Consider the following 115,343-nt stretch of genomic DNA (forward strand, 5'->3'; position numbering starts at 1 on the left):
GGCAATGCGCCAGTATAGCCAAAACTGTCTGGGAGCCAAATGCCATGCGGATCAACACCAAAATGCTCCTTAAAATAGCGCTTACCAAAAGTCATTTGTCGAATTAAAGATTCACCACATGGCATAATTACATCGGACTCAACCCACATACCACCAACAGGTATAAAACGTCCTTCTTTAATCCTATTTTTCATACGCTCAAATAAATCGGGATGCTCGTTTTCTAGCCACTCGTATTGTTGAGCAGAACTCATAGCATAAGTAAAATCAGGATCCTCATCCATAAGAGCTAAAACGTTAGATATTGTGCGTGCGACTTTCCTGTGCGTCTCGCGCACAGGCCATTGCCAAGCAGAGTCAATATGAGCATGTCCAACAGCAATATGCCTTAGAGAACTTGCCGCCGCGGGCTGACTTAATACATTAGTCAACATATTACGAGCATTTTGAACAGTAGAAGAATCATGTTCATCATATGCATTTAAGGAGCGCTGTAAAGCTTTAGCTAGTTTCCAGTATCGCGGATTATCGTCATTCAATTCTCGCATCAAAGAACTTACAGTCTCAAGATCCATATAATAATCAAAAATATTACGATTAAAAACAGTAACGTCAACATACTTCAACATATATTGGCATTCGGTTTTTCCAGTAGCACGCTCACCTAAATCAGTAGGAGAAAACGCAGTAGGTCCTTCAACAAATGGATTGTCTGCAGCTTCCAAATATAAAGTAAAATTACCATTTTCATCAATACTAATCGAACGATTATTATGCTCATCAATCAACGGAACCCAATGATTACAAGGGTTTACAGCTTTTATAACTCTTCCGTCAACGTTATACACTAATCCTTCAGCTTGAAAACCAGGGAAAAGATTACTAATCCAACCTAAATCAACATTTAGCTCAACTTTGCACCCCTTTACCTTTGAAAGATCAATCGACCCTGATATCTCAAACCACGTTGTTCCCCAAGTTGTTCCCCAAACGCTTGGAACATTGAATGAATGAAACACAATATCGTTTCTTTTTAACTTAGAAAAGAATTCGTTAGAAGAAATAGGTTCTCCAGCAATCTCATACGCTCGAATTTTACAATGCAATAAAACAGTATTTATATGCGGGTATAAGCGTTGTTGCATAACTCTTGTACAGCGATTTAATTGCTGCTCAGGTAATAAAAACATAGTTTCTACACTTCTTTCTTACACAATTAAACATTTATACGTAAATCACGTACACGCAAATCACATACGCATAAATCGCATATCTAACATATAAAGACAAAACAAGTATACGATATTAAATCAGTAAAAGTTTATGACAAAAGACAGTAATTAATAAAAATTCATAACTGCTATGAATTTTGTTAACCAAAATTATAATATTTAATCAGCAAAGAGTAATTGTCCATATATAGTGATGAGCTGTTAGAAACTTCAGAAAATATTAAAGATGATATTTTCTAATTGGAATAATTATCTGTAGACAGTATATAAACAGCATAAATGAATATAGGCAATTATTCATCCCTAACATAACACATGACTCTGTTGATTCAATTTTAAAATTACAATCTACGAAAGGACAATAATGCAAGATTTTGAAACAACTAAATATACGTTTGACACACAAGCCAACAGAATATTCATGGCAGAACAAACAAAACAATTACTTGATTTCGCAAAAAACTTCCCAGCACCAATAGGAGGGTCAGGATGGCTCAACACAGACGGAACACTAGATAAAACACGCGGAGTACAAACATGGATTACAGCACGAATGACTCATGTTTACTCAATAGGAGAAATGTTAGGATACAAAGAAGCGAATCAACTTGTTGAACGAGGACTCGACGGACTATTAGGTCCTTTACACGACAACGAACACGGAGGATGGTATCCACAAGTAAGTTGGAACAAAGAACCTGAAAAAGACAAAATTTGTTACACTCACGCATTCGTTATACTAGCCGCATCAAGCGCACTACTAGCAGGACATGAACGAGCAAAACAACTATTAGAAGATGCATTAAAAGTATTCGATAAGTACTTCTGGAATAATGAAATAGGTTTAACAGTAGACACATGGGATACAAGCTTCAATAAGCTTGATTCTTATCGCGGGCTTAATGCAAACATGCATACAACAGAAGCATTTCTTGCAGTAGCTGATAGCACAGGAGATGAAAAATATAGAGAACGCGCAAAGCGCATAATCAGCCACGTAATCAATTGGGCATCTAACAACAATTGGCGAATACCAGAACATTTCAACGATCAATGGCAAGCAGACTTAGAATATAATAAAGACAAAAAAGATGACCAATTTAAACCATACGGTGCAACACCAGGTCATGGAATCGAATGGTCAAGATTAATACTCCAATGGGCATACAGTTACTATAAGGAAGATTGCAAACAGCGAAGAGAAGCATTAAACGCTGCAGAAAATTTGTTTAACCAAGCATTAAAAGATGGATGGAATGCCGATGGGCAACCAGGTATCGTATACACAACAGATTGGAATGGAAAGCCTATAGTCCACGACCGTATGCATTGGACACTAGCAGAAGCCATTAATACATCATCAACGCTTTACAGAATCACTAAAAATAAGCAATATGCTACTTGGTATAAAGAATTCTGCAAATATCTAGACCACTCAGTCATTGATCATTCTAACGGTTCGTGGTTCCATCAACTCGATGATAAAAACAATGTTTTAAATACTGTATGGCCAGGAAAATCAGACACTTATCATGCTTTCCAATCCACTCTGATTCCATTTATAGATCCGACGTGTTCTATAGCAAGTGCTATATACAGAGAGCAACTTGATTAATAATAAAATATTGTTAATTTATTAATTTAATAATCCACATTGCAATTAAATCTGCAGTGTGGATTATTTCATCACATACACTCCAAATATTCCACAAATACGTATGAAAATATGAAAATAAGAAACGTTAAAAAGTAAAGTAAACAGCATTAGGACGTAAATACAATATTGATACACATTATAGAATTTGCGACTGAAGGTCTTTTCGAGCGCTTTCCATTTTAGTGATTTGACCTAAAAGAGTAAGCTTTTCTTGACCATCAGGAAGCTTACTCATACGAACTTTAAAAGCTCCGATTTTTCGCATAAAACCAACGTCTAGAAGCTTAATAAGCAGCTCGTTTGCGTACTTTTGCTCTTCTTCACTAGGAACGCGCAAAAGATCAGATGGTCCGCCTTTAGCGCTTTCGCCACTATAGTCGTAAGCAGCCGACGAGTTAAGCGAAGAAGCGCTACTTAAGCCCTTGCTTAAAGACAATGGAAGAGGCATTACAGAAAGCTCGTTAATAACACCTTCTAACATAGGGCCAGCAGCTTTAGTTATAATATGGAGCCATAATCCTTGACTTACATTTGAAGTAGGCAATCCCCCAGCTGCCACAAAAGCCTGAAAAAGCGTTCTAAAAACTGGCGTAATAAAATTATTCAAAGTCAGCTGCGCAAAAAGCTGACTGTTAAACGCTAAAGGAGATTGCATAAGAACAGCCATAAATTGCTGCTCACACATAAACACGGAATCGTCAACCTTGTAGTAACTTTGATTTTTGTACGCGCTTCTAAGCATAGCTGTTTTTATAGCAGCTTCATTCATGCTTTGAGAACGCTGATCAAATACGCGAGAATCCGCGGAAACGATAGAAGAATAGCTTTTAGAATAAGCGTCATCGTCTATAACATGCAATCGCCTTCTATTAGACTCCACTTCCCTACGCATAACGTCTAAATCAACACCAATATTTCTAACAGCTTTCCTAGTGTACAAGTCCAACAAAGACCTATCTCGAATTTGCGCAACAAGAGGAGCAACCGCCTTAACAGCACCCATCTGCCCTGTTGCAAAAGACGTGTCAAACTTACGAATAACAGTGTCGATTACAAAATCGTAAAGAGGATTAGCGCGTGCAATCAAAGAGCGAACAGCCTCATCTCCCCTTTGAATACGCAAATCACAAGGGTCTAAATTGTTATCTGCAACAGCAACAAAAGTCTGTGTTAAAAACGCTGAATCTAAGCCAAAAGCATGTAACGCAGCTTTCTGACCTGCAGCATCTCCATCGAAAGTAAAAACAATACGCGAACTAACTTTTTGACCTTCTACTTTTACAGGCCCCACAAGCTGAATCGCTCCCAAAGAATCGTCTGCAATAAGACGGCGAATAATCTTCGCATGCTCTGCACCAAAAGCCGTTCCACAAGTTGCAACAGCAGTATCTACACCAGCTAAATGGCAAGCCATAACATCCGTATAGCCTTCCACAATCACAACTTGACGCTTTTTAACAATATTCGATTTAGCAATGTCAATTCCATAAAGAACCTGCGTTTTTCTATACAACACAGTATCTGGAGTGTTAATGTACTTTGCACTAATAGAATCGTCGTCATAAAGCTTTCTAGCGCCAAAACCCAAAGTTCTGCCTGTAGAATCGCGAATAGGCCACGTTAATCTGCCGCGAAAATAATCGTAAATTCCGCGCTGACCTTGGCGTGCTAAACCTGCGTCCAATAATTCTTGACGAGTAAAACCCTTATTAGACAAATATCTAACTAGAGTATCCCAACTATTCGGCGCATATCCGCAACCAAAACGTTCACATTGCGCTTGAGTAAAATTACGTCCAGCAAGCAAACTACGAGCTGGAGCTGCTTCTTTAGAGTTGATTTGGGACACGAAAAAACGCTGAGCTTCCTCATTTGCTTCTATAAGACGAGCACGCTTAGAACCTGCGTGAGCACTATCTTTACCAGCTTGCGATTGGTCATAATGAACTTCAACGTGGTATCGATCTGCCAACAGTTCTACTGCCTCGCGAAAATCAATGTTTTCTTTTTGCTCAACATACTTAAAAACATCTCCACCAGCACCGCAACCAAAGCAATGCCAGACACCTAAGCTTGGACGAACGCTAAAACTAGGCGTTTTTTCATCGTGAAACGGGCAAAGCCCCACAAAAGTACCCGTCCCAGAAGGCTTAAGCGTAACAGTTGCAGATACAATATCGTACAAATCTGCAGCAGCGCGCACACGCTCAACGTCTTCTTTTACAATCATTCCAGCCATAATCTCTAGCTTATCGCAAGCCGAAGGCTATAGACACTCTATTCATAAAAGCGTAAAAGCGTTGATTTAGCACAAAGCGGCATGAAGAGCTGTAGCCGATCCATCTGTAAGACTTGCAACTTGATCAATCGCAACTCTTAAACGCTCGTCTTCGCTAGAGCAAGTATTCCAATCACTTATAAACACAGATTCCATAGCATCGTGCGCTCTTGGAGACTTGCTCATAAAAACTTCAACCAAATCTGTTAGAATCTTTTGCTCACGCTTATAAAACTCGCGCTCTCTAGGTTGGATTATAAAATGCACAGCCAAGCTTTTAAGAACGATTATCTCGTAAGATGTTTCTGGCGGAATAACAACATTTGCGCGGTAGCGAATCAAAGCACCGCTCCCATATTTTTCTCGAGTTGCTCTCTCAACTGAGCTTGCAAACCTGCCAATTAAAGCACTAGTAATATTCTTTAAATGCGCAAGCGACCTTCTAGAACCGTCATAAGAATCAGGGAACATGTTAAGAGCACGCAAACGCTTAAAAGCCGCCAAAAGACTATCCGCATCCCACTGGCTGCCATACCAATTATGAGCTTCTTGAACAACTTGATCCGCAACGCTTGAATCCCAAACAAGCTCCGTATTAAAAGCGCCAGTCACAATCGCGTCTTCAATATCGTGAACACTGTACGCAATATCATCGGAAAGATCCATAATCTGGCATTCCATAGGTTTTAATTCGCGAGGAGAGCCACTTTTTAGCCAATCAAAAACTTCCCTATCGTCTGGGTAAACGCAGAATTTTAGGTCACGCTCGCCTTTATCGTGCGCTTTTGCTTCATCAAAACCCCAAGGATATTTAACAGCAGCATCCAAGCTTGCACGCGTAAGATTTACTCCTGCACTAGCGCCATTTTCTCTAAAAACTTTAGGCTCTAAACGCGTTAAAAGTCTAAGAGTTTGAGCATTTCCTTCAAAACCACCAATATTGCTGGCGATTTGAGCAAGCGCGCGCTCGCCATTATGACCAAAAGGCGGATGACCTAAGTCATGAGCTAAGCAAGCGCAATCTACAACATCTGGATCCGCGCCAAGCATCGAAGCAATCTGGCGACCAATTTGCGCAACTTCCAACGTGTGCGTTAAGCGCGTACGAGCAAAATCGTCGGAGCCTGCTACAAGCACTTGGCTTTTAGCGCCGAGTCTTCTAAGCGCTGAAGAGTGGATTATTCTGGCTCTGTCTCGTTCAAACGGAGTGCGAGCGCGCGTGTGATGAGGCTCGCTAGCCCATCTCTCAGTATCGTGCAAGCTGTATTCGCCAACAACTTCGTTATCGGAAGTAATCACATCGTTACACATTAAAAACCTCTTCAACTAATCGCAAGCCGCAAATCACAAAATATTTAGATTAAGCTTTTTTCATCCAACATTTTTATGTCTTTTTTAGGCAAAACTTCGTAAGCATTCTTATACAATCGAGGAACTCTAGGGCCAATCCCAGTCATAATCTCGTAGCTTATTGTTCCTGCAGCCGCCGCCCAATCGTCTGCCGTCGGCTCCGCATATTCAATACCTCTGCCTGGCCCAAAAAGCCTGACTGTATCTCCTTCTTTAACCCCAAGCTCTTTAGCACTGCCTTTTAAGTCAACAATAAATTGATCCATGCAAACGCGCCCCGAAACATGCAAAATCCTAGCACCGTTATTAGTTTCTACGCGCACTGGTCCTCCAGGCTTATTAACATGCCGAGATCCTTGCATATCGTATCCGCTAGCGGCGCGCAAAATGCCATCCGCATAGCCGAGTGGAACGATTGCTGTGCTTGTATTGTCTGGCGTTAAATACGTGCGGCCGTACGAAATGCCGTGACCTGCTTCTACAGATTTAACTGTTCCTAATTGCGCTTGTAAAGTCATAGCTGGACGCAAGTCGTAAGTTTGAGGCACTCCCATAACGGGGTCTGGCTCGTATCCGTACAATCCAATTCCTGGGCGAACAAGCTCAAATCGTATCTCTGGTCTGTTAAGAGTTGCAGCCGTATTAGCCAAATGTCGGATTTTAGGCTCCAAACCAGCTTCGCGCATTCTGCGAGTAAAATCGTGGAATTGCTCAATTTGCCTATCTGTAGATGCCACAAACTCTGGAACGTCTGGGCAATCAGCAACAGCCAAGTGACTCCATTGCCCAATAACTTCGATTAATCCCTGGCTAGAATATTCACTAAGTTTTTCTAAAGCATCACTAAAGCCTGCAGGCGTAAAACCGTTTCTGCCAAATCCTGTATCTACCTTAACGTGTACGCGCGCGGTAGTGCAAACCGATTTAGCAGCGAGCGCAACAGCATCAATTGAATCAAGCGAGCCAACAGAAATATCAATATCCGCGTTTATTAAATCAGCAAAAAGAGACGTTGGAGCGCTGGTGAGCCACGTAAGAATACGGCATCTGCTTGAATCAATTCCACACGCGCGAAGTCGCAAAGCCTCGTAAGGCTGAGCTGTGCCAAGCCAAGTTGCTCCTCCTGCTAGAGCTGCAAGCGCACTAGGAATAAGCCCGTGACCATAAGCGTCTGCTTTAACAACTCCCATAACCGCTGGCGACTTTTGCCCAGGCTGCAAATCTTTAGAAACACGCTCAATCAGCGTTCGCATATTATCCCTGAGCGCTTTTAAATCAACGATTACCTGACCCGGGTATGTACTTAAGGCGCGAGCGTAGTTTTCTTGCAAAATCGCTTGTATACTCGAATTTTTACACATATCTCACGCCTTTACTTTTAGTTTTTAGCTTTATGTTTAATTTTTACTTTTATATTTATTTTTTGTCTACTATATCTGCAACTAATTTTGACTTACATTTTAATACTGCAAATACAGCAAATACCGCTAATACCGTATTACATGATTATGCGAGCGCAACCATTGATACGCGATTCTAGTTGCACTATGCGCGCGATCTGGAATCACAACAAGACCACACTTGCTAAAGCCTTCTCGCAAAATAACTTTTTGCATAATCAAGTTGTCGGGATGAGTGTCGATTCTAACATTAGAGTAGTTGAGCTTAGCCCATTTTAAACACTCTCTTGCCATTTTTGGCTTGACTCCCGAAGATGCAAGTCGATGGATTGTAACGTATGGCAAAACGTCATCTAGCCACGCTCCGTCAATCTTTGCGTAGACTTCATCAAGGCCCTCGCACAGTGCAAATTGCGCCAAAATGCGCTCATTGCCAAAATCTGGGTCCGTGTCTACAAGAAGATTAAAACGGTTCAAACGAATATCTTCTATAACACTAGATGTTAGAGGAAAACGATCTCCCCATTGATGAGGATTGCCATTATTTGCCATAAATACTCTTGCTCTCTCATAAATATTTTCAATATCTTTTAGATCGCTAAGAGATGCTTTCCTCAATCTTATTTCACACATACACCCCCCTATGCTTAGAATATGGCGATTCTACAGTATTACACAAACGAACGCAACAAGTCACACAATCTTACGCTCAAAAGGATCGGAGCTAATGCCCTTGTCTAAAATATCTTTGCACCATTGACGCGCTCCAAACAAACTATGATCGCGGTAGTTTCCGCAAGACTCAATAGTTGTAGCTGGAACATCTTCCCAAGTAGCTTTGTACGCAATAAATTCAAGCGATTCCTTCAACGCGCGCGCAACATCTTCCGTGCTATGAGTGCCCCAAGTTAAAAGGTGGAATCCTGTACGGCAACCAAATGGAGAGCAATCAATGTAACCTTCAATGCGCTGACGCAAAAGAACAGCAATCGTATGCTCAATCGTATGCAAAGCGCCCGTAGGAATAGCCTCTTGGTTAGGCTGAGTTAAGCGAATATCGTAATTAGAAATAACGTCTCCATTCGGACCTTTTTGAGTGTCAATATAGCGAACATATGGAGCTTTAACTTTAGTGTGATCAAGCTCAAAGCTTTCTGGACGAGGAGTCGGCTGATTGTTTTGATTTTCGCTCATTTTATCTTTCCTAACTTGTAATACATGCGCAAAATGTATGCGTAAATATGCATAAATAACGATTACTAAATAATATTAGACGCTATTCTTGCCAAACACACATAAACGCGAATTTAAAAAATATTTTTTATTGACTTACAAAGCTTATTACTTACAAACTTGCAAGACTTACCGATACAGACTTACAAAGTAGCAGCATCAATAAGTTCACGCGTGTAGCTATGTTTTGGATTAGTTAAAATTTGACTTACATTCCCAGATTCAACAACAACGCCATCTTTTAGAACAACAACACTAGACGCCAAATGCTGAATCATACCAAGATCGTGGCTAACGAATATGCACGCCATATTAGGGCGATTTGCACGAATCACATTAAAAGCATCTAAAATTCTTGTGCGCTCAGCAACATCGATTGCGCTCATTGGCTCATCTGCAACCAAAACTCTAGGATTATTGATTAGCGCGCGCGCAATCGCAACGCATTGAGCTTGTCCGCCAGAAAGCTCGCAAGGGTATCTTTTGCTAAAAACATTAGGATTTAATCCAACTAAATTCAAAACATCATCTACTTTAGAATCAATAACATGTGAATCAATAACATGTGAATCAACAGTATTTGAATCAACAGTATTTGAATCAGAACTCATGTTTTTACGCCATATTTCAAGCGGCTCAGAAACACTTTTTCTAACTGTCCAACGCGGGTCCAAAGCTGCAAAAGGATGCTGAAATACAAGCGAACATTGTCTTCTCATATTTACGTAAGCAGAATCTTTTAAACTTGATTTTTTAGCATTTTTAGCAGTTTCAACAACTTTGCCGCAATACTCTATTTTTCCTTCGCTTATTTCTTGCAATCCAAGCAAAGAACGAATCAAAGTTGTTTTACCACTTCCAGATCCGCCAATTAGCGCTAAAGATTCGCCAACTCTAAGATTAAAATCAACTCCTTTTAATGCTTCAACGCGCGTCTTTGAACTTCCTAAAACAACGTGAACGTTTTTAGCTTTAAAAATGCAATCATCTTTAGAAGAATCATTCTTATTTAAATCGCTTTTACAGTCAAGGCTTAGATCATTATTATCTAAACTTAAATCATTTTTACTAAGACTTAAAGCGCGCGCCGCAAGAACAAGCTGTTTAGTAGAGCGCACCTTAGGATTTTCTAGCAATTCACCAACACGCGCACTATCGACTAATCGCCCAGAATCCAAAACATAGCAACGAGTAGCAGCGCGAGAAAGTACCGAAAAATCGTGAGTAACAAAAAGCATTGAAGCGCCCATATTATCAACTAAAGAAGTGAGCATATTTACAACATCTTTTTGCGTAACAGAATCAAGAGCAGTAGTCGGCTCGTCTGCAAGAATCAACTTAGGGCAAGTTATAAGCGCTGTAGCAATTCCAACTCGTTGCATTTGCCCGCCCGAAAGCTCAAAAGTGCGCTTATTCAAAATATTCGCGCCTAAACCAACTTTTTCAAGCATAACTTTAACGCGATTTTGAATATCGTCTTCGTCTAAATTGTAATGAAGCCTAAGAGGTAATGCGATTTGCTCGCTAACACTCATAACGGGGTTAAGAGCACGATCCGCCTGCTGAAAAACAACGCCAACATACTTGCCACGAATGTTTGCAAGCGCAGAATCGTTAGCGCCAACAGTTTGGGCATTGCCAACATGGCAAGAGCCAGTGATTTTGCAATTAGACGGAACTAGGCCAATCGCAGCTCTTAAAAGCATTGATTTACCAGAGCCAGAAGATCCAACTAACCCAACGCGCTCACCATCTTTAACGTTAAGTGAAACATCACTTAAAATGCGCGAAGATCCAATGCTAAGAGATAATCCTTTTATATCAAGACTCATTCTTAGACTCCCTATTTGCTGGATTTGTAACACTTCTTAAAACATCGCCAAAAAGATTAAGAGCCAAAACTGTTAAAGTAACAACAAGACCAGGCCAGAGAGCCGCAAGCGGATAAACGTGAATCAAAGTAACCGAAGTAGAAAGAACACGACCCCAGCTCGGCACTCCCGAAGGAACACCAACACCTAGATAAGTCAATCCGCTTTCCGCTAAAATAACAGTTCCTGCAGAAAGCGAAAGCTGAACGGAAGCAATTGGCAAAATATTAGGAAGAACATGCTTTAGTAGAACGTAACTTCTGCTAGCGCCATTAGAAATCGCGCAATCAACATAGTTAGACTTAAGAACAAGAACAGCACTTGGACGTAAAATACGCGCGAGATTTAAGCCGTAGCCGAATCCGCATGCAAGCATGATTACAAGAACGGACGCTCCAAGAGGCACAGCAAGCATAAGCGCAATCAAAACCGTTGGAATAGAAATTAAAGCATCTACTGCCATAATGCTTACGGAACGAATTTTTTGAACACGGCAAATCGTAAAGCTTAAAATCACAAACCCAACAACGCTTGCAATCACAATTGTTGAAATAACAAGCAAAATCTCTACTCTAGAACCAGCCATAAGCCAACTAAGCATATCTGCACCCGTGCCATCTGTGCCAAGCCAATGCTTTAGCGAAGGCTTTTGCCATACCTGGTATCCGTTTGTTTCTAGAAGAGAATAAGGCGTCCACACAAAAGAAAGCGCAGCTACAAAAATCCACAAGCACAAAACAATACAAACAAATTTTCCAATAATTCCGCACCAAATGCGGCTTAAAAACTTAATCATTGCTTGAATCACTCCCCACTTGAATCTTGGCTAAGTCTTGAATCCAACAAACGATGCAACACGTCAATCGCAAACCCAACAAGCAAGAACAATGCAGAAAGCATAAAAAGATTGCCTTGAACAGATATAAGATCTCGCAAACCAACATCGCGCACAAGACCCATACCCATTCCAGGAAGCGAAAACAGATTTTCAATAACCATTACGCCCATAATCATGTGCGCAAAAGTCAAGCCGATTACAGACACAAGCTGCGGCAACGCTAATCGCAAGCCAACGCGCCAAATCATTTGCTTTTTAGTCATTCCACAAGCCATAGTCTGCAAAGCAATATCGCTATTAGAAATCTGTTCTAACGATGCTGCAGTGTAACGCATAAAACCAGATCCAACAATAATGCCAACTGTTAGCGCTGGAAGAATCAAAGACAAAAACGCACTACCAAAATCACGCCAACCATCTGTTGGAAAACCTTGAGTAGGGAAAAGCTCCACCAAACCAATACCCTTGCCAAAAATCATGATTAAAATCATTCCACCCCAAAGAGCTGGAACAGCTCCTGCTGTAATAGCACAAAACCTTGCGACTACTTGCGAAGCCTTGCCAGAATGCAAAACTTGCAAACATCCAAGAGGAATACCAATTGCGAGCGCAATTAAAAGTCCAAGGAAAATAAGTGGAAAAGTTATACTAGCACGCATAGCAATAGTGGATGCAACGGAGCGACCAGTGAGCATTGAAACACCAAAGTCGCCTCTAAAAACGCCAAAAATCCACTCTAAATATTGAACAAAAAGGGGCTTGTTTAATCCTAAATCGCGTCTTAATTGCTCAACTTTTCCATCTGGCGCGTTTAAGCCAGCCATAACTTGAGCAACGTCTCCAGGTAAAACTCTAAGAGCAAGAAATACGATTGCAGAAATAAATAGCAGCGCTACAAAAAACAACGTGATGCGTCGAAGAATCATGCGCTTCATACAAACCCCTTACTTAATCTAGTGTTCCGAGAATTTCCGCATTAACTCCGCTTTTTGTAGCTCTATGCACCATCTTGAGCTACAAAACCCGTCAACTATCTCCGCACTTTGTAGTCCAACACGCCGTAAATCAGCAACATTCTCGGGAGAATTTAGAGCAAATCAGCTAAGTCGCAAGTTGTATAGCGGCAAAAGAACTTGATTAATATCAAAAGGCATGCCTTCAAGATTCTTTACCTTAGCTGTAACAACCTTATAATTAAGCAACCAATCTGCAGGAGCATCCTTGCTAACAATTCTCGCAGCCTTGGCAAGAAGCTTATTAGACTCCTTAGTATTCGCGCAAAGCATTGCCTTAGCATACAAATCCTGAACCTGCTTATTGTTGTAACCATAGTAATATTTAGGATCTGCCCACTGGCCAAAATCATGGCTTTCATTGTGATCTACCATAGACAAATCGTAGTTTTTATTGTTATAAACGTCGTGAAGCCAAGTAGTAAATTCTACAATGTTTACCTTCAGATCAATGCCAATCTTCTTTAGCTGAGACCTCAACTGGTCACCAAGTTGCGTTCCATAAATATTCGGGTATGTAAGCGAAAGATGCAAAGGATTTGATTCGCTGAAACCAGCCTCCTTCATCAATGACTTAGCGCGCTTAACATCATGAGTGTAAATATTAGTCAAATCCTCATAACCTGGGTCAAGAGAAGGAATCGGTCCGCCAAGCAAAGCATCCGTACCGCCGCGTGAAGCAATAATCTGCTTATGGTCAATAGCATATCGAATCGCTTGGCGCACGCGCTTATCTTTAGTCCGCTCACCATTCATGTTCATAGCAAGCACAAATTTATCGGTACTATTTCCAGCTTTAACAACATAGCGCTTTGCATCCGCTTTAAAAGTCTTAGCAAGCTGACCTGAAATAGGCGCCAAAGCTTGAACAGCTCCAGAAGAAAGCGCATCTACAGCAGCAACATCATCCACAAAATAGCGAACAACAACTTTTGATGTTCTAGGCTTATTAATACCCTTGTAGCACGGATTTGCCTTTAACACAACACGGTCATTCGGCACAAACTTTTCTACCAAATACGGGCCAGATCCAACAGCTTGAGTTTTAGCATCATAATTCGCAAGCTTATCGAAGACTAAGCCAGCTCTAGAGCACAACGCCCACAAAAGCTTTGCGTTTGGCTCTTTAAGCTTGATTTCAAACGTGTAATCATCTTTAGCTTTAGCGGATTCAACTTTTCCAACCATGTTTGATCCGCGATATTTCTTTGCAACAAGCTCGTTAAAAGACCACTCAGCATCTTTTGCAGTAAGCCTGTGCTTGTTAGAAAACACGACTCCCTTACGCATGTGGAACGTGTACTTTAAGCCATCTTTGCTTATTTCCCAACTCTTTGCAAGGGATGGAACAACCTGATTTTTAGTATTTCTAGCTACAAGACCTTCATACACGTTTCCAATCAATAACTGTTCCAAGGAAGAGCCAGATTGATTGCGAATATCGAGATTTGTAGGAGCAAGTTTTAATCCGATTGACACAGTTTTATTTGATACTTGTGTAGAAGATGTTTGACTTGCGGGATTTTTTTGTGGACCTGTAAACGTTGCAATAATAGCGCTAACCACTGCAATTACTACGATTGCTACAGAAACAAGCCAGAATTTTCCTAAACCACGCTTATTAGTTTTATATCCCCTTTTAGACGCAGCGTTAAGCGAAGCATCTGTACTAGAACTAAATTGCGATTGCTCTGCGTTTTCTTGCCCATAGAATTTATCGGTCGCGTCGTTATTGTACGCGCCATCTTTGGGTTCTTTGTTATCCATTCAACAAACCTTTCTGGATTGTAATTAGATACATTATTTATATTTAATTTATATTTATTCTGTTTTACAGCTCGTCGCTTTATCTAGCTGCAACTTTCGCAACCATAAAGTCAACGGCAAACACAATCGTATCCGATTCACAAGTCAAACGAAGATGCGGTGAGTCTAAACAACACATTGCATATTTGCATGATTTTTCAGATATTTTAAGCCTATTTTATTACCATATATCCTACGAATGTGGTTAAATGCCAACAGACGTAAACTTGCAAACGTGCGCAAAATCCTAAAAAGATTAGAATCACGCTAGCTTGCATATTAACAAAATACATACGTTTAATAGATGCATGAAAATGTGTAGTATAACAATGTACAACATAAAAATGCGTTTAATAGGTTTAGTAAAAAGCGAGGAATAATGGCAGAGAACTTGAATACTACGGTAACAGTAAACGAATCCTCGGATCCGCAAAATAACGGCAGCCAAGACCGCACTGCTCTAAATCGCCAGCTTGCACAAATGCTTAAGGGCGGCGTGATTATGGATGTTACTACTCCGGAGCAGGCGCGAATTGCTGAAGATTCTGGAGCTTGCGCTGTAATGGCGTTGGAGCGTATTCCTGCCGATATTCGCGCGGCTGGCGGAGTTTCTAGAATGAGCGACCCAGCTATGATTCACGGCATTCAAGAAGCTGTGTCTATTCCTGTTATGGCAAAATGCCGTATTGGTCACTTTGTTGAAGCGCAGGTGCTTGAGGCTATTGAGATTGATTACATTGACGAAAGCGAAGTGCTTAGCCCAGCAGACGACGTTTACCACATTAACAAGCGCGATTTTGCAGTTCCATTTGTTTGCGGTGCAAAAGATTTGGGAGAAGCTTTGCGCAGGATTAACGAGGGTGCTTCCATGATTCGCACAAAGGGCGAGCCTGGAACTGGAGATGTTATTCAAGCTGTGCGCCACATGCGCATGATGAATTCCGCAATACGCAAGCTTACAAGCATGCGCGAAGATGAGCTTTTTGAGGAAGCTAAGACTTTGCGCGTGCCTTTCGATCTTGTAAAGTACGTTGCACAAAACGGCAAACTTCCTGTTGTAAACTTTGCAGCTGGCGGTGTTGCAACCCCTGCAGACGCTGCTTTAATGATGCAGCTTGGTGCAGAAGGCGTTTTTGTTGGCTCTGGCATCTTTAAGTCTGGAGATCCAGCAAAGCGCGCTGCTGCAATAGTTAAGGCTGTGACTAATTACAAAGACGCTAAAATGATTGCTAAGCTTTCCGAGAATTTGGGCGAAGCGATGGTTGGTATTAACGAGCAGGAAATCAAGCTTTTAATGGCAAATCGCGGCGAGTAATTGAGGCGAATTATTTTGGCAAACTCACCTATCAATACAAATAATTGCTCGCATACTGTAGCAGTTTTAGCTGTTCAAGGTGCTTTTCTTGAACATCGCTTAATGCTTGAAAAATTAGGCGCACACGTTATTGAGCTTCGTCAAGCGCGCGACTTGGAGCAGTCTTTTGACCGCCTTGTTTTACCGGGCGGCGAAAGCACTGTGCAATCGAAGCTTCTCAAAGAGCAAAATATGCTCGAGCCTTTGCGTGAGAGGATTGCAAGCGGAATGCCAGTTCTTGGCACTTGTGCAGGCTTGATTTTGCTTGCAAAAAACGTGGAAGGTAACGAAGTTAGCGGATTTGGCACGCTAGACGTTACAGTTAAGCGCAACGCTTACGGCCGCCAGCTTGGAAGCTTCCACTACGAATCTGAGTTTGGAAATCTTGGCAAAGTGCCGATGACATTTATTCGCGCGCCTTATATTGTGCAAGTCGGGTCGAATGCAGAAACTCTTGCAACTGTAGATGGCAACGTTGTTGCCGCGCGCCAAGGAAATCAAATCGGAACAGCTTTCCACCCAGAGCTTGATGAAGACACTAGAATACACCAGCTTTTCTTAAGCTTATAGATATCTTGCGTTTGTAAATTAAAGTGGCACTTAAATAACTTGATTAAGTGCCACTTTTATTGATTAAATCGCCAGTAAAATCGCTAATAAATCGCTATTTTACTTCAAAAATCGCGTATCCAAAAGCTCCAAGAGATTGATTTTGAGCATCATAATTGTAGCTAATAATCGGCTTACAATCAGGCAAAGCACTAAACGAATCGTTAGATTCATTAAACGCATTTAAAGCTACAACAACACGCTTAGAGTCAGTTTCTCGCGCAAACACAAACTTTCCGCGCTCATCATAGTCAAGAACTCTAAAATTACCATGAATAAAGCAATCGTTATTTTTACGCAATTTTATAAGTTCGCGGAATAAATCACGATTATCGCTGACAGGATTTGACCAAGGCATAGGCGCTCGATAATCACACTCTTCAAAACCAATTACACCAAGCTCATCACCATAGAACACGCTTGGGGCTCCAACAGATGTAAGCAAACAAAGCTCAGCCAAGCGGAATCGCTTATCTGCCGTAGAAAAGTCGCAAGCTTCCGAAGAGCTTTGAGCACACAAGCTTCTAAAGCGACTAACGTCATGGCTATCAAGCAAATTCAATTGACCCTGAACAATCGGGAATGGGTATCTTAAAAGCATATCCACAAATCGACTATTAAACTCGCGCGCATTAATCTTGCCAAAAGCAAAGAAATCGCGGCAAACTTTGCGGAACTCGTAGTTCATAGTGGAGTCAAACATGTCTCCTTGTAGCCAACGCTCAGAATTCTCCCAAATCTCAGCAATTAGCACACTATCTTTTTTAGTCTTTTTAGCAACAGAGCGGAAGGCACGCCAAAAGTCTTTATCAACTTCATTCGCAACATCCAAACGCCAACCGTCAACATCAAAATCTTCAAGCCAATAGCGGCAAACGTCCATAAAATAGTCGCGAACTTCGGGATTAGAAGTATTGAGCTTTGGCATTTTACGCTCATACGCAAAACACGTGTAGCTTGGGCGCTTACCATCTTCGGGGCGCTTAACAGGGAACTTTAATCCATAGAACCAATCCTTGTATCGCGAATTTTCGCCATTTTTAACAACATCGTCAAACGCGAAGAAATACCAACTAGAATGATTAAAAACGCCGTCAATAATTATGTGCATGCCGCGATTATGAACCTCGCTAACAAGCTCCCTAAAATCGTCGTCCGTTCCTAAATTAGGGCAAACATGGTAGTAGTCAAGAAGATCGTAACGATGGTATTCTGCAGCTTTAAAAATAGGATTTAAATACAAGCAATTAAAGCCCAAATCCTCAATATAATCAAGATTTTCGATTATTCCTCTAATGGTTCCACCTAAACGAGTGTGTAAAGTTTGGCCAGTTTTCTCATCAAAATAATCTTTTGCCTCGCAACTTATGCCACGTTTAGAATCTGCAAAACTATCTGGGAAAATGTTATAAACAACAGCCTCTTTAAGCCAATTAGGAACGTCGCTAATCTCCTCGCGGCGAATAAATGGGAACTGGTAGACTTCTGTACGATCTTCTGGAAAATCAGTCGCAATAGTATCGGCGTACAAATACAAGCGCTCATCCGCATCTTGCATCTCAAAGTAATAACAAACTCTATCTAAATCGCTGCTTATGTTTGCTTCATAGTAGTCAAAGTAATCGTCGCTTGCAATCTTTTCCATTTTCAGCGTGCAGAACTGATCTAACGGAGTCAAATCGACGCGATTTCCGTAATGCAAAACGCATGAACAAAGATTATTCTTTGCCGCACGCAAGCGAATTGTTAAACAATATTCTGCCGTAGAATACGCGTATTGTGAAAGTGGTCGGTGCAATATTGCATGACGATTTATCATTTACATTTCCTTTCTAGCCTCGCTGCCATTGTTTTCGACTTTATCACCTACTGTGCTACACCGCCACACTTTTATGCGATTTTCTAAAGCAGCAAGCACAAACAATCAAATTGAACGCAACGGACTTAGCATTAATGTAATATTGCTCTAAAGATGCGCATACTTAAGTTTGGCAACACACAACAAACACAACGGAGGCGAATATGCTTTTAGCAGTAGACATTGGCAACACGAATATTGTGCTTGGATTCTTGGAGAACGGCAAGATTGTTGGCACGTATAGAATGACTACAAAAGCAAATCACACTTCCGACGAATACGGCATTATGATTACGCAATTCTTAAATCTTAGCGGTTTTAGCGTAAACGATGTTGAAGATGTTATTGTTGCTTCGGTTGTCCCAAAAGTTATGCACTCGTTCCGCGCAAGCATTGTTAAGTTTTTGCAAATCGACCCTATGATTGTAGGCCCTGGAGTAAAAACTGGCGTAAATATTCGCATTGACGAGCCACGCTCTTTGGGAGCAGACTGCTTAGCGGATTGTGTTGGCGCGTTTTACGAATACGGCGGCCCCGTATTAGTTATAGATTTTGGCACAGCTACAACCTATAACTACGTTGATAAAAGCGGAGCAATTACTTGCGGACTTATTTGCACAGGAATTAGTGCGGCGGCTGCAGCTCTATGGGATAATACTGCTCAGCTTCCAGAAGTTGAGATTTCGCGCCCTAAATCCGTTCTTGCAAAATCAACTCGTCCAGCTATGCAAGCTGGATTGTATTACAGCTTCTTGGGTGGAATTGAGCGCACGATTGAGCAATTCAAAATAGAAATAAATGAGCCTTTTAAGGTTGTTGCTACAGGCGGCTTGGGACGACTTTTTGAAAAAGACGTTGAAACTATTGATTATTACGATCCAAATTTGATTTTTAAAGGAATGTACGAGATTTATAGACGAACGATCGGCTGCTAGCGACTTTTCCTTTGGATTACAGACCTAAAGTGCATAAGTCTAGCGCACAACAAAACCCTGATTATACCCGTATTCTTTCAAGTCTTTTTTCCAAAGATTAATACCATCTTTAAGACTAATTTTAGGACCAGGGTCGTCTGGAAGTTGAAAATCCTTACCATCGTCTTGTTTAATGCCTGCATCAATCATCGACTGCACTGTTAAACGTGCTCTTGATTTTCTGTTCCAATCATAGGCCAAACCGACTGTGAAACGAAAATCGCTACGAGAATATACTTCAAACGGCAAATATTTGTAGCCTGTATCTACATGATTTGCTGCATCTGCAAAAATACGGTTGAATTGTTGTCCTCCGAAATATGGCACATCGATTCCGCGAGAATCACGAACCATTGTTTTGTTTAGGAACGCTTTGTCTCTAAGAGTCACAACGTCTGCTGGGAATGCTCCAGATAAAACTCTTTCTTTAATACCAGTCTGATCATGGCATACAAAATTCACAAAACGCATCGCGGCTTCAGGCTTGCGACTAGACTGAAGGACGCTTAGAGCAGATCCTCCCATTTGCGCATTGTCATTGTTTCCATTCATAGTCGGAACTCTCGCTACACGCCACAACCCTGCTCCGCCTGGAATATCATGCATTAAAAGCGATGTCATCCATGCTCCAGCAAAAACAGATGCAACACTGCCAGAACCGACTGCACTTTTCCAAGCTGGAGTCCAAGTTGCAAGTCTTGTATCAACCAAATCTTCGTCAATCATGGACTGCCAAAATTTAGTAAAGTCTTTTGTTCCTTTGTCTTTACTTAAGCGAACTGTAACGGTTTTACCATCGTGAGAAGTTATAAAAGGTCTTCCTCCTGCAAGCCAAATCATAGCGTTGTAAAAACTTGCATCTCCAGAATCTGCAGCAATATAAACGCCAATATTTTTTAATTTTCTTGCAGCATGTAGATAATCCTTCCAGGTGTGAATTTGCGTAACATCCACACCTGCTTGGTTGAATACGTCTTGATTATAAAACCATGCTAAAGGACCTGAATCCATTGGCAATCCATAAACTCGTCCTCCTAATTGAACAGAAGACCATGTGCCTGGCGTATAGAATGTTTGAGTTCCTTGAACGCGATTTGTAATATCCAAAAGTTGTCCGCTAACCGCGTATTGTGGCAAAGCGTGGTATTCAAGCTGAGCAACATCTGGCATACCGTAACCGTCTTGAATAGCACTGTTAAGATTGTTGTATCCGCTTGTATCTTTAACGCTAACTCGAATATCTGGATTTTGTTTCTCAAAATCTACCGCAATCCGCTTCATGCTTGGTTCCCAAGACCATACTGTTATTTTTGTTCTAGAATCAACAGATCCGCATGACGCACAAAAAGCAACAATAAAAACGCATGTAATCGCAAAAATTACGCGCTTTATATTACGAACAAAAACGCGGTTTATATTACGGTTTATATTACGCATAACAAAACAACCAAAATTCTGCTTGCGACTTTTCTGCGGGCTTCTTGCACACATAATATTCACTGCTATTCTACAGTTACAGATTTTGCAAGATTCCTAGGCTTGTCAACATCGTAGCCCTTAAGCTTTGCCATATTCATAGCAAAAAGTTGTAATGCTACAACATCTACAAGTGGGCTTAGCAACGTTGGGCATTTAGGGCGCCAGAACACAATATCTGCGTAACGCTCAGCGTCTGGATCACCATCTTCTGCAACCGCAATCGTAAACGCTCCGCGAGCCTTAACTTCTTCAATTCCCGAGATTACTTTAGCGTGTAAAACGTCTCTGCCTCTAGAAGATGGCACTATAACAACAACTGGCTCGCCTTTGTCTACTAGAGCTATCGGGCCATGTTTAAGCTCTCCTGCCGCAAAACCTTCTGTAAACGTGTACGCAATCTCTTTTAGCTTTAATGCGCCTTCTAAAGCAACTGGGTAGCCAACATGCCTGCCAAGGAACAAGAACGATTTTGCATCTATTGTTTTCTTTGCGGCTTGCATAATCGAATCAGCTTGCGTATCTAAAACGTTTTGTATTTTATCTGGCATTTCTTTAAGCTGGGACACGATTTGCTGTATTTCATCTCTGTACATTGTTCCCTTGACTTGAGCCAAATAAAGCCCAAGCATGTATGCTGCTACGATTTGCGCAACAAATGCTTTTGTAGAAGCAACTGCGATTTCTGGGCCAGCATGAGTGTAAAGTACAGCATCCGATTCTCGCGGAATACTCGAGCCTTGAGTGTTGCATATTGCAAGCACGCGGCTGCCCTGCTCGCGCGCGTGCCTTAACGCCATTAACGTGTCCATTGTTTCGCCAGATTGAGATATTGCAACAACAAGCGTTCTATGCGTTAAAATTGGGTCTCTGTACCTAAATTCGTGAGCCAACTCCACTTCTACTGGCACGCGCACCCAATGTTCAATCGCATATTTTGCAACTAATCCAGCGTAGCTTGCTGTTCCACAAGCTACAACTATTATCTTGTCGATTGATCGCAAAATATCTTGACTAATTCTAACTTCGTCAAGAATAATATTCCCTTTTGCGTCGAATCGTCCTCGTAAAGTATCAGCTACGGCATGCGGATCTTCGTGGATTTCCTTATCCATAAAGGAATCCCATCCGCCTTTTTCTACTGCAGAAGCATCCCAGTCTACTGTAAAACAACTAGGGTTTTCAATTTCGTTGCCGTCAAAATCAGTAAGACGAAGCTGTGCTTTTTTGTTTCCTTCTATATCTCCGATTAAAACAGCTTGATCTTGACCAACTTCAAGCACTTTATCTGTGTATTGAACAAAAGCAGCAACATCGGAGCCTAGAAAATACTCGTTATTTGAAACACCTACTACAAGCGGCGAATCGTGACGAACAGCAGCAACAATATTAGGCTGTCTAACGTCTACTGCAAGTAGAGTAAAAGCTCCTTTAAGAATTTTTGCAACTCGTCTTATTGCTTCAAAAAGATCTGGCTTACCAGTTTCTTCAATTATTTGATTCGCGATTTTTCCAAGCGCTTTTGCTGCAACTTCCGTATCTGTTTGAGACGAAAACTCTATGCCTTCTTTTTGCATTTGTTCTTTAAGACTAATAGCGTTTTCAATAATACCGTTGTGAATAAGTGCGATTTTTCCGTCGGCACTAACATGCGGATGCGCATTTAAATCACAAGGAGCGCCATTCGTAGCCCATCGAGTGTGACCTATTGCCACACTCGCTTCTGGCATTGGATTAGCTTCTATATCTTTTCTTAAAACAGCTAAGCGACCAGCTTTTTTGCGTACGCATATAGAATCCATTCCTGGAGCAGCAAGAGCTACTCCAGATGAATCATATCCGCGATACTCTAAGCGTTCTAACCCATTTAAGCAAACTTCTAGAGGCTTTGAGCAAACTGTGCCAAAACCTGCATATCCTACAATGCCACACATAATTTTCTATTGTACGTTATAAAGCGTGCGTGTTTCTACACATGTCGAAAATATGCAAAAATCTTATTAAAATACGCGAAAAACACTTGCAAAATACTTGCAAAACACTTATAAAACGTGATGTAGAAAATCTTTAAATCTTTCTGTTTGTGGGCAATCTATGATTCCTGAAGTACCACATTCAACAACTTTCCCGCCATCCATGAACACAACTTGATCTGCAACTTCTCGTGCAAAGCCAATCTCGTGAGTTACAACAATCATTGTCATTCCATCATTAGCTAAATCACGCATAACGTTAAGCACTTCACCAACTAGTTCTGGGTCTAATGCAGACGTAGGCTCGTCAAAAAGCATTATTTCTGGTTTCATCGCAAGCGCACGCGCAATGGCAACTCGCTGCTGCTGACCACCCGAAAGCTGAGAAGGATAATGGTCTACGCGGTCTGCCATTCCAACACGTTCAAGTTCTTTAATTGCTAAATCGCGTGCAGCGGTTTTGTCCATGTGTAAAACATGAACTGGCGCTTCCATAACGTTTTCAATAGCCGTCATATGTGGGAACAAATTAAAACGTTGGAACACCATTCCAAGCTTTGCGCGTTGCGCTGCAATTTCTTTGTCGTTTAACGCTTGCAATGCTTCTTTACCTTTATGTATAACGGTTTTTACGCCAATGCGCTCGCCATAAATTGTGATTTTACCAGACGTAATTTTTTCTAGTTGATTTATCAATCGCAATAGGGTTGATTTTCCACTTCCAGAAGGACCGAGTATGACTGTTACACTTCCTGGATTAACAGTCATGTCAACTCCCTTAAGGACTTGAAGATTACCGAAGGACTTGTGTAAATCCTTTATGACTACTGCTGGAGTATCACTTTTAGTAACATTTTGGCTTTGTGTATCAACCGTTAAAATATCAGTCATTTTTCCTCAAATCTAATTACGATTATATAAAATTTGTAATTTTGACGCGGTTTATGCGTTATATGTTTATGCGTTAAAACCTAACATTGTTGCATTATTGCGACCCTTTACAGCGTCACTATTCGCTTTAATCGCATTATCTCCACGTTTTGCAGCATTAGAGTTAATTTGAGCATTGTTTACAATGTCTTTTGCTTCGAATCCTTTACCAAAATGCTTTTCTAACATAACTTGAAAAACCATCAAAATAGACGTAATAATTAAATACCAAACGCTAGCAACTATAAGCAACGGAATCGGCTTATAAATACGATTTGCTACAGCATTTGTTGCAAACTGAAGTTCTAAGGTAAAAGGCACAGCTAAAACCAGAGACGTAGTTTTAAGCATACCGATAGTCTCATTGCCCAAAGGTGGAACGATAATACGCATAGCCTGAGGCAAAACAACCCTGCGCATAGTCAAAGACCTGCCCATGCCAAGAGCTTGAGCTGCCTCAACCTGACCAGCATCCACAGCTTCTAAACCAGCACGAACAATCTCCGACAAATACGCAGCCTCATTAAGGGACAATCCAATAACTGCAGCGTTTAAAGAAGTCATAACAACGTTGGAATCAATGGAGAAAAACTCAACGGATGTAAATGGAATGCCCATACTCAACTTAGGAACAAGTACAGCAAACATTCCCCAAAATACTAGCTGCGTATAAACTGGAGTACCCCTAAAGAACCAAATAAAGAACCAGCTTACGGCTCGAAGAACAGGGTTTACAGACTTACGCATCATTGCTAATCCTATAGCAAGAACGATTGCAATAATCATAGACAAGAATGTGAGTATTAGAGTCCAAGCAATGCCTGTAAGAACATTGTCGCTTATTAGATATATGCCTACAACATTCCACTCAAATCGCGGATTTGTAACTATAGAATAAAGCAGCGAGCACGCAATTATAGCTACGATTATGCCAGCTATGATTGGTCCAGGTTTTTTGACTGGTAGAATTCGATCACCATCAGAATTTTGCGAAAGCTTCTTACTCGCATTGTTAAACATATTTTCTCCATTAACATTTTAAATTGTCACATATGTGAATAATAACTAGCGGATTATTAACTAGTAATTAACGCACTTGCGATGTACAAATATATTAAATACAAATAAGGCGTGCGGTTTTCACTATACTAATAGCTACAAACGCACGCCAAATTTAAGATCAGACTTCTGGATTTACTTGTGCTTCCTTAATGGCAACGTTTTCAACACCCCACTTCTTTAGAATGTCGTTATAAACGCCATTCTTCATAAGCTTATCGATTGCGGCCTTAATGAGCTTTAACATCTTAGCATCGTCCTTCTTAACAGCTGCACCCATTGGCTCCGCGTCGTTGCTGCTTTCTAGAATCTCTAGCTTTCCATTGTTCTTTATTGCAGCATAACCAGCTACAGGAGTGTCAGCATACATAACGTCTGCACGACCAGAAAGCAATGCTGTAGTGGCGTCGGTCTGCTCCTTAAAGCTCATGATTTCTAGTGGCTTATCGTTATTTGCCTTGCACTGCTTTTTAGCTTCTTCCATGATTGGCTCGCCAACAGTGCCTGTTTCTAATGTAACTTTTTTGCCGCAAAGATTCTTTGGATCTACTTTAGTTGGGTTTCCTTTACGAACTTCAAAAGATAAGCCAGCGTTTGCGTACGTTACAAAATCAACGGACTTCATACGTTCAGCGTTTACAGTAAAGCCCGAGATTCCAACGTTATATTTGCTTCCGATTGCTGGAATAATGGAATCAAACTGAGCATGCATAATCTTCGCTTTTAAGCCCATCAATTTTGCTAAAGCTTTAGAAAAGTCGATTTCGTAGCCGACTGGTGTTTTGCCATCTGCAGCGAAGAACTCTGCTGGAGCATAGCTAACGTTTACACCAACTGTTAATTCGCCAGTTTTTGCAACGCTTTCTGGAACAAGTTTTGCAATCTCATCGTCTTTTTGAACTTTGCTTACATCGTAGCTGCGTGCCACATCTGGGTCTGCTGCCTTAGAATCGGCTGGACCGCATGCGCATGTGCATCCAATCAATGCAAGAGTTGCAATTGCTGCAATAGGCTTAATTGACTTAAAAATCTTATTTGACTTAAGCATTTTCTTCTCCTGTCCAATATTTAAAGAATAAATAACTTATAATTTACAGTGATATGCATAACTATACACGATAACGCTACTAAATTGCGATTATTAAAATGCAAAAACTGAATATTCATAAATTGACATACATGAATATGCTAAAAATCAGCAAAAAATAACGAATTGCAAAATCAAAAGCCGTATATTATTCACAAAAATGAATAATATACGGCGTGTCGTTTATAGACCTACTACAAAGTTGTACGATTACACCAAGCTGGGTAGAGATTCGAGATTTTTCGCACTGAATGAGATGAACCTCAGCATCTTTGATGGTGATTCATCGAATGAAGAAGAAAAATCGAGAATCTCAGTGATAAAAACCACGTAATTGTTCAAGCACGTAAGAGGGCTGGGTGATTCTTGGTCGAACAGTATAAGAGCGGCAGCCGATACCAAATAATCCAATGAGCCACCACTACAAACAAACTTCAACTCAAAAAAACAAAATCAAAGCCAAATCGGAACAACCGCAACACCAGAAAACACGTAAGAGGCGGAGCGTTGTGAGACAAGAAACACCCAGCCCTCGCGCAACAGTAAGCAAGAAATAAAAAACAGCAAATCACCTAGATTGCATATTCTTGTATCGCATAGCGCGCAATGCTTCGCGCTTATCTTGTTCTTCGCGCAACGCTTGACGCTTATCGTACTCTTTTTTGCCTCGCGCCAAAGCAATCTCAACTTTAGCGTAGCTGCCTTTAAAATAAATCCTCAAAGGCACAATGGTATAACCTTTAGCTTCAATCTGCCTAGAAAGCTTAGCAATTTGAATCGCATGAAGAAGCAACTTGCGCTTGCGCTTAGGAGCATGATTATTCCAAGTGCCATTTAAGTACTCTGGAATATTTGCGCCTTCTAGCCAAATCTCACCACGTCTATCAATATTCACAAACGCTTCAGCTAAAGAAGCTCTGCCTTCGCGCAAAGACTTAACCTCTGTGCCAGTAAGAGCAATACCTGCTTCATAGCAATCTTCAATCGCATAGTCGTGATTTGCTTTTTTATTTCTTGCAACAGTTAAAGTACCATCTGAACCAGGTTTTTTATCCAAATTACACCAGCCTAAATCGAATCATAAAAATTAATAGTGAACATACTCATAATTGCCAGCATTACGAATAGTCCTATAAGACGGGAACGTAGCAAATCCAACGCCACCTTCAGAAATCAGTACCGAACCGTCCGAATTAACGCGTTCAACAACAGCAACATGTCCATATGTAGGATCTGATCCAGCAGCTCCTCTAGCAAATACCATAACAGCACCAACATGCGGTGTGCGATTTACAAGATACCCAAGTCTACGCCCAGAATTCGCCCAATCAGCACCGTTGCCCATAAAGGATCCTACTGGAAGACCAAGCTGTGATCTGCGCAAATACGCCCAAAGTGTGCATTGGCGAGCTGGATAGGCAGAACCTCCAGCTGTGTTACCAGTATTATGACCATAGCAATTGCCAGAACCAGCAGGACAATTCCCAGGAACCGCGTAATTCATACCATTTGCAGCACCATTAGAAAGCGGTAATGCAGGCAAGGAAGGAGTATTCCAACTGCCGCCGCCTCTAAGTTGTTGACGATTACCATTATTAGGATTCATGCGAGCTGCAGCCGTAGCAGCTAAAGCCCTAGCTTGAGCGTCAATTTGTGACTTCAAAGCAATTATTTCCGCAGCTTCGCGAGCATCTTGAGAAGTAAGACTATTCTTTTGACTCTCTAACTGCTTTCTTAGAATAGTTCCCTGATCTCTTAAAGACTGAAGAGAACGCTGCTTTTCACTGGCAGCCTTAGCCGCAGCCTGAGCACTCTGCGCCTCAGAATCAGCTTTTGCTTTTAATTTTTGAATCTCTGTTTCAATAGCAGCTAAGCGCTGACGTCTATTCATAGAATTACTCAAAGTAACAGCAGCATCATTTGCAGCATTTGCTTCGCTACGTGCAACAGCAGCTTCTGACTGAAGTTTTCCAACAAACTGCTCGGTAGTAGTGGATTTAGTCACCATTGCCATTACGTTAGAGGCATTGGAGCCATGGAAACTTTTGCGAGCAAGTTGAGCTACAGCAGCCTTTGCATCATCAAAATCTTCGCCAGTCTGCTTGATTTTTTCTTCTAAATCGAGTTTGTCTTTTTGCGCAGACTGCAAACGCTGATTTGTTGATTCAACAAGGCCCATAGCTTGTTGCGCTTGCTCCTGAGCTTGCTGAGCAGCACGGACTTGATTAGGGATTTGATGTTCGTTTAAATCATTGAGCTCTAGGATCTTATCAGCAAGCTGTTTATTGACTCCAGCAAGACGCTTTTTAAGAGCGGCATTACTTTGAACTTTCCTGTTGTAATCTTGCATGGTAACTGCATCAGCGCGTAGTGGCTGGCAAGCATATAAGGTAATACCGGCAGAAAGCATAAGAAAGCTGCTTGCAATCGCGCTTGCAACAGTGCGCTTACAATATTTTGCATGGCATTTCTTGCTTTCCATATTTACTTCCCTTTCAAGTAGAAAATTCAAACACAACTAATGCGAATTATACATTGAAAATTCTATTATCGATAAAATTTTTTTATTTATGATTTTTTATTTATGATTTATTAATGTTCATAATTTATTGATAATTTAAATTTTTCTTTTATGTTTACGCTTGCAGATATCTTCTGAGTGCAACCGCGGAGGCGACTATTGAAAGTAGCACGGCTCCAAGAACCAGCACTGGAACTGTCATCCAAACAGTTGTTTGATTTACAAATGGCATCCAACGAACGTTTTGTGCAAGCCAATCTGTAATAAACACTTTAACAACAACGCTTAGCGCGCACCCAGATAGCAGAGAGCCCATAAGGGACGCAAAAGCACCTTCTAAAATAAATGGCATGCGAATTGTCCAATTAGACGCGCCCACAAGTCGCATAATCTCCGTCTCTTGTTTTCTAGATGCTGCAGACATACGAATAGTTGTACCGGTTAGCATAATCGCAACAACAACCATAACTGCAGCAAGCACGATTGTAACAGCCGTGGCATGATTCAAAACGCTAAACACTGGGTCAAAAATTTGTCTTTGGTCTACTACTTCCTCAACACCATTTCTGCCAGAAAGAACTTCTGAAACAACCTGGTATTTGGTTGGATTTGTGAGCTTTAGTCGCAAAGAATCTTGCATATCAGCAGCTGTTAAAGTACGCCCCTGATATAAGCCATTAGGATATTGCTTAAGAAAAGTATTCTTGTAAAATTCGCTTCTACTAACATAAGTGATATTCGAAACATCATCACCTAACTCTTGGTTAATAATGTTTTCCAATTTTACAATTTCTTCTTTAGTAGGAGCTTTTCCAGAAGCACAGGATGCTGACTGACTTGTACCGTCTGGGCAAAGCCATGCTACAACTTCTACCTTGTCATACCAATCGCCTTTGGCTTTTGTGATTTGCGCTTGCATAAGAACAGATGCGCCTATAAACAAGAACGATATGAAGGTAACGAGCATTACCGAAACAATCATAGAAACGTTTCTGCGCAAGCTAATCCACGTTTCTGAGAATATGAACTGCAATCGCATTACTCGTCTCCTTCGTTCTTAAGATTTTCGCTTTTACTGGCTTCAGATTTACTTTTTTCATTGGATTCTTTAGATTCAATATAATCGCCAGTTTCGCTTGGATTCTCGCTTGTATTGCCGACGTTTTCGCCAGAATTTTCGCTAGAATTTTCAATATCGTTTTCGACAATATTTTCTGTATTATTCTTATCTTTTTGATTCTCACTTAAATCAAGAGAATCGCCAGAATCCGAAGAGTTGCTAGAATCTGCAAAATCTGAATTCTTCATATCTTCAGCATCATTCGACTTTTGCACGGGAGGAGCTGGTGGAATTGAAAGACCACGCCCCCAAGTCATAGTTGTTTCTAAAGGCTGAAAAACTTCACCATATCTACCCGTTCTGCCTGAATGAACAGATTGCGCAAGTCGAGCAATACCCTCATTATCTTCAGAACCATTTTGCAAAGTTTGCGCAACAGCATCCATAGCCTGCTTTGCTTGAGCTGCACGCTTTGCGCGTTTAGACATGAATCTGTAATTTTTAGGATCTTCAGAAGACGAGTTAAAACTAGTGTGATCAGAGCCTGAATCTGCCACAGTACGAACACCTGAATCGCCTTCAACTGCCTGCTGAGCTTTCGACTTTTGCTCAACATCTGCGTCTGGGAAGTAAAGCGCAGAATCATAAGAGCCTTCGCGTTCGTCTCGCACAATTTTTCCAGCATGAAGCTCCACAACTCGCTTGCGCATTGAGTTAACAATTTCTTCATTATGCGTAGCCATAACAATTGTAGTGCCCGTACGATTAATGGCGTCCAAAACTTCCATAATGCCAAGCGAAGTAGTTGGATCCAAATTACCAGTAGGCTCGTCAGCGAGAAGAATTTGCGGATGATTCACGTACGCGCGCGCAATTGCAACACGCTGAGCTTCACCACCCGAAAGCTCATGCGGATAATTATTTTCCTTACCAGTTAAGCCAACCGTTTCAAGCACACGCGGAACAAGCGACTTAATAGTAGAACGACTCGTGCCAATAACTTCTAGTGCAAAAGCCACGTTCTGATACACGGTTTTATTATTCAACAGTTTATAATCCTGGAAAATAAAGCCGAGAGTACGTCTATACTGCGGAACCTGACGATTCACTAAGCGTCGCAAGTCATTACCAGCAACGTGAATCTCGCCCTTAGTGGCCTCCTCTTCACGCAGCAGCAAGCTTAGAAGAGTTGTTTTACCAGATCCAGACGCTCCAACAAGAAACACGAAGTCGCCACGATTAACGTCTAAAGAAATATCGTCCAAAGCAGGGCGCGTACCCTTAGGATAGATCTTCGACACATGTTCTAGTGAAATCAGAGACATATTCTGCAGTTTCCTTTACGAACTATTGAACGATATACTTTAATTTTGTTTTTAACTATTTTATATTTTATTTTTGATTTTTATTCTGACTTTTATCTTGAATTTTATCTAATGCAGACTAAGCTTGCGACTTTTCCTCAGCCTCTTTTTTAGCTGCAACTCTCTGTTCGTGACGCCAACGAATTCCAGCTTCAATAAAACCGTCAATATCGCCGTCAAAAACAGCCTGAGTTTGCGAAGTTTCGTAGCCAGTGCGCAAATCCTTCACCATCTGGTATGGGTGAAGCACGTATGAGCGCATTTGGTCTCCCCAACTTGCCTTAATATCTCCAGCAAGCTCCTTCTTTTTCGCTGCTTCCTCAGCATGCTTAAGCACAAGTAAACGCGATTGCAAAACCGCCATTGCAGCAGCTCGGTTCTGAATCTGGCTGCGCTCATCTTGCATTGAAACAACCAAACCAGTTGGCAAATGCGTGATGCGCACAGCGGAATACGTAGTGTTTACGCCTTGTCCGCCAGGGCCAGACGCCTGGAAAGTATCCACACGAATGTCAGAATCTGGAATGTCAATATGATCTGTAGCTTCAACAAGTGGGATTACTTCTACGGCACTAAAGCCAGTTTGACGCCTGCCTTGATTGTCGAATGGAGAAATACGAACCATTCTGTGAGTGCCGCCTTCTACGGAAAGACGACCATACGCATATGGGGCATCAACTTGGAAAGTGGCGGATTTAATACCAGCTTCTTCTGCGTAAGACGTATCCATCATCTTAGTTTTGTAGCCGTTTCGTTCCGCCCAACGCAAGTACATTCTAAGAAGCATTTGCGCAAAATCGGCAGCATCCACACCACCCGCACCAGAGCGTATTGTCACCACCGCTGCACGAGCATCATATTCGCCGTCAAGAAGAGTTTGAACTTCCATATCGTCCAACTCGTGAGCAATAGAGCCAAGCTCCTCTTGAGCCTCGCTCATAGAATCAGCATCCTCTTCTTCCTGACCAAGTTCAATCAAAGTCTTAGTATCTTCAATGCGTTGCTCAACGGCTTGTAAACGCTTTAATTGAGACTGAGCTGCCGAAAGCTTACTCGTAACTTGCTGAGCGTGATCAGAATCATCCCAAAGTCCAGGCTCCGAAGCCTGCTTTTCTAAATCTGCAATAGCAGTCTTCAACGAATTAACGTCTAAAGCCTTAGAAATCAAAGAATACTTTGCTTCAACATCATTTAACGCTTGGGCAAAATCAAATTCCGCCATTTATTTAAAGTACCTCTTTATATTTTATATTATTCGTTTTACGCACTTACTATTCGAAGTTTAGCGTACGGTCAAAATCTCTGGACCATTCTCTGTAATTGCAATCGTATGCTCGCTATGAGCGCCACGCGAACCGTCAGCAGATCGAAGAGTCCAACCGTCTTTTGGATCTTGATAAATCTCGTCAGTAGTCTTTAAGAACCACGGCTCAATAGCAATAACCAAGCCTGGGCGAAGCTTGTAGCCGTGATGCGCAGTGCCATCGTTAGGAACGTGCGGATCGCCATGCATAATATGGCCAACTCCGTGACCGCCAAACTCAAGGTTTACGCTGTAACCATACTCGTGAGCAACGCATCCAACAGCTGCAGAAATGTCTCCAAGGCGGTTTCCAGGCTGAGCCATGTTAATTCCAGCCTCAAGTGCTTCCTCAGTGCACTTAATTAAGCGCAAATCTTCAGGATCCGCATGCTTTCCAACCACGAAACTAATAGCAGAATCTCCAACCCATCCGTCAACGTTAACCGCTAAGTCAAGAGTCAACAAATCGCCGTCTTTAAGGTTGTAATCAAAAGGAACTCCGTGAAGAACAGCATCGTTTACAGAAGTGCAAATGTAGTGCGCAAAAGGACCAGTTCCAAAATCAGGAGCGTAGTCAACATAGCAAGAAGACGCACCTTTACGGCTCATAATGCGTTGACGAACAAAGTCATCAATCTCAAGAAGATTTGTTCCAACTTTTGTCATTGCTTGTAAATCTTTAAGAATACTACCAACGAAGCGACCCGCAGGCTTCATAGCTTCAATCTCGGATGGAGTTTTAAGTTCAATCATGATTTAAGACTAACGCGCAGGCACGAAAATAGCGCAAAATATAGCGAAAATACTAGCTAATGATGTCGCTTAATACTTGTAATCTAGGCACATGCCTAATAACAATGATAATAATAATAAAGAATCGCAGAAGGAAATTTCTGCTGTAAATTTTGACCCAGCTTCCTTCTCATCGGTTACTCGACCACAAGACGATTTATTCCGTTACGTAAACGGTCCTTGGATTGACACTTACACTCTTCCAGAAGACAAGCCAATGTATGGTGCTTTCTACAAGCTCGCAGAAGATGCAGAGACGCAAATTCGAGATATTTTAGAAAGCGAAGATTGCCCAGCCAAAAAGTCGCGAATCTTATACCGCAACTATTTAGATACTGCATCTATTGAAAAAGCTGGAATTACGCCAATTAAGAGCGATTTAGACGCTGTTGATGCGGCAAACAGCAAGGAAGACCTGGTTCGCACTATTGCTTCTCTTACTCCATACGGTGGTCCAAATGCAATGTTTGCTTTTGGCGTCTGCGGAGACCCTAAAGACCCTAAGACGAATATTATGCACATTGAGCAGGCTGGATTGGGCTTGCCAGACGAAGCATACTATCGCGAAGATAATTACGCTCCGATTCGCGCTGAATACGTAAAAATGGTGGCTTCATTGTTGCGCTTAGCTGGATACGGTGATGCCACTACTACAAGAGAGCAATCGGAACGTTTCTTGAAGGTTGAAACACAAATCGCAAGCAACCACTGGGATAACGTAGCAACACGCGATTCTCAAAAAACTTATAATCCTTACGATTATGCGGATTTGGCAAAAACGCTTGAAGCGCTGAATCTTGACGCATTCTTGGATGCTGCTCAAAAATCTTACGACGATTCCGAAGAAGCAAAGAATCAGCCAATAGATTTTCGTAAAGCTTTTAGCAAAGTAGTAGTTCACGAGCCAAGCTTTATAGAAGGATTGAATAAGATTTGGCAAGAAGCCGACTTAGAAGATCTAAAGCTTTGGGCACGCGTGCACGTGATTTTGTGCTGGGCAAGCATGTTAAGCGAGGATTTTGCACAAGCGCGATTCGACTTCTACGGCAAAGTGCTTTCTGGCGCCACCAAGCCGCGCGATCGCTGGAAGCGCGCAATCGGAGTTGTTGACGATGCTTGCGGCGAGGAAGTCGGTAAAGAATACGTGCGCTTGCACTTCCCTGAGTCTTCTAAAAAGTATATGCAAGGCTTAGTTGACAATCTTATTAACGCTTACCGCGAGTCGATTTCTCACAGCAGCTGGCTTGGCGAGGAAACTAAAGCAAAGGCTTTGGAAAAGCTTAGCAAGTTTGAGCCAAATATTGGTTATACTAATCATTGGATTGACTACTCTGCGCTAAATATTAAGGAAGACGCTGGCTTAATTGAGAATATGCGCGAAGTTTCTCGATTTGTGTTTGGTAGGTATACTGCAAAAGCTGGAGAACCTGTGGATCGCGAAGAGTGGCAGATGACTCCGCAAACTGTAAACGCTTACTACGATCCGCTGCTTAACGTAATCGTGTTCCCAGCTGCGATTTTGCAGCCGCCATTCTTTAGCCCGAGTGCTCCAGACGCAGCAAACTACGGCGCTATTGGTGCCGTAATCGGTCACGAAATCGGCCACGGTTTTGACGATCAAGGTTGCGAATATGATGGCGACGGCGTGCTTAACAATTGGTGGACTGAAGAAGACAAAACCAACTTCACTGAGCGCACTAAAACGCTTATTGAGCAATACAATGCTTTTACACCAACGCAGCTTATTGTTAAATACTCTCACTTAAAGAGCAAAGAAGAGCGCGATGCAATGCCTCACGTAAATGGCGCTTTAACAATCGGCGAAAACATTGGTGATTTAAGCGGAGTAACTATTGCTCTTAAAGCCTACGCTTTTGCTTTGCAAAAGAGCAAGGGACAAGAAATCGACGGAAGTGACGATGCGATTCGCGAAACTTTGCTGAACGCTCCTAAGATTGATGGTTTCACTGCTTTGCAACGATTCTTCTTAAGCTACGCACTTGTGTGGCGTTCAAAGGCTCGTAACGAGATTGCGGAGCAATACCTTCAAATCGACCCACACTCCCCTGCAGAGTGCCGCACTAATGGCATTGCGCGCAACGTTGACTTGTTCTACGATGCTTTCGACGTTAAAGAAGGCGACGAGATGTGGCTCGACCCAAGCGAGCGCGTACACATTTGGTAAATCGCAAATAAAACTAAAGTAAATAAGTAAACAAAAGCCTGCAAGCGTTTAAAACGTTTGCAGGCTTTTTAAATGATACTAATCAGATTTACTAATCAGATTCACACGCCGAAAGCGTAGGTCTTAACATCCGACAAATTACCGTTCTCATCGTAAGCTTCGAAATGAGTCCAGTAAATGCCTGGGCGTGGGCTCCACAAAGCCCAAGGACCATCAAATCCTTCAACCCACTGCTTAGCATTGTAATCATAAATCTTAATCTTGGTAGAACCATTAGGATTATTAGTAGTTGCACCAAGAAGAACATTATTACCCTGCCATGCAGCATAAGTTCCAGAAACAACAGTCTGACTTGGAACCGTGTAGTGGAAAGCAATTGTTTTCTCTAAAATAACTTTCTTGGTAGAAGGATCGCGTACTTCGCAATGCAGCCAATAATCACCTGGCTTTGTAACCCAAGAAGCCCAGTTTCCAGTACTCCAATCAGCAATAGTAGCCCACTGCTTAGTATTCAAATTGTAGGAAAGCCAACGATACTCAAGCTGCTTGTCGGTGTAAGCATTTGCACCAACAGCAATATCGTTATTACGAATAATCCAAGCAAAATCAAGGTGAGGAGCAACACCTAACTTGCCTTGTGGGTAGTCAGTGTCTCCAACCTGAGTTGAAAGAGTCAAAACAGATACTCTTCCGTATTTGGTACCTGCTATTTCGCCATATCCGAAGGAAATGTTTTCTGGATTCAAAATCTGGTAAAGATGAGCATTGTAAGTAGTTTCAGCACCATTAGATTGGTGTAACGCAGACTCCTCTCCAGCGGTCCAATCCGACATAGATTCTTCTGAGCTTTCACCCCAAGCAATGTTTTCGCCCCAAGCCTTACGACCATCGTAGTTTGGAAGGTTCACACCATCCGCAGCAAAATGTCCAAGTTTTCCATGCTGAACAGTCTCATTTGCACGACGATAAGCATCCTCTTCATTAGCACGATCGTAGCGAATATCATTAATATACTGTTCTTTTGTAAGACCCTTAGAAGTAACATAATCTGCAAGAGTCATACCGTTCATAAGGGTAACGCCATCGTCATAATACTTTGAACGCACATCACGAATTGCACCTAAAATGTAGCTTGCAACTGACTGATTCTTAACTTGCCAATTAGTATTAACATTAGCAACACTGTGATTTTGCACTATAACCAAAGCACTAGCAGATATGGCAGTAGATCCAATCATTGCTACGCAAGCAACAGCTGATGCCGCAGCAGCTAAACATTTCTTTGCAGAAAATACGTGCGACTTATGCCACATAAATGTAGACCTCTCTCCACGTGATTAATAACTACTTTTCAGTAATCCCTGATTCAAATAACACAAACAAGTAGGCAAAAAACTCAAGCTTCACCTTCCAATGCTAATGAAAAACAAAAACTACTTTCGCTAAGTATATCAATCTACATATATTTTACACATTTTAGACTCGCCTACTCAGTTTTACATATTTTGTCAAGAGTTTTTAAACGATGTGCATAAAGCATAGGCTTTAACCACATTGATAAAAATAACTTGCAAAACTATTTTTGATACTTCATAGTTGATTCTACTGCGGCGAATTTATTGAAAATCACAATAATCAACACGTGTTGCGTGATGAATTTTGAGATTTAAATTAGTCGCAGTCCAAACTTTTGAAAGGTTAAGAATATGGCACAACAACAAGCAACACTAACAATCAGCGGCTATGTAGGTAGTGACCCTGTGAACTTTAGTCGCAACGAAAACTCACCAGCATGCTCACTTAGAATAGGAAGCACAACGTCTTACTACCATAGCGAGGAAAGACAGTGGAAAGATAGACCGACAACTTGGATGACAGTAAAAGCATACAAGTCTTTAGCTGCAAATGTGCTAAAAAGCGTGCATAAGGGAGATGCGATAGTCGTGTGCGGAAATTTAAACACGGAATCCTGGCACAAAGATGGAGAAGACCGGTCTCGAGTTGTACTAGAAGCCACCGCAATTGGACACGACCTAAATCGAGGAATTAGTGCTTTTACTAAATACTCTTATAATCGTGGAAGAACCGATCAGAGTAACAATAGTAAATATCACACTAATCAAATAAACCAAGAAAATCGGGCAAATCAAGATACTTATTCCAATCAAGATTTGAGCTTGGCGATGAAAAACCCTATGGCTAATACTTATTCTATGGATTCTTCGCAAGAAAACGACAGCCAAGAATACCATTATGATGCTGAATCTTCAGCAAAAGAAACAATAGATTTCGGCTCACAAGTCGAAGAAAACCACTATGACGATATTGAAGGAGGTGTAAATGATTTTTAGAAAGTTTTAATAGAATTAAACATTAAAACTCATTAACATTCTATTCTAATAATTTATATAATTTTTTACTATTCATAGCAATATTGCCGCTGAAAATAATGCGTATAATATGCAAAGCATTACACCAACGGCAATATTGCTTAGTCGTTTAATTGTTTAATAGTTTAATTGCTTAATCGCTGATTCGTTGTTAACAGTTATTGCGATTACAACTGTTCGCGAACGCGCTCTACAATTCGAGCAGCAGCCTCATCCACTGGAACTGCCTCAACGTTTGAACCGTTGCGATCGCGGATTTCAATCGTTCCATTGTTCACAGTATCGCGGCCGGCTACAGCAATCAGCGGAACGCCAACGAGCTCAGCATCCTTAAACTTCACACCTGGAGAAACCTTTGGACGGTCGTCGAAGATTACTTCAATTCCCTGCTTACTAAGCTCTTCAACAACTTTTTCAGCAGCATCGAAAGCAACTTGATCCTTGCCTGTAGCAACGACGTGAACTTGAGCTGGAGCAATCGCCATAGGCCATGCAAGACCAGCATCATCGTGATGCGTTTCTGCCAAGCATGCAATCACGCGGCTAACGCCAATACCATAGCAGCCCATCCAAACTGGTACAGCTTTACCGTTTTCGTTAAGAACGCTTAAGCCCAAAGCCTTAGAATACTTTAAACCAAGCTGGAACACCTGACCAATCTCAACACCGCGTTCGAAGCTCAATGGACCGGAACCATCTGGGCTCATATCGCCATCGCGAACCTGGGCTGCTTCAACAACACCATCATCCTCAAAATCGCGGCCGTAAACAGCGTTATAAACATGCTTTCCGTCTTCGTCAGCTCCTGTAATCCAAGCGCTACCCTTTGCAACGTGAGCATCCATCAAGTAGCGGACAGGATTTTCAATTCCACTACCCTCTTTGCGAGCTTGAGGACCTAATACGCTAAAGCCAATGTATCCCTTAACAAACTCAGGATGAGCCTTCAAATCATCCTCAGTTGCTTCTTCAATTTCTGCAGGAGCAAACTGAGCTTCAAGACGCTTCATATCTACCTGGCGGTCACCTGGAATACCAATAGCCACGATTTCGCGCCATGGCTCCTCGTGTTCGCCGCCCTCAGCATCAGCCGGATGCTTAACAGCAATGATCAGATTCTTCAAAGTGTCGTCTGCTTGCCATTCGCGGCCGTCTTTGCGTGGATGCAAATCGTTAGAAACTTTAACCAAAGCTTCAATCGTCTTAGCATCTGGAGTATCAAGAGCTTCCATTTTAGGAGCTGCCGAGCAGTCAACATCTTGCATTTCTGGTGTGGTCAAAGCCTCAACATTCCAAGCTTTTCCAGAAGGAGCAAGCGCAAAAGTATCTTCGCCAATTGCCATTGGAGCCAAGAATTCCTCAGAATCAGAACCACCCATAGGGCCAGAAACAGCGTGAACAATCACATATTTAATGCCTAAACGGTCGAAAATTCGAGCGTAAGCAGCGCGCTCTTCAACATAAGCAGACTTCAAACCATCTTCGTCAATCGAGAACGAATAACCATCCTGCATAATAAACTCGCGGCCGCGAATAAGACCTGCGCGAGGACGGAATTCGTCGCGATACTTCGTTTGAATCTGATACAAAGTAACTGGCAAATCCTTGTAAGAAGAATACATATCCTTAACAAGGAGCGTGAAAACTTCTTCGTGCGTTGGAGCAAGAAGATAGTCAGCCTCATGACGATCCTTAAGGCGGAAAATGTTGTCACCGTATTCTTCCCAACGGTTTGTCGCCTCATAAGGCTCACGTGGAAGAAGCGCTGGGAAGTGGACCTCCTGCGCACCGATACCGTTGATTTCTTCGCGAATAATCGCCTGAACCTTGTTTAAAACCTTGAGTCCGAGCGGCAACCAAGTCCACACACCTGGAGCGGATTTACGAATATAGCCTGCGCGCTGCATAAGTTTTGCGGAAGTTACGTCCGCGTCTGCTGGATCCTCGCGCAGCGTACGAAGGAACAGCTGAGACATACGAAGTACATTGGAATTCATGCGTTCCAATCTATTTGCGCATGAGGACATAAACACTTGTTTACACTATTAAACAATAGCAATAACACTTTCCCGACTTTGTAGCTTAAAACGACGATTAGAGCTACAAAAAGCGGAAGATTTTCCCGACTTTGTAGCTAAAAACAACGATTAGAGCTACAAAAAGCGGAAGATTTTCCCGACTTTGTAGCTAAAAACAACGATTAGAGCTACAAAAAGCGGAAGATTTTCCCGACTTTGTAGCTAAAAACAACGATTAGAGCTACAAAAAGCTAGAACTCATCGTCGAAGGAAAATTCGTCATTATACGCGTAATCACTAGAGGCGAAAATATCAAACTCTTGTTGATTGGCAGAATCGCCATTCGCGCTATTCGCATTATTTGTAAACGCGCAAGCGCCCTCGTTTGCAAGAATCTCACTAGCTCGTTTAGAAGCCTCACGTAAAGAGCTATCAAGAATCACAGCATCCGCCGAAACACTAAACGCGCGATCGTTAATACCTTCCAAATAAAGCCCGCCCAGATTTTCCACGCGAGAAAGCGCCACATATCCCATTCCGGGAGCAAAAGTTCTACGCAAATCCATTACCGCACTGTCAAGCGTCATACCTTGCGATTTATGAATCGTAATTCCCCACGCGCATCTAAGTGGCACTTGATTTATGCTAGCAAGAACAGTCTCACCATCCGTCATTTCCCAAGCAGCCGGCTTAAGAGTGACAATATTGCCGTTTTCAAACTCAACAATCGGCCATCCGCCTTTAGATTCAGGTGCGAATCTCAAAACTCGCCCAACCGAGCCGTTCACATATTGCTTATCTTGATCATTTCGCAACGCCATCACTGCAGCTCCAACCTTTAATACAAGCCGTTCTGGAGCGAGCATATTCTTTTTTAAACGCTCGACGAGATTTTTAGGGCCGGCTTCTGTTGCCACGAATTCGTGAGGCTCAGCATCAATTGCCGCAAGCTGCACATTATTTAAGCCATCTGCTTGTGAGTTCGTAGGGAAAAGATGCACTGAAACTTCATCGTCTTGCGGATACTCACCAAGGCGACTGGCAAGCACTTGCTTATCTTCGTCGCTTACAAGACCGCCACGAATATCCGTCAAAACTTCAAGCAATTTGCCGTCATCCTGACGATGTTGCTCAGTTAAATAGCACACAACAGGCTTTAAAGCATCCCAGGCGAAAGATTCCGTAATATAGCCTTCTGGATTTTTGCCAGCAGCAGCATACTCTTCGCGCGACTCAATAAACTCTGGACTTGGCTCGAACACATCACGATTTCGCATAGAAGTACTCACAGGAGGCAGCTGGAAGAAATCTCCCGAAATAACTACTTGAAGTCCGCCGAAAGGAGCAGAATTTTTGCGCACTTTACGGCATACTTCATCAACCATGTCAAAAAGCCACGCGTGAATCATTGAAACTTCATCCAACACGAGCACTTCCGTGGCTTTTATGCGTTTCCCTCGCCTAGCTCTAATGGTTTTAAGAAGCGAATCGCTAAGCGCGTTTGAAACTCCAACTCCACTCCACGAGTGAATGGTTTGACCGTTTAAATGCGTTGCTGCGATTCCGGTAGAAGCCGTTACAGCCACGTTTAAACCGTTTTTTCTCATTGCGCGAATAGCTTCGTTTAATACGTAGGTTTTACCTGCACCCGGAGCGCCGGTAATGAAAACGCTTGCACCAGCGTTGATTATGGTTAGGGCTTCGGATTGCTTCATTGGCAGTACCTTTTATTGCGTTTAGTAGTCGCGCTTTGTTTAATAGTCGCGCTTTTCTGCGGAATTTACGTCTTCTAATGCTTCACCGCGGCGCTCATAGTCACGAAGCAAGCTCGTGCTCTCAATGTGCTGTGCGCCAGCTTTTGCCTGTGCTTCGCTTGGGCCTGGAGCTGGAACGAACATCATGTCACGGTAATATCTCAACTCGTCAATCGACTCAATAATATCCGCGAGCGCGCGGTGGCCGCCATGTTTTGCCGGCTTATTGCGGTAAACGTCTGGGTAAAGTCTGCGCGAAATCTCCTTCAACGTGCTTACGTCGATTACGCGATAGTGCAGATTTGCCATTAAATCTGGCATGTAACGGTCGAGGAACTTTTTGTCGGAGCCAACGGAGTTTCCAGCAAGATGCGCTTTTCCGCGCTCTGGCAGGAAGCGCTTTACGTACTCAACTACCTGCTTTTGCGCTGCTTCTAGCGGCAAACCGTTTTTATTCCATTCGTCAACAAGCCCAGAAGAAGTGTGCATATTGCGTACGAAATCGTTCATATGAGCCACAGCAGCATCGCTCGGCTTAATCACTAAATCAATTCCGTCGTCTAGAACTTTCAAATTAAAATCAGTTGGAACTACAGATACTTCGCATAATTCGTCGTGGAAAATATCGAGTCCCGTCATCTCGCAATCAATCCAAATTAAGCGCGATTCTTCCGGCGTAAACGTAAGATCTTCCTTAGCTTCAGCCATTTTCGTTCCTTTCCTAATATTTTTTCGAACCCATCAGCCTACATCTTCCCAGCGACGACTAACAGCTAAAATCACATCTCTGGCATATCAGAAAGTGAAATTCTAGAATATGATCCATTTTTCTTATCTTCAGGGTGAGGCTCTAAACCGATAATAGTTATTGACATATGATCTGGACCATAAACCCAATACATTCTCATTGCACTACTTGTTTTATTCTCCAAGTAGGATTGCCAAACTCTAACACCATATCTATTTGTCAATTCTTCAATATCATGAGTATGCAATCCTGGATGCCTTGGATTTTCAGATAAAAGTTTCATAGATTTTCCCCATTTCTTATAAAGAGAAAGATCTTTTTTACTTATACTGCCTTCTAGAAACTCTTTCTTCAATCTCTCCCAAATATTAGACATCTCTGGAATACCCATTCTAATATTGAAGTTCATTCACTTACTCCTAGAAGTCAGAGAGATCAACAGGTTCAGAGACTTTGCCAATCTTAAAATTGCGGATTGCTTCATCCATACTTTTAAGAGTTTTAGAAGAGATACTCTTAGGAATAGTAAGCTCACGTGGCTCTAATAAAATACAACCATTATCACATTCTTTAACATTGTAATAAGGGTATTTAGCTCCGCGCAGAGTTACACGCTTTTTACTATCAAGACGAACGTCATAATCTTTCACTACTTCCACAAAACACCTCATTTTTAGTGGGATATCCCACTAACTATACAATAATTTTATACGAATTGTCAAAACAAAAACGACGAAAAGTTAGAAAGTAGCAAAAAAGACTTAGCTAACTCTTCGCCGTTTAATGCAAAATTACTTGCGATTTATACGCAACTTATACGCGCAACTTACGCAACTTACGATTTAGTTGTGGAAACCGCTGTAGTTTGGCGCTTCTGCAGTCATCACAATATCGTGAGGATGCGATTCGCGAAGACCAGCATCCGTAATGCGAATAAAGCGACCGCGCTCTTGCATTTCCTTAATATTGTGCGCACCAACGTAGAACATAGACTGATGCAATCCGCCAAGCAACTGGTAAAGCACAGCGTTAAGTGGACCGCGATATGGAACTTCGCCTTCCACGCCTTCTGGAACCACCTTGTCGGAGCTAGTAACGTCTGCCTGGAAGTAACGATCCTTAGAATAAGACTTCTTACCGCGAGGAGCCATTGCGCCAAGCGAGCCCATGCCACGATAAAGCTTATACTGCTTGCCGTGAAGCAAAACCTTTTCACCTGGAGCTTCCTCGCAACCAGCCAAAGTGCCGCCGAGCATAACGGTGTCAGCGCCAGCAACCAAAGCCTTAGCAATATCGCCAGAATAGTGAATACCACCATCAGCAATGCATGGAACGCCAGCAGCCTTGCAAGCCTGAGCCGCATCATAAACAGCAGTAAGCTGAGGCACACCAACGCCTGCAACAACGCGCGTAGTGCAAATAGAGCCTGGTCCAACGCCAACCTTTACAGCGTCGACGCCGGCATCAATCATAGCCTGAGCGCCTTGGCGAGTAGCAATATTTCCGCCAATAATTTGTACTCCGTCAAACGCCTTATCTGCCTTAATTCTGCGAATCATATCGAGAGCCAATCGAGCCTCTCCGTTTGCGGTATCAACCACAAGCACGTCAACTCCAGCTTCCATAAGCGCGCACGCACGCTGCCAAGCATCTCCAAGGAAGCCAATTCCAGCAGCCACGCGCAAGCGACCCTGATCATCCTTAGTAGCATCTGGATACTGCTCAGTCTTCACAAAATCCTTAACAGTAATCAAACCAGTAAGCTTGCCTTCTGCATCAACCAAAGGCAATTTTTCAACTTTGTTGTCTGCAAGCAAACGATGCGCGTCTTCTTTAGAAATATTAGAAGGACCAGTGACGAGATTTTCGCGAGTCATCACGTCTTTGACTTTCAAACGATCATAGTCTTCGGAAGCAATGAAACGCATATCGCGATTGGTAATAATACCAACTAGACGATTTTCGCTATCTACCACTGGCAAACCAGAAATATGAAAACGCCCGCACAATTTATCTAAATCTGCGAGCGTTGCATCTGGGTGAACAGTGAGTGGGTCGGTAATCATACCAGACTCGCTGCGCTTAACAATATCGACTTGCGCAGCCTGATCATCTATAGAAAGATTGCGATGAAGAACACCAATTCCACCATTTCGAGCCATTGCAATAGCCATATCGGACTCGGTTACTGTGTCCATTGCTGCAGAAATTGCAGGAACTTTCATAGTGATTTCGCGAGTTAGATGAGTAGTTGTATCCACTTCGGAAGGAATAACATCAGTCTCATTTGGAAGCAACAGCACATCATCATAAGCAAGGCCGAGCTTCTCGAAAATTGGTGGAACAGGAGCATACACGGATTCCGTGTTCATATCAGTTGTAGCCATAGGGTTACTATACGTTTTTGCTATGACGTTTGTAAAAATCGCGTTTCATGAACTATGATTCGCGAGTATTCGAGTATTATTTTACGAATTTCGTAGCTCTGGCAGCCGCCTGCGCAAATATGGCATCATTGTAAGAACTGTAAGCAGCGCTGCCGCAATAATCATGCCAACAAGCACGTAAATTGCTTTAAAGAACAGAATCATTATTGACCCGAAAGATATAAGCGCCGCCCAACCCCATAAAATAAGCACCGCTCCTTGCACAGAATGCCCAATGCGCAACATTCTGTGATGCAAATGCATGCGGTCTGGATGCATTGGCGACTGCCCTTTTGCAAGCCTTCTGCATATTGCTAAACACATGTCTAACACTGGCAAAAACAGCACTAAAATCGGAAGCAAAATCGGCATAAATACTGGCAAATAGATGCTTGTGTGCACTGCAGATGGATCTAAGTGACCCGTCATTATAATAGACGCGCAAGTTATTAAATACCCGATTAGCATGGAGCCAGAATCACCCATAAAAAGCTTTGCAGGATGCCAATTGTGCAAAATAAACCCTAAGCACATTCCAACCATTGCAACGTCTATAAGAGTTGCCATTGAAGCGTAGCTTGGAGATGTGCGCGCAAGAATATAAGAGTATGTTGCGAAGGCGATTCCGCCTATTGCCACAATTCCAGAAGCCAGCCCATCTAGTCCGTCTACAAAGTTGACTGCATTAATTGAAGCCACGATTAGTATTGCGGTTATTGCGATTGAAAGACTTGGAGACGCTGTAACTAGAGAGCCGAGCGGCAATGTTACGATTTGAAGCCCTCCCCATGCTACAAAAACAGCTATTAGCAATTGACCTGCAAGTTTTAGCATCCAATCTAAGTCCCAAATGTCGTCACAAACACCCAAAAGGCATACGAGTACAGCTCCAGCTAAAACTACCCACGGCTGGTGTGTTCCTGTAAAAAGCCCTGAAATAAAAGGCATGGAGCTTGCAAACGCCATTGATACAGCAAAGCCGAATAGCATTCCCACTCCACCCATACGTGGCGTAGGTATTGTGTGCACGTCGCGAGCGCGCACTTTTCCTACGGCTCCTATGCGAATCGCAAGATGACGTACAAGCGGCATTATTAGCCAAGTTGCGCCTCCTGCGATTGCTGCTATAAACAGGTATACCCTCATTTCTTGCGACTTTCTGCTCTTATCTGTTCTTCACTTATTACGCCTTCGCGCAAAATCACAATTCCGTCTTTATCGCTTGCATCCGCGCCAACTACTGTGCTTGCTACGTGTGAGCGAGTTGGACCAGCATTTAAATACAGCGGAATTTCGTCTCCAAAAGCTGCTACTGCCTCTTCTACGCTGTCTGCGCTCTCGTTTCCGCTGCGATTTGCGCTAGATGCAGCCAAAGGGCCCGTAACTCTTAAAATTTGCATTAATTCTGGGCAATCTGGCACGCGCACGCCTTGCGTTGCTTCAGCTTGGATTTTGTTTTGCTCACTGCTCTCATCTGCTTTACAAAGCGTAGCAAGCCTTGTAGCTACCGAATCTTTTTTTGCGCGCGCGATTGGTGAGTATCCGCCTGGCAGGAATTTTTCCGTAAGTACGTCTAGTGGGCTTGGCAAGTAAAGCCCAAGTTTTTCTAGGTCACTTACGCTACTCATAAGTATTTGCAAGGCTTTTGTGCGCGGTCTGCGCTTTAGTTGGTAGATTTTCGTTACTGCATCCTCGTTAAATGGGTCGCATGCTACTCCGTAAACTGTGTCTGTTGGCACTACGATTACGCCGCCTGCGTTTATTATTTGCGCTGCGAGTTGCAATGATTCTTCGTTAATCGTGCAAATTTTACTCATTTTTAGCCTCTTTTTTGCATACTACAAATCTTGCTCTGTTTGTTAAGTCGTTTTTGACTTTTGCGCTGCTAAATCCTACGTTTTTTGCATAATCTGCAAGCGCTTCTCCTTGCGTAATATCGTGTTCCATAATCATTATTCCACCCCTACGCAAATATGCAAAACTCGCTTTTACAATTTTTTGCGGTATTAGTAGCCCGTCTTGAGATCCACCATATAACGCTATTTTTGGGTCGTAGTCGCGAGCTTCAATCTGCTCTACTGGCTGGCTTTCTGGCACATACGGCGGATTTGTGATTACTACGTCTACTTTCTCTTTAATCGCAGCTTTTTCAGGCAGATTAACGTTTGTAGCATCGCCTAATATTGCGTGATATCTGTTTGAAATATCATATTTTTCCGCGATTTTGTTGTAGTTTTTTTGCAAATATTCAAAAGCTTCTGGCGACTTTTCCACAGCCCACACTTGCGAATCTGCAACTTCGCTTGCAACCGATAATCCAATCGCTCCCGAGCCTGCACACAAGTCTAAAACAATAGGATTTTTTAGATTATTTGCGCGAATCCAATCTATTCCCTCTTGAACTACCACTTCTGTTTCGGACCTCGGCACAAAAACGCCTTTGCCAACTATTAGGTCTATGTAGCGAAAAGTAGCGCATCCAATAATATGTTGCAATGGCTCGCGCGAAGCACGTCTAGATATAAAATCGCTATATTTGCTAGCGTAATCGTGCGAAAAATTCTTAAAATCGCCAAGTATTAGCGCTTTGTTTAAGTCTGCCAAACTTACGCCACAAGCGTGTGCTAAAAGTACACGCGCATCATATTGTGGAGAATCTACGCCTGCTTTACAAAGACACGCAATAGCATTTTGCAAGAGTTCGCGCATAATACAAGCAATTCCTAGAAGCTAATTCCTACAAGCCAACACAAGCAACGAGTTTAAAGATATTACTACTTACTTGGCTTTAGCTAAGCGATCGGCTTCATCCGCCTGAATATCGCTGTCTATAACAGGCTGCAAATCGCCGTTAAGCACCTGGTCAAGATTGTATGCCTTGTAGTTTGTGCGATGATCCACGATACGATTTTCTGGGAAGTTGTATGTGCGGATTCGCTCAGAACGGTCTAACGAGCGCACCTGCGAGTGGCGCATATCTGCCGCCTCCGCTGCCTCCTGCTCGTGCTTCATGGCAAGCAAACGCGACTTTAGCACGCGAAGAGCCGCCGCACGGTTTTGAATCTGCGACTTTTCATCTTGCATGCTAACAACAATTCCCGTTGGAATATGTGTCATACGAACAGCGGAATAAGTAGTGTTCACGGACTGTCCGCCAGGACCAGAGCTCATGAAGATGTCGATTTTCAGGTCTTTTGGATCGATTTCGATTTCGTCGTCGTCTTCGTCTGCTTCTGGGAACACGATTACACCAGCCGCGGAAGTTTGAATACGCCCTTGCGATTCAGTTACTGGGATTCGCTGCACGCGATGCACGCCGCCCTCGTATTTCATGCTTGCCCACACGCCGTCTTCTGGAGCAGGCGTACCTTTTGCGCGAATCGCAAGCTGCACGTCTTTTACGCCGCCAAGTTCCGTCGAATTTTCGCTTTGGATTACGGTAGTCCAACCGCGCTTTTCCGCGTAACGCATGTACATGCGCAACAAATCTCCAGCAAACAGAGCCGCTTCTTCGCCGCCCGTACCAGCTTTGATTTCCATAATCATGTCTCGCGCATCGTCTGGATCTCTAGGAATCAGCGCTGTGCGCAACTTTTCTTTTGCTGCTGGAATTTGTTCTTCTAATTGTTTTGCTTCTTTTGCTAAGTCTTCGTCTTCGCTTGCCATTTCGCTAGCTACTTCGTAGTCTTCGCAAAGCTGCTTGTAATTTAGGTACGCGCTTACGATTGACCCGAGTTCTGCGTGTCTACGACCGAGCTTGCGAATTGCGTCTGGATTAGACGCTACTTCTGGCTCTCCCATGCGATTTTCAATATCGCGGTATTCGTTTAGAGCTGTAACCGCTGCTGGGAACTGTTCCTCTACTGACTCAGCCATCATATTCCTTTGTAGTCGCGCATAACGCGGATTTTGAATCGAAAATATTAAATTTAAATATTGTAAGACGCATGTATGTTGCACATAAAACGCCAGCCCCGATTCCGCGAGTTACACGAAAGCAGGGCTGGCGTTTAAAAAGCTACTTAGTCTTCTTACCGTAGCGCTTCTCGAAGCGAGCCACGCGGCCGCCGGTGTCGAGAATCTTCTGCTTGCCGGTATAGAATGGGTGGCACTTTGAGCACACGTCAACCGTCATATGATCGCCATTTGCGGTGGAACGAGTTACGAAAGTGTCTCCGCAGGAGCAGGTAACCTGCACTGCGTGATAGTCGGGATGAATACCCTGCTTCATAATGTCTCCTATGGAATTCGGGCGACCCGGGTCGCAAAGCCCCAATAGCTAAGCGTGAACCGGAACCTTCGTTATTCTAGTCACCACCCTCGACTCAACAAATCAGCTTTCGTTATCTTCGTTCTTACGTCTGCGATGCTTAGCAGCAAATCCAGCTAAACCAACAGACGCTAACAAGCTGGCGATTAACGCGGACTGTGTAACGTCACTACCAGTTTGAGGCAGAGCTTCTGACGGCTGCTTTGCAGAATCCTTCACGGCTTCTGGCTCTGTTGCTTGCTTAGGTTCCGCAGCCTCCTGCTCAGGTACGACTTCAGACGAAGGAGCTTCAGGCATTGGAATATAAGGATATGATTCTGGCATCGGATATTCTTCTTGTCTTGGTTCTTCTTCTGGCTTCGACGGAGCTGGTGCAGGAGCTGGCGGCACAGGCGTTGGAGCAGGTTTGCTCTCAGAAATCACATCAATTTCAACAGTAATTTCCGCTTCGCGACCATACTTATCGGTAGTAGTAAACGTTAGCTCAACTTTCGGCTTGCCGTCAACAATCTTAGGCGTGCCAGAAATCTTGCATTCAGTACCAGCGCAATTTGCGTTAATGCCGTTTACAGAAGTCAAGCCTTGAGCAACTAACTCGTTAATAGTTAATGTCTTGCCATCTACTGTAACCGTTGTGTTATTAACATCTCCTTCAGTCATGTTTTGCAATCTGAAGTTCGTTAGAATACCCTCGCGAGCAGAACCACTAAACTTAAACTTCATAGGAGCCATCTTCTCGAAGTTTGCAGTAATAGTGATTTCATGCTTTGGCTTAGCGGCAGGAATAGCATACAAATCCACACCCGCATCCTTAAAAAGCTTCTTCAAATCTTGCAAAGTCGAGCTATGCAAAAGCCTAATTTTAGCTGCAATATCAGGCCTTTCCTTTTCTTCTGCAATTTGTATAAGAAGCTCGCGCTGTTCTTCCGAAGCACAATCTTCTTCGTTGACTGTATAGTCTGGAATCGTCACATCTGGCTTAACAGATTTTATAAGACTCTTGAAAGCTTCCAAAGAAGATTTGTGGCTAGCGCGAATAATACTAGCTACATAATGTAAGCCGTTAATATCCGCAAACTGAGCTAACGCTTCTTTCTTCTTATCAAAAGTAAGCTTGTCATATTCAGCTAAGTCTATTCCTTTCTTCTCTAGCTTCTTACGCAATTCAGTCAAGGAATCATTAGACTTACTAATTTCTTTAGCAAGTTCTTCATTTCCAGCTTCGTTTGCAAGTTTTACAAGCAAAGCTTTTTCACGATTATGCTCAACGATTTCATCAACATCAATGCCTTCGTGTGTAAGCATATTCTTAATATTTTGCAATGAATCGTTAGACTTACGAATGTCAGAAGCTAAACCAGCCTTACCTGCACTTTCTGCAATCTTAGCTAATTCTTCACGCTTAGCATTGTAGACACTCTTTTGCGCTTCGTTCAGCAGATTTTGCAAAGCAGCAAGCGTAGAGTTGCGCGAATCACTGATCAGCTTTGCAACATAGTGCATTCCGTCAATCTTAGCCAAACGAGCCAAAGCTTCGCGTTCTTCTTCTGTAGCCTTGCGCTTATCTGCTGGAACTGCTGGAGTCTCAGTCGTAATAGAAGTCCAATTCTTGAACACGTAGCCCTTATCTGCAAGCACATCTGGAACCTGCATAAGGAAACCCTTAGCGTCGTTTCGCACCCAATATACTGAAACTGGCTCACTACCAGCATTCTTAAGAGGCGATTTTTTCAAACTTCCGCCCTTACCGGCTACGTACGTCACCTTCGTGTAGTTCTTTTCTATGAACTTAGCCGCAGCAGTGCCCTTAGCCGGCAAATCGTTATCTGCAATCACGTTAGGCAAAACGTACACGCGCACAGGCAACTTAGTTGTAACAGTTTTTTGTTTACCGACAGAATCAGTTTCATCAATAGGCTTAGTGACATTCACCATAATTGTTGAAATTCCAGGCTTTGAAACATCAACCGTAGAGTTACTATCTATCGATACACTCACTTTAGGGTCAGTGTTATGTACGAGCTTATTAACGTTTGTAATACTCTCACCCACGCCAATAACTGTTTCTGGAATCTTCACATCGTCAACGCCATTTTGCTCAGCAACGAAGATGCGCGGCTTACTAATATCCCAATTGTCATGTAAGAATATGTTCGACTTATCGCCTCTTGCATTATACATTTGCCACTTTGTAAAACCGGAAAGCGTTGCAGCAGTGTCGCTTGCAACCTTCTTAGCAAACTTAATGTTATCTTCTTTATCTTTTCCGTGACGAATATACAGCAGTTTTGGCTTATACGAACCGTCAGCCCACGTTCTGCCAAATCCTGGAAGGAATATGGTTGCAACGTAACCGTCTGGAATCTCGTCTTGCTTGGAAGCGTCGATGACGTTTTCTACGCGCTTATAAACCGCTTGATACGTAGTGTCATCTTTATACGCATTTTTCAATATGCTTGAGCTTTGCAAAATTTCGTTTTGCTTAACTTTATCTGCAGTAAGAGGCTTAGCACTACTGTTATCTTGTGTAAAGTTATCAAGCTTCTTCCAACCGACGAACTCGTAATGGTAGCCATCAGCATCATAATCCTTGCCAATAGCCTGCGGTGCGCGCACACCAGAAGTCTTGCCCGTATGTGCGTAGAACAAAGTGCGAGAACCGCTAGCCATAGTTCCATAACTATTATTCGTAATGAAGTTAACCTTCTTATACTCATTAGCTATTTGGTCATGCTCAGATTGCTCATCTTGAGTTGGCTTATTACCAAGATCCTTTACATTTTCACCGTAAATCAAGTCGTACATTACTTTAAGCTTGCCAACAGTCTTATAGTCAACGGTGTCCGCGTCACTATAAGTCACACTAACTGTTAACGGAACAGTGTAAACGCCAGCTTTATCAATAGTTGGAGCAGTAGATGCATACTTAACTGTTACACTCTTTACATTTGGATTCTTTGTTTTATCAATCAAAGAATCATAATTAGCAATGTAATCTTTTGGCTCTGGAAGAGTCTCTTTATCTCCACGAATTGCAAGCAAAGTATTACTCTTAACTTCTGGAGTAGCTAAAGGCTCCTGATCTGCCACGAACTCTTGGAATGGTTCATTGACTTTCCACTTGTCAGTAGAGTCAGCGACATTTGGAATTGAATCAACCTTCTTACCGTCGTTAAGCATGCTGCTTCGAGACCAAGTTCCCTTAGCGCCAGTTAGCTGATTATTAAGCCAAGCTAATGCGCCACTTCCTTCTTTTGTAATCTTCTCAAGATCAGTACCCTTCTTTACGTAGAACACTTTAGGACCGCTTGTGCCGTCCTTCCACAATCGTCCTGGAGCAGGCTTGAAGATTGCGACTACAGCATCCTTAGGAACTTCACCACCGTCAGACGAATTGGAGAAGTAGTCGATTCGCTTGTAAATAGCGTGGTAAGTTACGCCGTTGTCTAACTTGACGTTCTTGTAGCGGTCGCTTGAATTTATGTCAAACGTCTGCTCTGGCTTCTTCTCCTCTGGCTTCGTCGTGCCAGAAGAAGACGTGCCAGAAGAAGGCGTACTAGGAGTCGGTTCTACAACCTTAGTCGCCCAACCCTTAAACACGTAGTGGTAATGCTGGTCGCTGTAATCATTGCCGAAGGCTTGCGGCACGCGGATTCTAACATCCTTACCCTTATAAACGTAAGCAGTAAGCGTAGTTTCTTCGCCAGCAGGAGTATCAGTATTATCGCCATCGTGGCCAATAAGTTTACCTTCTTTATTCTTACCAGTAAAGTTAATCGGCACGTAATCGCTAATATGTTCTTTAACGTAGTCGCTTTTGCTGAACTTATCCCAATCGCTTTCGTACACCAAATCCGGCAGCACGCGGTACAGCACTTCAGCTTCAGCAGTATTTCCATCAAGATGCACTTGCACTTTAATCTTGTGCAAGCCTGGAGTGTTGTCAAACTTTTCACCATCAGCAAAGCTGAACTTAGCACCATCTGGATAATCACCAGCATTCGTTATAAGCTTCTTAGCATCATCACTATTTGCAATACTAATATTCTCAGTTGGCTTAAGCACTTGCGGAGCTGCAGCAACAGGAGCTTTTAGCTTGAATTTAGCAGTGTAAATTACCTCAGGACTGTTCTGCTCTTCAGAGCGAATCGGCAAGCGACTTACGCCATCAGCATACTGAAGCTTCGTAGAGCCAGCATCATACGAACCGATTTGCGAAGTCCAGCCATCAAACTCATAGCCTTGCTTTGCTTTCACTGTTGGAAGTGGCATCTGGTATGCCTTCGTGCCCTTAATTGCGTCGTACACAAGAGCAGAGCCGTCAGCTACATTATTATTTTGCCAGTCAACAACGCTACCCATAGAGCCTTGCTTATCATCCACTTTGAACACGTAGCGCGTGTAGTTGGTTGGGCGATACTGATTATCGTCCTGGCGCTTAAGCACGCGAACGTCTTTATACTTGAAGGTGATTGTAGGGATACCGTTAGTCTGCTTACCTTCGCTATCAGTAGTATAAGTAATATTCTTCTGCGTAGTTTCCGGCATAAAGCCTTCAATCGGCTTATAGAATGCTACGTCATAGTTTCTATTTACAGAGCTGACTTCGCTTTCTGGAAGAAGCTCCTTGCCGTTTTGATCAATATACTTTACCTTATACTTGCGCGTATTGTACGTTTGGTAAATAAACTCGCCAGTATTCTGCTTCTCATCACTCGAGGCTTCAAAGCTCGTGAAATGCTTATCCGGGAAGTGCGTTTCGTCACTGTAGACTGCTTCAGCATTGTAGCGCAAATGCTCGCGCAAACCTGAAACCGTTTGAGTAGAAATGTGATCCACCATCGCGGCTTTTTCTGCGTCTGAAAGACCCTCTTTCTTATAGTCAGCAAACGTGTACCCTGGCTTTAAGAATATGTGCTTAAAAGTACCGTTGTAGCGAGTATCCCTAACCCACACTGCATCAAGCTTTATATCTTCTACTACTTTATTGCCAAAAGCGTATGGCAAAGTTTTGCCGTTCTTAGTAATTTCCCAACCGTAGAAGTCGTAGCCCTTGCGCGTTGGAACCTTTATATCTTTCTTTTCGTCAATAACATTGTAGCGAGCGAACTCTTTTTTCTTAACTACATCTTGGATAGTATTGCCGTTTTCGTCAGTTCCAGGCATATGGTAGTCAAGCGTCACAGTGTGCTTAATATTAGTTGGCTTACCCCAGGCAGCGTAAAGCTTAATGCCGTTGACTGGCATTGTAATATCTTTGTTTTCGCCATTTATAAACTGAGTACCAGCCTGATCAACAGCCCAGCCTTTAAACACATAGTCTTCTGGCAAATCAGCAGGGCGAACGATGGAGTAAGTCTTGCCGTTAAGTGTGAATGTGTACTTGCCATCGAACTGAGTTGCGGTGTTATCACCACCATCTTTAGTTACAGAAGCATCATAAGATGTATCGTTTCCGTATAAATCTTTGTCTTCGCCCGTCAAATCTTTTTTGCCGCGCTTAGTCAAGCTATACTCGAACGGCAGGCTCTCTTTAGCAGAGCCATTGCCGTCCTTTATAGCATTGCCATCCGCATTATAAAACTGCACATCATACGACTTGCGGTCGTATCTAAATTCAATTATTTTGTTTTCTTCAAATTCAGTTGCATCACCAGAATAATCTTCTTGTTCATCTACTGGAACGCCCCTAAATTTTCTAAATTCTAAATGATACTTTTTAGCAAAAGCTTTCTGCTCATCATCACTTAAATCATCCCAATTCCCATGACCATGAGATTCGTTATACCACTCTTCCCGTTTATCTTCAAAGTCGTCTGAATCTAACGAATCACTAACTTTTGTCTTATCATAACCATTAGCAGGATTAAAACCTGCAATAGATGGAGCTGTATATTTATAGCTATCGTTGGAAGTATCATCTTTGCTATATGAATCAGTTGAAAGCTCATAATCATTGTCGTCTATATCATCGCCACCGTTTTTAGCAGACGCAATACTTTGCTTCCTAATAATCACCTGTATAGGCGCACTTTTACTACTGGTATCAGCAGTAAGCAGACGCTGATTATCTTTTAGCTCGTACGCAGTTTGGGTATTACTCTCAGGGTCATCGCTAATTTTAGGCACTGTTCCAGCACCATTCTTAAGAGCAACACGCAAACTAGGGTCAGCAAATTCTTTTATAGTAAAACGATACGGAGGAGTGTCACGATACTCTACTTTCCCTGAATATCCAAGCTGCCATCCTAAAGAGCCTATATCTTCTTTATTAAAATCTAATTCATTTATATCAGGCCAAATATCAGTAAGCTTTTGACCGTAACGAACATTTACGCGGTAACCTTTATGGTTAATTACATTGCCATTATCATCTTCGTTATTATTATCATACTCCGTTGAACAATCGCCGCCGCCAGCATAGCAATAAATAGTTGTTTTGCCGTTTTCGTCTTTTCTTTTTATAGCAGCATTGTTTAAGCTATCATTTTTTATACCAGCAGGCTTAGCAAAAATAAGCTCGTAAGTATTGCGGTCGTAAACTAAGTTAAGAGTGTTGTTTAAGTCGTCAGCGCAAAGCTGCGATTTACTACGTTTGCCTAAATCTGGGCGACCCGGCACAAAATCATGTTGCTCAGTATTAAGCTTTTTAGTAAGCTCCTTATTCACATGGAAGTAGCGCGTAAATAAATCCTTGCCTTTATTTTCAGCGGCACCAGGATTCGCGGTATTGTACCCATCTAAGCTTGTTACAGGCGTATCGTTCATCCAGTTGAACTTTGAAATTAAGCCAGTCTTATGGTCAGAATCTTTTCCCTGCAGCTCTTCTTTAGTTAAGCCAAGCTCTGGGGCACTTACATAATCATCCGCGCTTGTTCCATTAAGAGCATTAGCGTCCTTAATAACGCCGGCATCATCCATTTTATCAAGCGCAACGTCGCTATCTGTCTTCACATTCTTGCGCTCAACAAGACCAACAAAGTCGTAGTTTTTAAGCGAATTTGGATTATCTTTGTCAACTAAATCCGCTTTTTGCACCCACACGTTCACGCGGTAGCTAGTAGTATTGTTCGCTTCCCAATTAGCGCGGAATTGCACATTGTGATCCGGCATCTTGTAGTCATCAAGAGAAACAATAGTATTCTCAGCATAAAGCGGATCACTCTCTTTGCTAGGATCTACTAAAGACCATCCTTTAAAAGTGTAACCGCGCCTAGTTGGGTTCGTAACTTGTGGCACATCTTGCTGGTAATACACTTTTTGAGCAGTAACATCCGTGCCGCCATCAGAATCGTACGTAACTTCATACGCTTTACGGTAGTAGCGAAGGTTCAAAACTAGCTTGTCTTTTTCATCTTCAGAATCCGAAAGCGGCGAGCTAATAAGATTATGCTCCGGTTCGTAGCCTGGGATGTACGTTGAAACAGCTGTTACATCCGAGCCAACTGTGCCAGTAATCTCCGTAACGTGAATATTCTCAGAAGTGCCATCCTTATGCTTTACAGTAATTACTTTACCTATACCCAAATTTGGAGCATCGATAAACTTATCCTTATTATCTAGATCTTGCACCAAGTGACGCACATAGTACTTAGCTGTTTTAGGAGCGTAGTTGATGTTCAACTCGCCGTAGTACTGAATGCCGTCTTCTGCTGGCATCTGCGTAGAGGATGAAGATTGCGGATTTGTAGTTGTTTGAGATGATGAGGCTTGCGGAGCTTGAGCTCCGTTATTTCCCCCAACAGCCTGCCTTTTCTTTACAGCGTATTCTTTAATAAGATTTTTGTCTAGACGCAAGTAGCGAACAGCGTCCGCATTCGTACCGTCGTCAATAACGAACTCGTTTTTATCGTTTTTAATGTAGTACTGGTATGTGCCTGAATGATATACAGATGGGCGGTATCCAGCAGACTTTGGAAGCTCAATATATTCGTACTTGCCATCTTTGCCAAGATTATCGAAGCCGGCTTTGTCAATCGTAAGCTCGTACGGCTGCACAAGCTGCTTATTCGCAGCGCCACCAATCGTATAGCGAATTTGCAAATTGTACGTAGCTTTTGGCTTTTTGTCAGTTTGTACCTGTTCGTTGGCTTGCTCTGTGCTCTTCGCCTCTGGATTATCTGTATTCGGCTTAATTACCTGGCTATTTGGATCAGTTGCTGCGTTATTAGTTGTTGTGCCAGTGTTCTGTGTGCCAGCGGTCGGTGTAGAAGCAGGTGAAGCAGGTGAAGGCGTAGCGCTTTTATCTTTGCCAGTGACGCCTGTACCTGTAACTGCACCTTGCGTATTATCATGCGAACCTTGTGCAGTGCCTTGTGCAGTTGGATTTTCTGCACTTTGCCCTTGCGCACCTTGTCCCCCTTGAGCATTGCCATTGCCTTCTGCACTTGGGCTCGCTGTATTTCCAGCACCAGCGCTAGATTCTGTACCTGCTGAAGGTGCAGAAGCAGACGGAGTTTCAGGCGCATTACTTGCAGGAGTTACACTACTCCCCTTGTTAGAACCGTTTGCACTTTCATCAACACTCCTACGAGAACGCACTTTTGGCTTATTTGCATCGTTTACTGTATTCGCATTTTCTTCGTGAGTGCTTGAAGGTTGTGCGTTTGTATTCTGCTCTGTAGCAGGCTTCGAGCTTTCAGCATTTCCAGACTGCGCATTTGCAGGCTGCTGATTTTCAGCGTGTTCAGTCTGCGCTGTATTCTGATTTGGTTCAGCCTTTGCCTCTGGTTCCGTCTTCGCAACAGTCTTTGCACTTGCAGGCTGTGAAGTTTCTGGTTGTGCAGATTGCTTCGCTGCAGGAGCAGCAGCCGGCTTTGTGTATGAAGCCTTTGTATCTGCTGGCTTTGTATCAGCTGGCTTTACAGAATTTTCAACTTTAGGTTTTGCAACAGCTGGCTTTTCAGTCGTTTTATGTGCAGGTACAGACGCGTTCGACTTTGGCTTCTCCGCAACCTTACCAGTTTCAGCTGGATTGGTTTTCTCGTCCTTAGTCTGCGTCGCATCCGACCTCTTCGCAGATTTTACATGTTTTGCAATCTCAGAACTTGCTGTATCTTGCTCACTCTTAGTCGCAGTCTTAGTAGTACTATTATCTGCACTACTAGTAGCAGATCTATCCTCAAAATTATTAGTATCAAAAGAACGATTTGAAGTCGAAGACGAATCGCCATTTGTAACAAAATATTCGCCATAATCCTTAACTCCTACGGAAGAATCGCCAGCAACCGTTTCCTGATTCTCAACGCCTTCAGCGATAGAATTAGAATCAGTATTTTTAACTGAATATTTAACAGAATCAAACATATGGCGCGTAGTGCGATCAGAAGGAGCACCCGTGTTAAGCAATCCATGCTTATATAAGCCGTTTCCATCGCCATCGCCCTTGCCATTACCAGAGCCTTTGCCGGCGCCATTCCCAGCACCTTTGCCAGAAGTCTTAGCAACACTATTTACATAAGACGGATCAAAAGAATCAGGGTTAAAAGAAGTCCTAGCTAAAGCCGCTGCGCCAGGCAACACCATAGACAATGTAGACGCTAAAGCTACAGCTGCAACGCCAAGGCGATGACTAGAAGCACTAGTAGCAGTAGACGAGGAAGAACGCTTAGCAGCCTTAGCATTTTTCTTAGCGCTCTTAACGTTATTAGTGTTCTTAGCGTCGCCAGAAACACTCTTATGCTTAGCAGATTTAATGCTTAAAACGTCACTACCACTATTTTTAGTTCTAGCCAATTCGACTCCCAAACTCCGTTACATCCAGTACATAGAATCAACATGCACGTTTAGTATTCAACAATCAAAATACACAACATACGGCAATGTTTAGTAACCAGTGCACTCCAAAAAAAATACTTAACCTTTATTATTCAAGCACAAGCTATGGATACCCCCCCCCCATAAGCATTGCAATTTCTGTGTTTTTGGTGTTTCTTGTACTAAGTGAAATACCATGCTTGGTAGAGATTCTCGATTTTTCAAAAAACCGCGCAAGCCAAGAAAATCTTGACTACGCGCGGCTTATAAAATCTTAGAAAATCCTAAGCAAAACCTTACTCGGCTGCAGGAGCTTCGGCTGCAGGAGCAGCAGCATCGGCAGCAGGAGCAGCAGCTGGCTCTTCTGTAGCAGCATCTTCTGGAACAGTAACGCTAACAACAGACTCTTCGCCATCCATGTCGAGCACAACGCCCTCAGGAAGCTTAACATCTTTAGCAAACACCTTGGTGCCATCGGTCAAGCCGTCAACATTAACCACCAAGCGCTCTGGCAAGTTAGCAACGTCTGCGCGAACCTTAAGCTCCTGAACGTCTACGAATGCAACAGCAGCACCCTTTGGAGTGCCTTCAACAAACACTGGCACCTCAACGTCAATCTTTTCGCCAGCCTTAACTTCGTAGAAGTCAATGTGCTCAACGATGCGCTTAACAGGGTTGCGCTGAACGTCCTTAACAACTGCGATTCGTGATTCATTGCCAAACTTAATGGTGAACAAAGCGTTTGCGTGACGAAGAGAAAGAGTAGTCTCCCTCATTGGAAGAGTCACGTGTACAGGTTCAGCACCACCAGCGTAAATGCTGGCTGGAATCAAATTGGCAACACGCAAACGGCGAGCAACGCCCTTACCGAATTCATTGCGAACTTCGCCTTCAAGTGTAATCTTTGTAGCCATATCGGTCTCCTTATGGTCTGGATTATGCGGATAATCTTATTTAAATCCAGCTTCAGGCGCACCGACGCGCCGAAAACCACCATAAGTTGGCTATCAGCCCAGTCGATAACGGAACTTACACAACAATCGCAAGCAACCAACGAATCGCAAAGCGCCTATCGCAAGTATCGCAGTGTTATTCCCTCGCCAAAGCAACTTATCTAGTCTATAAAAACACTTAGACAGATAAAGTCTAAAGTCAAATCCAACACCAAAAGGTGACTTGAATCACACCAACGATTATCATGTATATATAGTCAAAGGCGCATAACAAATATGTGCTCGAAACAAGCTGATTTAACCAAAATAAATTAGCAAATTTAAGCATTTAGCAAAATTAAGGAGCAGATGTGTCCGTCCTAAATACACTCCAGCAGCAAGCTTTCAATCTTGCTCGTAAGGCTTTGCAAATTGGCAGCAACTTCGCGCACCCAGTAAGCGACGACATCGCAGGAGAACCAGACTATTCTATTCCACAAGATCAGCAAGACGGATCACAGAATAAACAGAATAATCTGCTTCAGCAAAATCAGTATCTTCCACGAGTAGACGAATGGGGTTCTCAACTACAAACCACCACTTTCCTAGACCCACAAACTGGCTTGCTAACCACAAAAACGGACGGAAATCCGCCATTAGACGAAGGCACAAGCATCTACGACTTGTATGCAGACAGGGCAGCAAGAATGGGAGATGATCCACTTTACACATACAAAGAAAACGATGAATGGGTTACAAAAACAGCCAACCAGTTCCTTACAGAAGTTAGAAAAGCCGCAAAAGGCTTGATTCACTATGGATTGCGCAAAGGCGACGCTGTTGCGTTAATGTGCAAAACCTCGTATGAGTGGGATGTTGTTGACGCTGCGGTTATGGCTTGCGGAGGCGTTCTGGCTACAATTTACGACACGGACTCCGCTGAGCAAATTCGCAACATTGTAAATAACTCCGATTCGCGCTTTTTGATTGTTGGCACAACTGAAATGAAAGACAATGCAGAAGGAGCTATTGAAGAATGCCCGAGCCTTGAGCGCATTATTTGCATAGAAACAGGCGGATTGGCGGAACTACAAGCCTTTGAATACTCCGTTAGCGACGAAGAACTAGACGAGCGAATTGACTCGGTTAAAAAAACCGACTTGTGCTCTATTGTGTACACTTCTGGATCTACAGCTGCGCCAAAAGGCGTGGAAATGACGCATGAGCATTACTGCACAACCGCGTTAAACTTGCCAACTTACTTGCCGGACTTGCTTAGCGAGCCTAACGGTTCTGTGCTTCTATTCTTACCTCAAGCCCATTCGTTTGCGCGCGCAATCAACTATATTGTTGTTGCTAGCACGCTTAGAATCTACATTGCGCAAGGCATTACAACGCTTATATCCGACCTTCAAGTCGCAAAACCAACAGTTATGATTGTTGTTCCTCGTGTGCTCGAAAAAGTGTATAATGCGGCTTCGCAAAAGGCGGGTCATGGTGCTAAGGGACTTGCTTTCCAGGGTGCTGTTGTTACAGCTCAGCAATATATGAAGGAAGTACAGGATTCTGGAGACGCTAAGGCGCTAACAAAGGCTCGCCGCGCTGCTTACGATCCACTGGTTTACCGCCCGATTCGCCAAGCGCTTGGTGGGCGTGCGCGCTGGATTGTTGCTGGCGGTGCACCACTGGATCCAGAGCTGCTAGCGTTCTTCCGCGGCGCAGGCGTGCCAGTTTACGAGGGCTATGGTCTTACAGAAACCACTGCCCCGTGCGCGTTTACTCCTATTGGCGTTCCATTCCGTGAAGGCTCTGTTGGCATTGCTTTCCCAGCTTTCACTTTGCGAATTGCTAAAGATGGCGAAGTGCAAATTAAGGGCACTTGCGTGTTTAAGAAGTATCACAAGAATGAAGAGGCGACCGAAACTTCGTTTACAGAAGACGGATGGTATGCTACTGGCGATTTGGGCAGAATTGACGACGATGGCATGCTTTACATTACTGGTCGCAAGAAGGACTTAATCATTACTGCTGGCGGCAAGAATGTGGCTCCTGGTCCTATTGAAGAAGTGATTAAGCGTTGCGAGCTTGTGTCTCAAGCTCTTGTTCTTGGAGATAAGAGGCCATTCATATCTGCTCTTGTGACTTTAGACGAGGAGATTTTACGCAATTGGCTTAAAACCAAGGGTTTGGACGAGACTATGAGCATGGAAGACGCCGTAAATAACGCGGTTGTGCGTGCGGAAGTCCAAAAGTTTGTGGATATTGCAAACGAGGGCGTATCGCGCGCGGAATCTGTGCGAAAGTTCATTATTCTGCCAGAAGAGTTTACTCAAGAAAACGGTTTGATGACGGCTTCTATGAAGATTATCCGCCCGCGCGTTATTAAGAAATACGCTAATCTGCTTAACACGCAAATGTATACGATTCGCAAGAAGTAGCGCCTAAAGCGTAACTCGCAAATCGCCCAAAACCGCGGTTAACTGGTCTTATAATTGACTAGTCTTCCGCGGTTTTTTGTATCTACACACGATCCCGCTTTTTGTAGCTCTACACACGAAAATCAGCAACAAAATGCGGAAAAAACGACGCTTCATGTAGTGCGTTTGTATGACGACACGCCGTATTTTAGGTACAAACACACTACAAGGCAGGTCCTCGTTCGCACGGATTAGCCGTGCGAACGTCTTCGCTTGCGTTGAAAGCACACCGTGCTTTCAACCTTAAGCAAGCTCAGCGCTCCGAATTGCCTTTTCGCGCTACGCTCTAAGCGAAAAGGCAGGTCGTCGCGCTAGAAACCCAAGCGCTCAAGCTTCTTAGGATCGCTCTGCCACCCCTTTGCAACCTTCACATGCAAATCGAGCACAGCTTTAGCGCCCGTAATACGATTCACTGCAGTGCGCAAACGCTTCTTAACGCGCACAAGATGCTCCGCACCGCGCCCAATAATAATCGGCTTTTGCGAATCGCGCTCAACATACACCGACACAATCACATGCGCTTTATTATCGTCATATTGTGCATAGTCCTCATCTCCTGGTTGCACAATGCTATCTACAACAACCGCAAGCGAATGTGGCAACTCGTCGTCAAGTTCCTCAAGAAAAGCCCCACGAATCAGCTCCGCAATCATGCTAGAAGGACTCTCCTCGCTAAGCTGATCGTCTGGATACATCTTCGGGCCTTCTGGAAGATTGTCAATCAAAACCTTCTTAACTGCGTCAACATTGTCGCGTTCCAAAGCGCTAACTGGCACAATATCAGTAAAATCAGCAAACTGTTGAATCTCAATCAAATGAGACACCAACTCATCGCGGCTTAGCGTATCAATTTTAGTTACGATTCCAATAAGCGGAACCTTCCACACCCAGTTTCCAGACGCGTCTTTTTTGGCAAAGTCGGAGCGAAGTCGGCTCAAGATTCTTCTATCTCCAGGCCCAATCTCTTGATCTGCTGGAAGCAAGAAAGCGATAGCATCCACATCCGCAAGCGACTCGTCTACAATATCGTTCAAACGTTGGCCTAGCAAAGTGCGCGGCCGGTGGATTCCTGGCGTATCAACTAACACCATTTGCGCGTTTGGAGTTGTTAAGATTCCGCGAATCGCCTTGCGCGTTGTTTCTGGGCGAGAAGACGCGATTGCGATTTGCGTTCCGATTAGCGCGTTCATAAGCGTTGATTTTCCAACGTTTGGTCTGCCTACTACAGCAACAAATCCCGATTTATAGCCGTTAAAATCAGGCACTTCTACGCTCGCTTTTAGAGAAGGATCTAAATTAGCAAACATTTCGTCATTCATATCTTCCATATCTTCCATATCTTCCATATCTTCCATATCGTCACTCATATCATTAACATCTTTCATATCATTCATAATTCAACACTATTTATCGCCATCAACTTGCGATGATTCGCTATCTTTACTACTATCTTTATCGCCATTCTTGCCATTATTCTTGGCATCAGCCTTGCTGTCACTCTTTCCGCCGCTCTTTCCAGCGCTATCGTCTTCTTTAAGACCTTGAATATCTTTAAATCCTTGAATATCTCGCTCAACAAGAATCGTGGAGACTTTCTTGCGTCGCCCAGCAGAATCAACCGCGGTTAGCTTAAGACCTCTCGTCACAGCACTCGACCCAACAATCGGCACGTTTCCAAGCAACTTGGTAAGCAACCCAAACACAGTGTCTACATCGTCTTCGTCTATATGAACTTCAAAAATATCTTCCAAATCGGCGATAGGCGTGCGCGCAGGCATTTTCCACACACCCTTACTCACCTCTTGCGGATCCGCGTGCTGAGTGCGATCGTGCTCGTCTTCTAGCTCTCCAACAATTTGCTCAATCGCGTCTTCAATCGTAACAAGCCCTGCAATTCCGCCATATTCGTCTACAACAACGGCAACATGTTGTCGGATTCGCTGCATTTCGTGGAATAAATCATCCACTGGCTTGGACTCTGGTACAAGCATTGGGCTTCGACTAATCGTAGAAACTGCGCGCTCAGATGCTGCTGGATTAAACACGGTTGCGCGCACAGCATCCTTTAAATACGCGATTCCTTCCAAATCGTCAACCGACTCGCCAATTATAGGCACGCGAGAAAATCCAGATCTTGAGCACAATTTTAGGAAATTTTCCAGCGTTTCGTCGTTTTTAACACAAATCATATCGGTTCGCGGAACCATGATTTCGCGCGTTAACGTGTCGGAAAGCGTAAGCACGTTGCGCATCATCTCTGAAACTTCTGGGTCAAAATCGTTTGCTTCCACAAGCCTATCGATACTCGCTTTAGCTTGGTCTAATTGAATATTTTCCAACTCTTCATCGTCGGAAAGAGCAGCATTCTTCTTATGATTTTGGCTTTGATTTTGCGAATCTCCACGACTTGCGATTTTTGCAAACGGATTCATAAAAACAGCAATCGAAATTATTCTAGACAAACGCATCAGCTTAAAAACTGGCTGAGCCGCTCCAACTGCTCTTGGCCGCACAAGAACAGAAACAATTGCAACAATCATTGCAACTATTAGCCCGATTAATAGCGTTAACCAAAGAGGCGCACCAAGAGTCGCCGCGATTGCAGAAAAAGCCACGCCGTCCAACACGTTACACACGATTCGCACAAATGCGCACGCTCCGCTCGTAGCATACCTATCTGCTATAAGCTTTTTTGCTCTGCGAATTCTAGCAAGCTTCCTCAAGCGAACGACTTGACTTTCGTTATCGTTCGTTTGCTCTTCAATCATAAGATTATTAAGACTAGACCTTGTAACTCTTGGCACAGCCCCTTCCGCCGCCGCCATTGCAAGCGAAAGCCACACAAGCAAAACTGCGACTATTGCAATTGCACACAAGCAAGCCCACATATGTGCAGGCAAATCGGGAATCGGCGGAATTGTAATGTTATTTAGCATGATTTTTCTCGTATTCTTCCAGCTCATTTACGGCACCAGCTGGCAAAGTGGCATCGTAAAGCTCGCCAGATCTAGCCGCAAAGAACGTTAGCAAAAGCTGCCTTTGCAAGCCAAACATTTGCTTTTCTTCTTGAGGCGTAGTGTGATCGTATCCAAGCAAATGCAACATTCCGTGAATCGTGAGCAATAGCATCTCTTCCATTGTGCTATGCCCTGCCGCTGCTGCCTGTTGAGCCGCCACCCACGGGCAAATCACAAGGTCTCCAAGCATTCCTTCACTCACTTTGTCGTCGCTTCCAGGAGTCAGCTCGTCCATTGGAAAGCTCATAACGTCTGTAGGACCTTCTAAGTCCATCCACTTTTCGTGAAGACTAGCGATTGGCTCTGGGTCCACAAAAGTAATTGACAAATCGGATTGAACGCTTACTCGCATTTGTTGCAAAACCCACATTCCAAGGTCGGAGAATATTTTTGGGTCGATTTGCCAAACGGTTTCGTTCATCACTTCAACACTCATTATTACTTGATATTCCTCTCAAGATTTTGCGATTCGTTGGCTGCTTGCGACTCAAGACTTTTCCTATTTCTAGCCTTCTCGCGCCTAAAATCAGCCTCGCGATTTTCCCACGCTTCATACGCTTCTACGATTCGCCCAACAAGCTCGGCCCTAACAACGTCTTGCGCATTTAAGTGAACAAACGCAATGCTTTTAACGTCTTTCAGCACGTTCTCAATCGAAGCTAATCCAGATTTTGGAACCGCTAAATCAACTTGCGTTCTATCTCCTGTAATCACCATTGTGGTGTTAAATCCAAGACGCGTCAAAAACATCTTAAGCTGCTGAACAGTAGCATTTTGCGCTTCGTCTAAAATAACAAAAGCATCATTAAGCGTGCGACCTCTCATGTATGCAAGCGGAGCCACTTCCACAACGTTCTCGTCCATGTATCGCTTAAGTTGCGGCGCTCCCAACATGTCGGAAAGCGCGTCGTAAAGCGGCCTTAAATATGGATCCACTTTGTCGTTTAGCGTTCCAGGCAAGAATCCAAGATTTTCCCCAGCTTCTACAGCAGGGCGCGTCAACACTATTCTTCGCACTCGCCCATCTTCTAAAGCTCTAACAGCCTTAGCAACCGCTAAATACGTTTTTCCAGTACCAGCAGGCCCAATTCCAAACGTTACAGTATTTGATTCCATTGCTTGAACATAAGCTGTTTGACCCGCTGTTTTTGCGCGAACAGGATTTCCACCCGCAAACGTTATAACACCTTTAGCCATTCGCGCTTTTCTGCTCATTGCACGCCTTTTAGCATCTTCACTAGATGGCATTAAATCGGCAGAACCGCGCGCAAAATCGCTTTCCATTGCGCCAGTTCCAAAGCCAGATTCAGCTCCAGTACCAAAAGACTTTAATCCGCTAAACGCTCCGCCTAAAACTCCGCCATTGTGCCCAATTCTATCGATTCGCACATTATGCTCGCTACCTTTAAGCACATCTCTTTCTAGCATGCGTTTTACAGCATAAGAATCAACAGGAGCTTCGTAAGCGCAATCAACTATTTTGCGCAACGCGTGTTCGGCTTTGCAAGCGTCTTCCTCACTTCTTGCGCTTCTAGATACGATTCTCACACAATCCGCGTGAACGGAAATATCTATGCTTGGAAAAGCCTTCTCCAACTCTCTTAAGTTTGAATCTGCTGCTCCCAAAACAGCAACTGGGCTTAATTCGCTTGGAATTTGAACAATACGCGTTGTACTATTTGCCACGATTTATAAACTACCTTCTTCAAGTTTTTCGCCTGTTAAAACATGAGCGTGAACATGGAACACGGTTTGACCAGCTCCCAAACCGGTGTTGAAAACAAGGCGATAATCGCCATTATAAAAGTCGTTTGCAATTTTTTGCGCAACACATGCAATATGAGCCAAAACATCAGAATCATTTTGAGCAAGATCTGCAACATTCTTGTAATGATTGCGCGGAACAATCAAAACATGCACCTTGGCTTGCGGATTAATATCTTTAAAAGCCACTACTTCATCGTCTTCATACACTTTGCTGCTTGGGATTTGCCCATCAATTATCTTGCAAAAAATGCAATCGTCGTCAGTTTTGTATGTTTTGCATGCTTTATCCATTATTTTGCCCACTTTTCAATAATTCTTATTGCAATTCTTGTTGCAATTCTTATTGCCGAACACCATTTACTATTTTACACAAAACACGCACAAAGCTTGCAAAGATTGCTTACTACTCATACCTGCCAAGTGCTCTAGAAAGCAACGATAAACATACTGGCCCTGCTGTAGATGCGCGTAAAATATTGCTTCCTAAAACGCAACTTTTAGCTCCAGCGTCTATAAAACTTTGCACTTCTTCTTCGCTAATTCCGCCTTCTGGCCCCACAACTACATAAACAGTGCGCGTTTTGCCATCTTTTAAGCATTTTTCCGTTAAGTCGTTTACGTAGTTTTCGATTTGACTAAAAGAATCCGTTGCGTCTTGATGCAAAACAACTACAAGGCTTCCATAAACGCATGCACGCCTACAAATCGCTAGAATCTGCTTGCTTGTAACTGGTTCTAAAAGCTGTGGAATCCACGCTCTGCGCGATTGCTCCGTTGCAGCCTCAAGCACTTGATTCCATCGCTTATCTGTGCGCCCTGGCTTCCATTTTGAAATCGACCTATTTGCGCACCAAGGAATTACTTCGTCTACACCAATTTGGGTAGCCATGTCTATTGCTTGCTCGTCGTGACCCGTTTTTGCGAGAGCCTGAATAAGCGTTAATCGGGTTGTTGGCGCTGGTTCTTTTATGAACGAATCTACTCTAACTAAGCCGTTTTCGCTGTCTGTAATCGTTGCGTGAATTCGCACTCCTTTGCCGTCCGAAAGGTCTAACGAATCGCCATCCGAAAGTCGCATTGCGCTTATTGCGTGCCTTTTAACGTGTTGAGGCAAGCTAAGAGTCCACCCTTCTTCAATCCCATTTGCAAGAACGGGCGCATCGTCTTTATTCGTATCCAGCAAAAACAAAGCATCTGTCATAATTTAAGCCTAACGTTAGGCGCAGCCAACATTTTTGCTACTTCTGTGATTCGCTCAAGTATTTCTGCTTCTGCATTTTCGCTCAAGTATTTCTGTGCAAGTATTATGGCAAACTAGAATTATATGAATTGGAGGTATGCGCAAATGGTTGACGATTTTAGACGCAACTTTGCGCATTCTAATAATCAAGATTGCACTACAAGCGATGAAGCTTTTGTGACTTTTCGCGTATCTCGTTTTACGCCAAATGACGGTGCTTGCGATTCGTCGGTTACTCGCGACTCCGCGGTTGCTGGCGATTCAGCCACCGATTCAGCACCAATCGCCTCCACTAACTCCCCTGGTTTAGTTAGAAGGCACAGAGAAAGCCCTTTTGCAAAAAAGCGCAAAAGTAGCCCATTTCCAACGCAAAATTCTGGCGATTTACCAGCTAAACCATTAAGCGGAAAACATTGGATTCAAGATTATACGATTCGCGCGCGCAAAAACGACACGATTTTAGACTGCTTGCTTAAAATTAAGCGCACAATAGACCCCACTTTGGCATTTAGATACTCTTGCGGTCACGGCGTTTGCGGATCGGATGCTGCAAACGTAAACGGCATGCCCACTTTACTTTGCACAGCCACAATCGCCCAAAACGCTAGGCAAAATACACAAACTCAAGGTGTTAGATCAAGCGGTTTTAGAAAAACTGGTAGCGTAAAGTCGCAAGCAACCGCAACACCAACACCAACACCAACAGCCGATGAAAATCACAATCTGCAAGTTCAATCTCAAGAGATATCTTCACTAATCCAAAATGGAAGCTTTGGCATTATTGAGGTTGCGCCACTTTCAGGCTTTCCTATTCAAAGAGACCTTATTTGCGACCTTTCCCCAATGATTGCACAGCTTAAAAGACTCGAGCCATATTTGCAAGCGCAAAATGTTCAAACAAGAAACAGCAGCGGAAAACTTGCGATTATTGAGTTTTTGCAGCACCCAGAGCAGCTTGCAAAGTTTGAGCTTTTAAGCAATTGCATAATGTGCGGCGTGTGTGAAGGAATTTGCCCAGTCTATGCAGGCGGAGAAGCGTTTATTGGACCTGCAGCACTTATAAATGCTGCGCGATTTATTAACGATTCTAGAGATAACGCCACTAATCGAAGATTAGACTTGGCGGATTCTAGCGACGGCATAAGCGCGTGCCAATCCGTGCGAGCATGCTCCAGGCAATGCCCACGCGGAATCGACGTTGGAGAAGAAATTTGGCAACTTACAACGCTTATAAATGAGCGAAAAATGAAGGAAAACTAGCCAAAACTAGCTAAGACTAATTAATAAACTTGTCTCCAGTTGCAATTCGCACAGCTTCTAGAGGATCGTCTGTAGTCGCAAGCAAACTAGGGTCAAAAGACGATATAAGTCCTCTTTCTTTAACTGTAGTTTCAATCCAATTCATAAGGCCTTTCCAATATTCACTGCCGAAAAGAACAACAGGAATTTTAGAAACCTTATGCGTTTGAACAAGCGTAAGCGACTCAAAAAGCTCGTCCATTGTGCCAAAACCGCCTGGGCACACAATAATTCCCGAAGAATATTTTAGGAACATTGTTTTGCGAACAAAAAAGTAACGAAATTGCATTCCAAGATTCACCCACTGATTTAGGCCCTGCTCGTGAGGCAATTCGATTCCTAACCCCACGCTTGTTCCGCCAGCTTCTGCCGCTCCGCGATTTGCCGCTTCCATAATTCCAGGACCTCCGCCCGTAATCACAGCAAAACCGCGTTTTACAAGCTCTTTGCCCATTATGCGAGCGCTACTGTATTCTGGATCGTCTGGCTTTATTCGTGCAGAACCAAACACGCTAACAGCTAATCCAAGTTTTGCTAAAGCGTCGAAACCATCAATAAATTCGGCTTGTATTCTAAGAACTCTCCAAGGGTCAAGTCCTTGCCACGCATGATTATCTTGCAAATCTCCGTTAGGCAAATCGTGTTGCAATAGCGTTTCCGTTGTGCTTTCCTTAGGAATCATTGGCCCGCGCATCATTACCGCACCGCTGTAATAAGTGTCTTTCCAAGGTGAGTTTTGTTCGCTTTGCGCGCGCAAGTCGCAAGCATTATCTGGATTATCAGATTTACCAGAATTATCTAAACTATCTAAATTACCTAAATTATCTAAATTATTATTAGAAACCATAAGTCACCTTTAGAACTTTCTAGTCACTTTCTAGTCGTCTTGTAATCGCGTTAAATAAACGCATTAAAGTCACTCTTCAATATCGTCTAATTCTTCTTCCATATGATTCGATTGCTTTGCAAGCATAAATCCCGAAACAGCAGCCGCAATAATAGACGCCACTAGTACTCCGAATCGTGCTTCACCCGAAAGATCCGCGTCGCTGTATGCAAGCGAAGCGATTAGCAAAGACACAGTAAAACCAATTCCGCACGCGCATGCTGTAGGCAAAAGGTCGCGAACGCGCAAATCGTCTGGAACGCGCAAGCCAATAACTTTCTTAGCAAACCAAGCAGTAATCATAATTCCAAGTGGCTTTCCAACAACTAGCGCAATCGTAATCGCAATTAGTATTGGAGACAAGAACAGCTGCCAAGTCAATGTTTCAAAATGAACTCCAGTTGCAAAAAGCGCAAAAACTGGCAGCGCAAACAAAGAAGACAAAGGCTGAATTTTCTGGCGATACCTTTCGGCTCTAAGCGACTTTTCGCCGTGAACAAGATGCGCAGGAGTTAGCAATCCAACCATTACGCCTGCAAGAGTTGGGTGAACGCCAGCTTGATACATCATAACCCACGCAAGCAAGCCAACAAGAGCCACAACAGGCCATGGAACTCGCTTTAATCGCACAAGCATAGTCCATACTAATCCGCATAAAACAACGCCTACAAACCAATACCATGCGTTAAGCGAAGAGAAGAACAATGCGATTAATGCGATTCCAAGAAGATCGTCTACTGTAGCCAGAGTCATTAAAAATGCGCGCAAGGCTTTAGGAAGCGTTTTAGCAAAAAGCGCAAGAACAGCCAGCGAGAATGCTATATCTGTTGCCGTAGGAATAGCCCAGCCAGCGCGAACCATGTCTAAAGACGGAAGCGCTCCAGAAGTAAGTCGCATAATCTCTTGACCAGCGTGCAACTCCGAGAATATTGTAACAGTTCCCGCAAAAAGAATAGGAGGAACAACCATACCTCCAATCGCGCAAATCATTGGCATTGCTGCCGCGCGAGGGTCTCTAAGCGATCCTGCAATAAGCTCGTGTTTTAAGTCTAAACCAACTGTAAGAAAGAAAATAGTTAACAAGCCGTCTTGAACCCAGTGGCTAATCGACATGTGAATATTTGTGTACGGAATTCCTATTTGAGTGTGAGAAACAGCTTCAAAAATCGGAGACGTAAATGGCAAATTTGCAAGCATTAATCCGGCTAAAGCGAATCCGAGCATAATCAACCCAGACGTACGCTCATTATTGGCTATTTTGCATGCCACTTTCCACGCGCGCTTTACCATGCGGAATTTCTCCTCTAAGTTTTAAGTTAAGTTTTCAGTTTAGAATGATTGTGCAAAATATGATTTACATGCACTAGGACTTACAAGTATATAAGATACGTATCGAAATATAACAAAAACGCCACTCCGATTAAAAGTGACGTTTCAAATTGTGGAGCTAGGGGGATTCGAACCCCCGACCCCCTCCATGCCATGGAGATGCGCTACCAGCTGCGCCATAGCCCCGTTTTAGTTGTATAGCTCAAACGAACCTTTGATAGAATACAACAGATTTTGCTACCAACCAAACTCGGCGTGTCGTATGCAGCGGTTTTTAGCGCTATTCCTATTCGCTGCCGACTACTCACGCCGCCTATTCTCAACTGCCAGATTGCTGCGAGCCAGATTCGCCTTGTTGCGAAGCAGATCCTCCACTCACTCTGTTAGTCGAAGTCGAAGGCGAAGACGGCGAAGAATCGCCAGAAACCGAGGAATCGCCTTTAGACCCGCGCGCGCCAGAATCTGCTCCAGAAACACCAGAATTCCCAGAGCTTTGCTCGCCAGAACCTGCATTAGACTCATTTGAATCTAAAGAAGAAGAGGAGGAAGACCCCTCGTGAGTCTTTTTATCTTGCTTTTCGCTAGGATTCTTGCTCGAAGAATCTTTTCCTTCTTTTCCTTCTTTTCCTTCTTTTCCTTCTTTGCTGTCTTTATTGTCTTGCGCGTCTTGAGAGTCTTTTTGCGCGTCTTGCGAGTTCTTATCTTGATTTTGAACGCCATTATTTTGGCTATTTTGCCGCATTTGATTATTTGGATTCTGGCCATTATCCTGCTCGGTATTTTGGCCAGAAGGCACTAAATTATCTGTACCCTTTCCTTGAGTAAACAGAAGCACAATGCCAGCAGTAAGAAGAACAGCCGCGAGCGCGCTCAAAATAGCAATAACAATCGTAAGCTTCTTATACTTCGCTTCACTATTTGCGTAATCACTTCTGCCGCCTAATGCGCGTTTAGCGTCGTTAAGAGTAAGAATCGAGTCTTCGTCTCCTTCCGAAAGCGCATTATCTTCTTCTTTTAGCTTTCTTAAGGAAGACAATTCCATAACACTCGTGCTTTCGGCATTAAGTGCTTGCGATTCCACCGATTTTGCGCTTTGCGAACTTAAAGAATCAACATCGCGTGAATAATCGCCAGCAACATTTGCAACATTTGCATTAGAAGCCATTGCAACAACTCTTCTAGCTTGTTTTTCTTTGCTCGAATCAATCATATTATTGTAAACTTCGTATTCTTTAGGCATATCATCCTCTAATGCAATAAAACGCGCATTATTTACCACTTTAGTGTCATCTTCTTCATAGCGGCTTGAACCTGACTTTAGCGCAGAAGAAGACTGTATCTTTTTAGAAGACGCGTGAATAACATTTTGATAAAGTTGCGATGCTACAGCAGAGACAATCGAACCTATTGCAACGCCAATAACAGACCCAGCAATACCAATTTTTGACGAAAGCAAAAACGCAGTTACAGCTGCAAGAGAGCCAGCTAGAACTTGCGTAAATGATATTCCCTTAAAGAAGTTCTTCACAAGCACACCTTAAAAATCGTTATCTACTACTACTCACTAAGCAATATGCACCAATTAGTAATCGCCAAAAATATTCACTAATTAGTGTTCAAATTGAGTACTACTTAGATTGTAGATGCTGGCACAGATGCCACTTTTGCTTTAGATTTATAAGAACCTTGCTTTTTTCTTGCGCGCATTAGCTCAATATGCTCTGCCAAACTTGCAAGCAAAATCGCAACAAAAATCAAAGCGAATCCAACAAAAGCCATATTTGTTACGCGCTCATTGTAAAGAATGCTAGAAAATAGCAATGTAAACAAGCATTCTGTGCACATAATCACAGAAGCATTAGCTGTAGAAAGATAAATCAGCGTGTAGTTTTGAATAATTTGCGCAAGAACAGTTACTATCACTATAAGATAGAACATGTTTGTAAACGTAATCCAATTATCTTCTGCACTAAAGTTAGGCAAAGGCTCGCTTACTGCAGCTCCAAACAAAAATAGAACTCCAGAAACACTAAACTGGCCGAATGTTAAAGCAACGGGATTGTATTGTCTAGAATAATACGCTAAGTATGTTAAGTTAAACGCAAAAACAGCAGCACAAATAAGAGTTAAAATATCTCCGTGAGAAAGCGTAAGAACAAGAGAGCCTGGCTTTAATGCAACGAATCCAACGCCAACAACGCATGTTAAAGCAGCAATAATTCCTAAAAGCGTTGGCTTTTTTCTAATAATCATCCACGCGGAAAATGGCGCTATAACGCAGTAGGCTGCTGTAAGAAAAGCGCTTCTGCCTGGATCAATCCACCTTAATCCTTCTGTTTGCGTAACTAAAGATGCGTAGTACGTAACGCCCGTTAAAAGAGAAGGAATTATTAGCTTTTTAGTAAAATTTTTGCGAATCGTCTTAAAGAAGACTACGCCCATTATTATGCACGCTCCAAGCATGCGAACTCCCATAAGCCATTGCGGTGGGAATACCTCTAGAGCGTATTTAGACGAGACGTAGCTTCCGCCCCAAATCGCGGCACATAAGAGCAACATGATTCGCGCGATGTTTACGTTAATTCGATTATTCTGCCTTGGTTGAACCGCGCTATTTATTTCACTCATGTCACTCCCCTCATTATTGCAAACAACAAGTCTATAGCATTAAATTTTTCTTTAAGTTAGCTAAATTGCCTTATAAACTTTATAGAATAGCCACAAAAACAAGAAAAGTACAACCCATTGGCGTTCCTTCGGAAAATTTACTACTTTATTGCGAAATCAGCACTTGATAGCACGCTATTGCCTTAATATTTACGATTCATGATTTATGCGCTCCGACCTACCTTTTCGCTTAGAGCGTAGCGCGAAAAGGTAATTCGGAGCGCTGAGCTTGCTTAAGGTTGAAAGCACAGTGTGCTTTCAACGCAAGCGAAGACGTGAGCGCGCTTAGACCGCGCGAACGGTATTCTCTGTTTACTATTGTGAGAGGGCTGGCTAATTCTTGTCTCACAACGCTCCGCCTATTACGTGTAGTCTAGAGTTGCGGTTGTTCCGTTTTGTCTTTGATTTTGTTTTTGTGTTGAGGTTTGTTTGTAGTGGTTGATCATTGGATTATTTGGTATCGGCTGCCGCTCTTATATTGTTCGACCAAGAATCACCCAGCCCTCTTACATGCTAGGACTTTTGCGTGGTTTTTATCACCGAGATTCGAGATTTTTCTTGCGCGACGACCTGCCTTTTCGCTTAAAGCGTAGCGCGTTAGCGATTTTCCGCTTTTTGTACGTGATTTAGGTCAAATATGGTACAAAGTGCGGAAAATTACGTTTGCACTTTGTGCAATTGGTGATTTATGTCACAAGTTTAGGCGTTTTTGCAAAAACTTGTCGAATTTTAAGCATTTATATGCAGGATTGCGCGTAATCTTAGATGTGATTGAATCATAATCATATGATTGCGCGATTGCAAAATAATCAGTTGAAGAAAGGACTCAACATGGCAACTCTTAGTGAAGATATGAAGACTTTTATTGAGAACAATTTGGCTTGGATTGCAACGATTAGCAAAGATGGAGAGCTTGATCTTGGACCAAAGATGTCAATGTTTGTTCTAGACGATAATCACCTTGCTTACCACGAGCGCACTGCAGGTCAGCATTTTAAGAACTTGCAAGATGGCAGCCAGTTGGTTGTAGCGGTTGCAAATTTGGCAGAAAAGAAGGGCTATCGCTTCCGCGGAACTGTTACGCTTCACACGGATGACGCGATTTACAATGAGCAAGTTCGCGTTGCCGAAGAAAAGGGCACAAAGAAGCCTGCTGCCGTTCCTGTTATGGAGATTAATGAGATTCAGGATTTGACTTCTGGAGCTAATGCTGGAAAGACAATTACTAAAGATTAGTCAAAATACTAATTTTTAGCAAAAATCTAACAAAACGCCGAATTTTTAGGTCTCTAATACGAGGCATACAATAGCGAGTGGCGTTCGTCCTCAATGGCGAAGATGAACACCACTCAATTTTTATTTGATTATTTTATTTACTTAAATTTTTACTTAAATTATTTAATTGTCACTAATTTACTTGCTTTCTTTACGCAATGCTTGCAACCTAGCGTTCATTTCTTCCGCTTTCTTCTTCTCGAAGTAATAAATTATTGCAGCAATCGCAATCGGGAAAATAACAGTGAATACAATCCATCCGCAAATCACAGCTGGCCCATCTTTGAATGAAATCCACCCAACAATCACCGATACAATAAATTGAATAGCAATTGGTGGAACTAGCGCAAAAACGAATTTTGCGAGATTTGACATACGCTCATTCGACCAAAAAATAGCGAACACTCCATAGCCTATGCCTATAACAAACGATGCTACAGCATAAGATGCAATTCTGTTTCCAACTGCGCTATGCGCTAACAGGCTAGATACAAAACTGATTGCAGTAAAAATAGTGCACCCTATGCCAATGCCTTTGACAATGTTTTTTGCCATTGTTTTGCCTATTGTTGTAACTTGCTTTTCCATAATAATCGTTTCCTTTTTAAGTATTAAAAATTAGTATTAAAAAAATTAGTATTAAAATTTTTGATAGTTTTATATTTGACTACGCTTAAAACTACATTCCTAAGCGCTTTTTGAATCCTGCTAAGCATCTGCGACTAATCCACTCAACGCTTCCGTCGTCCATTTTTACGCTCATACTTCCGCCGAATCCTGGATCTACTCGAACAATGCGATTCAAGTTCACGATTGCGGATTTAGATATGCGCACAAACGACGCGAATTGCGGATTGTCAAAATCCATTAGGCGCTTGTAAGAAACGCACTCGCCTTTATCACTGTGGATGATTACGCGCGAATTTTCTACGCAAATCATAATCACATCTGGCTCGTGCATAACAATAATCGAATCGTTAATATAACCATATATAAATGAATTATTGTTGCTATTTTCCGCATTTACAGTATTATTTTCAGTGTTACTTGCTTTTGCATTTTTAGAATCAATGCTTTGCAAATTGGCTATAATGCGTTTAAGATTATCGTCAATATTGTGAACTGACAATTGAGCGTTCTGCTCCTCTTCTGGCGGCACAATAGCAATTGTTACTTTCATCAAGCCTCCCTTCCGTATACTACCGTTAGCTTTTGCTAGCTTTGCTAACTTTTCTTAGCGTTTGCTAGCTTTTTGTTTTGTAATTTTGACTATACGGCACTGTAAATAGTCTGTCTTTACAAAATCGCTAAACGGTAGTTTTCGAAATATAAGCGGTAAAAAGGAGAGATTACGCAGATTAAGCTGCTCCCCAAATGCGAATAAGACGCTGACTTGTAGGGTCGGCTGCAGGGCCTTGATCGTAAGCATCCAAACGCCAATGAATTGAACCATCCGCGTTAAGACTTGGAATTAAACGCGCCCAACGACCGTTTCCCATTCCACCAATCGTCTTATAAGAAGGATCTACCTTGTCTAATCCAAGAAGCTTATGAACAGTTTGAGATAGGCAAGAGCCGTGCGAAAACACTAGCAAATCGCGATCCGAGCCAGTTTTGCGCGCCCAATCCTCAACAGCTTTCGCCGCGCGATCGCCAACTTCTTGCTTAGTTTCTGCACCGTGGTTGAGTTCACCACCTTTGCCATCAACCCATGACTTAAAATCTTCAGGCCATTTTTCGTTAATTTGCTGGCGATTAAGTCCTTCCCACTCTCCAAAAAAGCGCTCGCGCACACCATTTTCAACGTGAACATTAAGCTCAATCTTATCTGCAAAAGCATGAGCTGTCTGTTGTGCGCGAATAAGCGGAGAAGCAATTGCAACAAAACTCGCGTCTGCTTCTTCTGGAGTAATGCGCACGTACTCCTCGCTATTTGGATTCTTTGGGTCTTCTAAGTCGGAAGCTCCAAAAAGAACACGCAAAGCCTTACCAGAGCGAGTCACCTGGTCTATTCCAGACTCATCTAAAGCAATATCAATCATGCCTTGAAGTCTAAATTGAGCATTATAAGGCGTCTGACCGTGGCGAACAAGCATTACAGAACGCGCAATACCCTCGTGAGCGCTGTTTTTATTTGCATTATGCGCAATTTGCGTCGCGCTTTCAACAAAATCCACCATTATCTTGCGCTACCTTTCAGACTCTTGATCGCCATTTTGCACATCATCGCCATCATCGCCATGTGCATCGCTCTCATCATGCTCTGGAAGTTGCAAATCAATTGCAGGGCAATCATTCCACAAGCGCTCAAGGCGATAAAACTCGCGCGCTTCCTCGTGCATAATATGAACCACAAAGTCGCCAAAATCAAGCAAAATCCACTGCGCTAGTTCTAAGCCTTCTCGAGATAAAGCTTTACGCTTATCGTCTTTTAAGTACAAGTCTTTTTCGATTTCTTCGCTAACAGCTAAGACTTGACGCTCGTTAGATGCAGAAACAACCAGCATGGCGTCTGTAATTCCAAGCAGATTGCTAACGTCAAAAGCTTGGATATTAGTGGCTTTTAACCTATCGGCTGCAGCCGCAGCAATCCTAATCGCGTTAACAGAGCTTTCTAAAGCTGCCATTGTTTCTCCTTAACTATCGAACTAACGAACTAACGCTCCCAAGCTGGCTTCCAGCCTTCTACAACATGCTGCGTATTTTCCGAATACACCATGGAATCCGCTGGAACATCGTGACGCACAACAGATCCTGCACCCGTTGTAACTCCATCTCCAACAGTAACGGGAGCTACAAACAGGTTTCCTGCACCAACATGCGCGTTAGAGCCAATAGTCGTGTGATTCTTATGCACACCGTCGTAGTTTGCTGTAATTGTGCCACCGCCGATATTCGTGTGCTCACCCAAATCAGCGTCGCCCATGTAGCTTAAGTGTGGAACCTTAGTGCCGTTTCCAATATGCGCTTTCTTCATCTCCACAAACGCGCCCGCTTTGCTCTCCTCGCCAAGCACATTTCCTGGTCGCAAATACGTCCACGGACCAATGTTTGCAGCGCGGCAAATATGTGATTCCTGCACACGCGAGCGCTCCACAACCGCGTCTTCATCTACTTGCGCATCGATAAGCGTAGTGTATGGTCCTACAACCGCACCGCTTTTAACAATCGTTTGCCCTTGCAAGAAGCACCCTGGAAGTACCGTAACGTCTTCTTGCAAAACAACATCGTCTTCAATCCACGTTGTTTCAGGGTCTAGAATCGTTACGCCTTCAAGCATCCACTTTTCGCAAACGCGCTTGTTGTATGCTTTTGCAAGCGCAGCTAATTGAACGCGTGTATTTACGCCTTCTACTCTCAACGAATCTGATGCTGCCATTGCTCCAACTCGACCCATTGTGCGAGCGTGCTCTAGCGCATCTGTTAAATAGAATTCGCCTTGAGCGTTCTTGGAATTAAGGTTAGATATTGCGTCTGTAAGCACTTCCGCATCGAACACGTACACAGATGTGTTCACTTCCTTAATCGCAAGCTCTCCTGCATTAGCATCTTTGTGTTCAACAATTCTTAGCACATCACCATTTGCTTCTCGCACAATTCGCCCGTAGCCAGTGGCATCGTCTAAAACAGCGGTTAAAACAGTTGCTACATTGCCTTGATTATTGTGAAAATCAATTAATGATTGCAATGTTTGCGTGTCTAAAAGTGGCATATCACTTGCCGCAATTACCACAGAACCTTTAAGCGCACTACCACATTCTTGTTTTGAAGCTTCATTAAGATCTCGCATTGCGCACTGCACTGCCCTGCCCGTTCCAGGCTTATCATCCTGGTTCACAATACGCACGGCGTTATTGTAGCTTTGCGCAGCTGCCGACACTCGTTGCGCTTGAGCGTGCACTACAACAGCAAGCTCCTTAGGGTTTACGCCTGCCATTGCGTTCATTACGCGATTTAAGAACGTTTTTCCAGCGAACGGATGCAATACTTTCGGCGTTGTTGAACGCATGCGCGTCCCATCACCTGCTGCCAGAATTATCGCTGCGGCTACATTATCATTATGCTTTTCCACGCGCGCTCCTTGTTTTTATGAGATATTGTCGAAATGCTTTCGAAATAATACAAGAGCAGAAAATCAAACAAGTGCCCCCGACGCGATTCGAACGCGCAACCAACGGATTAGAAGGCCGTTGCTCTATCCATTGAGCTACAGAGGCGCAAGTCGCAATTATACCAAAATTCTTACATCAACACACCCAGTCTTAAATAATTTGCAAATTAATATTTCTGTTTTGACTCTGTTTTGATTTATATTTATTTATTTTGATTTTACTTTGGGTTTTTGGTGCTCGGCTGCTAGCGACTTTTCCGCACGCGCAACACGCGGTATATTTGATTACTCTACAAAATGTGGTATAGTCATCAAGTCGCGTTAAAACGCGGATAATTTAAGATGCCCCTGTATCCCAATTGGTAGAGGAAACAGCCTCAAAATCTGTGCAGTGTGAGTTCGAGTCTCACCGGGGGCACGTGCACAACGCCGCTTAACATTCTAAGCGGCGTTTTTGTTATCTTCTCTCTCACACGATTTTGCACGATACACAAACGACACACCAAACGACACACTTAATCCTCGTAGCGTTTTCATTACTGCGTTTGTTCCCTTTTTGGCTCAAATGGTAAACAAACGCGGGAATAGACGACTTCGAGTTTAAATCGTAGCGTGAGAAATCACCAGATTCATGCTAAACGAAAACGCGCACCCAAAAGGATGCGCGTTTAAAAAAACTAACGATTAACTAGCAATCAACTAGGGATTAATCGCAAGCACCAACGGTGTGAACGTAAATAGAGTCGGTACGACCAGCCTGGCGCTCACCCTGAGCAGTGCTCAAAACAACAATCTTGTCGCCGTCTTCAACCTTACCAGCTTCACGAAGAACCTTGTCGGTGAAGATCATAAGATCGTGACGGTTCATATCGTGGTAGTCCTCGCTAATCAAGAAGCCTTCAGTGCCCCAGCTCAAAGCCAACCAGTGATAAGTGTGCTCATTGTTGGTCAAGCCGTAGATTGGAGCAGCTGGGCGTTCGCGAGAAATGCGATGCACAGTGCGACCAGTCTGAGTGTAAGCAACAATCGCCTTAGCGTTAAGCTTGTCCGCCAAGTCAACAGCTGCAGAAGAAACTGCACCCGTGCTAGACATGTCAAGCTCCACAGATGGAATGCGATCATAGCCATTTTCAGTCGCGTATTGAGAAATACGAGACATGGTCTGAACGGTAACTGCTGGATACTTGCCGACTGCGGTCTCGTTAGATGTCATAGTTGCATCGGCGCCGTCAAGAACAGCGTTAGCGCAATCAGAAGCCTCTGCACGAGTTGGAACTGGAGAGTTAACCATTGATCCAAGAACTTCAGTAGCAACGATTACTGGCTTTGCGTATTGGCGAGAAAGCTCAATGCAGCGCTTGGTAACGAGTGGAACCTGCTCAAGTGGCATCTCCACTGCCATATCTCCACGAGCAACCATAATGCCATCAAAGGTCTTAACAATCTCTTCCAAGTTTGCAACAGCCTGTGGCTTCTCAATCTTTGCAACGATTGGAATGCGGCGGCCTTCTTCGTCCATGATTTCGTGAGCGCGATCAATATCGGTAGCAAAACGCACGAACGACATTGCAATAATGTCTGCACCCGTGCGAATAGCCCAACGAAGATCAGACTCATCCTTTTCGGTCAATGCTGGAAGAGAAACGGCAACGCCTGGAAGGTTAATGCCCTTGTGGCTAGAAACTGGGCCAGCAACAACAACCTTAGTGTGTACGTCGTTGCCTTCTACCTTGGTAACCTCAAGACGAACCTTGCCGTCATCAATCAAAATTGGATCGCCTGCGTGGCAATCTCCTGGCAAACCCTTGAAGGTTGTGGAAGTGCGATGCTCATCACCCTCAATATCGTCTGTGGTAATAACGAACTCTTGGCCCTCTTCCAAATAAACCTTGTCTTCGCCGTCAGCGTTCTTCTTGAACCAGCCGCAACGAATCTTTGGACCTTGCAAATCAACAAGAGCAGCAACATTACGACCAGTGGTCTTTGAAGCTTCGCGCACATTGTTGTAAACGCGCAAATGATCTTCAGGAGTGCCATGCGAACGGTTTAAGCGAGCAACATCCATGCCAGCTTCAACAAGCTTGGTAATACCCTCTAACGATTCGGTAGCTGGTCCAATAGTATCAACAATTTTGGCTTTTCTCATAATGCCTGCCTGTTTCCTTTGTTTATTTTTAAATGGGAAAATACCCACTTTCCGAGTAATAGTGTACCAGCAAATTGTGACCTATAGACAAAACTCGCGCTTATTTATTTATCGCGTCTATTTATTAGGCACACTTATCACTTAGCAACACTCATTTATTAAAACATGATTACCTTGCGACTAGCTACGACTAACTTTCCTAGTTGTTTTCTTTCAGCGCAAGTTCTATAAGCTTATCCGTGTAATCAGCCTTTGTTATATTTTGCGCTATCTTTTATCGTGTATCACATAGTTATACGTATTTTAGTGTTTTTTATCACACGATTATAGGCATTGAGTAATGCTCAGCATAGAACATGTATTGATAGGCTTTACGAGTATATCTACACTTTTTTGAGTGTCTATCCACGGATATTGAGCTCACCTTTTAACGATAAAAGCGAGCAATAGCAAACAATTATTTATTAGCAACGCTCACTTACCAGCTCACTTATTAGCCTCATCCATTTGACGCAATTCTTTCTTTAGATCGCGTATTTCGTCACGCAATCGCGCTGCAAGCTCGAATTGCAACTGTTCTGCCGCTGTATGCATTTGCTCACTCAGATTCTTAATCAAAGACATAATATCGTCTTGCGGCAACTCAGAAATATTCGCCATACGCTTTTCTTTACTTTGCTGCCCAAGATTCGGCTCTTTTGGCACTCCATAATGCGAGTTCCCAGCCTTATTAGCATTCCTGTAACCGCCTGCTAGCAAAGTTTGAGTATCAACATCCTCTTTAGCAAGCATGTCGTTCACGTCACTAATCTTCTTTCGCAAAGGCTTAGGGTCAATTCCGTGAGCCTTGTTGTACGCGATTTGCTTTTCGCGGCGGCGCTCTGTCTCGCTAATCGCCTTGCTCATAGCATCCGTAACAGCATCCGCATACATAAGAACAGTTCCAGAAACGTTACGAGCAGCGCGGCCAATCGTCTGAATAAGCGAGCGGTAAGATCTTAAGAAGCCTTCTTTATCTGCATCTAAAATCGCAACCAGCGAAACTTCCGGCAAATCCAAACCCTCACGAAGCAAATTAATGCCAACAATCACATCAATTTTTCCTTCGCGAAGCTCGCGCAAAAGCTCCACTCTGCGCAAAGTATCAACATCCGAATGCAAGTACTCAACTTTAATACCAAGCTCCAAAAAGTAATCAGTTAAGTCTTCCGCCATTTTCTTTGTAAGCGTAGTAACAAGCACGCGCTCATCTTTTGCAACACGCGCCTTAATCTCCGCAAGCAAATCGTCAACCTGCCCTTCCACAGGTCGAACCTCAATCTTAGGGTCAAGCAAGCCAGTTGGGCGAATAATCTGTTCAACTACGCCATCCGAAAGTCCCAACTCGTAATCTCCAGGTGTTGCCGAAAGATACACAGTTTGACCAACATGCTCCAAAAATTCTTTCCACTTTAACGGGCGATTATCCATTGCAGAAGGCAGTCTAAAACCATGCTCCACAAGCGTTCTTTTGCGCGAAGCATCGCCTTCATACATAGCTCCGATTTGCGGCACGGTTACGTGCGACTCATCTAAAACAAGCAAAAAGTCGTCTGGGAAAAAGTCAAGAAGCGTATGCGGAGGCGTGCCTGCATCGCGCCCGTCAAAATGCCTCGAATAATTTTCCACTCCTGGACACACTCCAACCTGTCGAAGCATTTCCAAATCGTACGTAGTTCGCATTTCCAAACGCTGAGCTTCCAGCAATTTATTCTGCTTTTTAAGCTGCGCAACTCTTTCGTCACGCTCTTTTTCAATCGCCTCAAGCGCGCGCTCCATGCGCTTCGGCCCTGCAATATAGTGAGATGCTGGGAAAATATGAACACTACTCTCTTGGCGAATCACTTCCCCAGTAAGCGGATGCAACATTGTAATTCTGTCGATTTCGTCACCAAAGAACTCAATTCGCACAGCTAATTCTTCGTAAACTGGAATAATCTCAACCGTATCTCCACGCACTCTAAAAGTTCCGCGCGTAAACGCAATGTCATTGCGCTTGTATTGCATGCTAACAAATTGACGTAATAAATCGTCTCGCTCAAGCTGCTCCCCAACGCTTAACATAAGCATTCGCTCGGCATACTCCTCTGGAGTACCGAGTCCATAAATGCACGAAACAGTAGCAACAACAACGCAATCCCGTCGCGTAAGCAAATTCGCTGTAGCTGCGTGACGAAGACGCTCAACATCGTCGTTAATATTCGAGTCTTTTTCAATATACGTGTCTGTTTGCGGAATATACGCTTCCGGCTGATAGTAGTCGTAGTAAGACACAAAATAGCTCACAGCATTATCTGGCATAAGCTCGCGAAACTCTGCGCAAAGCTGAGCTGCCAAAGTTTTATTCGGCTCAATAATAAGTGTAGGCCTTTGCAAACGCTCAATTAGCCAAGCGGTTGTAGCAGTTTTACCAGTGCCAGTTGCGCCCATTAAAACAACGTCGTTTTCGCCGTTTTCAATGCGATTAGCCAGCTCTTCGATTGCTTGCGGCTGGTCGCCCGAAGGCGCATACGGCGCTTTTACTACAAACGGCTTGTTTGTGCGCTGAATTTTATTCGACATTATTTTTTCTCCAAGAGCATCAAGAGCATTTTATTTATTTTACTAAAACCCAACAATCGCGCGGTTGCTTGCGATTTTTCCTTTGAGTCTCTAATGCTCCTTACTAATCCACGTTTTAATTTTTGAATCAACGCTTTTAAGCATAACTTCCATAGGCTTTGTGGAATCAACTACAAAATCCGCGATTTTTTTGCGCTCAATCTCTTCAACTTGATTACTTATGCGCTGCTCCGCCTGATTCTGGCTCATTTTGCGCTCGCTTATCATTCGCGCAATGCGAACATCTTTAGGCGCTTCAACTGTAATAATATAGTCAAAACTAAATGGAATGCTGTCAATTACTTGCGCGAGAAGCGGAATATCGTGCACAATAACAGATCTTAAAGATGCTCGTTCACTGCAATCTTCTTTAGAAATTTTCCTAGAATACTCGCTTATATACTCACCTTCTAAAGTCTTCGCTAAATCATAAATAGCAGGATGAATAAGCGACTCAATCCTGCTTAACGCTTGCTTATGATTTACATCATCGCCAAAAATATGCTCCGCAATAAACTCGCGATTTAAAGAGCCATCATTCTTAACAGCATTTTCCCCAAAAATGCTTACGATTTTCTGCAAGACTGCGCTTCCCGGTTCCACTACTTTACGCGCTAAAACATCGTAATCTATAACAAACGCGCCAAACGAACGCAAATGATTTACTACTGTAGATTTTCCAGCTGCAATTCCGCCCGTTACAGCAATCCGCATCATTGTCATATTTTGATTATAATTAATGCCCCAGTAACTAATTACCGGGGCATTATATGCTAAATAGTAATTGTAAAATTAGTCTTGAAGTTCAGCACCATCGGCATCCTTATGCCACTTAGAACCAGGCTGAGAGCAAAGAATGCAAATTCCTTCAATAAATGCCCAAATTCCAGAAACAAAAGCCAGCAAGCCGAAAGAAAGAATAGAAATAAGAAGCTGGGCAATAGCCTTGCCTTTAAAACCAAGATAGAAATTGTGCACACCCAAAGCGCCCAAGAAAATCGCTAACAGGCCTGCAGCAATCTTGTTACGAGAGCTTCTGTATGTGTTTGATGAATAATTAGACCCATAGTTAGAGTATGAAGATGCTTGATTGTACTGAGGAGTAGACTGAGAGTACTGACCATATTGCGGCTGAGCATTGTACTGAGGCTGAGCATATGAATTCTGATTATACTGAGTCTGACCATACTGTGGCTGAGCATTGTACTGAGGCTGAGCACCATACTGGGATTGGTTGTTATATTGTGGCTGAGCCTGGTTATACCGCTGGGACTGATCATTGTACTGTGGTTGTCCGTACTGAGTCTGTCCGTCAGAGCCTGAGTAATCTCCAGTTTGCTTATCTAAATCACTCACAATAATCACACTTTCTCTCGTAAGAAATTTATTTTCTTAAAAACTGTATAATAAAAAATTAATAAATCAAAGCGTTATTACTAAAGATATTAAAAGATGCCCCGATGATTACTCACCGAGGGCATCTTATTTATAAGATTTTAGTAGAAAACTACTTCTTTTCGCTCAAAAGCTGTTCACGCAAAGCTGCGAGCTGATCGGAATCAGCTAAAGCACCTTCGGTAGAAGCCTCATTCACGCGCTAAAACATCGTAATCTATAGCAAACGCGCCAAGCGAACGCAAATGATTTGCTACTGTAGATTTTCCAGCTGCAATTCCGCCCTTTACCGCAATCCGCATCATTGTCATATTTTGATTATAAACGATACATTTCTCACAATAGCGTAAATTTTCATTGACCCTACTAAAATTTCTTATATAGTACGCAGTAAATAGGCCCGTAATAAGATTTCCAATTATCGGTTAATAAACTGTATCCAAGCTTATTATAAAAATCTAAAGCAACAGCATTATTATCTTTTTCTGTAGATAAAATTATTGTTTTATATAATTCAAGATTTTCGACTTTCTTCATAAGCGCACTGCCCACACCTAAATGTTGAAATTCGGTCTCTACAAACAACTCATTTAGCTCTAAGCTTTGATTGAACCAATCATAATTTTCTGATAAAAATGGCTTAATTTGATGCGCATACCAATTATCTTGTAATAATTCTATGCCATATAAAACACCGATAATACGATTATTCATCGTAGCAACAAGTAAAAGCGCACTATTGTTATATCTCAAACTATCTAATATGCGCTCACGAACATTATCTATACGATCCAGTTCTTTAGGGAATGCTTTTAGATATAAATCTAAAATTATATTCATATTATCTTTGGCTTCTAAATAATCTAATTTTTTAATTTCAATATTCTTCATAAAAACCCTTTATACAAGCTACTATCCGTATTACAACACAACATATTTAATCGACATATGCATATTTGATTTTACATAACCATCGTTATATAAGTACTAATTATCTCTGCAGCATTAATGAAATTAAAAAATATGCAATATTAAAGAATAAGTATATTTGCTATATTATTCATTTGTTCTAATGTTTTAGGCATAAAAAATAAAAGATGCGTTTTGGAAATTGAATTCTAAAACGCATCTTTTATTTGTAAAATTACTTATAAATCTTAATACTAAATATTTATTTTTAGTCTTTTAACTCAGCACCATCAGCATCTTTGTGCCACTTACTTCCAGGCTTTGAGCAAAGAATCAAAATACCCTCAACCAATGCCCATATTCCCGTAATAATCAACAGGAAACCAAAAGAAAGAACAGAAATAAGCAGCTGTGCAATCGCCTTTCCTTTAAAACCAAGATAAAAATTGTGCACACCTAAAAATCCTAAGAAAATCGCTAGCAAACCTGCAACAATTTTATTGCGCGAGCTTACTAAAGTTGCTTTAGCGTTTTCCTCATTATTACCATCATACGAAGGGAACTGAGGATTTTTCTGATTGTTATCAAACGTGCTCATAATCTTCACCAATCCTTTTAAGAATTATGATTAATGTTTAAAAGCATCATATAATCATTATTCTTAAAAGAAAATTAATTGTACCTATATTTAATTACAAAACTTGAGTCACAAAAATACTCGTAAAACATACTCAAAACAGTAACCAAACAGTAACCAAACATAAACAAAATTGCCCCGATGGTAACTCATCAGGGCAATTGTTAATAAACTTCTAGTAGAAAGTAGAAACTACTTCTTTTCGCTCAAAAGCTGTTCGCGCAAAGCTGCGAGCTGATCGGAATCAGCTAAAGCACCTTCGCTAGCTGCTTCAGAAGAATAGTTGGAAGCAACTTCTTCCTTCTTTTCTTCCTTAGCTGGCTTCTTTTCAGCTTCTTCGTTCTGACCATCAGCGGCTGCGGATTCTGCTGCAGCTGCGAGTTCCTTAGCGGCAAACACCTTGTGCTGCTCCCACAATTCGTGAGCTGCTGCATACTGTGCTTCCCACTCTTCGCGCTGCTGCTCGTAACCAGCAATCCACTCGTTAGTGTTTGGATCGAAGCCTTCTGGGTACTTGTAGTTTCCTTCTTCGTCATACTCAGCTGGCATGCCGTAGAGAGCTGGATCGAAATCTTCAGAATTTGGATCAACAGCCTCGTTAGCCTGCTTCAAGGAGAGCGAGATACGACGACGATCGAGGTCTACGTCAATAACCTTAACGAATACTTCTTCGCCACCCTTAACAACAGTTTCTGGGTTCTCTACATGACGGTTAGCAAGCTCGGAAATGTGAACCAAGCCTTCGATGCCGTCTTCAACGGAGATGAACACACCGAACTGAACAATCTTGGTGACCTTACCCTTAACAACCTGTCCAGGAACATGGGTACGAGCGAAGCGCTGCCATGGATCTTCCTGAGTTGCCTTAAGGGAGAGGGAGATGCGTTCGCGATCGAGATCAACGTCGAGAACCTCAACAGTGACCTTATCGCCAACCTTAACAACCTCGGATGGGTGATCGATATGCTTCCAAGAAAGCTCGGAAACGTGAATGAGACCGTCAACACCGCCGAGATCAACGAATGCGCCGAAGTTCACGATAGAAGACACAACGCCTTCACGAATCTGACCCTTCTTAAGCTGCGAAAGGAAGGTCTCGCGAACTTCGGACTGGGTTTCCTCGAGGAATTGACGACGAGAAAGTACAACATTGTTGCGATTCTTATCGAGCTCAAGAATCTTAGCCTTAATCTTCTGGCCAATGTATGGGGAAAGATCGCGAACGCGACGCATTTCAACGAGGGAAGCTGGCAAGAAGCCGCGCAAACCGATGTCTACAATCAAGCCGCCCTTAACAGCCTCAATAACGGTACCTTCAACAATACCGTCTGCATCCTTGATCTTCTCAATATCACCCCAAGCACGCTCATACTGTGCACGCTTCTTGGAGAGAATAAGACGTCCTTCCTTGTCTTCCTTAGTTACAACAAGGGCTTCGATGGTGTCGCCAACTTCAACAACATCATCTGGATCAACGTCTTTCTTGATGGAAAGTTCACGGGAAGGGATTACACCTTCAGTTTTGTAGCCGATGTCCAACAATACTTCGTCGTGATCAATCTTTACGACTGTACCTTCAACTAAATCACCATCGTCAAAATTCTTGATGGTTGAATCGACTGCCTTGATGAAGTCTTCTTCGGTGCCAATATCATTAATCGCAACCTTGGCGACTTCGTTATTATTCTCTGCCATTACTTATTAGTGGTTTCTTCTTGGGGTGGATATTACTCGATATTAAATTATGACTTTTGTACGCGCACTATGCACGCGCTCTGTCAATGTTATATATAGGCATAGCCAAAATCGCCGTTTTACTTCGGGCGTGTCGCGCTACTTGATATTTGCTACTTAACACTACTCGCCGCTTGCTGCTCGCTCAGCCATGTCAACAACATTAGCCAATAGCATTGCGCGAGTCATTGGACCCACTCCACCAGGATTTGGCGAATACGCTCCCGCGACTTCTCTACAAGCAACATCAACATCGCCTTTTACACGATATCTGCCCACTTCTTCATCAAAAACGCGCGATACACCAACATCAACCAACACACATCCAGGCTTAACATCGCAAGGCTTTACAAATCCAGTGCTGCCCATTGCTGCAATAATAACGTCGGAGCGCATCATAATATCATGCAAATCGCGCGTGCGCGTGTGGCATAATGTTACAGTTGCATCTACTCCCCTGCGCGTAAGAAGCAGCCCGATTGTTCGTCCAACAGTAATTCCTCGTCCAAGTACGCACACATTTTTGCCTTCAAGATCAATGTTATAAGCATCTAGCAGTGCCAAAATTCCTCGCGGCGTGCATGGAAGAGGTGTAACAATATCTCCCGAAATATGCATAACCAGCTCGCCTAAATTGTACGGATGCATTCCGTCGCAATCTTTTGCAGGGTCTATTGCCTCAATAATCTTCTTAGAATCCACGCCTTTTGGCAAAGGTAATTGCACTATAAAACCTGTGCAGGAAGGGTCATTATTTAATTTTTCGACAGCAGTAAGAATTTCGTATTCGCTAGCGTCTTCTGGCAAATCGCATCGGATTGAGCGAATCCCCACTTCTTCGCAATCCTTGTGTTTTCCAGCAACATACTTCAACGAACCAGGGTCGCTTCCAACTAAAAGCGTTCCAAGCCCTGGATTAATGCCCTTTTCTTTAAGCTTTTCTACTCTATTTTTTAAGTCGCTTTTAATACTTGCAGCTAGCGCTTTCCCATCTAATACAACAACCATGATTCACTTCCCAGCTCGCATGTTAATTCTTATGTTCAACTTACAAATCATCTAATACAATTCGTACACGTAGTATATTCGTATGGATAGGCTATCGTGAGGTATAGAGGTGCGCGACACAACTACTAATAACAGGATATTAATAATAGAATGGTATTTATTATTAGTAATACAACTTATTAGCTGTACCACAGCAGTACCACACTTTTGTACGTGCACGCTGTTTACGGAAGGGGCGCAAAGATGTGTGAAAATACTTTTCATTTAAGTCGCGCAAAGAAAATATGCAAAGCGATTTTAGCTTGCGCAATTGTGCCATCAATGTTGATTGGCATGGCTGGGTGCGGTGCAAATTCACAATCTTCTGAAAAAACAACACATACAAAAAAAGAAATTAAACAAATTAAAGTTGTTTCCACACTTGAATCTTGGGCAAGCTTAGCCAGAGAGATCGGAGGCAACGATGTTGTTGTTAAGTCAATAATAAACAAGCCAGATGTTGATTCCTCCTCATTTAAACCATCCAGTAAGGATTTGCAAAAACTTTATGATGCACAAGTTGTGATTTCTAACGGGGCTGGATATGACAGTTGGATTGCAAAATACTTATCTAAAAAGAGCGAAACAGTAAATGCTGCTTCTACAGTTGGCGCTTTAAATGGTGATAATCCTTACTTATGGTTGTCCAAAGATGCGAGAAGTGCTATGGCGTCTAATATTTGCGACGTTTTCTCTAAGATTCTTCCGTCAAAGAAGAAGATTTTTACTAAAAGACTTAATACTGTTAAATCTCAAGAAAAGAATCTTGACGAGTATATTGAAAAGTTTGGTAAAGATCACAAAAACTTAAAGTATGCGTCGACTAATCCTATTCTTTTCTGGCTTATGTCAGATATGAATATAGAGGATTCTACTCCTAAAGAATATGCTACTCAGGCTGCTCAAGACGATGCTATTGATAAGACTAATGTGGACAAATTCCAGAAATTAATAGAAGAAAGAAAATTTGACGTAATAATCAACAACAGTCAACGCAATAATACTGACATAAGCATTTTGACTGGAACAGCTGGAAGAAGCTACACGTCTGTGATGTGGGTTAACGAGCTCATGCCAACGTATGCAACCGATTTAAGAAAATGGGTTATGAAAATTTGCGAAGACATTGACAATGCCGGTAAAGCTACGATTAACATGAGAAAAGAGTTGGGAAAGCACGAAGCCTCTCAGCAAAATAAGCCTATTACAGAAAAGCCTACAGTTTCTAAGCCAGATCCAAGTAGGTCTAACAAAGGTCAGCAGGATCCTGGAAAGTAAATCTGAAAAATAAAAATAAGTAGAAGATATAGGAAGATATAAAAAAATATAAATAAAGAATAAAATTCACCTCCTAAATTTTTATAACTTAGGAGGTGAATTTTTATGTCCTATTTCTTTTTAGTTTTATGTCCTACTTCTTTTTAGATTTTTTAGACCTCTCGGCAAGCAATCTAAGAGTATCTGCAGCAGCTTCTTCTGGAGCTTGAGTATGGTGTTGCTCATCTCCAGGCAGAGGATCAGCATATCCAAGATTCACATTTAACAAGCGTTCTGCCTGCTCTTCGTCAATCTTTTCAGATAATGCAATTTCCGAAATAAGAATACTGCGAGCGCGAGCAAGCATACGCTTTTCTCCTGCAGACAAACCATGTTCGTCTACATCTCGCTGTGATAAATCTCGAACAACTTCTGCAATCTTGTTAACATCGCCAGTAGCGATTTTCTCAACATTAAGCTTGTATCTACGAGACCAATTCATTTCTTTTTCGAGAATAGGAGTGCGTAAAATTTCAAAAACTTTAGCAACTTCTTTTGCGCCTACAATATCTCGAACGCCAACTTTTTTGACATTGTCTACTGGGACATTAATCTCTAAACCATCTGAAGACAATACAACTAAGCGTAAGTATTGCCTAGTAATACCTTTGACAGTGCGTTCACTAATTTCCTCGACTCGAGCCGCACCATGACGAGGATAGACGACCATATCGCCGACTTGATAACCCACAGAACCCTCCGTATGCACAGAAAAACTCATTTCAGTTTTCCATAAGGCAAAGACTTGAGGCTCGAAAAGATATTTTTTTGACTGATTAGTCAAACTTTGCTCAAAACACACAAGACATACGCAAATAATGTTGTATGATAGACAACATGAGTACAGTATCTAACATCAATGAAGATGCAATCGCAATGGCTGTCCGTCAGGACGTGCTTGCTGCGGTCAGCAACGCAGAATACTACAATCCACACGAGGTCCTTGGTGGACATCTCGGAACTGGCAAAGGCGCTGGTACTGCCACGGTTCGCGTATTGCGACCAATGGCCAAGAAGGTAACAATTCTTACTAAGGGCGGAGAATACGAAGCCAAACACGAATACAACGGTATTTTTACTGCTGTTGTTCCTGCCACAAAGCATTCTAAGAGCAAAGAGTGGTCTGTTCCTAGCTATCGTATCCGCACTGTGGAAGTGGATGGAACCGAGTCTGTAGATGATGATCCGTACCGTTACTTGCCTCAGATTGGCGATATGGACATGTATCTGTTTGGCGAAGGCAGACACGAAAGACTTTGGGAAGCACTGGGTGCTCATGTTAAAAGCATTACCGATTCTTGGGGTCTTGTTAGCCCAGAAACAGGCAAGATGGTTAAAAAAGTTACTGGAACTGCTTTTACGGTGTGGGCGCCAAACGCACGCGCTGTAAGAGTTGTTGGCAACTTTAACTATTGGAATGGTCGCCGCCACGCAATGCGTTCTCTTGGATCTAGCGGTATTTGGGAGCTTTTCATTCCAGGAGTAGGTGCAGGCGAAGTTTATAAGTTTGAGATTATGACTCAAGCTGGAAACTGGATTATGAAGGCAGATCCTATGGAGCGCTCTCATGAGCTTCCACCTAATACTGGATCTGTTGTTGTTGATTCCGAATTTAAATGGCACGATAGCGAATGGCTTGAACATCGCGCAAAGACTAATGCTCACGATGGTCCTGTAAGCATCTACGAAGTTCAGGCAAATAGCTGGAATCGCGATTACGATAATTATCGCGAACTTGCAGATCACCTGGTTGATTACGTTCAGCAAGAAGGCTTTACTCACGTTGAGTTTATGCCTCTTACCCAATACCCGTTCTCAGGTTCTTGGGGTTATCAGGTGACTGGTTATTACGCTGTTGACTCTAGGCTTGGAAGCCCAGACGACTTTAAGTACTTAGTAAACAAGCTCCACAAGGCTGGAATTGGTGTGATTATGGATTGGGTTCCAGCACACTTCCCTAAGGATGACTTTGCTTTGGGTAGATTCGACGGCACTGCGCTTTATGAAGACCCAGATCCACTCCGCGGCGAGCACCCAGATTGGGGAACGTACATATTTAACTTTGGCAGACACGAGGTTCGTAACTTCTTGGTTGCTAACGCCTGCTTCTGGCTTAGCGAATATCACGTTGATGCTTTGCGTGTAGACGCTGTGTCTTCTATGCTCTACTTGGATTACAGCCGTGAAGCTGGTCAATGGCGTCCAAACATGTATGGCGGACGCGAAAACCTTGAGGCTATTGACTTTATTAAGGAAGCAAACGCTACTGCATACAAGAATAATCCTGGAATTATGATGATTGCAGAAGAGTCCACTGCATATCAAGGCGTTACTGCTCCTACAGACATGGGCGGCTTAGGCTTTGGCTTAAAGTGGAATATGGGCTGGATGCACGACACTTTGCAATACCTTAAGGAAGAGCCAATTAATCGCCGTTGGCATCACAACGAAATCACATTCTCTATGGTTTACGCATATTCCGAACATTATGTGTTGCCTTTGAGCCACGATGAAGTTGTCTATGGCAAGGGATCTCTTCTTGGAAAGATGCCTGGAGACGAGTGGCAGCAATTTGCTGGCCTTCGTGCGCTTTTGGCATATCAGTGGTCTCACCCAGGAAAGAACCTTCTGTTTATGGGTGGTGAAATTGGTCAGTCTTGCGAATGGAACTTCAACAATTCGCTTAATTGGCATGAGCTTCAATGGCCGTTCCATCAAGGTGTACAAAAGTTGGTAGCAGATCTTAACGCTTTGTATAAGAGTTCTAGAGCATTTTGGAGCCAAGACTTTACGCCAGACGGATTCCAGTGGCTTACTAGCGACGATTCTGATCACAATACTTTAAGCTACATTCGTATTGGTGATAACGGTGAAGAAATTGTTGTGGTTGTTAACTTCTCTGGTCAGGCTTGGCAAGATTACCAAGTGGCATTGCCTAAGGGTGGTCAATGGGAAGAAGTTCTTACAACAGACGACGCTAAGTATTGTGGTTCTGATATTCACAATGGCACATTCACAGCCGCTGCTGAAGAGTATCATTCAAGACCATATTCTGCAAGGATTACTGTTCCAGCGCTTGGAGCTGTATTCCTTAAGCCAGTCAGCAAGTAGTTAGTTGATAATTAATAACTTAAGTTAGGAATCTGAATTAGGTTAAAATGTTGGACACTCCATCAGAAAAAGGTGTTCCTCGAACAATTCTTGTTGTAGAGGATGAGCCAGATTTAGCCACAGCTATTGCGCAACGTATTGTTGCCAGAGGTTGGAAGGCTAGAGTTGTTTCTGATGGAGTGTCTGCTGTTAAAGCTGCTTTAACCTTAAAGCCTGATCTTATAATTATGGACGTCATGCTTCCTGTTATGGACGGCATTGAGGCGACTCGCAGAATAGTATCTAGATACCCTATTCCTGTGCTGATGCTTACAGCTAGAGATGCTGAGTCGGATAAACTGGCTGGATTAAGCGCTGGAGCAGACGATTATGTTACTAAACCGTTTTCTCCTAGAGAACTTATCGCAAGATGTGCTGCTATTTTGAGGAGAGTTGAAAGAGCTACTTTAATCGCAAATAGAGCGCAATATAACGCTCTATTTAAGTTTGGAGATTTGATTATTGACCCTAGACAGAGGCTTGTTACTCTTAACGGTAAAGAAATTCATTTTACTCCTACTGAATTTTCTTTATTGACTACTTTTGCAAAGCATCCTCATGATGTTTTAAAACGAGAAACACTTTTAGAAGAAGTCTGGGATTGGCCAGATGCTTCTGGAACTAGAACTGTTGATTCACATGTTAAATCTTTAAGACATAAAATTGGTTCTTCTTGGATTCGCACAATACATGGAATAGGTTATGCTTTTGAGCCACCTGATGAAGATTATGACCAAATATTTAACTAGAAATAATAAAAATAACAATAACAATTCTGTTGATAAAGTAGGTAAAGTCGATTCTTTTTCTGAGGTCACTTTGCAATCTGCTTTGCATCCTAATCGTTTTATAGGGTTTTTTGCGTCTTTAAAAGGTGAATTATCTGCGATTATTGTTGTTGCAACAGCTATAGCATTTGTAATGGCTTGGTTTCTTTTAAAAGTTGGGTTAAGCGGATGGATTGCAATGCCTATAACGCTAGCTGTAGCGCTAGGTATAACTTACGCATTTTCCAGAGGATTAACTGCTCCGCTTAGACAAATGCGAGATGCTTCTGAAGCAATGGCAGATGGCGATTATTCCGTGCGAGTTCAGATTGAGAATAGAAAAGACGAGGTTGGAAAATTAACTCTAGCTTTTAACGAAATGGCTGAAGAACTAGAGCATGCTGATAACATGAGGCGTGATCTTATAGCTAATGTAAGCCACGAGCTTAGAACACCTGTTAGTGCATTACAAGCTATGGTAGAAAATCTTGCTGATGGAGTTGTAGAGCCAACACCGTCGAATATGGAGGCTATTCTAAATCAGATTCACAAGTTGGCTGATTTAATCACTTTTCTACTCGATTTATCTAGAGTAGAAGCTGGTGCAGAAAGTCTTGTTATTACAGAGTTCGATTTTAAAGATTTTCTTAACAGTATTGTCGAACCTATAGAAATAGCGGATGCTGGGCATAATCATCATATAAGTCTTAATGTCGAAAATGATATTACGCTTGTTGGGGACAAAAATCGCCTATCGCAATTGTTTACTAATGTGGTTTCTAATTCTATTAAACATTCTGCAGACAATACTAAGATTCTTATAACAGCAAAATCGAATCATGAGAAGAATACTCTAGTTTGTAACGTTATTAATTTTGGAAACCAGATTCCTAAGGAGGATAGGGCTGATATTTTCCGAAAATTTGTTAAGGGAAGCCAAGGTATTGGAACTGAGTCTGGTGGCACAGGATTGGGTTTGTCTATTGCAAGATGGGCTGCACAATTACATAACGGTACTGTAAAAGTTGTTGATGATAAGCGTGGAGCTAATTTTGAAATTACACTACCGCTTACGTATAACAAATAACGAGTTATTATAATCCGTATAAAACACTTTCCTTTGACCATACTCCTGCTATAGCAAAACACGCGAAAACTGTTATACCACAATCTTTTAATGCTTCAACACAATTTTTCATCGTAGATCCTGTAGTGATAATGTCGTCTAAAAGTATTACTTTGCATCCTTTTGGCACTATTCTTGTGTCTACTAAAAACCCTTTTGTGGTTCGCAAAGATCGTCCCCTACTTCCTTTAACTTGAACTGATTTTACTTTTATTTTGCCCATTTTGATTGCTTTTACAACCCGCGCATTAATACCATATTCTTTAAGATTTTTAGAAACGTATTTAGCAATAGGATCCATGTGTTTTCTTCCGCGTTTTCTTTGTGATTTAGAAGACGATGGAATTGGTACGATAATAAGATTTTCAATAATATTTTCATCGGTATTTTTGCAATTACTTTCATAACTATTTTTATAATCACTAATAACTTTGATTATCAATTGAGAAACCAAATATGAAAAAGGCTTATCGAGAAGTTGATTACTATGATCCTTCCAACACAACAAAGATTTCCTTACAAAACCTACATAAGTTGAGCACGAATAAATATTTCCGCACATTACGCTTATCAAAGGATCCTTATGCCATTCTTTAAACATACTCGTGCAATCATCGCACAAAACGCAATCAGGAAGATCACATCCTGCACAGCCAACTGGAAGAATAAGATTAACCATGGTTTTAAAAACAATCGTCCAAGAAATGTTAAGAATAAGCCCATTTATTTTATGAGTTAGATTTTTTAAAAGCATAAATCGACGATAAATATTACAAAATGTAATTGCAATAAAATTAAGTCAATGTGGTTAAAGGCTATTTTAAAATTTGAAAATATTTATGGAATTAGAAAATTGTCTAAAAATCAGCGCACTAGGAATTAAGATGTTTTAACATTCCAGTGCACAAGTTAAATGTGTCACTAGGATCTTTTACTCTAATAGCCAAAGCTCCAGTTAAAGATGTTGGGTAATCATTACCGCCTTCATACATCCGATCTCCAACAAAAGCCATCTTATTTAAAGGAATATGGCAATAGGAAGAAAGAGCCTTAAGAGCTTGAGCCTTATTATCACCTTTGCTGACAATATCGACACTAGTAAAGCCACCAGCGCGCACAGAAAAATCAGGCAAATTTTTAGAAATTTCTTGAGCTAAAGTAGTTTTTAAAATTCCACTAGGATCCCACTGTTTTTTAAATTCAACAGGAGCGAGTTGACCTAAAGCTGAAAAAGTGATTTGCGTACCACGATTCTCTATCTGACTCCCCCAAAGTTTCTCATCTGAATCACACTTCCACAAACCCATTTTTTTAGCACAAGATATAATTACTTCAATAACATGATTTGCATCATCGTCAGAAATATTATGCGAGTAAATGCAGTACAATCGCCCATCCGAAATGCGATAATAGCTTGCTCCATTAGTCGGCATAATGTGTAGATTATCAAGTCTTGTATATGCAGGTAAAACATTTAAAATCTGACTTTTAACTAGTCGCAAGTCACCGCCAGTAATAACAGCAATAGGCAACCTATTTATCAAATCACCAAAAACTGTACGCATTCCACTTGTCATAGGCTTTTTTGAACAAGCAAGAGTATTGTCTAAATCAAAACCAATAAGCGAATACGATACAAGATACTCACAAAGTCCTTGCTCATTCCACTCATGAATATTAGACTCCAACACTTGCCTCCTGTACAAACCTTGCAATTCAAGTATTCCATATTATTAACATATTTACTACAACGTGTCTTGCATGTTTTGCAGACCACTCATTTCACCATCTATTTCACCATCTATTCCACTATGAGTTTGTCAAATTGCCCTAGCATACAAATAAAGTTAAAGCATGACGTCTTTAATATGGGAACAGCGAAGATATAAAAATCGACACGGCAGAGGAATGAGAATGCCAATGTTTGGCACAAGACTACCACGGTACAGAACAGCAAGCGGAATGTTTGACTCAATGGTAGCTGGTCAAATACGAAGACTTAATGGCGCATGGTCTAATCTTACAAAAGGCGTGCAGTTTGCTGTAGAAGACGTTCCACCATCTCAACCAGTACTTTGGGAAAGCAACAAAAGAATAATGTCTCAAGTATTTCCAGCTTCCAAAGGAATACCACCTAGAATCGTATTGTACAGGCTGCCGCTATGCACACATGTTACTAGTCGCGCAGAATTACAATACGCCATTCGAGATGAGATGGTCCAACGACTAGCAGAATTGTATGGCAGAAGACCAGAAGAAATAGACCCAGACTGGGGATTGTAAAGATAATTAAAATAGTTTACTAAATAAACTACTTCACAATAGCAGGATTTGCTCTAACCTTAACACTTATTCTGTTAGGATCAAGTGATTTAGAAGGAATCCAAGCAACTCCTGCAAGTCCCGCGCTATTTACCGTATTATTTTGAATCCTAGAAGCAAAAGATACGCCAGACTTTGATTTAAGCGTAAACATAATTGCTTTAGGATTAATATCTTTTGCATATATTGTTGAAACAGTATAAGGTTTAATATCAACCGCTTTAGAAGATACCTTTATTCCATAAGAATCATAAGCATTTATGGTTACGTGAGAATTATCCACTAAACCATTTGCAATATATAACGAAGTTTCATCTGCAGAAAGCGGAGATACAAAAGCACTATTAGTCATAGGATTAACAGCATTAACAAAAGCAATATCACTCTGACCATCTTTACCGTTTCTTTCAACAGAAGCCATAATAAAAGTCGAGACAGTGCTTTGAGCAAAAATAGCGCCAACTCCCTTAGGAGCATTTCCTAAATCAACAACCTGAACTTGCCTTGCATTAAGATCTACTTCCTTAATGCTTTTCTTTCCTGAATCATCCAGCCAATATAAATCGAGTTTCCCACTTTTATCAGACCAAATATAAGCTTTGACCTGATCTCCATATGTAATGCCGGGTAAAACAGGTTCCTTAGACGCCGAGCTTGTTGGCTGAATAATATCCACTCCCTTAGAAACAAGTCCTTGAGAGCGAACGACTTTAACAAAAGATGAAACTGGTGCTTGGTCACTTGAAACTTGAATATACAGCCCATTAGTTTTCTCGGCTGCGGCAGAAATGTTAAAAGAAGAGTCACTATGCGCTGGAACAGTAAAAGTACTTCCAGTAGATAGATTCATTTGAGCACCTGATCTACTTGTTGACCACGCTTTAACACTCACAACAGTTGGTTTTGATGAAAGATTAATAGAATTTAATCTTATTGACACACCTTCCGATATTTGCGGAATAATAAAGTTTTGTCGCATTGATGGAGATACGCAAGAAGTAGCAGACAAACCTTTTAAATCCCCATTTGTTGCCCAAGATACACTAGAAGCAACTGATCCAGTACCAGACTGTGCATTAAGAAAATTGCTTTCTAAAATTTGAGCATCTTTGTCTACATTATTTTCAGCAAAATAAGCTTTACTATCATCATCTGAATTAGAAACATTAGTAAAAGATTTATTGACTAAATCTTTAGAATTTCCAGAATCTTTTAAACCATGTACAGAGGACTTATAAACATTGCCAAAGGACGCATATCGCGCAACCGACTTTAAATCACCTTCGGATTCTTGAAACTCACTATCGCCATAATTTGCTACATCTGGCAAAGATACTCTAGTCGGACAAACCGTTTGAAAATTAGTAGAACTTACTTGTTTTTCCACACTTCCATTCGGATAAATAGGATCATCCATAATATGTTTAAACGGAGATGTGTAGGATATTACAACAGCAGTAGAAACTAGTATTGCAGCACTTAAAAGCGACAATAACAATAATTTGAATCTTCTAAAACGAGTAGAAAGATTAACAGAAGCATACTCTTCTGCATGGCGATGACTATTTTTAGAATTCTTATTCGACTTCATTTAAATCTTCCCTGACATATTATTCGTTTAATAAATCATAATCATCTAACTAATCATCTACACGCTCTATTAAATTGCTATTATTAAAACGCGGCAACGCTACTAAGCAATACAATAATAGGACTAAAGCAAAAACAATAAACCAAGGCATTCTCCATGAAAGTGGACGAGAATGGCTATAAATCGATGTTTTTGAAACAGATTTTTTACTGTTATCAACATCAAAACGGCAGTATGTTCCGTGATCAGATGAAACAACAAGTTGAGTACCATCGGAAGCATTAACGTTAGCAATCAGGTTTTCTGTAGCCTCCTTATTAGAAGTACTATCAGAAGACAAGATGGAATTGTTAGCAGATAAGTTAGTTTTAGTTATGGAATCGTTAACAATATAAATTCCACCTATTCCAAGCTGTTTCAGAGTTTCTATAGACTCATCGTCTGCATGAGAAAGAAGCTTAGAAGCTGCATAATATAGTGTGTTTCTGCTAGGAGAATACCCGTAAAGTACATCTCGAACTTGTAATGCTGGAGATAGATCAATAAGATCACCTCGAACAGTTCGCATAAGTGAAATATCTAGCTCACGACTATTTATTGCTTTAATAGCAAGGACTCGATTAGAGTCATTCTTCCTTAAATAGTCAGAAACAACCATTGGTAAACCGTTATCACTTGCATAAACAGAAGTTAAAGGACCACTTGTTATAGCAAATAATCCGAGCAGAATAGCAACAGCAAAAATACCAAAAGCTAAAATTCCTCTAGCAAGATGAATAATCTTACGGAGCATCGCTTTAGCAGAGCGCCTAATAGCAGCACGCTTAGAAACGCGCGTCGTATAATCGTCTGGATTATTATCAATATTTATATTAGATCTTCGCAAAGGCTCAAAACGATGAACAGCTTTACCGGCAACCATGCACATGCAAGCAAGCACACCAAGCGCGCTTAAACATACGCCTGGAAGAACGCTAGAAGATATAGGACCATCAAAATCCGCTGCGATAACGACTCGAGATGCAACTAATGAAAGAGCCATACCACTTACTATCACAACCCACATCATTCTAGAAGTTCTTAAAGCAAATGGAAGAGCAAGAGAAGCTAAAGCCATTAACAAAGCGAGAACAGCAAACACAATCATTATGATTCCGCGAAGCTGCATAATAGGCAAAGATTGGGAAGAAAAATGATTCAAATCAATATTGAAAGCTCTAAGTAAAACATCTAAATAGTTGACAACTCTAGGAGCACCATTGATTTTTTGCGATGGAACAGCCATAGTCGCAAAAAGCTGACGCCACATTCCAGATTCAAAATAGCGAACTACACTACCTAGAGTTGGAAGAAGAACCAACACAGAAGGTATAGGCATAAGCGCTAGCATAAAACGATGTGAACGAACCATTATCAATGATGCTACGAAAATAACAATCATAGGTAGGATAAGCTGAGGGCAAGCTGCAAGAGGAATCATAAAGCATAACGATGCGCATGCAGCACATTGTATAGATGGAACAGGAAGCACTGGATCTTCTGTAACATACATTCCTACAGCGTGGAAAGCAAACGCAAATGCTGCTGGCAAAAACACCATTGTTAGAAGCATTGGTAAGTCGCCTCTAGCGAATATGCCAAATGCCATTGCAATCATTGTCCAACAAATACCAGAACAAACTCTTACAATATCGGAACGAGTAAATACTCCTGCAAGCGCCCAAAAACTTAACAACATTGCTGGAGCTGCAAGGAAGAAAATAACACTTACTGCCTCTATTGTATTGCCACCAAACACAATAGAGGCAAGCATCCAAATAATAAGAAGAGGAGATGGAGGTATTGCAGAAGCAAAACCATCATCTGGAATATAAGATCCGATTGCAGAATTAAAAAGTTGATTAAAACTAGAGCCAGTAGGAAGTAATTGGCTTGAATAAAGCGAGGATCCAGAAAAAATCTTACTAATAGGAGCACCATAAAGAAGCATAACAGCCGCAAACACAAGCAAAGAAGCAAAAATAGCAGCACTCCAACGAAGTAAAATTCGCTTATGCAAATGTCGCCTTGCAAGCGGACTTAGAATAACTCCCTTTTTTTGAGTTTTAAAAGCAACAGTCTTGTCTTTCCAACGTGTAATTTGGCTACGACTGGCTATAAGGGACGAAAGCCTCTTCAAAGACACTTTCGCAACTCTAGATACTCTTCTTCTAGCAAAAATAGCTCTAGGAAATTGCGCTAATGCTATCCACGGGAGTATAAGGTGCATGAATGCCACATATGGCTGCTTAGCAAACAAAGACTGCAAGGCGCGAATTAATGACATAGGCAGGCTACTCAACCAAACAATTGGCCACATAATCACACGAATATCCGTGTACAAATATCTTTGTTTTGCCATAATCGAATATGCAGAACCGTAGCAAATACTAGATTTTTCAACAGGTCTTTCTTCTCCACTTCGAGTGCGGATTCCATCAAAACGCGCTCTTCTATGCGCTATGCGAGCTTTTGGCACAACAACTACTCGCCCACCGCTTAAAATAACTCGCCTACAAAAATCGTTAGACTCTTCAAACGTTGTTAACCAAGGTTGAGTCCCTCGCATCGTTTGCCATGCGCTAAGAGAAACAAGAGCACCAGCCAAAGAAACAGAATAAACATCTCCACGAAAATCATACTGCTCCTGATCTGGTTCACCTTCTACAGTAAGAGAATGCACTCTATGTTTCCATGCATACATGCCAACATTGTGCAAAATCTTACCCTGCCAATCCACTTGTTTTGCACCTAGAATACAAGCTGTTGGTGTATTTCTCCATGTTTCTCTTAAAGCCTCAAGACACTTGTTATCGCAAGGTTTTGAATCGTCGTGAAGAAGCCACAAGGATTTAACGCCTTGCAATGGTAAAAGTTTTCTCAAAGATTTTTCTACCGCATCGCCAAAAGATTTTGCAGATTTAATAGATAGAACAATAATCTTTATCTTTGCGTAAGATTCCTGTATATAACCCTGATTGTTGTTAGAAAAATCACCACCATAATTACTAACAAAATCTGCGCTAGAAATTAGACCAGATAATGTTGTTGGTTCTATTTGAACATTAAAAGATGTTACAGATTCTTTTTCTACTCTATTAGCACAATCAGCTACAACAATAGTTCCTGGAAGAACAGTTTGATTTATTAAAGCTTGCAAAGTGTCTTCATAAAACCGCGTATCTCTCTCAACACTCATTATTGAAATAATCGACGAATCAACTTCGCGCGGTTGCTTGCGATTTAAAGCTGAAAAAACGTGTAAAACATTATTTTCAAACGTATCAGTCTCAGCGGTTAATGAATCCATACATAATAGTGTACGCAAGGGGTATGTATTATGCATGTTTAGATAATTCTCAATAGAATGCACTATAATAGTAGCTTATATGTGTGTTTACGAAAGAAGGAAGCATGGCAGCCTCTCGCTATGAACAAGACCGCCGGTACCAAACTAACTATTGGGACTCCTCAGCTCCACATCATAGCTTAAGCAATCATATTTTATATAATTCTCGTAAATTAATTTCTATTGTTATTGTTGCCATTCTAGCCTTCTTTTCTACAATCATAGCAGCTGTTTGGCTTGATTTTTCGTCTACAATACAATCTCGTGTTGTTAACATGATTACAAAAGATGGCAAAAAAGTTCAAGCAGTAGACCCTAACGCTGGTAAAACAATCAACATTCTTGTTCTTGGTCAAGATACTCGAGAAGGCAGAAACCGTGCTTTTCAGGGCGGTGGCGAAGATGAAAATCATCAATCAGATACGGCGATGATTGTTCAAATCAGCGCAGACAGATCCTATATAAATATTGTTTCTATTCCAAGAGACTCAATGGTTAAAGCAGCATCATGCAATACGACTAATGGAAAAATTCCTTCCAGGCGCAAAGTGATGTTCAATTCTATTTTTGCTCTTGGGTACGCTAAAGGCGGCGATTTAGCATCGGCAGCATCGTGCACTCTTGCAACAGTAAATGAAATTACTGGATTAGATATAACTAATTTCATTGTTGCAGACTTTAGTGGTCTAAGCGACATGATTAACGCAATAGGCGGCGTAAATTTGTGTATTCCAGTAGATACTAAAGATTACTACACTGGAGTTAATTTAAAGCACGGATTACAGCATTTAGATGGTGTTCAAGCAACACAGTATGCAAGAATGAGGCATGATACTGCAAGCGACGGCTCAGATATTATGCGAACTACGCGTCAACAATATCTACTAAAACAGCTTATTCATCAAGCATTGTCTAAAAACTTGTTCACACAATCAGGTCAGCTATATCAGCTTGCAAAATCTGCTCTAAAATCGCTTAATATAAGCGAAGGATTAGCAAATCCTGCGACACTGGTTGGATTAGCAACAAGCCTTCACAAGTTAAATACTTCTAATATTTATGCACAAACAATACCGATTACAGCTGATCCAGCTGACGAGAATCGTGTTATTCTTGACGACAGTGCAGAAGACGTTTGGGAATTGATGAGAGAAAATAAACCACTTACTAAGCATCTTGCCTCTAAGCAAAGTAAGTCTGAAAAATCTACAAAGAAAAATTCTAAAGAAGATAAAAAATCAACTTCTAAAGATTCCAATGTCTCAAATGACGATTCGGATAATACGAACGGTACAGGTTCCTACGATTCTACAAATAGCGGACCAGCAGGAAAACTTAGCGCTATTAATCCAAAAACTGGATTAGCTAAAGACGAATTAGGCAGACTAATAGACCCAAATAGTGGAGGCATAGTGGATCCAAATGATGGAACAATAAGAGATCCAAATACTGGGCATTACATGGGTATTGCAGATAAATACTTAAATAACACTATTTGCGCAGTTCCAAAAGGGAAATAATAAGAAAGATAGAAAATATATTTTCGACACTACTTTATAACCACAATGCTTTATAATGCCATTGTTAGTTATTGCATTGAGTTAATACGATTAGAAATTATTAATTAGCAAACACATACGAGTTATGCTACAGGAGGATAAATGAGCCAGCAACGTCCAGAAGACGCTTCAGGGAATCAGAATAATCCTCCTAGTTTTGCACCATCTAATCGTAGAAAAAATAAGAATGGCTCTTACTCACACAATACAAGCGCAAATAATGGAAATGCAATACCGAGTTTTCCTCCTAAACAGAATCACAAATTTAAAGAAATAGAAAATCAAAACTCACAAATCAATCAAAAAGCACCATCTTTTGCACCAACATCGCGCAAAAACGGCAACACAAGTCATCCAAAAATATCGAATATAACACCATCAATTAATGTGCAACCGATTAGCACAGCATATTCAAATTCCGAATCGTATATGATTTCACCTGAGTCTTATATAGGAACGTCTAATAAAATCTTTGAAAAACCAGACGATGTAGAATCAATTGATAATCCTGCTAATAACCCTATAGGTTATAGAAAAAAACATCATTTCTTAAAATACTTAACTCTATTGTTAGTAACGCTCTTAATTATTGTAGGAGTGTGTGGAGCGTTATCTTGGAACTGGGTTGATTCACAAATAAAACGCGAACCATGGTTGACTAATACAGAAGACACTCAAGAAACAACATGGCTTATTCTAGGATCAGACCAGAGAGAAGGCGAAGAAGCTAAAGAGATAACAGGCTTTAGAACAGACACTATTCTTGTACTAACAAAACCTGTAAGCGGACACAGCTCTTTAATATCAATTCCAAGAGACTCGCTTGTTTCAATAAATGGTCAGCAAATGAAAATAAACACTGTTGCGCAAGATATTGGAAAACAAGCCTTAACAAAAACAGTCGAAAAAATAACTGGTCACAAAATAGACCATGTAGCAGAAATAAAATTCGAAGGACTTACAAAAGTTGTAAATTCTCTGGGCGGAATAGATTTATGCTATAACCGTACTGTAAATGATGCATACAGTGGTCTTAATTGGACAGCTGGATGCCATAGCGTAGACGGAACAGTTGCGCTAGCTTTTTCCAGAATGAGATACGCGGATCCACAATCCGACTTTGGTAGAGCAGCAAGACAACGCATGGTGATAAGCGCAATAATGAAAAAAGCATTATCTAGCAGCACACTTACAAATTTTGGGACCGTAAAAGGATTTGCAAAAGCATCTCTCGATTCAGCAATGTTAGACGAAAACACAAATCCTGGAACACTACTAAACATGGGGCTTGCGTTTAAAGAAGCTACAGGAAAAGACGGTGTAACGGGAACAGTTTATTGGACAAATCCTGATTATGAGGTTTACGGAGTCGGATCATCAGTATTGTTAGACGACGCCAAGAACATTGAATTATTCAACCAGTTATCTGCAGGAACACATGCTCCTGGAAGCGTAGGAACACTTGCAGAACTAATGAATCAACAATAATACGAATACGATTAACACGATTAACACAAAAAGTTTTATCGTATTTAAACCTTTAACCACACTGCTGTATTTTCCTTGCACAAACTGTAAAAACTCATGCATGATTGCGCTATGGAATATAAGGAATGTAAAAACTACGGAAACTATGAAAACAACGCAATCTATAATAAAAACGCATCCTCAAAATCAATGTTTTGGATGCAGATTATCGCTAATATTGTGCCGATTTTTGCCAATATTGCTCTAGCAATAATGGCGTGCTTGCAAAAAAGTTGGATGATGTTAGCTATGGTCGTCCCAAGCATAATGATGTATATTGCTTGCTTAATACCACAAATTATTCAATACAATGTGAATAAGAAAAGTGATAACAAAAACGAAAATAATATTAAAAAACATGTTGAAACACAATTTTCTAAAAGGATAAGTCGCCAGCATGTTCAAGGTGTTCCGAATACGCTTGTTCCAATAAATTTAGAAGCAATACTGATAAATAATGCGAATCAAATAAGCAGCATAAGTAATTCTAAAAATATAGTAAATCATGCTACTCCTCCATGGAAAAATGTTGTTTACTCTTGGCTAAAATCTTCCAATGAGTCAAATAAAAAACTCGTAGCACCAATCGGTATAAGCGAAAACGGATATTTTTGTTTAGACCTTATTAGAAACGGACCACACGCTCTTGTAGCAGGTACAACAGGCTCAGGCAAATCTGTGTTACTAACATCATGGTGTTTGGCTTTAGCATTCAACTACTCCCCCAAATCTTTGCAATTTGTTTTTATGGATTTTAAGGGTGGAGCCACATTTGACGCTCTTTCCACACTCCCACACAGCATTGGGAATGTAGGAGATCTAAACCTTCAACATGCAGTAAGAGCACTTAAAGGATTAGAAAAAGAATTAGATAGAAGAGAAAGATTAGTAGCATGCCAAGGATGCCATGATATTAATCAAGTAAAACCATACCAGCCTTCACTGGCTATTGTTATAGACGAATTTCACGCATTAAAAAATCAATTGCCAGACTACATGAATCGTCTTATACGAATAGCATCAGTTGGAAGATCCTTAGGAATGCACCTTATAGCATGCACACAGAATCCAATGGCACAAGTAAATGCAGACATGAAAGCAAATATGTCTATAAACATATGTTTAAGAGTTAGAGATGCAATGCAATCTCATGAATTATTAGGATCATCTTGTGCAGCGAGCATAAATCCAAACAATCCTGGAGCAGCATACTGCAACACTGGAGATGGAATAATAGCATTACAATGCTCACAAAGCAGAAACAAAGATTCTCTTATACAAGCAATAAAATTAGCTGGAAAATTCTACTACTATAATCAACCTAAACAACTATTCAGTGCTCCATTACCAAGATATTTAGGTTATTCAACAATCAAAAATTATTGCAATAATACTTTTTGCAACAATAAATCTTCTAGGTTTAATTCTGACTTTAGCTATGACTTAAGTAAAGAAGATGGATTGTTAATAGGCTTAAAAGACGATGGCATTAATTTAAGCGAGGCAATTCTACCTACAAATCTGGGAAATATCGCAATTATTGGAGGAAATAAGAGAGGAAAAACTAATCTTATAAACGTAATTTCTAAAGCTATAAAATCAAGAAACACATACAACAATTCGCAAAATATTTATATTTTAGACAATGCAGACTCACTGCTAGAACCTTTTAGTAGCGACACAAAGTCTCAAGAATTTCAAAGTAAACTAGTCAATCCAAAAATAACTGTAATTTTCTGCGCACAAAACGCAAGGCATATTCGCATACCAGAACAAGCACCAGTAAGAATAATATTCCCAACAGGAGATGCTGGAACAGATACAATGCTAGGAATACCATCAGACTTGCTAAAAACTCTTAATGTAGATGATTATCAAACTCCAGGAAGATGCGTAATGGTAATTCCTGGAAGTGCTAATCTATTACAGATTTTAAGTTTTACATAAGGCTTTACATAAAAAATATTTTAAATTATTCAAAAAATTAAAAAAATAAAAAATTCTTAAAAAAGTCTTGAAAAAAAGTTATATTCATGGTTTCCTTGAGTGCGGATAGTTTTTAAAAACAAAGTTTAATAATAGTTTTAACCAGCGTAAGCTACGTTTTTTAAAGGGGATATTTATTTATGAGCAGCGCATTTGATTGGCGTTCAAAAGCAGCATGCAGAGACAAAGATCCTGAGCTTTTCTTCCCAGTAGGAAGTAACAGTGCATCTAATCAGCAGGTTGAGGAAGCCAAAGCAGTGTGCAGAACTTGTAACGTTGCAGACAATTGCCTAAGATGCGCGCTTGAAACAAGCCAAGATTACGGCGTATGGGGTGGTCTTAGTGAAGATGAACGACGATCACTAAAACGCAGGGCTATACGTGCAAGAAGAAACCAAAATGCAGAACTGTAATCTACATCTACTCCACTCCTGGAACTCGTAGCTTAATGTCGAGAAGAACACGAGTTCCACCTTCTCTACGTTGCTCCCATTTAACTGTTCCGCCAAAGTCGTTAGTAACAAAAGTATTGATTAACTGAGTGCCTAACCCAGATCCAGAAGACTTAGCCATACCGTGCAAAGACTCACTTTCAATACCCTCTCCATCATCTTCGACGACGATACTCAGATTATCCCCACCTCTACCAACAGAAATCTTAATATGTCCTTCACTAACTCCCTCAAAACCATGCTCTACTGCGTTAGTCACAAGTTCTGTTAAAACAAGAGAAAGAGGAGTTGCATCTTGTGCTGCCAACATGCCAAACTTGCCACAAAAATCTATCGTAATATTCTGATTTTGCGAAGCAAGCTCAATAGACATTTTAAGCAAACTAGAAATAACCTTATCAAAATCAACAACCTCATCAGCTGTTTGACTTAAACCTTCGTGGACAAGAGCAATCGTCTGAACGCGTCTTTGTGCTTCTTCTAATTCTTTACGTACTTCTGCAGACTTAGTTTTTCTAGCTTGAAGACGAAGCAAAGCAGAAACAGCTTGAAGATTATTCTTAACACGATGATGAATTTCAGAAATAGTAGCATTCTTAGTTTGAAGCTCTTTTTCCCTACGGAGAACCTCTGTAACATCACGACAAAGAACAACTGCACCCGTTCGATCATTTGGACCATACAATGGAAGCGAGCGCATAGAAACAACAGAATTATTAACTTCTAGTTCGCAATCAACATCCGCTTTACCGCTTAGTACAAGAGGCAAACTTTCAGGAACAACATCGTTTGTGTGCAACAATCTTGCTCCAAACTCGCATAGAAACTCGCCTTGCATAGTGTCTAATCCGCCTAATCTACGGAAACAGCTAATTGCGTTAGGAGAAGCATAGCGCACAACTCCGCTTTCTTCTAAAATAATAAAACCATCTGCAACTCTAGCATTGTGGCGCTGATTTAGCATTGAATCGTGGTATGGAAATTGCTCTCGCGAAATCATGTCGAACAGAGTTTTGCCAGCATTAATGCTTTCGGTCTCATACCTACCGTTTGATTCTCTTGTAGCAAGATTTGTTTCTCTAAGAACAAGACCTAACGTCTTGCCATTATGACGCACTGGGGCGTAAACATTACAAACTGTTGCTCTTCCAACAGTTCTTAATACAGAAGAGTGGAAACTTGTTTCCTTACTCATTGCTGCACTTAGTTCTTGATGCATTGATTCATCTAGCTTTACGCCCAACAAATCTTCAGTTCGAAGTGTAATTGCTGTAGACGGACGACATTGTTCTGCCACAACGTAATCACCATTGCCGTTTTGAATAATCAAAAGCAAGTCTGCAAAACTTAAGTCTGCTATTACCTGCCAGTCTGCTACAAGGTGATGCAGCCATTCGCGATCAGACTCATCAAAATCTGGACGCGTTGCAAGAATATGAGAAAAATCAGCCATAACCACAATAATATAGCCACATGGATAAATCTAAAACTATGGAGGATTTACTCCTACCAATTACGTGGCAACAAATTACAATAACTCTTTTAATAAAATAGTCTTATAAATTTCTGTTCATAGATTTCTGTTAATAAAATAAATTTACGACTTTCCATATTTGTACGAACAAAAGTTAGTTTAAATTTGCATCGTTTCTTATATTTCACTCCAAATCATGATTTGCATAATTTCTATGCAGCAAACCGAATACATTGACACCATATGTAACACCACTTATAATTTTATAAACACCAAAAACACGCTATTAACTGGGGGTGAAATGTCGCAATGGGACAAATTACTTAAGCGAATACTTAGCTTATCTAAAGATATGAGATTTGAGGAATTGAAAAAAGTGCTAGAAGCCTACGGATATGAAATGTGCAATCCAAGAAGCGGAAGCAGTCATTATACTTTTCGCAAAAATCACGCCAACCCAATTACAATTCCTAAGCATGAACCAATCAAAAAGATATACGTAGAAATGGTGAAATCTGTAGTAGAAGCAGAAGACGAAGAAATAAAAGAGGAAAATCAAATATGGTGAAAACACTTACGAATAAAACGCTTAGCTACTACATGTCACTCCCATACAAGCTGGAGATTGTAAAAGATCCAGATGAAGGCGGATTTGTGTCCTACTACCCTGATTTGCCAGGGTGCATGAGTTCTGGAGAATCCGAACAAGAAGCAGCAGCAAATGCGCAGGATGCTAAAAAGGCTTGGCTGGAAGCCGCACTTCAAAGCAAAGTAAACATAAAAGAGCCGTCTTACCATGAGATAAATGATTATTCTGGGCAATTCAAATTGCGTCTTCCTAAAGAATTACACAGACAATTGTCTGAGCAATCTCAAGCCGAAGGCATAAGCATGAACCAGTATTGCGTTTATCTTCTTTCGCAAAACAACGCTATTGAGCGCGTGCTTGAGCGAGCATAGGACCACAACACACCTAGAATCAAAATTAGCAAGACTCGTATCAATGTAATAAGATTTAGTACCAGCGTGTAACTAACAAACAATGTGGTTAACAGCACGCATATGAAAATTAAACAGTAACATCAACGACGAAAAGAGATTACCGATGACCAAGATTATTCAGATTGGCGCAAATCATGCTGGCACTGCCTGCGCTAACACCATTTTGAGCTACCCAGGAAACGATCTTACAATTTACGATCAGAATAGCAACATTTCCTTCCTTGGCTGCGGTATGGCTTTGTGGATTGGAAAGCAGATTCAAAGCAGCGATGGACTGTTCTACCAGAAGCCAGAAGATTTCGTTAAAAAGGGCGCAAAAGTAAATCTTGAAAGCAAAGTTCTAGACATTGATTACGCAAAGAAAGAAGTTACTGTAGAGCTTAAAGACGGATCTGTTATTCACGATTCTTACGATAAACTCGTTCTAGCTACTGGCAGCCTTCCAAACAAGCCACGCATTAAAGGCATTGATTTGGAAAACGTGCAAATGGTAAAGCTTTTCCAGAACGCGCAAACTGTTATTACTAAGCTTCAAGAGCGCGATTTTAATAACGTTGTGGTTCTTGGCGGCGGCTACATTGGCGTGGAACTTGCGGAAGCTTTTAAGCGCCTTGGCAAGAACGTGACTCTTATTGACATGGAAGACCATATTCTTAACGGCTATTTTGACCCAGAGTTTTCCGATAATTTGAAGCAGATTATGGAAGATAAGGGCATTAAGTTTGAGCTTGGTCAAGCTGTTGAAGAGATTGTTGGAGATACTGAAGTTAAGGCTGTTAAAACAAGCAAGGGCACTTACGACGCCGACATGGTGATTTGTGCTATTGGATTCCACCCAAATGTTGCTCTTGGAAAAGATCATTTGAAGCAATACGAAAACGGCGCTTTCCTAGTTGATAAAAAGCAGCAAACTTCCGACCCAGACGTGTACGCTATTGGCGATTGCGCTACAATCTACGACAACGCTCGAGACCGCGTAAACTACATTGCGCTCGCTACTAATGCCGTTAGAAGCGGCTTGATTGCAGGCCACAACGTTTGCGGAACTCCTGTAGAAACCGAGGGCGTGCAAGGCTCTAGCGCAATGATGATTTACGACTACAAGCTTGTTTGCACTGGTTTGAGCTTAACGGCTGCTCAAAAAGAGGGCATGGACGTTGATTACGTTGATTTTGAGGATACTCAAAAGCCTGCGTTTATGGAAGTTGAGAATCCAAAAGTTAAGATTCGCATTGTTTACAAGAAGGATTCTAAGGTGATTGTTGGATGCCAATTGGCTTCTAACTACGATATGTCTGCAGCAATCCACCTGTTCTCTCTTGCTATTCAAAAGAAAGTCACGATTAAAGAGCTTGCATTGTGTGATATCTTCTTTATGCCTCACTTCAACCAGCCATACAATTACATTACGATGGCAGCTTACACGGCTTTGTTGAAGGGATGATTAGCTTCTGATTAATCTCTGCTGATTAAGTTCTGCGATTAGCTTAAATCGCGTTTATTAAACCAAGCAATTTGTTCTATAATGGAGCGGTTGCTTGGTTTTTTAATCATCCGCGCACAAATCGCGAATTAAAACGCGCATATTAGCGTAAGACGTACAAATTAAAACAAAGGAGTCTAGGATGAAGCAGCTATCTATTAAGCCAACTATTCACAAATTTGAAAATACGCGCGATTTTGCGCAAGAATTTAAGCTTGGCAAAGACGATTTGGTTATTACAAACAAGTACATTTGGGAGCCTTATTTTGGCGATTTAAATCTTGATTGTAATGTGATTTTCCAAGAAAACTACGGCAAGGGCGAGCCAAGCGACGAAATGGTTGACGCGATTGTTCGAGATATTCACACTACTCCAAGGCGCGTAATTGGCATTGGCGGCGGCACTGTTTTGGATATTTCTAAAGTTTGCGCGTTAAAGCAAACAAGCCCGCTTGAAGACTTGATTGATGGCAAGATTCCTGCGCAAAAAGGCGCAGATCTTATTCTTGTTCCAACTACTTGCGGCACTGGTTCCGAAGTTACAAACGTTGCCGTGTTCTCGCTCACAAAGCGCAACACTAAAAAGGGTTTGGCAAACGATTCTTGCTACGCTACAGACGCGGTTCTTATTCCAGAATTGTTAAAGAGCCTGCCTGATTACGTTTTTGCAACCAGCTCTATTGATGCTCTTACGCATTCTATTGAGTCTGCGCTTTCCCCTATTGCAACAGAGCTTACAAAAATGTTTAGTTACAAGGCTTGCGGTCTTATTTTGCAAAGCTACATGCGAGTTGTTAAGGAAGGTAGCAGCGCTAAAGCCCAAGTTGTAAGCGACTTGGTTTCGGCAAGTCTTTACGCTGGCATTGCATTTGGTAATGCCGGATGCGGTTGCGTGCACGCTATGGCTTATCCTCTTGGCGGCACTTTCCACGTGGCTCATGGTGAGACAAATGCTGCTCTTCTTACAAGCGTTTTGCGCTACTACGCTAAGCACGAAGAGAATAGCGATAGCGCAGAAAACACTGAGCTTTCTAAGCTTTTTGACTTTATGGCAAATATTCTTGAATGCCAAAAAGCAGACGTATTAAACAATCTTGACGAAGTTCTTAACACGATTCTCCCTAAGCACAAGCTTCACGAGTATGGAATGACCAAAGACATGATTCGCGATTGGGCTTCAAGCGTTGTTAAAGAGCAGCAGCGACTTCTAAAGAATTCATACATGCATATGAGCGAAGATGCTATTGCCGAAGTCTACGCATCTACTTTCTAATATATAGTTAACAGTGAGATTTTCAATTATTAACGAAAATTTCTCATCTTCTCAAAGGTAGACCCTACAAATCTTGTAGGGTCTATTTTTATTCTCACAGCTTGCTTACTTCGTTAGATTTCCATCCGTTAGATTTCCATCCGTTCGTTAGAATGCTATTCGTTAGATTGCCACAGGAGTCTCATACGAATTATCGAAGAACATGCGCTCCAGCTTTACTGCACGCGCAAAATATTCTCGAGCAATATCAGCATCCTTAGGACCAATACGATCCAACTCATCACGCAAGAACCCTACAAACTTGTGGAATCCTTCATAATCATGCAGGTCGATCCACTGGTAATGAACCTTGCGTTCAGGACGCTTACCTTCAGCATTTGATGCCCACGTAAGATATATCCATTCTGTAACGTTTAACACGGCTAGCACGGCAGCATAATGTCCACTGTGAGCCGCGTCTAAAAACATCTTTTTAAATTCGCGAGTTGCTTCAGTGTCTGGAATTTTATTGCGGAAAGATTCAGGAGTATTAAATTCGTTAAACGCATCCACAAAATACGTATTCTCATCTCCCGCTACCTCACCAATATATTTCGAAAACACGAGACGAGAATCAAGTGTGTCTGCTGTCGTAACTGCAGCACCAAGCAGAGCCAAGAAACTATCTAAAAATCGGTAGTCTTGAATTAAATATCCAGCTAATACAGCATCAGGAATAGTGCCCTCAACTAACTCGTTAACAAAACGATGATGAATAGCAGCATCCCATGTTTCGATATTCTCATTTTTTAATTCGTCGGTAAATCGTGCAGTCATTGACACGTCCTTTCTCT

Annotated in this window: 88 protein-coding genes, 3 tRNA genes and 1 pseudogene (1 of these 92 only partly in view); 23 read left to right on the top strand and 69 right to left on the bottom strand. The window is 42.0% G+C overall.

Going from position 1 to position 115,343, the window contains the following annotated elements; genetic code table 11:
- Positions 1–1,190, bottom strand: the beginning of a protein-coding gene (locus tag HXT46_RS03825) for an alpha-mannosidase (protein ID WP_041160638.1). 1,936 nt of this gene lie to the left of the window's left edge; 1,190 of the gene's 3,126 nt are visible here — the first part of the coding sequence; it begins with the start codon at positions 1,188–1,190; its stop codon lies off the left edge, out of view.
- Positions 1,191–1,596: 406 nt separating this feature from the next.
- Here HXT46_RS03825 and HXT46_RS03830 point away from each other — a divergent pair, with 406 nt between their 5' ends.
- Positions 1,597–2,847, top strand: coding sequence for an AGE family epimerase/isomerase (locus HXT46_RS03830; protein WP_101891962.1), 1,251 nt, complete (start codon positions 1,597–1,599; stop codon positions 2,845–2,847).
- Positions 2,848–3,025: 178 nt separating this feature from the next.
- Here HXT46_RS03830 and dnaG read toward each other — a convergent pair whose 3' ends face one another.
- The 9 genes from dnaG to HXT46_RS03875 all read right to left on the bottom strand — a co-directional run bounded on the left by dnaG (position 3,026) and on the right by HXT46_RS03875 (position 14,639).
- Positions 3,026–5,128: a DNA primase gene (gene dnaG / locus HXT46_RS03835; RefSeq protein ID WP_004113536.1), complete on the bottom strand. Its 2,103-nt coding sequence runs from the start codon at positions 5,126–5,128 to the stop codon at positions 3,026–3,028.
- Between the two features lie 66 nt (positions 5,129–5,194).
- Entirely contained in the window at positions 5,195–6,478 is a 1,284-nt protein-coding gene (locus HXT46_RS03840; protein ID WP_415697179.1) for a deoxyguanosinetriphosphate triphosphohydrolase, read from the bottom strand.
- A gap of 44 nt (positions 6,479–6,522) precedes the next feature.
- The gene (alr, locus tag HXT46_RS03845; protein WP_020760364.1) at positions 6,523–7,878 is read right to left on the bottom strand and encodes an alanine racemase; all 1,356 of its coding nucleotides are present in this window, start codon (positions 7,876–7,878) and stop codon (positions 6,523–6,525) included.
- Positions 7,879–8,004: 126 nt separating this feature from the next.
- Positions 8,005–8,550, bottom strand: a complete 546-nt coding sequence (locus HXT46_RS03850) for a histone acetyltransferase (protein WP_004113529.1) — start codon at positions 8,548–8,550, stop codon at positions 8,005–8,007.
- Positions 8,551–8,610: 60 nt separating this feature from the next.
- Positions 8,611–9,111, bottom strand: a complete 501-nt coding sequence (locus HXT46_RS03855) for an S-ribosylhomocysteine lyase (protein ID WP_004113527.1) — start codon at positions 9,109–9,111, stop codon at positions 8,611–8,613.
- Between the two features lie 182 nt (positions 9,112–9,293).
- The gene (locus HXT46_RS03860) at positions 9,294–10,982 is read right to left on the bottom strand and encodes an ABC transporter ATP-binding protein (protein WP_421785658.1); all 1,689 of its coding nucleotides are present in this window, start codon (positions 10,980–10,982) and stop codon (positions 9,294–9,296) included.
- Positions 10,972–11,817, bottom strand: coding sequence for an ABC transporter permease (locus HXT46_RS03865; RefSeq protein ID WP_004113523.1), 846 nt, complete (start codon positions 11,815–11,817; stop codon positions 10,972–10,974). Before HXT46_RS03865 ends, HXT46_RS03860 begins: the two co-directional genes overlap by 11 nt.
- 8 nt (positions 11,818–11,825) lie before the next feature.
- On the bottom strand, positions 11,826–12,794 hold the full coding sequence (locus HXT46_RS03870) for an ABC transporter permease (protein WP_004113522.1): 969 nt from the start codon (positions 12,792–12,794) through the stop codon (positions 11,826–11,828).
- Between the two features lie 162 nt (positions 12,795–12,956).
- Complete coding sequence (locus HXT46_RS03875) at positions 12,957–14,639, bottom strand: ABC transporter substrate-binding protein (protein WP_004113520.1); 1,683 nt, start codon at positions 14,637–14,639, stop codon at positions 12,957–12,959.
- Positions 14,640–15,159: 520 nt separating this feature from the next.
- Here HXT46_RS03875 and pdxS point away from each other — a divergent pair.
- On the top strand, positions 15,160–15,993 hold the full coding sequence (gene pdxS, locus HXT46_RS03880) for a pyridoxal 5'-phosphate synthase lyase subunit PdxS (protein ID WP_042711222.1): 834 nt from the start codon (positions 15,160–15,162) through the stop codon (positions 15,991–15,993).
- 15 nt (positions 15,994–16,008) lie between these two features.
- Positions 16,009–16,602: a pyridoxal 5'-phosphate synthase glutaminase subunit PdxT gene (gene pdxT / locus HXT46_RS03885; protein WP_004113516.1), complete on the top strand. Its 594-nt coding sequence runs from the start codon at positions 16,009–16,011 to the stop codon at positions 16,600–16,602.
- Positions 16,603–16,696: 94 nt separating this feature from the next.
- Here pdxT and HXT46_RS03890 read toward each other — a convergent pair whose 3' ends face one another.
- Positions 16,697–18,460 (bottom strand): glycoside hydrolase family 13 protein, encoded by a 1,764-nt coding sequence (locus HXT46_RS03890; RefSeq protein ID WP_004117717.1) that lies wholly within the window; start codon positions 18,458–18,460, stop codon positions 16,697–16,699.
- A gap of 203 nt (positions 18,461–18,663) precedes the next feature.
- Here HXT46_RS03890 and HXT46_RS03895 point away from each other — a divergent pair, with 203 nt between their 5' ends.
- On the top strand, positions 18,664–19,434 hold the full coding sequence (locus tag HXT46_RS03895; RefSeq protein WP_004114938.1) for a type III pantothenate kinase: 771 nt from the start codon (positions 18,664–18,666) through the stop codon (positions 19,432–19,434).
- Positions 19,435–19,473: 39 nt separating this feature from the next.
- Here HXT46_RS03895 and HXT46_RS03900 read toward each other — a convergent pair whose 3' ends face one another.
- The 11 genes from HXT46_RS03900 to map form a co-directional block, all read right to left on the bottom strand.
- A complete protein-coding gene (locus HXT46_RS03900; protein WP_421785662.1) occupies positions 19,474–20,964 on the bottom strand; it encodes an extracellular solute-binding protein in 1,491 nt (496 codons plus the stop codon).
- An 11-nt stretch (positions 20,965–20,975) separates the two neighbouring features.
- Positions 20,976–22,883, bottom strand: coding sequence for a glutamine--fructose-6-phosphate transaminase (isomerizing) (glmS, locus tag HXT46_RS03905; protein WP_421785664.1), 1,908 nt, complete (start codon positions 22,881–22,883; stop codon positions 20,976–20,978).
- Between the two features lie 108 nt (positions 22,884–22,991).
- The gene (locus tag HXT46_RS03910) at positions 22,992–23,813 is read right to left on the bottom strand and encodes an amino acid ABC transporter ATP-binding protein (protein WP_014554542.1); all 822 of its coding nucleotides are present in this window, start codon (positions 23,811–23,813) and stop codon (positions 22,992–22,994) included.
- Between the two features lie 66 nt (positions 23,814–23,879).
- Positions 23,880–24,872, bottom strand: coding sequence for an amino acid ABC transporter permease (locus HXT46_RS03915; protein ID WP_101886500.1), 993 nt, complete (start codon positions 24,870–24,872; stop codon positions 23,880–23,882).
- Positions 24,873–25,032: 160 nt separating this feature from the next.
- On the bottom strand, positions 25,033–25,959 hold the full coding sequence (locus tag HXT46_RS03920) for an ABC transporter substrate-binding protein (RefSeq protein WP_004114929.1): 927 nt from the start codon (positions 25,957–25,959) through the stop codon (positions 25,033–25,035).
- Positions 25,960–26,566: 607 nt separating this feature from the next.
- Positions 26,567–27,055, bottom strand: a complete 489-nt coding sequence (gene smpB, locus HXT46_RS03925; RefSeq protein WP_004113499.1) for an SsrA-binding protein SmpB — start codon at positions 27,053–27,055, stop codon at positions 26,567–26,569.
- A gap of 30 nt (positions 27,056–27,085) precedes the next feature.
- Positions 27,086–28,480, bottom strand: a complete 1,395-nt coding sequence (locus HXT46_RS03930; protein WP_421785667.1) for a CHAP domain-containing protein — start codon at positions 28,478–28,480, stop codon at positions 27,086–27,088.
- Positions 28,481–28,634: 154 nt separating this feature from the next.
- Complete coding sequence (gene ftsX / locus HXT46_RS03935) at positions 28,635–29,558, bottom strand: permease-like cell division protein FtsX (protein ID WP_004114923.1); 924 nt, start codon at positions 29,556–29,558, stop codon at positions 28,635–28,637.
- A complete protein-coding gene (ftsE, locus tag HXT46_RS03940) occupies positions 29,558–30,904 on the bottom strand; it encodes a cell division ATP-binding protein FtsE (RefSeq protein WP_004114920.1) in 1,347 nt (448 codons plus the stop codon). The genes ftsX and ftsE overlap by 1 nt, the downstream gene beginning before the upstream one ends.
- 118 nt (positions 30,905–31,022) lie before the next feature.
- Positions 31,023–32,165, bottom strand: coding sequence for a peptide chain release factor 2 (gene prfB / locus HXT46_RS03945; protein ID WP_004120869.1), 1,143 nt, complete (start codon positions 32,163–32,165; stop codon positions 31,023–31,025).
- A gap of 60 nt (positions 32,166–32,225) precedes the next feature.
- The gene (gene map, locus HXT46_RS03950) at positions 32,226–32,999 is read right to left on the bottom strand and encodes a type I methionyl aminopeptidase (protein WP_004138346.1); all 774 of its coding nucleotides are present in this window, start codon (positions 32,997–32,999) and stop codon (positions 32,226–32,228) included.
- Between the two features lie 91 nt (positions 33,000–33,090).
- Between map and HXT46_RS03955 the strand changes: the two genes are divergently transcribed.
- Complete coding sequence (locus HXT46_RS03955) at positions 33,091–35,223, top strand: M13 family metallopeptidase (RefSeq protein ID WP_004114911.1); 2,133 nt, start codon at positions 33,091–33,093, stop codon at positions 35,221–35,223.
- A gap of 101 nt (positions 35,224–35,324) precedes the next feature.
- Here the strand turns inward: HXT46_RS03955 and HXT46_RS03960 are convergent, their stop codons facing one another.
- Positions 35,325–36,536: a 1,4-beta-N-acetylmuramidase gene (locus HXT46_RS03960; RefSeq protein ID WP_421785670.1), complete on the bottom strand. Its 1,212-nt coding sequence runs from the start codon at positions 36,534–36,536 to the stop codon at positions 35,325–35,327.
- A 393-nt stretch (positions 36,537–36,929) separates the two neighbouring features.
- On the opposite strand from HXT46_RS03960, the gene HXT46_RS03965 reads away from it, so the two are divergent.
- The gene (locus HXT46_RS03965) at positions 36,930–37,574 is read left to right on the top strand and encodes a single-stranded DNA-binding protein (protein ID WP_020760050.1); all 645 of its coding nucleotides are present in this window, start codon (positions 36,930–36,932) and stop codon (positions 37,572–37,574) included.
- A 206-nt stretch (positions 37,575–37,780) separates the two neighbouring features.
- Here HXT46_RS03965 and HXT46_RS03970 read toward each other — a convergent pair whose 3' ends face one another.
- The 13 genes from HXT46_RS03970 to HXT46_RS04030 form a co-directional block, all read right to left on the bottom strand.
- Complete coding sequence (locus HXT46_RS03970) at positions 37,781–39,610, bottom strand: proline--tRNA ligase (protein ID WP_421785672.1); 1,830 nt, start codon at positions 39,608–39,610, stop codon at positions 37,781–37,783.
- Positions 39,611–39,882: 272 nt separating this feature from the next.
- Positions 39,883–41,346, bottom strand: a complete 1,464-nt coding sequence (locus HXT46_RS03975) for a PIF1 family DEAD/DEAH box helicase (RefSeq protein WP_421785674.1) — start codon at positions 41,344–41,346, stop codon at positions 39,883–39,885.
- A 39-nt stretch (positions 41,347–41,385) separates the two neighbouring features.
- The gene (gene orn / locus HXT46_RS03980; protein ID WP_075038870.1) at positions 41,386–42,093 is read right to left on the bottom strand and encodes an oligoribonuclease; all 708 of its coding nucleotides are present in this window, start codon (positions 42,091–42,093) and stop codon (positions 41,386–41,388) included.
- A gap of 71 nt (positions 42,094–42,164) precedes the next feature.
- Positions 42,165–42,542: a hypothetical protein gene (locus HXT46_RS03985; protein ID WP_004114894.1), complete on the bottom strand. Its 378-nt coding sequence runs from the start codon at positions 42,540–42,542 to the stop codon at positions 42,165–42,167.
- Positions 42,543–42,552: 10 nt separating this feature from the next.
- Positions 42,553–42,792 carry a hypothetical protein gene (locus HXT46_RS03990; protein ID WP_004120033.1) on the bottom strand — a complete coding sequence of 80 codons (240 nt, stop codon included), beginning with the start codon at positions 42,790–42,792 and terminating at the stop codon, positions 42,553–42,555.
- Positions 42,793–42,975: 183 nt separating this feature from the next.
- Positions 42,976–44,520, bottom strand: a complete 1,545-nt coding sequence (guaB, locus tag HXT46_RS03995) for an IMP dehydrogenase (protein ID WP_004114891.1) — start codon at positions 44,518–44,520, stop codon at positions 42,976–42,978.
- Between the two features lie 81 nt (positions 44,521–44,601).
- A complete protein-coding gene (locus HXT46_RS04000) occupies positions 44,602–45,705 on the bottom strand; it encodes an MraY family glycosyltransferase (protein WP_004113078.1) in 1,104 nt (367 codons plus the stop codon).
- Entirely contained in the window at positions 45,702–46,376 is a 675-nt protein-coding gene (locus HXT46_RS04005; RefSeq protein ID WP_421785677.1) for an L-threonylcarbamoyladenylate synthase, read from the bottom strand. Before HXT46_RS04005 ends, HXT46_RS04000 begins: the two co-directional genes overlap by 4 nt.
- Positions 46,369–47,268 carry a peptide chain release factor N(5)-glutamine methyltransferase gene (prmC, locus tag HXT46_RS04010; protein ID WP_075038871.1) on the bottom strand — a complete coding sequence of 300 codons (900 nt, stop codon included), beginning with the start codon at positions 47,266–47,268 and terminating at the stop codon, positions 46,369–46,371. Before prmC ends, HXT46_RS04005 begins: the two co-directional genes overlap by 8 nt.
- A 69-nt stretch (positions 47,269–47,337) precedes the next feature.
- Entirely contained in the window at positions 47,338–48,435 is a 1,098-nt protein-coding gene (gene prfA, locus HXT46_RS04015) for a peptide chain release factor 1 (RefSeq protein WP_004114886.1), read from the bottom strand.
- A gap of 142 nt (positions 48,436–48,577) precedes the next feature.
- Positions 48,578–48,790, bottom strand: a complete 213-nt coding sequence (gene rpmE / locus HXT46_RS04020) for a 50S ribosomal protein L31 (protein ID WP_004114884.1) — start codon at positions 48,788–48,790, stop codon at positions 48,578–48,580.
- A gap of 102 nt (positions 48,791–48,892) precedes the next feature.
- Positions 48,893–58,564 (bottom strand): InlB B-repeat-containing protein, encoded by a 9,672-nt coding sequence (locus HXT46_RS04025; protein WP_421785679.1) that lies wholly within the window; start codon positions 58,562–58,564, stop codon positions 48,893–48,895.
- Positions 58,565–58,881: 317 nt separating this feature from the next.
- The gene (locus HXT46_RS04030; RefSeq protein ID WP_004113089.1) at positions 58,882–59,499 is read right to left on the bottom strand and encodes a 50S ribosomal protein L25/general stress protein Ctc; all 618 of its coding nucleotides are present in this window, start codon (positions 59,497–59,499) and stop codon (positions 58,882–58,884) included.
- Between the two features lie 389 nt (positions 59,500–59,888).
- Here HXT46_RS04030 and HXT46_RS04035 point away from each other — a divergent pair, with 389 nt between their 5' ends.
- A complete protein-coding gene (locus tag HXT46_RS04035; RefSeq protein ID WP_101890281.1) occupies positions 59,889–61,955 on the top strand; it encodes an AMP-dependent synthetase/ligase in 2,067 nt (688 codons plus the stop codon).
- Positions 61,956–62,305: 350 nt separating this feature from the next.
- Here the strand turns inward: HXT46_RS04035 and era are convergent, their stop codons facing one another.
- The 6 genes from era to HXT46_RS04065 form a co-directional block, all read right to left on the bottom strand.
- On the bottom strand, positions 62,306–63,388 hold the full coding sequence (era, locus tag HXT46_RS04040; protein WP_421785682.1) for a GTPase Era: 1,083 nt from the start codon (positions 63,386–63,388) through the stop codon (positions 62,306–62,308).
- 9 nt (positions 63,389–63,397) lie between these two features.
- Positions 63,398–64,930 (bottom strand): hemolysin family protein, encoded by a 1,533-nt coding sequence (locus HXT46_RS04045; protein WP_009994156.1) that lies wholly within the window; start codon positions 64,928–64,930, stop codon positions 63,398–63,400.
- Complete coding sequence (gene ybeY / locus HXT46_RS04050; protein WP_004114866.1) at positions 64,920–65,447, bottom strand: rRNA maturation RNase YbeY; 528 nt, start codon at positions 65,445–65,447, stop codon at positions 64,920–64,922. The genes HXT46_RS04045 and ybeY overlap by 11 nt, the downstream gene beginning before the upstream one ends.
- A gap of 2 nt (positions 65,448–65,449) precedes the next feature.
- The gene (locus tag HXT46_RS04055) at positions 65,450–66,697 is read right to left on the bottom strand and encodes a PhoH family protein (RefSeq protein ID WP_064622875.1); all 1,248 of its coding nucleotides are present in this window, start codon (positions 66,695–66,697) and stop codon (positions 65,450–65,452) included.
- Positions 66,698–66,700: 3 nt separating this feature from the next.
- Positions 66,701–67,069: a histidine triad nucleotide-binding protein gene (locus HXT46_RS04060; RefSeq protein ID WP_004114864.1), complete on the bottom strand. Its 369-nt coding sequence runs from the start codon at positions 67,067–67,069 to the stop codon at positions 66,701–66,703.
- A 112-nt stretch (positions 67,070–67,181) separates the two neighbouring features.
- Positions 67,182–67,979, bottom strand: a complete 798-nt coding sequence (locus tag HXT46_RS04065; RefSeq protein ID WP_004114863.1) for a 16S rRNA (uracil(1498)-N(3))-methyltransferase — start codon at positions 67,977–67,979, stop codon at positions 67,182–67,184.
- A gap of 144 nt (positions 67,980–68,123) precedes the next feature.
- On the opposite strand from HXT46_RS04065, the gene HXT46_RS04070 reads away from it, so the two are divergent.
- The gene (locus HXT46_RS04070) at positions 68,124–69,278 is read left to right on the top strand and encodes a succinate dehydrogenase/fumarate reductase iron-sulfur subunit (RefSeq protein ID WP_174190716.1); all 1,155 of its coding nucleotides are present in this window, start codon (positions 68,124–68,126) and stop codon (positions 69,276–69,278) included.
- A 16-nt stretch (positions 69,279–69,294) separates the two neighbouring features.
- On the opposite strand, the gene HXT46_RS04075 is transcribed toward HXT46_RS04070, so the two are convergent.
- The 5 genes from HXT46_RS04075 to HXT46_RS04095 all read right to left on the bottom strand — a co-directional run bounded on the left by HXT46_RS04075 (position 69,295) and on the right by HXT46_RS04095 (position 74,160).
- Entirely contained in the window at positions 69,295–70,164 is an 870-nt protein-coding gene (locus tag HXT46_RS04075) for a TIGR00730 family Rossman fold protein (protein WP_415682341.1), read from the bottom strand.
- A 69-nt stretch (positions 70,165–70,233) separates the two neighbouring features.
- On the bottom strand, positions 70,234–71,493 hold the full coding sequence (locus HXT46_RS04080; protein WP_421785686.1) for a Na+/H+ antiporter NhaA: 1,260 nt from the start codon (positions 71,491–71,493) through the stop codon (positions 70,234–70,236).
- A 152-nt stretch (positions 71,494–71,645) separates the two neighbouring features.
- A tRNA-Ala gene (locus HXT46_RS04085) sits at positions 71,646–71,718 on the bottom strand.
- 133 nt (positions 71,719–71,851) lie between these two features.
- A complete protein-coding gene (locus tag HXT46_RS04090) occupies positions 71,852–73,060 on the bottom strand; it encodes a hypothetical protein (protein ID WP_421785688.1) in 1,209 nt (402 codons plus the stop codon).
- Positions 73,061–73,164: 104 nt separating this feature from the next.
- Positions 73,165–74,160 (bottom strand): DMT family transporter, encoded by a 996-nt coding sequence (locus HXT46_RS04095; RefSeq protein WP_004130567.1) that lies wholly within the window; start codon positions 74,158–74,160, stop codon positions 73,165–73,167.
- Positions 74,161–75,030: 870 nt separating this feature from the next.
- Between HXT46_RS04095 and HXT46_RS04100 the strand changes: the two genes are divergently transcribed.
- Positions 75,031–75,435 carry a pyridoxamine 5'-phosphate oxidase family protein gene (locus HXT46_RS04100; protein WP_004113128.1) on the top strand — a complete coding sequence of 135 codons (405 nt, stop codon included), beginning with the start codon at positions 75,031–75,033 and terminating at the stop codon, positions 75,433–75,435.
- 177 nt (positions 75,436–75,612) lie between these two features.
- On the opposite strand, the gene HXT46_RS04105 is transcribed toward HXT46_RS04100, so the two are convergent.
- From HXT46_RS04105 to HXT46_RS04130, 6 genes are all read right to left on the bottom strand, one after another.
- Positions 75,613–76,062: a DUF3021 family protein gene (locus HXT46_RS04105; protein ID WP_101891948.1), complete on the bottom strand. Its 450-nt coding sequence runs from the start codon at positions 76,060–76,062 to the stop codon at positions 75,613–75,615.
- A 91-nt stretch (positions 76,063–76,153) separates the two neighbouring features.
- Positions 76,154–76,654, bottom strand: coding sequence for a LytTR family DNA-binding domain-containing protein (locus HXT46_RS04110; RefSeq protein WP_014554522.1), 501 nt, complete (start codon positions 76,652–76,654; stop codon positions 76,154–76,156).
- A gap of 178 nt (positions 76,655–76,832) precedes the next feature.
- Positions 76,833–77,654 (bottom strand): histidine phosphatase family protein, encoded by an 822-nt coding sequence (locus HXT46_RS04115; protein ID WP_415686654.1) that lies wholly within the window; start codon positions 77,652–77,654, stop codon positions 76,833–76,835.
- A gap of 9 nt (positions 77,655–77,663) precedes the next feature.
- Positions 77,664–78,101: a ribosome silencing factor gene (gene rsfS / locus HXT46_RS04120; RefSeq protein WP_415686656.1), complete on the bottom strand. Its 438-nt coding sequence runs from the start codon at positions 78,099–78,101 to the stop codon at positions 77,664–77,666.
- Between the two features lie 29 nt (positions 78,102–78,130).
- Positions 78,131–79,546, bottom strand: coding sequence for a bifunctional UDP-N-acetylglucosamine diphosphorylase/glucosamine-1-phosphate N-acetyltransferase GlmU (glmU, locus tag HXT46_RS04125; RefSeq protein WP_421785692.1), 1,416 nt, complete (start codon positions 79,544–79,546; stop codon positions 78,131–78,133).
- Positions 79,547–79,618: 72 nt separating this feature from the next.
- Positions 79,619–79,691, bottom strand: a tRNA-Arg gene (locus tag HXT46_RS04130).
- Positions 79,692–79,929: 238 nt separating this feature from the next.
- Between HXT46_RS04130 and HXT46_RS04135 the strand changes: the two genes are divergently transcribed.
- Positions 79,930–80,003 (top strand) — tRNA-Leu (locus tag HXT46_RS04135).
- 288 nt (positions 80,004–80,291) lie between these two features.
- Here the strand turns inward: HXT46_RS04135 and pyk are convergent.
- The 9 genes and pseudogenes from pyk to HXT46_RS04180 form a co-directional block, all read right to left on the bottom strand.
- Positions 80,292–81,731, bottom strand: coding sequence for a pyruvate kinase (pyk, locus tag HXT46_RS04140; RefSeq protein ID WP_004113139.1), 1,440 nt, complete (start codon positions 81,729–81,731; stop codon positions 80,292–80,294).
- Between the two features lie 486 nt (positions 81,732–82,217).
- A complete protein-coding gene (gene uvrB / locus HXT46_RS04145; protein WP_248912029.1) occupies positions 82,218–84,332 on the bottom strand; it encodes an excinuclease ABC subunit UvrB in 2,115 nt (704 codons plus the stop codon).
- 90 nt (positions 84,333–84,422) lie between these two features.
- On the bottom strand, positions 84,423–85,094 hold the full coding sequence (gene coaE, locus HXT46_RS04150; protein WP_101890391.1) for a dephospho-CoA kinase: 672 nt from the start codon (positions 85,092–85,094) through the stop codon (positions 84,423–84,425).
- A 69-nt stretch (positions 85,095–85,163) separates the two neighbouring features.
- Entirely contained in the window at positions 85,164–85,736 is a 573-nt protein-coding gene (locus HXT46_RS04155) for a TM2 domain-containing protein (protein ID WP_014554518.1), read from the bottom strand.
- A gap of 224 nt (positions 85,737–85,960) precedes the next feature.
- A pseudogene (locus tag HXT46_RS04160) lies at positions 85,961–86,077 on the bottom strand (dephospho-CoA kinase); the annotation flags it as partial.
- A gap of 55 nt (positions 86,078–86,132) precedes the next feature.
- A complete protein-coding gene (locus HXT46_RS04165; protein ID WP_421785695.1) occupies positions 86,133–86,657 on the bottom strand; it encodes a GNAT family N-acetyltransferase in 525 nt (174 codons plus the stop codon).
- 286 nt (positions 86,658–86,943) lie between these two features.
- Entirely contained in the window at positions 86,944–87,273 is a 330-nt protein-coding gene (locus HXT46_RS04170) for a TM2 domain-containing protein (protein ID WP_009994376.1), read from the bottom strand.
- 231 nt (positions 87,274–87,504) lie between these two features.
- On the bottom strand, positions 87,505–89,007 hold the full coding sequence (gene rpsA, locus HXT46_RS04175) for a 30S ribosomal protein S1 (protein ID WP_004113153.1): 1,503 nt from the start codon (positions 89,005–89,007) through the stop codon (positions 87,505–87,507).
- A 162-nt stretch (positions 89,008–89,169) separates the two neighbouring features.
- Complete coding sequence (locus tag HXT46_RS04180; RefSeq protein ID WP_020759463.1) at positions 89,170–90,054, bottom strand: bifunctional methylenetetrahydrofolate dehydrogenase/methenyltetrahydrofolate cyclohydrolase; 885 nt, start codon at positions 90,052–90,054, stop codon at positions 89,170–89,172.
- Between the two features lie 243 nt (positions 90,055–90,297).
- Between HXT46_RS04180 and HXT46_RS04185 the strand changes: the two genes are divergently transcribed.
- Positions 90,298–91,371: a metal ABC transporter solute-binding protein, Zn/Mn family gene (locus HXT46_RS04185; protein ID WP_004114839.1), complete on the top strand. Its 1,074-nt coding sequence runs from the start codon at positions 90,298–90,300 to the stop codon at positions 91,369–91,371.
- A gap of 133 nt (positions 91,372–91,504) precedes the next feature.
- On the opposite strand, the gene HXT46_RS04190 is transcribed toward HXT46_RS04185, so the two are convergent.
- Complete coding sequence (locus tag HXT46_RS04190) at positions 91,505–92,101, bottom strand: CarD family transcriptional regulator (RefSeq protein WP_009994378.1); 597 nt, start codon at positions 92,099–92,101, stop codon at positions 91,505–91,507.
- A 146-nt stretch (positions 92,102–92,247) separates the two neighbouring features.
- Between HXT46_RS04190 and glgB the strand changes: the two genes are divergently transcribed.
- The 3 genes from glgB to HXT46_RS04205 are packed head-to-tail and all read left to right on the top strand — an operon-like array spanning position 92,248 to position 96,414.
- Positions 92,248–94,521 (top strand): 1,4-alpha-glucan branching protein GlgB, encoded by a 2,274-nt coding sequence (gene glgB, locus HXT46_RS04195; protein WP_004117613.1) that lies wholly within the window; start codon positions 92,248–92,250, stop codon positions 94,519–94,521.
- A 47-nt stretch (positions 94,522–94,568) separates the two neighbouring features.
- Entirely contained in the window at positions 94,569–95,309 is a 741-nt protein-coding gene (locus HXT46_RS04200; RefSeq protein ID WP_004113162.1) for a response regulator transcription factor, read from the top strand.
- The gene (locus tag HXT46_RS04205) at positions 95,281–96,414 is read left to right on the top strand and encodes a sensor histidine kinase (protein ID WP_004117611.1); all 1,134 of its coding nucleotides are present in this window, start codon (positions 95,281–95,283) and stop codon (positions 96,412–96,414) included. Before HXT46_RS04200 ends, HXT46_RS04205 begins: the two co-directional genes overlap by 29 nt.
- A gap of 7 nt (positions 96,415–96,421) precedes the next feature.
- Here HXT46_RS04205 and HXT46_RS04210 read toward each other — a convergent pair whose 3' ends face one another.
- Complete coding sequence (locus HXT46_RS04210) at positions 96,422–97,207, bottom strand: ComF family protein (RefSeq protein WP_009994383.1); 786 nt, start codon at positions 97,205–97,207, stop codon at positions 96,422–96,424.
- A 118-nt stretch (positions 97,208–97,325) separates the two neighbouring features.
- Complete coding sequence (locus tag HXT46_RS04215) at positions 97,326–98,144, bottom strand: HAD-IIB family hydrolase (RefSeq protein ID WP_013399656.1); 819 nt, start codon at positions 98,142–98,144, stop codon at positions 97,326–97,328.
- Between the two features lie 163 nt (positions 98,145–98,307).
- On the opposite strand from HXT46_RS04215, the gene HXT46_RS04220 reads away from it, so the two are divergent.
- Complete coding sequence (locus HXT46_RS04220) at positions 98,308–98,736, top strand: metallopeptidase family protein (RefSeq protein ID WP_004138024.1); 429 nt, start codon at positions 98,308–98,310, stop codon at positions 98,734–98,736.
- A 28-nt stretch (positions 98,737–98,764) separates the two neighbouring features.
- Here the strand turns inward: HXT46_RS04220 and HXT46_RS04225 are convergent, their stop codons facing one another.
- Together HXT46_RS04225 and HXT46_RS04230 are read right to left on the bottom strand one after the other, a co-directional pair.
- Positions 98,765–100,366, bottom strand: coding sequence for a DUF5719 family protein (locus HXT46_RS04225; protein WP_421785699.1), 1,602 nt, complete (start codon positions 100,364–100,366; stop codon positions 98,765–98,767).
- 49 nt (positions 100,367–100,415) lie between these two features.
- Positions 100,416–103,715 (bottom strand): glycosyltransferase family 2 protein, encoded by a 3,300-nt coding sequence (locus tag HXT46_RS04230; RefSeq protein WP_421785701.1) that lies wholly within the window; start codon positions 103,713–103,715, stop codon positions 100,416–100,418.
- Positions 103,716–103,819: 104 nt separating this feature from the next.
- Here HXT46_RS04230 and HXT46_RS04235 point away from each other — a divergent pair, with 104 nt between their 5' ends.
- The 4 genes from HXT46_RS04235 (at position 103,820) to HXT46_RS04250 (ending at position 109,239) form a co-directional block, all read left to right on the top strand.
- Entirely contained in the window at positions 103,820–105,274 is a 1,455-nt protein-coding gene (locus HXT46_RS04235) for an LCP family protein (RefSeq protein WP_004113175.1), read from the top strand.
- Between the two features lie 141 nt (positions 105,275–105,415).
- Positions 105,416–106,801, top strand: coding sequence for an LCP family protein (locus tag HXT46_RS04240; protein WP_004113177.1), 1,386 nt, complete (start codon positions 105,416–105,418; stop codon positions 106,799–106,801).
- 96 nt (positions 106,802–106,897) lie between these two features.
- Entirely contained in the window at positions 106,898–108,787 is a 1,890-nt protein-coding gene (locus HXT46_RS04245) for an FtsK/SpoIIIE domain-containing protein (RefSeq protein ID WP_165844581.1), read from the top strand.
- Between the two features lie 179 nt (positions 108,788–108,966).
- A complete protein-coding gene (locus tag HXT46_RS04250; RefSeq protein WP_004113182.1) occupies positions 108,967–109,239 on the top strand; it encodes a WhiB family transcriptional regulator in 273 nt (90 codons plus the stop codon).
- A 7-nt stretch (positions 109,240–109,246) separates the two neighbouring features.
- On the opposite strand, the gene HXT46_RS04255 is transcribed toward HXT46_RS04250, so the two are convergent.
- Complete coding sequence (locus HXT46_RS04255; protein ID WP_032837358.1) at positions 109,247–110,731, bottom strand: sensor histidine kinase; 1,485 nt, start codon at positions 110,729–110,731, stop codon at positions 109,247–109,249.
- 322 nt (positions 110,732–111,053) lie between these two features.
- Here HXT46_RS04255 and HXT46_RS04260 point away from each other — a divergent pair, with 322 nt between their 5' ends.
- The 4 genes from HXT46_RS04260 to HXT46_RS04275 all read left to right on the top strand — a co-directional run bounded on the left by HXT46_RS04260 (position 111,054) and on the right by HXT46_RS04275 (position 114,510).
- Positions 111,054–111,320, top strand: a complete 267-nt coding sequence (locus HXT46_RS04260) for a type II toxin-antitoxin system HicA family toxin (protein ID WP_004113190.1) — start codon at positions 111,054–111,056, stop codon at positions 111,318–111,320.
- Entirely contained in the window at positions 111,314–111,712 is a 399-nt protein-coding gene (locus HXT46_RS04265) for a type II toxin-antitoxin system HicB family antitoxin (protein WP_009993678.1), read from the top strand. The genes HXT46_RS04260 and HXT46_RS04265 overlap by 7 nt, the downstream gene beginning before the upstream one ends.
- A gap of 145 nt (positions 111,713–111,857) precedes the next feature.
- Positions 111,858–113,198, top strand: coding sequence for a H2O-forming NADH oxidase (gene nox, locus HXT46_RS04270; RefSeq protein ID WP_421785704.1), 1,341 nt, complete (start codon positions 111,858–111,860; stop codon positions 113,196–113,198).
- A 181-nt stretch (positions 113,199–113,379) separates the two neighbouring features.
- Positions 113,380–114,510 (top strand): 4-hydroxybutyrate dehydrogenase, encoded by a 1,131-nt coding sequence (locus HXT46_RS04275; RefSeq protein ID WP_020759472.1) that lies wholly within the window; start codon positions 113,380–113,382, stop codon positions 114,508–114,510.
- Between the two features lie 162 nt (positions 114,511–114,672).
- On the opposite strand, the gene HXT46_RS04280 is transcribed toward HXT46_RS04275, so the two are convergent.
- Positions 114,673–115,326: a TenA family protein gene (locus HXT46_RS04280; RefSeq protein ID WP_004117575.1), complete on the bottom strand. Its 654-nt coding sequence runs from the start codon at positions 115,324–115,326 to the stop codon at positions 114,673–114,675.
- Between the last annotated feature and the right edge of the window lie 17 nt (positions 115,327–115,343).

This window comes from Gardnerella sp. DNF01204 (assembly GCF_049244145.1).
Classification (GTDB): domain Bacteria; phylum Actinomycetota; class Actinomycetes; order Actinomycetales; family Bifidobacteriaceae; genus Bifidobacterium; species Bifidobacterium vaginale.

What these genes read in the sequence shown, in the direction of transcription:
- HXT46_RS03830 (WP_101891962.1), top strand. Translation starts at nt 1,597, where the DNA reads ATGCAAGATTTTGAAACAACTAAATATACGTTTGACACACAAGCCAAC.
- dnaG (WP_004113536.1), bottom strand. Translation starts at nt 5,128, where the DNA reads ATGGCTGGAATGATTGTAAAAGAAGACGTTGAGCGTGTGCGCGCTGCT.
- HXT46_RS03840 (WP_415697179.1), bottom strand. Translation starts at nt 6,478, where the DNA reads ATGTGTAACGATGTGATTACTTCCGATAACGAAGTTGTTGGCGAATAC.
- alr (WP_020760364.1), bottom strand. Translation starts at nt 7,878, where the DNA reads ATGTGTAAAAATTCGAGTATACAAGCGATTTTGCAAGAAAACTACGCT.
- HXT46_RS03850 (WP_004113529.1), bottom strand. Translation starts at nt 8,550, where the DNA reads ATGTGTGAAATAAGATTGAGGAAAGCATCTCTTAGCGATCTAAAAGAT.
- HXT46_RS03855 (WP_004113527.1), bottom strand. Translation starts at nt 9,111, where the DNA reads ATGAGCGAAAATCAAAACAATCAGCCGACTCCTCGTCCAGAAAGCTTT.
- HXT46_RS03860 (WP_421785658.1), bottom strand. Translation starts at nt 10,982, where the DNA reads ATGAGTCTTGATATAAAAGGATTATCTCTTAGCATTGGATCTTCGCGC.
- HXT46_RS03865 (WP_004113523.1), bottom strand. Translation starts at nt 11,817, where the DNA reads ATGATTAAGTTTTTAAGCCGCATTTGGTGCGGAATTATTGGAAAATTT.
- HXT46_RS03870 (WP_004113522.1), bottom strand. Translation starts at nt 12,794, where the DNA reads ATGAAGCGCATGATTCTTCGACGCATCACGTTGTTTTTTGTAGCGCTG.
- HXT46_RS03875 (WP_004113520.1), bottom strand. Translation starts at nt 14,639, where the DNA reads ATGGATAACAAAGAACCCAAAGATGGCGCGTACAATAACGACGCGACC.
- pdxS (WP_042711222.1), top strand. Translation starts at nt 15,160, where the DNA reads ATGCTTAAGGGCGGCGTGATTATGGATGTTACTACTCCGGAGCAGGCG.
- HXT46_RS03890 (WP_004117717.1), bottom strand. Translation starts at nt 18,460, where the DNA reads ATGATAAATCGTCATGCAATATTGCACCGACCACTTTCACAATACGCG.
- HXT46_RS03895 (WP_004114938.1), top strand. Translation starts at nt 18,664, where the DNA reads ATGCTTTTAGCAGTAGACATTGGCAACACGAATATTGTGCTTGGATTC.
- HXT46_RS03900 (WP_421785662.1), bottom strand. Translation starts at nt 20,964, where the DNA reads ATGTGTGCAAGAAGCCCGCAGAAAAGTCGCAAGCAGAATTTTGGTTGT.
- glmS (WP_421785664.1), bottom strand. Translation starts at nt 22,883, where the DNA reads ATGTGTGGCATTGTAGGATATGCAGGTTTTGGCACAGTTTGCTCAAAG.
- HXT46_RS03910 (WP_014554542.1), bottom strand. Translation starts at nt 23,813, where the DNA reads ATGACTGATATTTTAACGGTTGATACACAAAGCCAAAATGTTACTAAA.
- HXT46_RS03915 (WP_101886500.1), bottom strand. Translation starts at nt 24,872, where the DNA reads ATGTTTAACAATGCGAGTAAGAAGCTTTCGCAAAATTCTGATGGTGAT.
- HXT46_RS03920 (WP_004114929.1), bottom strand. Translation starts at nt 25,959, where the DNA reads ATGCTTAAGTCAAATAAGATTTTTAAGTCAATTAAGCCTATTGCAGCA.
- HXT46_RS03930 (WP_421785667.1), bottom strand. Translation starts at nt 28,480, where the DNA reads ATGGAAAGCAAGAAATGCCATGCAAAATATTGTAAGCGCACTGTTGCA.
- ftsX (WP_004114923.1), bottom strand. Translation starts at nt 29,558, where the DNA reads ATGCGATTGCAGTTCATATTCTCAGAAACGTGGATTAGCTTGCGCAGA.
- ftsE (WP_004114920.1), bottom strand. Translation starts at nt 30,904, where the DNA reads ATGTCTCTGATTTCACTAGAACATGTGTCGAAGATCTATCCTAAGGGT.
- prfB (WP_004120869.1), bottom strand. Translation starts at nt 32,165, where the DNA reads ATGGCGGAATTTGATTTTGCCCAAGCGTTAAATGATGTTGAAGCAAAG.
- map (WP_004138346.1), bottom strand. Translation starts at nt 32,999, where the DNA reads ATGATTGAACTTAAAACTCCATCCGAGATTGAAGCTATGAAGCCTGCG.
- HXT46_RS03955 (WP_004114911.1), top strand. Translation starts at nt 33,091, where the DNA reads ATGCCTAATAACAATGATAATAATAATAAAGAATCGCAGAAGGAAATT.
- HXT46_RS03960 (WP_421785670.1), bottom strand. Translation starts at nt 36,536, where the DNA reads ATGTGGCATAAGTCGCACGTATTTTCTGCAAAGAAATGTTTAGCTGCT.
- HXT46_RS03965 (WP_020760050.1), top strand. Translation starts at nt 36,930, where the DNA reads ATGGCACAACAACAAGCAACACTAACAATCAGCGGCTATGTAGGTAGT.
- HXT46_RS03970 (WP_421785672.1), bottom strand. Translation starts at nt 39,610, where the DNA reads ATGAATTCCAATGTACTTCGTATGTCTCAGCTGTTCCTTCGTACGCTG.
- HXT46_RS03975 (WP_421785674.1), bottom strand. Translation starts at nt 41,346, where the DNA reads ATGAAGCAATCCGAAGCCCTAACCATAATCAACGCTGGTGCAAGCGTT.
- orn (WP_075038870.1), bottom strand. Translation starts at nt 42,093, where the DNA reads ATGGCTGAAGCTAAGGAAGATCTTACGTTTACGCCGGAAGAATCGCGC.
- HXT46_RS03985 (WP_004114894.1), bottom strand. Translation starts at nt 42,542, where the DNA reads ATGAACTTCAATATTAGAATGGGTATTCCAGAGATGTCTAATATTTGG.
- guaB (WP_004114891.1), bottom strand. Translation starts at nt 44,520, where the DNA reads ATGGCTACAACTGATATGAACACGGAATCCGTGTATGCTCCTGTTCCA.
- HXT46_RS04000 (WP_004113078.1), bottom strand. Translation starts at nt 45,705, where the DNA reads ATGAGGGTATACCTGTTTATAGCAGCAATCGCAGGAGGCGCAACTTGG.
- HXT46_RS04005 (WP_421785677.1), bottom strand. Translation starts at nt 46,376, where the DNA reads ATGAGTAAAATTTGCACGATTAACGAAGAATCATTGCAACTCGCAGCG.
- prmC (WP_075038871.1), bottom strand. Translation starts at nt 47,268, where the DNA reads ATGCGCGAACTCTTGCAAAATGCTATTGCGTGTCTTTGTAAAGCAGGC.
- prfA (WP_004114886.1), bottom strand. Translation starts at nt 48,435, where the DNA reads ATGGCTGAGTCAGTAGAGGAACAGTTCCCAGCAGCGGTTACAGCTCTA.
- rpmE (WP_004114884.1), bottom strand. Translation starts at nt 48,790, where the DNA reads ATGAAGCAGGGTATTCATCCCGACTATCACGCAGTGCAGGTTACCTGC.
- HXT46_RS04030 (WP_004113089.1), bottom strand. Translation starts at nt 59,499, where the DNA reads ATGGCTACAAAGATTACACTTGAAGGCGAAGTTCGCAATGAATTCGGT.
- era (WP_421785682.1), bottom strand. Translation starts at nt 63,388, where the DNA reads ATGAATGATATGAAAGATGTTAATGATATGAGTGACGATATGGAAGAT.
- HXT46_RS04045 (WP_009994156.1), bottom strand. Translation starts at nt 64,930, where the DNA reads ATGCTAAATAACATTACAATTCCGCCGATTCCCGATTTGCCTGCACAT.
- ybeY (WP_004114866.1), bottom strand. Translation starts at nt 65,447, where the DNA reads ATGAGTGTTGAAGTGATGAACGAAACCGTTTGGCAAATCGACCCAAAA.
- HXT46_RS04060 (WP_004114864.1), bottom strand. Translation starts at nt 67,069, where the DNA reads ATGGATAAAGCATGCAAAACATACAAAACTGACGACGATTGCATTTTT.
- HXT46_RS04065 (WP_004114863.1), bottom strand. Translation starts at nt 67,979, where the DNA reads ATGACAGATGCTTTGTTTTTGCTGGATACGAATAAAGACGATGCGCCC.
- HXT46_RS04070 (WP_174190716.1), top strand. Translation starts at nt 68,124, where the DNA reads ATGGTTGACGATTTTAGACGCAACTTTGCGCATTCTAATAATCAAGAT.
- HXT46_RS04075 (WP_415682341.1), bottom strand. Translation starts at nt 70,164, where the DNA reads ATGGTTTCTAATAATAATTTAGATAATTTAGGTAATTTAGATAGTTTA.
- HXT46_RS04080 (WP_421785686.1), bottom strand. Translation starts at nt 71,493, where the DNA reads ATGGTAAAGCGCGCGTGGAAAGTGGCATGCAAAATAGCCAATAATGAG.
- HXT46_RS04095 (WP_004130567.1), bottom strand. Translation starts at nt 74,160, where the DNA reads ATGAGTGAAATAAATAGCGCGGTTCAACCAAGGCAGAATAATCGAATT.
- HXT46_RS04100 (WP_004113128.1), top strand. Translation starts at nt 75,031, where the DNA reads ATGGCAACTCTTAGTGAAGATATGAAGACTTTTATTGAGAACAATTTG.
- HXT46_RS04105 (WP_101891948.1), bottom strand. Translation starts at nt 76,062, where the DNA reads ATGGAAAAGCAAGTTACAACAATAGGCAAAACAATGGCAAAAAACATT.
- HXT46_RS04110 (WP_014554522.1), bottom strand. Translation starts at nt 76,654, where the DNA reads ATGAAAGTAACAATTGCTATTGTGCCGCCAGAAGAGGAGCAGAACGCT.
- HXT46_RS04115 (WP_415686654.1), bottom strand. Translation starts at nt 77,654, where the DNA reads ATGGTGGATTTTGTTGAAAGCGCGACGCAAATTGCGCATAATGCAAAT.
- rsfS (WP_415686656.1), bottom strand. Translation starts at nt 78,101, where the DNA reads ATGGCAGCTTTAGAAAGCTCTGTTAACGCGATTAGGATTGCTGCGGCT.
- pyk (WP_004113139.1), bottom strand. Translation starts at nt 81,731, where the DNA reads ATGAGAAAAGCCAAAATTGTTGATACTATTGGACCAGCTACCGAATCG.
- uvrB (WP_248912029.1), bottom strand. Translation starts at nt 84,332, where the DNA reads ATGTCGAATAAAATTCAGCGCACAAACAAGCCGTTTGTAGTAAAAGCG.
- coaE (WP_101890391.1), bottom strand. Translation starts at nt 85,094, where the DNA reads ATGACAATGATGCGGATTGCTGTAACGGGCGGAATTGCAGCTGGAAAA.
- HXT46_RS04165 (WP_421785695.1), bottom strand. Translation starts at nt 86,657, where the DNA reads ATGAAGAATATTGAAATTAAAAAATTAGATTATTTAGAAGCCAAAGAT.
- HXT46_RS04170 (WP_009994376.1), bottom strand. Translation starts at nt 87,273, where the DNA reads ATGAGCACGTTTGATAACAATCAGAAAAATCCTCAGTTCCCTTCGTAT.
- rpsA (WP_004113153.1), bottom strand. Translation starts at nt 89,007, where the DNA reads ATGGCAGAGAATAATAACGAAGTCGCCAAGGTTGCGATTAATGATATT.
- HXT46_RS04180 (WP_020759463.1), bottom strand. Translation starts at nt 90,054, where the DNA reads ATGGTTGTTGTATTAGATGGGAAAGCGCTAGCTGCAAGTATTAAAAGC.
- HXT46_RS04185 (WP_004114839.1), top strand. Translation starts at nt 90,298, where the DNA reads ATGTGTGAAAATACTTTTCATTTAAGTCGCGCAAAGAAAATATGCAAA.
- glgB (WP_004117613.1), top strand. Translation starts at nt 92,248, where the DNA reads ATGAGTACAGTATCTAACATCAATGAAGATGCAATCGCAATGGCTGTC.
- HXT46_RS04200 (WP_004113162.1), top strand. Translation starts at nt 94,569, where the DNA reads ATGTTGGACACTCCATCAGAAAAAGGTGTTCCTCGAACAATTCTTGTT.
- HXT46_RS04205 (WP_004117611.1), top strand. Translation starts at nt 95,281, where the DNA reads ATGAAGATTATGACCAAATATTTAACTAGAAATAATAAAAATAACAAT.
- HXT46_RS04210 (WP_009994383.1), bottom strand. Translation starts at nt 97,207, where the DNA reads ATGCTTTTAAAAAATCTAACTCATAAAATAAATGGGCTTATTCTTAAC.
- HXT46_RS04220 (WP_004138024.1), top strand. Translation starts at nt 98,308, where the DNA reads ATGACGTCTTTAATATGGGAACAGCGAAGATATAAAAATCGACACGGC.
- HXT46_RS04225 (WP_421785699.1), bottom strand. Translation starts at nt 100,366, where the DNA reads ATGAAGTCGAATAAGAATTCTAAAAATAGTCATCGCCATGCAGAAGAG.
- HXT46_RS04230 (WP_421785701.1), bottom strand. Translation starts at nt 103,715, where the DNA reads ATGGATTCATTAACCGCTGAGACTGATACGTTTGAAAATAATGTTTTA.
- HXT46_RS04235 (WP_004113175.1), top strand. Translation starts at nt 103,820, where the DNA reads ATGGCAGCCTCTCGCTATGAACAAGACCGCCGGTACCAAACTAACTAT.
- HXT46_RS04240 (WP_004113177.1), top strand. Translation starts at nt 105,416, where the DNA reads ATGAGCCAGCAACGTCCAGAAGACGCTTCAGGGAATCAGAATAATCCT.
- HXT46_RS04245 (WP_165844581.1), top strand. Translation starts at nt 106,898, where the DNA reads ATGCATGATTGCGCTATGGAATATAAGGAATGTAAAAACTACGGAAAC.
- HXT46_RS04250 (WP_004113182.1), top strand. Translation starts at nt 108,967, where the DNA reads ATGAGCAGCGCATTTGATTGGCGTTCAAAAGCAGCATGCAGAGACAAA.
- HXT46_RS04255 (WP_032837358.1), bottom strand. Translation starts at nt 110,731, where the DNA reads ATGGCTGATTTTTCTCATATTCTTGCAACGCGTCCAGATTTTGATGAG.
- HXT46_RS04260 (WP_004113190.1), top strand. Translation starts at nt 111,054, where the DNA reads ATGTCGCAATGGGACAAATTACTTAAGCGAATACTTAGCTTATCTAAA.
- HXT46_RS04265 (WP_009993678.1), top strand. Translation starts at nt 111,314, where the DNA reads ATGGTGAAAACACTTACGAATAAAACGCTTAGCTACTACATGTCACTC.
- nox (WP_421785704.1), top strand. Translation starts at nt 111,858, where the DNA reads ATGACCAAGATTATTCAGATTGGCGCAAATCATGCTGGCACTGCCTGC.
- HXT46_RS04275 (WP_020759472.1), top strand. Translation starts at nt 113,380, where the DNA reads ATGAAGCAGCTATCTATTAAGCCAACTATTCACAAATTTGAAAATACG.
- HXT46_RS04280 (WP_004117575.1), bottom strand. Translation starts at nt 115,326, where the DNA reads ATGACTGCACGATTTACCGACGAATTAAAAAATGAGAATATCGAAACA.